Below are 109622 nucleotides of genomic sequence, written 5' to 3' on the forward strand. Positions count from 1 at the left end.
CCATGTCCTGGAGCGCCAGCCCCGCGCGCAGCGCCATGCCGTTGCCGTCGCCGGTGCACGTGTGCGCCGACGTCGCCGACTGGTAGACGCGGCCACCGCCGCCCGTCGCCAGCACCACCGCATGCGCGCGGAAGCGGTGGATCGAGCCGTCTTCCATGCACAAGGCGATCACGCCGCGACACGCGCCGTTCTCCATGATCAGGTCGAGCGCGAAATATTCGACGTAGAAGTCGGCGTCATACTTCAACGACTGCTGGTACAGCGCGTGGAGCATGGCGTGACCGGTGCGGTCGGCGGCGGCGCAGGTGCGCTGCACCGGCGGGCCCTCGCCCATGTTCTGCATGTGCCCGCCGAACGGGCGCTGGTAGATCGTGCCGTTGTCGTTGCGGCTGAACGGCACGCCGGCGTGCTCCAGTTCGTAGACCGCCGCCGGCGCCTCGCGCACCATATATTCGATCGCGTCCTGGTCGCCGAGCCAGTCGGAACCCTTGACGGTGTCGAACATGTGCCACGACCAATGGTCGGGCGAGTTGTTGCCCAGCGATGCGGCGATCCCGCCCTGCGCGGCGACCGTGTGGCTGCGCGTCGGGAACACCTTGGTGATGCAAGCCGTCTTCAGCCCGCTCTCGGCGATCCCCATCGTCGCGCGCAGGCCCGAGCCGCCCGCCCCGACGACGACGGCGTCATAGGTGTGGTCGATGATCTTGTAGGCGTCAGCGAACATCAGGCGGCGGCTCCGAAAGCGACCTTGAGGATCGAGAAGATGGCGGTACCGGCGGTCGCGAAGGTGAAGACCGTCGCCAGCACGGTCAGCACGAAACGGCTTTCCTTGTGGGCGTAATCCTCGATCACGATCTGCAAGCCGAGCCGGAAATGGTAGAAGACGGAGGCGATGAACAGCGCCATCGGCACCGCCACCCACGCCGAGTGCAGCCACAGCCGCACCGTCGCATGGTCGTACGACGGCAACGTGGCGATCGAGACCAGCAGCCAGACGAGCAGCAGGAAGTTGCTGCCCGCGGTCAGCTTGTGGTGCCACCAATGCTGCGCGCCATGCCCAGCGCTGCCCAGCCCCCGGACGCGACCGATCTCGGTGCTCATTACTTCATCCCCACGAAAAGCCAGAACGCCACCGTCAGCACCGCCGATGCGACAAAGGTCAGCACCGCCAGCCGCCGGTTCAGCTTCAGCTCGAACGCAGCGCCGGTATCGAGCACCAGATGGCGGATGCCGCTCATCATGTGCTGGAACACCGACCAGGTCAGCGCGACGCCGACCACCCAGCCGACGACGTTCAACGCGCCGGTCGAGGTGGTGAACACGTCGAGGAACACGCCGTATGCGGCAGGACCGGCCGCGATCGCCGCCAGCCACCACACCAGCAGCAGCGTGCCGACGGTCGCCATCCCGGTGCCGGTAATGCGGTGTACGATCGACACGGTCATCGCCGGAGACCAGCGATAGTGAAATTGCATGGGCCCGCTGAACAGATGCGGGCTGCGCGGGCGGGCAGGTTTCGAAGCCAAGCGCGGGGTTCCTCGGATATGGGCCGGTGCGGGCGGGTTTGCGGGGTCTATGCGTCCGCGCGCCTGATGATGCAAGCGCAGCGGAACGGCGGCGGCGCAAAGTCGATGCCCGCCGCTCCCTAACCGGCTGTTAACGGATGATCGCTACCCAGTCGTCCGTACCCCTTCTCCACGGAGCATGTCTTGCCCAACGATCTGCCGCCGACCGGTTCGGTCGCCGCCACGCTGGACCTCAATGCGCGTTTCGACGTCTTCGATGTAGACGGGGAACTCACCCGCGCGGCGCGCGATGCCTGGGAGACGCTGCGCCCACACGCCCGCCCTATCGCCGCGGCATACTGGGCTCACTGGAAGCGCTGCTTCGGCAGCGCCGCCGAGTATGCGACGCATGAAAACGATCGCATGATCGAACTCGGCATCACGTTCCTCGAGAACCGGTTCCTGCGGACCCGCGAGCGCGCCTGGATCGAAGCCATCGAGCGCTCGGTTGCCAGCGCCTATGTCGCGGGCGTGTCGCCCATGGCGCTGCTGGCGATGATCAGTGCCAGCGACCGCGCCGCGCTCGACGTGCTGATGACCAACCTGCCGGCCGGCGACGCGCGGTTGCCGCAGCAGATCGACACGCTGATGCGTCTGTCGGCGCTCGAAGGCGAGATCACCGTGGCGACCTATGCGGTGTACAGCGCGCATACCGCCCAGGGCGCGCGCGACCGGCTGGCCGCCGACTTCCGGAACGAGATCGCCGCTACCGTGGAGGCGACGACGCACGAGGGTCACGGGCTGCGGACGCAGGCGTCGCTCGCCTCGTCCTCGGCACGCGGCATGCTGGGCAAGACCAGCGAGGTCGCCGCGGCGGCCGAACAATCCGCGGTCGCGATGCGCGACGCCGCATCCACCGCCGCCGGCCTGATCCGCGCGATCGAGGATGCGCGCGCCGAGGTGGAGGTCGCGGCCGACATCGCCACCCGCGCCGCGTCGCAGGCCGGCGACGCTGTGAGCGTGTCGAGCGCGCTCAGCGATCACGCCAAGTCGATCGAGTCGATCCTGGGGCTGATCCGCGACATCGCCGGGCAGACGAACCTCCTGGCGCTCAACGCCACGATCGAGGCGGCGCGCGCCGGCGATGCCGGTCGCGGCTTCGCGGTCGTCGCGCAGGAGGTGAAGAGCCTCGCCAACCAGACCGCGCGGGCCACCGACGACATCGCCGCCAAGATCGCCGCGATCCAGGCGGCCACCCGCGTCACCGTCGATACGTCCGCTTCGATCCGGCAAACCGTTGCCGAGGTGCAGGACTCCGCCACCCGCATCCGCCACGCGATGGAGGCGCAGGCGCAGACCGTGACCGCGATCACCGCCGCCGTCGACGAAACCGCGCTCGCCGCCGACTCGATGTCGCACACCATCGGCACGATCCGGGTCGATACCGAGACGGTCGCCAGCGAGATCGACCGGCTCGGCTCCGGCTTCGATTCGCTCGCTGGCCGGCTAGGCGAGCTCGACACCCGGGCAGGCAGTTTCGCCAGCCGCGTCGCGGCATGACCGCGGCGGGTGGTGCGATGCGGAACCTGATCCACCACGACCTGCGCCCGCTTGAGGAACGCGTCCGCGACTTCGATTGGGACGGCGCGACGGCAGCCGCGTGCCTCGAGATCGCCACCATTCTCGAGAACGCCGGTGGCTATCGACGCGTAGCACAGACCTTCTGGGATCATCTTCTCGCCCTCCCCAGCGTTCCCGATGTCCTGCGGCAACTGAAACCGGCCGAGATCGAGGCGCGGATCCGCGACAGCGCCGAATATTGCAGCCTGCGGTTCACCGATGCCTTTGGCGAGCGCTGGCATGCGATGGTGGTCGCGCAGGTCGACGCGGCGCAGGTGTCGGGGGTGCCGCTGACCCTGCTCCAGTCCGCGCTGTCGCGCGCCTATGGCGAACTGATCACGATCGTCGCCGAGAGCGTCGGAGAAGACACGCCGCGACTGGCGCGACTGTGCAACATCGCTCTGCGCATCGCCCTGCTGGAATCGGATCTGATGGCGGGCCGCCTGGGCCAGATCGGCGTGACGCGCGCGCGCGAACGCCGCGCGCTGCGCGCGGACGCTTTTCGCACGAGCATCTCGGCCGGCATCGACGGCCTTGCCGCACGCGGGGTGCAGGTCCGCAAGCAGGCGCATGCCGCGACCGAGTCGGCGCAGGGTATGCTCGACAAGACCGGCGAGGTGGCGCTGGCCGCCGAGCAGTCGGCGCTGGCGATGCGCGACGCGGCCTCGACCGCCGCCGGGCTGATCCAGGCGATCGTCGCCGTCAGGAACGACATGGATTCGTGGAACGCGACGCTCGGCGCCGTGACCCAGCAGTCGGAGGGCGCGGTGAGTGCGACCGGAACGTTGCGCGATCATGCGACGTCGATCGAGTCGATCCTGGGGCTGATCCGCGACATCGCAGGGCAGACGAACCTCCTGGCGCTCAATGCCACGATCGAGGCTGCCCGTGCGGGCGATGCCGGTCGCGGTTTCGCGGTCGTCGCGCAGGAGGTGAAGAGCCTCGCCAACCAGACCGCGCGGGCCACCGACGACATCGCCGCCCAGATCGCCGCGATCCAGGCCGCCACCCGCGTCACCGTCGACACCTCCGTCGCGATCCGCGGCAGCGTCGCGCTACTGCGCCAGGCCGCGGAGCAGGTGAACCAGGCCATGGCCGGCCAGGCGATGACCGTCACCGCGATCACCGCCGCCGTCGACGAGACCGCGCTGACCGCTGACGCGATGTCGAACACGCTCGCCATGATCCGTAGCGATACGCAAAAGGTCGCCGGGGAGATCGTCGAGCTCGGCGACGCGTTCGAGATGATCGCGGAGCGCTTCACGACGCTGCGCCGCGCCGCCGACGACTTCATCGGCGTGGCGTGACCGGCGCGGCGGCGCTACACCGCCGCGCATGACCAACATCCTCATCACCGGGGCGAGCCGCGGCATCGGCGCTGCGATCGCCGACACGCTGGCCGCCGTCCCCGACGTCGTGGTCGCCGGACAGGGCACCGCCAGCGGGATCGCCGCCGACTTCGCCGATCCCGCCGCCCCCGATGCGCTCTGGGCGGCGGCGCTCGATCGGCTGGGCGGGCGCATCGACGTGCTCGTCAACAACGCCGGCGTGTTCGAGGCCAATCCGCTCGACCGCGACGACGCCGAGTGGCTCTCGGGGTGGGAGCGGACGCAGCGCATCAACCTGACCGCCGCCGCGCAGCTGTCGCGCCACGCCGTCCGCCACTGGCAGGCGACGGGCGGCGGGCGACTGGTCAACGTCGCCAGCCGCGCCGCCTATCGCGGCGACTCGCCCGCGCATTGGCATTATGCCGCCGCCAAGGCGGGGATGGTCGCCATGACCAAGACGATCGCGCGCGGCTATGCCCGCGAGAACATCCTGGCCTTCGCGATCTGCCCCGGCTTCACGATGACCGGCATGGCCGACGACTATCTCGCCAGCCGCGGCGGCGACACGTTGCTCGCCGATATCCCGCTGGGCCGCGTCGCCGATCCCGCCGAGGTCGCGACGCTCGCCCGCTTCTGCGCGCTGGAGGCGCCCGCCTCGATGACCGGCGCGGTCCTCGACATCAACGGAGCCAGCTATGTCCGCTGACATCGACAGCTGGCGGGTCACCCTGCCCTGCACCCGCGCGGAGGCGGAGGCGATCGACGCCGCCGACGACCTGGCGATCGACGCAGTGCTGATGACCACCGAGGAGGTCGAGGACGACCGCGAGCGCTGGCGCCTCGATGCCTATTGCGAGCATGAGCCCGACCCCGCGATGCTCGCCGCGCTGATCGCGCTGGTGCCGAGCGCGGCCGGCGCGGCACCGGTCGTTACCCCGCTGACCGCGCAGGATTGGGTCACGATGAGCCAGGCGGGGCTCGAGCCGATCCGCGAAGGCCGGTTCGTCGTCCACACCAGCGCGCACCCGGTCGATGCGCCGGCGGGCAGCCGCGCCTTCCTGATCGACGCCGGGCAGGCTTTCGGCACCGGCCATCACGCCACCACCTCCGGGTGCCTCGCAATGCTCGACGCGCTCGCCGGTCGCCCCATCGTCAACGTCATCGACCTCGGCACCGGCACCGGGCTGCTCGCCTTCGCCGCCGCACATCTGTGGCCCGAGGCCACCGTCACGGCGACCGATATCGACCCCGCCGCGATCGAGGTCACGCGCGAGAACATGGCGCTCAACAACGTCGACGGTATCGAGCTGATCGTGGCCGACGGCGCGCTGTCGGAGGCGATCCGCGCGGGCGCGCCCTACGACCTGCTGATCGCCAACATCCTCGCCGGCCCGCTGATCTCGATGGCGCCCGAGGTCGCCGCGATCGCCGCACCCGGCGCGTCGATCGTGCTCGCCGGCTTGCTGGAAACGCAGCGCGGCGAGGTGGAGCGCGCCTTCACCACCTGCGGCTGCATCGTCGAGGAAGTCGACCGGCGTGGCGACTGGTCGATCCTCCGGCTGACCGCCGGCGCCGAGCGCTTCGTGCCGACGCGCCCGATCGATCCAAGGGGCCGCGACGGCTGGGCGCTCGACCTGTAGCGTGCGGCAGGCGTTGAGACGGTCAGGGCAGATCGCCGCGCGCCTGCTGGGTGCGCTGGCGCTGCTGGCGTTCGTCTATCTGCTCGCCGGCACGACGCTGTCGACGATCCCGCGCCATCGCGACTGGCGTCCGCCTGCGACCGGCGGCGTGACGATCTGGATCGAGGACAACGGCGTGCATACCGGGATCGTCATGCCGAAGCAGGCGGCGGGGATCGACTGGCGCGGCGACTTCCCGGCGCGCGATCTCGCCGACGCGCGCTACGGCGCACATGGCTATGTCGCGATCGGCTGGGGCGAGCGGCAGTTCTTTCTCGGTACGCCGACGTGGTGGGACATCCGGCCCTCGACGATCCTGCGCGCCGCGATCGGCAGCGACAAGACGCTGCTCCATGTCGAGCATGTCGCGCATCCGTTGCCGAGCGAACACGTCCGCCCGGTCGTGCTCACGCCGGACGAATACCAGCGCCTCGTTGACGTGATCCGCGCAAGCCGCGCCTCGGGTACCACGCTTCCCGGCTATGCCGGCTATGACGCCTTCTACCCGGCGCGCGGTCGCTATGATGCGCTCAACACCTGCAATAGCTGGACCGGTGACCGCCTCGCCGATGCGGGCGTCCGCATCGGCTGGTGGACGCCCTTCTCCGCCTCGGTCATGCAGTGGTTCTGACGAGCCCGCTTAGCCGTTGGCCGCGCCGGTCTGGTTGGCGATCTCGCCGCGCGTCGCCGCCAGCGTCGGTGCCGGACCGGTAGCGGGGCGCAAGCCGTCGCGCTCTGCGGCGGGAACGGGCGCGGTCGGATCCGGGCGGAACGCCTCGGGCGCCCGCGTGGTGCCGGGCGTCGGCGCATCCGCTGCCAGGTCGGGCACCGCATGCTCGGCGTTCCCGACCGGCAACAGGCGGTTAAGCCACCCCATGCCGATCGCCGCGCCCACGCCCGCGATCACCGCCCCGACCGCCGTGGCGGCAACGATGGCGCGGGTGTGACGAACTTCCTTGGCCTTCGTGGCCTGCGTCTTGGATGCTTTCTTGGTCATGCCCGCTCCAACGGCTCCATCCTCGCTCACGTTCCCGACACTCTCAGGCCCGACCGGCTCACGCGCCGACCGGCAGGAACTTTCCCGTTTGCTCGTCCAGCCCACGCGCGGTCAGCACGTCCAGCGCCGCGGTCGCTGCGACGAACGCGATCGCGCCCCAGATCGCGCGGTTCCGCGGGGACCGGCGCGCCGCCATCGCCAGCGCTCCCATGTCCAGAGCGTCGCCCGCCACGCGATTCCAGACGGTTGCCGATGCCGCCGGGGCGGCCAGGATGCCGGCCCCCGACACCAGCTCGCGCACGCCGAAGCCCCGCACCAGTCCGTCATGATCCTCCGCGTCCAGCGCGCGCGCGATCCGCTTGGGCGCGAACAGCTCAGCTGCCCCCAGGGCGAGCGAGAAGACACCCAATCCCAAGCTTAGAGCCTTGTAATTCATGTTGTTTCTCCGATCGGACTCGGTCGGCCCGCCAAACGGACGCCGGCTCGGCGTGGTTCCGTGCGCGCGCGTTCGCTGCTAGGGCGTTCGAGTTTCCGATGGAGTAACCCCATGTCGACCCGCGACGACCTCGTCCTCCAGACGCTCGAGCCCGCCACGCACGATCTCGGCGGCTTCAAGGTCTATCGCACCCTGCCTCATCGCGAGCGCACGATGGTCGGACCGTTCCTGTTCTTCGACCAGATGGGCCCCGCACACCTGCCGCCCGGCGACGGGGTCGACGTCCGCCCGCATCCGCACATCGGGCTGTCGACCGTCACCTATCTGTTCGAAGGTGCGTTCCAGCATCGCGATTCGATCGGCAGCGACATGCGCATCACCCCTGGCGCGGTGAACCTGATGACCGCGGGTGCCGGGATCGTCCATTCGGAGCGTTCCCCCGTCGACGTGCGTGCCGGCGGGCCGCGGCTCGACGGTATCCAGACGTGGCTCGCCTTGCCCGACGGGCAAGAGGATCGCGCGCCCGCCTTCGAGCATGTCGCCGCCGATGCGCTTCCGGTCATCGAAGCGCACGGCGCCACCGCGCGCGTGGTGATGGGATCGTTGTGGGGCGCGAGCGCGCCGGTGACCGCTTATGCCGAAACGATCTACGCTGACATCATGCTGGAACCAGGAGCGGCGGTGCCGATCGACGACAGCGCCGACGAACGCGCGATCTACCTGGCGAGCGGGAATGCGACGCTCGACGGCCTGCCGCTCCAGCCGCAGCGGCTGTACGTGCTGCGCCCCGGCATCGCCGCGACCTTGTCCTCGACGCAGGGTGGCCGCGCGATGCTCGCCGGCGGTGCCGCTTTCTCGACCCCGCGCCACGTATGGTGGAACTTCGTCCACTCCTCGCGCGACGCCATCCGCGAGGCCAAGCGCGCGTGGAAGGCCGGCGAGTTCGCCAGCGTACCCGACGATAGCGAGTGGATCCCGCTGCCGGAGGTGCCCAAGGCGGTCAGCTATCCGTGAGCTTCGCGCCGTCGAGCAGCGCATCGCTGCGCGCCTGCTCGGCGGCATCCGCGGCCTTCTGCGCCTTCGTCCGCCCGAACGCCGCGCGGTTTGCGGCCGCCTGCGTCTCCTTCGCTGCGCGCGCCTTGGCCTTGCGCGCCTGCTTGAAGGAGACGATCTCGCCCATGCCTAGCCGCGCACCTGCTTGCCGATCGCATCGAGCAGGCCGTTGACGAACCCCGCCTCGCGCTTCTGATAGAAGGCGTGCGCCACATCGACATAGGAACTGATCGCCGCCCCCACGGGCACGTCGGCGCGCGCCAGCAATTCGTACGTGCCCGCGCGCAGGATCGCCTTCATCGGCTTGTCGAGCCGCTCCAGCGTCCAGCCGGCGGTCAGCCGCCCCTCGACCAGTTGGTCGATCTCGCCGATCCGCGCGCTGACACCCTTCACCACGTCGTCGAAGAACGCGACGTCGGCCTCGGCATATTCGACATCCTCGATCGTCGCGCCCAGCCGATGCTGGTGGAATTCGTGGAGCAGCACCGGGACGGCGGTGCCCTCCATCTCATGCTGGTAGAGCGCCTGGACGGCGGCTAGGCGCGCGGCGGCGCGGGCCTTGGTACGTGCAGCGGTGCGGGACATAAGCCGCGCGCCATAATCGCTCGGCGGCCATTCGTCACCCCCTCACCGCTACTGATCTCGATCAGGCACTTTCGCGGCAACGCTCGCGCGGGCGCCTCGTTCGGCTGTGGGTACCCCAGCCTAGGAGAACGAAGATGGGCCTGTTCACCAAGGATATCGAGACGCTCGACGACCTGTTCCTGCACCAGTTGCAGGACATCTATTACGCCGAAAACCAGATCACCAAGGCGCTGCCGAAGATGATCGAGAAGGCGACCGCGGTCGAGCTGAAGCAGGGCTTCGAGACGCATCTGCGCGAAACGGAAGGCCAGATCGCCCGGCTCGAGCAGGCGTTCGAGGCGCTCGGCCAGAAGCCGAAGGCGGTCACCTGCCCGGCGATCGACGGCATCATCAAGGAAGCCAACGAGGTCGCCGGGGAAGTGGCCGACAAGTCGGTGCTCGACGCCGCGTTGATCGCCTCGGCGCAGGCGGTCGAGCATTATGAGATCACTCGCTACGGCACGCTGATCGCGTGGGCCAAGCAGCTTGGCCACACGCAGGTCGTCTCGCTGCTCCAGGCGACGCTCGACGAGGAAAAGGCCACCGACGACAAGCTGACGACGATGGCCGAGAGCACCACCAACCGTAAGGCGGAACTCGCATCCGCCTGACACCCCGGCGGCGGCGGGCAACCTCCGCCGCCGTCCCTCGTGGCGTTACAACTCGCGCGGATCGGGCCCCATACGCCCATCCGGATCGTCCATCGCATCGACCGCGGCGATCTGCTCCGGGGACAGCCGCACCTGTTGCGCCTCCCAGTTCGACGTCAGGTGGTCGAGGTCCGCTGCCTTCGGGATCACCGAGTAACCCTTGGCGAGATGCCAGGCGATGATGACCTGCGCCGGCGTCGCGCCCACGTCTTGGGCGATACGCACGACCCGCGCATCCTTGAGCGTCGCCCCCTGCCCCAACGGGCTCCAGCTCTGCGTGACGATGCCGCGCTCGCGATTGGCGGCCACGACCTCGCGCTGCTGAAAGGTCGGATGCAGCTCGATCTGGTTTACTGCCGGAACCACCCCCGTCGCATCGATGATCGCATCGAGATGCTCGGGCAGGAAATTCGACACGCCGATCGACCGCGCCAGCCCGCGCTCGCGCAGCTCGACCAGCGTCCTCCACGCATCGACGAATTTGCCGCCGGCCGGATGCGGCCAGTGGATCAGGTACAGGTCCACGTGATCGCGCCCCAGCAGCGCAAGGCTGGCATCCAGCGCCGCCGCGGCGTCGCCATGCTGATCGTGCCACAACTTGGTCGTCACCCACGCGTCGTCATGCGCGAGACCGTCTCCGACGCCGCGCTCGTTGTGATAAAGCGCTGCGGTGTCGATCAGGCGAAACCCGAGATCAAGCCCGGCGCGCACGACCGCGGCGACCTGCGCATCCGGGATCTGGTAGGTGCCCAGCCCCAGCCGGGGCAGGCGGCGTCCATCATTCAGCGTAAGATCCGTCATTCGCGACGAACCATTGCCACCGGGGGCCGGTTCCTTTTCGCGCTTCCCTTTCGCGGCGCGGTATCGCAAGCGCGCGATCATGGTCGAGAAGATCCTTGCCGCCCTTGCGGGCTTCGCCATCGCCGTCATCTCCGCCGGCGGTTACTGGGGTATCGCGCTCTTGATGGCGATCGAAAGCGCGTGCATCCCGCTGCCGTCTGAAATCATCATGCCGTTCGCCGGCTATCTCGTTTCCACCGGCGAGCTGAACCTGTGGCTGGCGGCGACGGCGGGGGCGCTGGGCTGCAATCTCGGCTCAATCGTCGCCTACGAGATCGGACGGCGCGGCGGCCGGCCGATGGCGGAGAAGTTCGGGCGCTACGTGCTGATCGGGCCAGGCGAGCTCGACCTCGCCGATCGCTTCTTCAACCGCTGGGGTACATGGGCGATCCTGATCGGCCGCATGCTGCCGGTGATCCGCACCTTTATCGCCTTCCCGGCGGGGGTCGCACGGATGAAGCTGATCCCGTTCCACGTCTACACGTTCGTGGGATCATGGCCTTTCTGCCTGTTGCTGGCCTGGGTCGGGATGACGCTGGGCGACAAGTGGAACAGCGACCCGCGACTCAAGGCCTTCTTCCATCGCGCCGACGCGGTCATCGGCGTCGTCCTCGTCGCGGCGATCGCCTTTTACATTTGGCACCGTGTCAAGGGGCTGCGCAAACCGTCCTGAAATGTGCGCCGGGTGAAATCGGCGCGTAAAGACGCACGCAAACTGCCGTGGTTCCAAGAAAAACGCAGACACAAAATGTCACGGCGTGACCATGGTTAATGATCGTTAAGCAGATTGACTAACCCATATTGGTGAAGAATGGTTCGCCTCGAACGAGGCGCAGACACCCCCCGTCTGCGCCCGTCGTTCGGAAAACAGTGGGAGAATAGCCCGTGAAGACGGCATTGATCGCGGCTGCCTTGGCGGCAGCCGTATCCACCGACGCGTCCGCTGCCACCATCTTCGGCGTCGACGAAAACAACCGCCTGGTCACGTTCGACAGCTCGTCGCCGAGCACGTTCCTGTCGACCATCCAGATTACCGGCGCGGCGAGCAGCTTCGAGGCGCTCGACTTCCGCCCGCTCAACGGCGTGCTCTACGGCCTGACCGCAAACCGCGTCGTCCACACGATCAACACCACGACGGGCGTCGCCACCGCCGTCAGCGGCCCGCTCGCCATCGACGGCAACGTCTTCGGCTTCGACTTCAATCCGACCATCGACCGAGTCCGGATCGTCAGCAACACCGACAACAACTATGTCTTCAATCCCAACGACGGTTCGCTGACGACCGCGACCGGGCTTGCCTACGCCGCGGGTGACGCCAACGCCGGCAGCAACCCCGGGGTCAGTGCCGCCGCCTATACCAGCTCCGTATTTGGCGCACCGGGCACCACCACGCAGCTCTACGTCGTCGACACCGACCGCGACGTGCTGGCGCGCCAGAACAACAATGGCGGCGTGCTGAACACGGTCGGTGCGACCGGCGTCGACCTCGGCTCGCGCACCAGCTTCGACATCGCGGGTAACGACGCGTTCGTCTTCAACGCCAACACGCTGTACCGCGCCGACCTCGGCACCGGGCAGCTGACCTCGCTGGGGCAGACCAACCGCGCGCTGTTCGGGATCGCGATCCAGGCGGTGCCGGAGCCCGCGACGTGGGGCATGATGATCCTCGGCTTCGGTGTGGTCGGATATTCGATGCGCCGCCGTCGCGCCGTCGTGCGCATGCCGCAGGCGATCTAAGTTGCCGTGACGGCGCGCCGCGGAGCCGCCGCGCGCGCCGTCACGGAAGGTCCGGCGTGTCCTGCTTGGCAGCGGCACGCCGCTCCTTCTTCCAGCGGGTGGCGTTCTGCGCGATACACCCCGTGGCGCTCGCCGCACCGACGGTCGAGCAGCTCCCGACTCCGACGACGCCGACGTCGCTGTTGGCCTGCACCTTCGCGGCCCAGGTCTCGTTCTCGGGGGTGATCTCGAAGTTGCGCAGTTCCTTCGGGATCCGGAACTGCTCCTCGGCCGGACGCCGCGTGCAGACGACCACCTCGTTGCCGGCATTGTCGGTCGGGCACCGCTCGTTGCCATACAGCACGATCACGCCGTTGACCGGCGCGCTGCGCGACACGCCCTCGGCCGCCGTCGTCCGCGACACGCGCGGCACCCCCGGCGACGGCGGACCGCTCTGCGCCACCGCAGGGACGGCGCTGGACAGCAACAGGAACGTGGCAAGACAACGCAGCGACATGCTTCCTCTCAGATCCGCTTGGCGGTGGCGATCGCGACGCGGCATCCCATGCGGATGACCGCGGACATCAACGGATAGGCGGGCGCGTCCTCGGCGCCGTTGGCCAGCGCGGTGTCGCGATGCTCCAGTTCCTCGGCCTGGAACTCGCGGATCGCCTCCGACAATTCGGGGTCGCTGTCGCCCAAAGCGACGAGCTGCTCCTCGTAATGCTTGTCGATCTCGGTCTCGACCGCGGCGGTGCACGCCATCGCCGCCTCCGGCCCGATCGCGGCGGTCACCGCGCCGAGCGCGAAGCCGGCCACGTCCCAGAACGGCTGGAACAACGTCGGCCGGACCCCACGCTCGACGATCATCCGGTCGAAAAAGGCACGGTGCCGCTCCTCCTGGAGCGCCATTGCGGAGATCTTGCGCGCCATCGGCGAACGCTGCCCCATGATCGCGAGCTGGCCCTCGTAGATGCGTGTCGCACCGAACTCGCCCGCCTGATCGACGCGGATCATGGAATGGGTCGCATTAGGCCGGTCGCCGGGTTTCCAGGTCATCCACGCCTCCTCAATTGCACCGCGATCAGCACCGCGCCGGCCAGCGAGATCAGCGCGTTCCATCCTGCCAGCGACACGCCCGCCAGCGACCATTGCGCCGCGTCGCATCGGACGATGGGGGCCGCGAGCAGGTCCTTCAAGGCCTGGTCGGTCGACAGCCCGGACAGGCTGGTCGTCTGCGTGCAGGCGGTGATTCCCTGCCACCAATGATATTCGACCCCGGCGTGGAAGACCCCGATCAACCCCGAGACGGCGATCAGCGCCGCAGCGCCCGCGACCAACGTCGCCTTGACGCGCGGCCCCCCGGTCACGAACGCCAATCCGGCCAGCACCAGCGCGCCGTAGTGCGGCCAGCGTTGCCAATGGCACATCTCGCACGGATACAATCCGCCGATCAGCTGGAACGCCCACGCCCCACCCAGCAGTATCGCCGGGATCAATAGCGCGAGCAGCCGCGCGTTGCGCAAGCCAAGGCCGATCATGTCGAGGCCCCCATCACTTCGCCGCCGGCGTGGCGGCGGCGGTCGGCTTGACCGTCATCGCCTGCGTCACCGCCGCCACCTGCTGCGCCCCGCCCAGCCGCGCGATGGTCTTCAGCGCATACCACAGCTGGAAGTCCGCAATCCCCTGCTTCTTCAGCACCTCCGGCGAGGTCGCGAACCGCGGATCGTCCTTCACGTCCTCTTCCAGCACCGCATTGTCGGGCGACTTGATCTCGTTGATCAGGTGCCGGCGCAGATCGGCCTCGCGGAAGACCGGACGCGACTTGTAATCGGGGTCGGAAATCTGCGGCACCTTGATATCGGGCTCAATCCCGCCTTCCTGCACGCTGCGCCCGGATGGCGTGAAATAGCGCGCGGTGGTCAGCCGCAAGGCGGTTCGCGGCCCCAGCTGAAGCAGCGTCTGCACCGATCCCTTGCCGAACGTCCGCTCGCCCATCACCAGCGCGCGGTGATGATCCTGAAGCGCACCCGCGACGATCTCGCTGGCCGATGCCGTACCCGAATCGGTCAGCACGATCACCGGCAGGCCGTGCGCATCGTCACCCGGGCGCGCGAAGTAGCGCTCGATATCGTCCTTCTCGCGCCCGCGCTGGCTGACGATCTCGCCGCGGTCGAGGAACGCGTCCGATACCTCGATCGCCTGCGTCAGCAACCCGCCGCCATTCTCGCGCAGGTCGATGACGTAGCCCAGCGGGCGATGACCCAGCGACCGGTCGATCGCCATGATCGCGGCGCGCGTATCGGCGCCGGTCTTCTCGGAAAACGTGTTGATGTTGATGTAGCCGACGTCACCCTTCACTTCCCACTTCACCGGGCGCTGCACGATCACTTCGCGCACCAGCGTGACGACGATCGGCTTCTCGCGACCGGGGCGGATCAGCGTCAGCGTGATCTTGGTGCCCGGACGCCCGCGCATCTGCGCGGTCGCTTCGTCCAGCGTGCCGCCGTAGATCAGCTTGCCGTCGATATGCGTGATGAAGTCGCCCGACTTGATCCCGGCGCGCCCGGCCGGCGTATCCTCTTGCGGCGCGACCACCTTCACCGCGCCGTCCTCCATCGACACGGTCAGGCCCAGCCCGCCGTAGTTGCCCTCGGTCTGAATGCGCAGATTGTCGAAGTCGGAGGCGTCGACATAGCTGCTGTGCGGGTCGAGCGCCGCCAGCATCCCGTCGATCGCACCCTTGATCAGCTGATCGTCGGTGACCTTGTCGACGTAATCGGCCTTTACGCGGTTGTAGACGTCCAGGAACTTGTCGAGCTGGCGATAGGTGGCGGTGTCCGACGCGGCCATCGCCCCGGTGGCGACCGGCACGGTGGCGATGGCGGTGACCAGCGCGACGGCCGGGAGCAGCTTTGACTTCATGGCGGGCGAAACTGTTCCTGCGAATGGACGATCCGGCGGTGTAGCGGAAACGTCGGAGCGATCAAAGCACCCGTGCGGCTGAACCGCGCATGAGCGTCGGGCGCGCTCACCCGAGCAGCGGCGTGATCTCCACCGGCCGTCCGCGCCGCCGCAGCTCAACGGTCACGCGTGCGCCGTCCACCGCGGGGGCGGTGCCCAGCGGCGCGCCCGCCGCCACCATCGCACCCGGGCGCACCGCCACCCTGCCCAGCCCGGTCAGCAACGACGCCCAGCCCGCGCCATGGTCGACGATCACGATCTGGCCGAAGCTGCGGAACGCGCCGGCGTAGCGGATTCGTCCGCCGGCCGGTGCGACCACCGGTGTCGCGGCGGGCACCGCGATCGTCAGACCGCGCGCCCGCACGCCATTGCCGGACATCTCGCCCAGCCCCGTCACCAACCGCCCGCGCACCGGCAGGCGATAGGCCCCCTCTGCGCGACGCGATGCGGGCGGCACGGGCGGGACCGCGAGCGCCATGACATCGGCCAACACCGCCTGTTCGCTACCGATCGCGGTCAGACGCTCGGCGGTATCACGCACCGCCTCCTCCATCGCCAGCGCGCGATCGTCGTCGCCGCCGGTCACCGCCGCCAGCTGCTCACGCGCCTCCACCAGCCGCGCGCGGCCGGCGCGCAGCCGCCGCTCGGCGTCCGCGGCGCTCGCCTGCATGATCCGTCCCCGCGCCACCTCGGCGCGCAGCGCCGCTGACCGTGCGCGCAGCACCGGTAGCGTCGCGGCGAACACAGCGCGCGCATGGACCAGATCCGTGATGCTGCCGGGCTGCGCCAGCGCCACGATCGGCGGTCGCCGCGACAGCGCGGCCAACGTCGCGAGCATCCGCGCGACCGGCGCCTCGTGCACCGCCAGCCGTGTTCTCTGGTCCGCCACCCGTCGCGCCAGCGTGGTCGCGCGTGCGCGCAGGATCGCCATGTCCGCTTCCGCGGCGGCAACGCGCGCCGCGACCGCCGCCTCGCGCAGCTGCGCGCGCCGGGCTGGATCGGCCGCGGCATCGGCACGCGCCTCCAGCGCCTGTGCGCGGCGCTTGGCGACAGCGGCGGTGTACGCCTCCGGAGCGGTCGCCGCGGACGAGGCGGCGCCGCCCGCGGCGAATGCCGCCGCCAGCACCCAGGCCCGCCGGCGCTGCATCAGCCTTCGCGATGATAGGGGTGGTTGGCCAGGATGCTGGTCGCGCGAAACAATTGCTCGGCCAGCATGGCCCGCGCCAGCAGGTGCGGCCAGGTCGCGCGCCCGAACGACAGCAGCATGTCCGCCTCCGCGCGCTCGGCATCGCCGAACCCGTCCGCCGCGCCGATCAGGAACCGCGCCTCGCGCGCGCCGTCGTCGCGCCATCGCCCCAGCCGCTCGGCGAACGCCGTCGAGCCGAGGACCTCGCCTTTCTCGTCGAGCAGGATGCGCCGCCCGTGCGCCGGCCGGTCGGGCTCGCGCCCGCCGCGATCGGGCAGCTCGCTGACGCGGGTCGGCCACGCGATCCGCTTCAGATAACGGTCGACCAGCTCGGCCTCGGGCGACCGCCCGATTCGCCCGCGCGCGACGATATGCAGCAGCATCGCAGCGTCAGCGCGAGGCGGACGGTCTCAATTCGGCGCGCCGGGGGCCGCGGGCGCGTCGCCGAACGACCACATCCGCTCGAGGTTGTAGAAGCTGCGCACTTCCGGGCGGAACAGGTGGACGATCACGTCGCCCCCGTCGATCAGCACCCAGTCCGCGCTCGGCAGCCCTTCGATCCGCGCCGGACGGCCGGTTTCACCCTTGATCCGCTCGGCCAGCTTGGCGGCCATCGACGCCACCTGCCGGGTCGATCGGCCGCTGGCGATCACCATGTAATCGGCGATCGACGATTTGCCGGCGAGCGGGATCGAGATCGTGTCCACCGCCTGATCGTCGTCCAGCGATTGCAGGACCAGACGATGCAGCGTCTCGACATCCGAGGAATCGGTCGAGCGGCGGGCGGGTTCGGTGGCGGGCAAGGTTACTCCTGAGGTTGCCGCAACGGCGCGGCGGGTGTCGAGGACGATGATATCGGGTCGGCGTAGCGAACATGCCAGTCGGGATCGGCGGCGCGCAACTGCGTCGCGGATGTCCGGTCGGGGCGGAAACGCAGCAGCACCAGGGCTGGCACACTCCACTCGGCCCAGTTCGTCGCCTGGCGCGCGGGCCGCCGAAAGCGCCGCAGCCAACCCATCGCGGGAGCCGCGAGAGCCTGCGTATCATAGCCCGGCCGGGTCAGCACCGCAATCGGCATCGTGCGCGCGATCGTCCGCCACGCCCGCCACGCATGAAATTGCACCAGATTGTCGGCGCCCATGATCCAGATGAAGCGGTGGCGCGGGTAGCGCCGCACGACCGTGCGCAGCGTGTCGACGGTGTAGCGGCTGTGCAGCCGCGCCTCCAGATCGGTCGCGCGGATCGGCGCGCGACGCGCCATCGTTTGTGCGGAGGCGAGCCGCGCCGCCAGCGGCGCCATGCCCGCGCGCGGCTTCAGCGGGTTGCCCGGCGACACCAGCCACCACGCCTCGTCCAGATCCAGCAGCCGGATCGCCTCCAGCGTGACATGGCGGTGGCCGCGGTGCGCCGGGTTGAACGACCCGCCCATCAGCCCGATGCGGCGCCCCCTCAACCGCGGACCTGACCGGTGCCGCGCCCCAGCCACTTGTAGGTGGTCAGCCCCTCCAGCGCTACCGGCCCGCGGGCGTGCAGCCGCCCGGTCGCGATCCCGATCTCCGCGCCCAGCCCGAACTCGCCGCCGTCGGCGAATTGCGTCGAGGCGTTCCACAGCACGATCGCCGAGTCGACCTCGCGCAGGAAGCGCTCCGCGACGCCGGCATCCTCCGCCACGATCGCATCGGTATGGTGCGACGCATGCGCCGCGATATGCGCGAGCGCCCCGTCCATGCCGTCGACGATCGCCACCGATGCGATCGCGTCGAGATATTCCGTGTCCCAATCCGCCGCCTGCGCCGCCGCGATCCCGCCGCCCAGCGCCTGCGCCGCCGCATCGCCGCGGACCTCGCACCCGCTGTCCGCCAGCGCCGCGATCAGCGCGGCGGCATGCGGCCAGTCGCGATCGATCAGCAGCGTCTCCATCGCGCCGCACACGCCGGTGCGCCGCATCTTGGCATCGACCACGACGCGCATCGCCATCTCGGCGGTCGCGGACGCATGGACGAAGACGTGGTTCACGCCATCGAGGTGCGCCAGCACCGGCACCCGCGCATCATTCTGCACCCGCTCGACCAGGCTGCGCCCGCCGCGCGGAATGATGAGGTCGATCTGCCCCGCCGCGGTCAGCATCGCGCCCACCGCGGCGCGGTCGGTCGTCGGCACCAGCTGCACCGCCTCGGCCGGCAATGCGCCCTCGGTCAGCCCGCGTACGAAGGCGGCGTGCAGCGCGCGATTGCTTTCCACCGCCTCCGACCCGCCGCGCAGGATCACCGCATTGCCCGAGCGCACGCACAGCGCCGCCGCATCGACGGTCACGTTCGGCCGGCTTTCGTAGATGATGCCGATCACCCCGATCGGCACGCGCACCCGGCTCAGCACCAATCCGTTGGGGCGCGTCGTGCGATCGATCTCCTGCCCCACCGGGTCGGGCAGCCCGGCGACCGCCTCGACCGCCGTGGCCACCGCCGCCAGCCGCGCGTCATCCAGCCGCAACCGATCGAGCATCGCCTCCGACAGGCCGCTCCCGCGACCGCGCTCCATGTCGAGCGCATTGGCGGCAAGGATCTCGCCGGCTGCCGCCCGCAGCGACGCCGCCGCCCGGCGCAACGCCGTCGCTTTCGCCGCATCGCTCGCGCGCGCCATGGCGCGGGCGCCGGCCCGCGCGCGGTCGGCCAGTTCGGCGATCAGCGCCGTGGAAGGATCGTGAAGCGACATGCCGTCGCCCCTAGCATGAAGGACCGCCTCTGTCCTGCGCCGAACGCTCCCCGTTTCGGCGTGCCGACCGGTTCGCGCAACGGTATCGTCGCGGTCCACCCATCGCAAACGGCGCGGAAACGCCCCATATAACCCGCATGAGCAATACGACGTTCGATCGCCGCCGATTTCTGACCGCCGCCGGCGGCGGGCTCCTCGCCAGCACCCTGCTGGCGTGCGGCACGCGCCCTGCCGATGCCGCCGAACATTTCGCGGTGACGAAGACCGATCCGCAATGGCGCGCTCAGCTCGGAGCGGCGGCGTTCGACGTCCTGCGCCGCGAGGGTACCGAGCGCCCCTACAGCAGCCCGCTCAACGGCGAGCATCGCGCCGGCACCTTCGCCTGCAAGGGCTGCGCACAGCCGCTGTTCTCGTCGAGGACCAAGTTCGAGAGCGGCACCGGCTGGCCCAGCTTCTACGCACCCCTGCCGCGCGCGGTCGCGATGCGACAGGATTCCACGCTCGGCATGGTGCGCACCGAGGTGCATTGCAGCCGCTGCGGCGGTCATCTCGGCCATGTCTTCGACGACGGCCCGCGCCCGACCGGCAAGCGCTATTGCATGAACGGCGTGGCGATGATCTTTCGCCCGGTATAGACGGACGCCCGCCCCTCGGCACGTCGATCAGTAAGCGGCCGGGACCGCTGCATCGACCGGCACCACCGCCGACGTGGCGATCGTCAGCGGCGCCAGCGTGGTGGCGGGCTCGACCGTCGGCGCCTTGCCCGCATAGATGAAGCCCGACAGCGGGTAGCTGCTCGTGCCCAGCCCGCCGATCCCGGCGAACCACACCCGCACTTCGCTCCAGTCGCCCGCCGCCGACACGTCGACCGCGCGCACGTCGCGCTCGATGCCGCCGCGGTGCGACCAATTGGCGTGGGTCAGCAGCACTTCGCGATCGCCGACGATCCGGCTCACCATCGCGACATGCCCGACCGGCATCGCGCGCGTCGCCTTGAACGCCATCACCGCGCCGACCTGCGGCGTGGCGCCGCGCTCGTAACGGCCCTGCGCCTGCCCCCACCACGTATTGGCATTGCCGCGGATCTCGATCCCCGACACCTCACGCGCAAAGGGCGCGCATTGCAGGTAGCGCGCCTGTGCGGGGGCGCTGGTCATCAGGACGCACGAAACCACCAGCGCAAAACGCGCTGCCAACACCTTGACGTTCACGGAGGACCCCCCGGTCAACAACAGGACTGATGACGGTCGGCTACCCAGAAAGTTTTGAAAGACCAAACACCGCGGGAACCTTTTCGGATGAACCGAACATGACTGGCGACGAACGGAAGCGCGCCGTCGAAACCACGTCAGCAAGCCTGTCCCGGAGTCTTACTGCTTCCTTAAATTACGGCCGAATCGAGGCGGTCCGGTCACATCGGCAGAGCACCGCCACACCGTTCGGCAATCCAGTATGTATCAAGTACGTCGGCGGTGGCCGCCGTTCGAATATCGGGTACAGCTTTCCTGCTTGTAGCAAGCGCCGCCGCCTCCTACACCGCCCTCAATCCGCAACGGGAAGCAGGAGTGCGATGTCGCTGGATCCGGATACGTTCGAGGCGCTGCTGGACACCGTCCGTCGCTTCGTCGCCGAGCGGCTTCGCCCGCTCGAAGCTCAGGTCGAGGCCGACGACGCGGTGCCCGACGCCATCATCGCCGAGATGCGCGACCTGGGGCTGTTCGGCCTGTCGATCGCGCCCGACTATGGCGGGCTCGGCTTGACGATGGCAGAGGAGGCGCGCGTCGCGATCGAACTCGGTCGCACGACCCCTGCCTTCCGCTCCGCGTTCGGCACCAATGTCGGCATCGGCAGCCAGGGACTGGTAATCGCCGGCAACGCCGAGCAGAAGGACGCATGGCTGCCGCGGATCGCGAGCGGCGAGATCATCACCAGCTTCGCACTGACCGAGCCCGATGCCGGCAGCGATTCGGGCAGCGTCACCACCCGCGCCGTGCGGGACGGCGACGTTTACCGCCTGTCGGGCACCAAGCGCTACATCACCAATGCCGACCGCGCCGACCTGTTCACCGTCATGGCGCGCACCGGCGAGGAGCGCGGCGGACGCGGCGTCTCCGCCTTCCTCGTCCCGCGCAATCTCCCCGGCGTGTCGGTCGGCACGCCGGAAAAGAAGATGGGGCAGAAGGGCGCGAAGGTCGCCGACGTCGTGTTCGACGATGTCGCGGTCCCCGTCGCCAACCGGCTCGGTGAGGAAGGCGAAGGCTTTCGCATCGCGATGCGCGTGCTCGATCGCGGGCGGCTCCACATCGCCGCGGTCTGCGTCGGCGTCGCGGAGCGGCTGATCGTCGACGCCGTCGCCTTTGCCGCCGACCGCCGGCAGTTCGGCAAGCCGATCGCCGAGCACCAGCTGATCCAGGCGATGATCGCCGATTCGAAGACCGAGGCGCTCGCCGCCCGCGCGCTGGTGCTCGACACCGCCGCGCGCAAGGATGCCGGCGACGACGTGATCCTGGAGAGCGCCGCGGCGAAATACTTCGCCAGCGAGATGGTCGGCCGCGTCGCCGATCGCGCGGTGCAGATCCTCGGCGGTGCCGGCTATATTGCCGACTATGGGGTCGAGCGGCTGTACCGCGACGTGCGATTGTTCCGCATCTACGAAGGCACCAGCCAGATCCAGCAACTCATCATCGCCCGCGAGACGCTGAAGCGCGGCGGCTAACCGGAGAGAACGCCTTATGGACACGTCCAACCTGTTCCGCCTCGACGGCCGCGTCGCGCTGGTCACCGGCGGCAGTCGCGGGATCGGCCGGATGATCGCCGCCGGCTTCGTCGCGCAGGGCGCGCGCGTCTATGTCTCCAGCCGCAAGGCGGAGGCGTGCGAGGAAACCGCCGCCGCGCTCGGACCCGGTTGCATCGCCCTGCCGCGGGACATCGCCACCGTCGACGGTTGCCGCGCGCTGGCGGCGGCACTGGCCGAGCGCGAGGAGCGGCTCGACATCCTCGTGAACAACGCCGGTGCCGCGTGGGGCGTCGCGTTCGAGGAGTTTCCGGAAGCAGGCTGGGACAAGGTCATGGACCTGAACGTCAAGTCGCCGTTCTTCCTCACCCAGGCGCTGCATGGGCTGTTGAAAGCCGGCGCCGCGCATCAACGGCCTGCCAAGGTCATCAACATCACGTCGATCGACGGCCTGCGCCTCAACCCGTGGGAGACGTACAGCTATCACGCCTCCAAGTCCGCGCTGATCTATCTGACCAAGCGGCTGGCCGCGCGGCTGATCCGCGACGGCATCAACGTCACCTCGATCGCACCGGGCGCGTTCGCCAGCGAGATGAACCGCGCCGCGCGCGACCATGGCGATGCGGTTGCCAGGGCGATCCCCGCCCGCCGCATCGGCGTGGACGAGGACATGGCCGGTACCGCCATCTACCTGGCGAGCCGTGCGGGCGATTATGTGGTCGGCGAGACGATCGCGGTCGACGGCGGGTTGGTCAACGCCGCGCTCGGCGGCAGCATCGACGGCTGATCGCGCGGGAACAGGGTCCGGGCGCGACCCGTTGGTCGGCGGAGGAGAACTGCGATGTCCGACGACGCGATCCGCCCGACCACCGAGACGAAGCGCCCGAACCTGTCGACCGAGCACCAACGCGACGGCGACGCCCGCCGTCCGTCGGACCAGCTCGACAAGGGGCAACCGAACGAGGAAACGATCCCGCGCAAGTCGTCGCTGCTCGGCGACGACTGACGCGCGAGGGCGCGCGACGGGGTCGCATCAACCGACCGTCGTTCGCTGGATCACGAAATGAGACGGCCGGATCGACAAGTCGTGAGCGCTCGTGATCTTGCCCACGCATTATCGAGCCGTACGTGCCCGTCTCCGTTCGTGCTGAGCTTGTCGAAACACGTGCATCCGCCGCGCGCCTGCTCGATCAACAGCCGCCTCGCCGCCCGCGCCTGAAGACGTAACGGATCACCGGCAGCCGCGGTAATGGGCTGCGCTATCCCGGCTGACCGACCGCGCCGCCAAAGAAGAAAGTGGGGAGCTTCTGTTGCCCGGTGCTCCCCGAACCGCTGGAATCCCCTTCTGTTGCCCGGTGGGGTCCGACCGCGCTATTTTGGTGTAACGTCAGGCCGTTAGGCCATCAGTTACGCCGCAATCGCGAGTGCTTCGTTATCGTTGGCACTTGTGTAATGGGCCGTTGCGGTGGTCCCATTCCGAGCGAAAACAGCGCCTTTCAACACACGTCGATCCTGGTTCGGCCCCGTCAGAAACGGTGTCCAGAACACCACCACTTATGGTGGAGCCGCCGGGTACTGCCCCCGGGTCCGCTGCGTCTATTCTACGCCGCAGTTTATCGCCATAGCCGGGTAGAACCCGACCCGCGCCATATAGGGCACGGATCGCGCGAGGGAAAGGGCCACGCGGCCATTTGCGCGCCACAATATCCCTGTATATAGTCGGCTATGCTTACCCAGCGGTCCCGTTACGCCCTGCGTTCGATGCTGTTCCTGGCCGCCGCGCCCGCCGGATCGCCGCCGATCCCGATGACGCGCATCGCCGCCGAGGCGAACGTGCCGCGCAAGTTCCTCGAGCTGATCCTCGCCGACCTGCGCGACGCCGGGCTGCTCCACAGCTACCGGGGCAAGATGGGCGGCTACGTCCTCTCCCGCCCCGCACATCTCATCTCGCTCGGCGAAGTGATTCGCGTTATCGAAGGGCCGCTCGCGCTCGTCCCCTGCGTCAGCCGCACCGCCTATCGACCGTGCAAGGATTGCAAGAGCGAGGCCGACTGCGCGATCCGGCTGGCGATGATGCGCGTCCGTGACGAAACCGCGCGCATCCTCGACGGCACCAGCCTGGCCGACGCGACTGCCGAAAGCCTCGCCGCCGCCTGACGGTCTGGACGGTCGCGCGGCGACTATCTAACCCGGCGGCATGATGCCCGCTTCCCCGATCGACGCGCCGCTGCCCGACACCGAGACCGACGCCGCTGCCGAACTGGAGCGGCTCGCCCGCGAGATCGCGCATCACAACCGCCGCTACCACACCGACGACGCGCCCGAGATCAGCGACGCGGACTATGACGCATTGGTCCGCCGCAACGCCGCGATCGAACACGCCTTTCCCGCGCTGATCCGCGACGATTCGCCCAGCCGCCTCGTCGGCGCCGCCCCCGCCGCGCATCTCGCCAAGGTCGCGCACGCGCGCCCGATGATGAGCCTCGACAACGCCTTCTCCGACGAAGAGGTCGCCGAGTTCGTCGCGCGCGTCCGCCGCTTCCTCCGCCTCGACGCCGACGAACCGGTCGCCCTTACCGCGGAGCCCAAGATCGACGGCCTGTCCTGCTCGCTCCGCTACGAGGGGCGCCGGCTCGTCCAGGCGCTGACCCGCGGCGACGGCGCGGTCGGCGAGGACGTCACTGCGAACGTGCGTACGATCGACGACATCCCCGCCACGCTCCCCGATGCCGCTCCCGACGTCTTCGAGGTTCGGGGCGAGGTCTATATGGAGAAAGCCGCGTTCGCCGCGCTCAACCGCCGTCTCGCGGATGAGGCCGCCGCGTCGGGCAAGGACGCGCGCCAGTTCGCCAACCCGCGCAACGCCGCGGCGGGCTCGCTCCGTCAGAAGGATGCCGCGGTCACCCGCACCCGTCCCCTGCGCTTTCTGGCGCACGGCTGGGGCGAGGCCAGTGCGCTGCCCGGCGATACCCAGTCCGCGATCGTCGCCACGTTGCGCGACTGGGGCTTCCCCGTTGCGGACGCCTTCGCCCGCTGCGACGACGCCGCCGGCGCGCTCGCCACCTATCGCGCGATCGAGGCGCAGCGCGCCGACCTGCCCTTCGACATTGACGGCGTCGTCTACAAGCTCGACCGGCTCGACTGGCAGCAACGGCTCGGCAGCGTCGGGCGCGCCCCGCGCTGGGCGATCGCGCACAAATTCCCCGCCGAGCAGGCGCAAACCACGCTGGAGCGGATCGATATCCAGGTCGGCCGCACCGGCAAGCTCACCCCCGTGGCGCGCCTCACCCCGGTCACCGTCGGCGGCGTCGTCGTCACCAACGCCACGCTCCACAACCGCGACGAGATCGCGCGGCTCGACGCGCGCGAGGGCGACCGTGTGGTGCTGCAACGCGCCGGCGACGTCATCCCGCAAATCGTCGCGGTGCTGCCGCGCGACCACGGCCGCCCCGCCTTCGCCTTCCCCGACCATTGCCCGGTCTGCGGGAGCGAAGCGGTCGCCGAGGAAGGTGAGGTCGACGTTCGCTGCACCGGCGGCCTCGTCTGCCCCGCGCAGCGGCTGGAGCGGCTCAAGCATTTCGTCAGCCGCGGCGCGCTCGACATCGACGGGCTCGGCGAGAAGACGCTCGCCGAGTTCATCGCGCTCGGCTGGATCACCGAACCCGCCGACATCTTCCGCCTCGCCGCGCACCGCGACGCGTTGGTCGGGCGCGAAGGTTGGCAGGCCAAATCCGTCGACGCCTTGCTCACCGCGATCGACGCGCACCGCATGCCGGATGCCGCACGGCTGCTGTTCGGCCTGGGCATCCGCCACATCGGCATCGTCACCGCGCGCGACCTCCTGAAGAGGTACGTCACCTTGCCCGCGCTCGCCGAGAAGGCCGACGAGGTCATCGCCCTGCGCGAGGCCACGCCCCCGGTGCTCGGCGAGACGCCCGAGCGCCACCGCACCCGCCTCGACAAGGCGATCGCCGAACTGATCGGGGTCGAAAACGTCGGTGCCGCGGTCGGCCATGCGCTCGCCGACTTCTTCCACGAACCGCACAATCGCGCGGTCTGGCACGACCTGCTGACCGAGGTCGCGCCCCCGCCCTTCGTCGTCGAGACCCAGGCGTCCGAGGTTTCCGGCAAGACCGTCGTCTTCACCGGCAAGCTGGAGACACTCAGCCGCGACGAGGCCAAGGCGCAGGCCGAAAAGCTCGGCGCGCATGTCGCGGGCTCGGTCTCGAAGAAGACCGACCTGCTCGTCGCGGGCCCCGGCGCCGGTTCGAAGGCGACGAAGGCGGCCGAACTCGGCATCACCGTCATCGACGAAGCCGCGTGGAACGCGATCATCGCCGCGGCGGGCTGACGCGACACGGCGGAGGGCTCGGAACTGAAGCGCGGCGATCGGGCGCTCTTTCCTTCCCTTCCGTTCGAGAGCCGACACTCGCATCTCGAAGCCCCGTCCTCGTCATCCCCGCGAAGGCGGGGATCCAGAACCTCTGACCTCGCGGCTCTACAAGCGACCTCGGCCCGTCTGGATTTCCGCCGCCGCGGAATTGACAGCCAAGTATTCCACGAACGTCAGCCCTGATGTCGCCCGGTCGCAGCCGGTCTTCTCCAGCCCGCCCGTAACGACTCACCTCCACGCGCCGACGCGTCCGCCGTACCCCGAACAAAAAAGGGCGGCCCGCAGGCCGCCCTTTCCCCTACCTATCGGACCCTCATGCCCCGGCGGGCGACGGGCTGCCGAACGGTCCCGACGGACGCTTGGTCTTCGGGATCGACGTCCCCACCGCCGGTACCGAGGGCGTCTTCGGCCCCTGATCGCGACGATCAAGCTCCTCGCCCGCGATCAGGCGCTTGATCTCGTCGCCGCTCAGCGTTTCATATTCCAGCAGCGCGCCGGCCAGCAGGTGCAGCTGGTCGAGATGCTCGGTCAGCACGTGCTTGGCGCGGTGCAGACCACCCTCGACGATCGCCTTGATCTCGTCGTCGATCAACTGCGCGGTCGCGTTCGACATCCGGACCGGCTGGCTCGAGGAATACCCCAGGAAGCTCTCGCCCTCCGGCTGCGCATATTCGACCGGGCCGACCTTGTCCGACATGCCCCACTTCGTGACCATGTCGCGTGCCAGACCGGTGGCGTACTGGATGTCGCCGCTCGCGCCGCTCGACACCTTGTCGTAGCCGAAGATCACCTCCTCGGCGATCCGGCCGCCCATCGCCACTGCCAGGTTCGCGTACATCTTGTCGCGATGATAGCTGTAGCTGTCACGCTCCGGCAGGCGCATCACCATGCCCAGCGCACGGCCGCGCGGGATGATCGTCGCCTTGTGGATCGGGTCGGACGCCGGCTCGTGCAGCGCGACGATCGCGTGGCCCGCCTCGTGATAGGCGGTCATGCGCTTCTCGTCCTCGGTCATCACCATGCTGCGGCGCTCGGCGCCCATCATGACCTTGTCCTTGGCCTCTTCGAACTCGGCGTTCGCGACCAGCCGCTTGCCCTTGCGCGCCGCCATCAGCGCCGCTTCGTTGACGAGGTTGGCGAGATCGGCGCCCGAGAAGCCCGGCGTGCCGCGCGCGATCGTGCGGGCATCGACGTCGGGCGCCAGCGGCACCTTCTTCATATGCACTTCGAGGATCTTGACGCGACCATCGATGTCCGGGCGCGGCACCACGACCTGCCGGTCGAAACGGCCCGGGCGCAGCAGCGCGGGGTCGAGCACGTCGGGACGGTTCGTCGCCGCGACGATGATGATGCCTTCGTTCGCCTCGAAGCCGTCCATCTCGACCAGTAGCTGGTTCAGCGTCTGCTCGCGCTCGTCGTTGCCGTTGCCCAGCCCGGCGCCGCGGTGACGACCGACCGCGTCGATCTCGTCGATGAAGACGATGCACGGCGCGCTCTTCTTGGCCTGTTCGAACATGTCGCGCACGCGGCTCGCGCCGACGCCGACGAACATTTCGACGAAGTCCGAGCCCGAGATCGTGAAGAACGGCACGCCCGCCTCGCCCGCGATCGCGCGCGCCAGCAGCGTCTTGCCGGTGCCCGGCGAGCCGACCAGCAGCGCACCCTTCGGGATCTTGCCGCCCAGCCGCGCGAACTTCGTCGGATCCTTCAGGAAGTCGACGATCTCAGTCAGCTCGGCACGCGCCTCGTCGATGCCGGCGACGTCGTCGAACGTGACCTTGCCTTCCTTCTGGGTCAGCATCCGCGCACGGCTTTTGCCGAAGCCCATTGCGCCGCCCGCACCGCCGCCCTTTTGCATCTGGCGCAGCACGAAGAACGCGATGCCCAGGAACAGCAGGAACGGCAGCGACTGGTACAGCAGCACCATCCAGATCGACGGCCCTTCCTCCGGCTTGCCGGCCACCTCGACCCCCGACTTGCGCAGCCGGTCGATCAGCCCGGAGTCCTGCACCGGATAGGTGCGAAACTTGTCGCCGCTCGAAAACGTGCCCGAGATCATGTCACGGCTGACGTTCACGCTCTTCACCGTGCCCTCGTCGACCTTGTCCAGGAAGGTGGAGTAAGCGATCGTATTGCCCTGTGCGGTGCTCGTCCGCCCGTCGAACAGCGTCACGACCACCGCGAGCGAGAGCAGTACGCCGACCCAGATCAGCAGGCTCTTCATCCACGGGTTCGGACCGCCCGAACCGTTATTGTCGTTGCCGCCGTTGCCGGGCTGCCTGTCGTTGTCGTTCATCGGCTACCTTTCCGTCGGCTACAATGTAGGCGCGAAGGGGTTAATGGCAATGGAACAACTCGGGGATCAGAGCGATCGACGCGGTGGCGCGATCGAAAAGATCCACCCCGCCGGTGCAGAACGAACCAGAATGCCGGCCTGCGTGGCGCTCCGTGCGGCGTCCAGCGCGTCGAGCAGCGCCTCGACATTGGCCGAATCGGGGTCGAACGGCGGCGCGGTCACCGCGAGTCGCGCGCGCGTGTCGTGCAGTGCGCGGCGCACGAGCCGGCGGCGCAGCTCGCGCGGCTCGTCGGCGATCGCGAACCCCTCGCCCGGCCCCCGCCACCGCGCGGCCCATGCGCGCTCCGTCGCCGCCGCGATCACCTCCTCCGCCTCGGCCAGGTAGCGCGCGGACGCCGCCAGCGCGCCGGCGTCCAGCGCGGGCGTGGCGGACAGCACGGCGCGGATCGTCGTGCGGTCGTGCCGCGGATCGTCGTTGGAGGGATCGTCGACGAACGGCGTCCCGCTCTCCTGGACCAGTGCGCGCAACTCGGCGCGCCGCCATCCCAGCAGCGGACGCAGCACCGCGGCGGCACCGTCCATCCGCACCGGCCGGATCGCCGCCAGCCCGCCCAGCCCCGCCGCGCGGTTCAGCCGCATCAGCAGCGTTTCGGCTTGGTCGTCGGCATGATGCGCGGTGAACAGGAACCGCGCACCCGCCTCCGCTGTCCAGGCCCCGAGTGCGGCATACCGCGCCGTTCGCGCGCGCATCTGGATGCTGTTGCCGGTGATCGGCGCGCCGGGCAGCAGCGTGGCATGGGGCACGTCCAGCATCGCGCAGACGTCCGCGACCATCGCCGCCTCCACGTCCGATCCGGCCCGCAGGCGGTGGTCGAACGTCGCCGCGATCACCCGCCCCGGCCATGCCGCCGCAGCCAGCCGCAGCATCGCCATGCTGTCCGCGCCGCCCGATACCGCCAACGCATACCGTTCGGCACCGACGTTGCCGAAACGCGTGAACAAAGCGTGCGCAGCGTGGTAAAAACGCGCCACTGCCGGTTCCGGCAGCGCCCGCAGCGTCACCTCACTTGCACTTGGCGGCGATGCGGGCCTTGGCGACGTCCGCCTTCATCTTCGCCGAAATCGTCGCGCCATAGACGTCGGTCAGCTCGCCATAGACCTTGCAGGCGTCCGGCGCCTTGTCGAGCTTCACCAGCGCGCTGCCGAGATAGTAAAGGCTGTCCGGCGCACGCTCGCCATCGGGGAACTTCTTGTAATTGTCGTAGAAAGCGATCGAGGCAAGACTTGGCTTGCCATCGTCGAGATACGCGCGCCCGATCAGATTCTGCGCATAGCTCGCGCGGCGGCTCTTGGGATGATCGGCAACGACCTTCTTCAACGCCGTCACCGCCTCGCCGTACCTCTTGGCCTCCCACAACCGATATCCATAAAGATACCCGTCCTCCGCCGCGTCGCCCGTGCTCGGCTTCGTGACGGACGCGGTAGCGGCTGATTTGTCAGCGGGTTCAGGCGCTTCCGGCACGGTCACGTCCGGACCGCCGACCGGCTGCACCGGCGTCGCGGCGGGCGGCGGCGCGGCGAGCTTCGCGTCGGTCGCCCTGCGATAGTCGGCGAACTGCTGCTCCAGCTGCCGCACGCGATACTCGTTCTGCTCGATCTGTCCGGTCATCGACGCCAGCTGCTGCTCCAGCGACGTCACCCGCGCGGTCAGGTCGGTGATCGCGCCCGAGGCCGGCACCCCGGCGGCCTCCACCGAGGTCGGCGCGGTCGGCGCGATCTGCGGCTCTACCATCATGCCCGCGCCGCCCGGGAAGACCTTGCGCTGCACCGCGCGCATCTCGCTCTCCAGCTTGTCGACACGCGCCTCGACCGGCGCGTCGCGCTGCGCCAGCGCCGGGCTGCTCAAGGTCACGGCGATCGCGGCGCCCAGCAAAAATCTCGTCATCCCGTCTTCCCCCGATGCGCCACGGCATCGGCCATCGTCTTGAACCATCGATGCTTTCGCCAGCCTGAAGCCGGCGAGCGCACCGTCACTCCCCCGCACTCGCCTGGAACGCGGGCGGCACCGACGCCCCACCTGCTCCCGACGTCGCGGTCGGCGGGGAAGCGGTCGGTGCCGGCGCGCCCGAGAAGCGTGCCGCCAGCGCCGGCGCGCTCACCCCGACGTCCTTCATCGCGCGCTTGCCGTCGCCGAGCGGCGGCAGGGCGCGCCCATCGACCGTGATCTGCAACTGGTCCGGGCGGCCGATATTCAGCATCGGGCGGTCGGCGCCTTGCGGCACGTCGAAGGTCTGCCCCGGCTGCAACGTGCCGGTGAACAGCGTCTTGTTCGCGCCGTCGTAGACGCGCATCCACACCTCGTTCTTCGCCGTCAGCACCACCTTGCCCGCGGACGGCGTCGGGCTCGGCGGCGGGACCGGAGCGCTCCGCGCGACCGCCGCCGGGCTGGCCGCCGCCACTTCCGGCGCTTCCTGCGTGCCGCGGAACATACCCGTCGACAGCCACAATATGCCGAGCACCAGCACCGCCAGCGCCACGCCCGCGGCGACGATCACCAGCCCGCGCGACGGCCCGCGCGAAGGATCGGCGATCTCCTCGATATGATGCTGGCGCATCGGCATGGCGCCGCGTGCCAGTTCGCCGCGGATCCCGCGCCCGATCTCGGCCTGGTCGAGCCCGACCGCGCGCGCATAGGCACGCGCGAAGCCCGAAGCATAGGTCGGCGACGGCAGCAGATCGAGCCGGTCGTCCTCCAGCGCCTCCAGGAAGCGCTGCGTCACGCGGGTTCGCGCCGCGACCTCGGCCACCGACAGTCCCTGCGCCTCGCGCGCGGCACGCAGCCGCCCGCCCACCGTGGCGGGCTGCGCAGCACCGACCGGGGTCGCCGCCTGCGCGGGATGCTCGCCTTCGCTCATTCCTGTCTCCGACCCCGCATGTGCTGCTCTCGCCTTCGCATCGTCTTTCAAAGCGGTGTCGACGTGTCAACCGATCGCACCGCTCCGCGCTGGCTCAATCCGTCCGATCGCTACGCCAGTTCGACGCCCTGCGCCGCGGCCCATTGTCCCAGCGTGCCGCGCACGTCGCGCGGCGGCGCGGCGAGCAGCTGGTTCATGAACGCGGTTAGCGCGGCATGATCCAGCGAGCGGATCATCGCCTTGACCGGGCCGACCGCGGCGGGAGTGATCGACAGCCGGTCGATCCCCAGCCCGATCAGCGCCATCGCCTCCAGCGGGCGCCCGCCCATCTCGCCGCAGACCCCGACCGGCACCCCCGCCTGCGCTGCCGGCACCGCGACGCGGCGCAGGAAGCGCAGGATCGAGGTCGACAGCCAGTCGTAGCGCTCGGCCAGCTTCGGGTTGGCGCGGTCGGCGGCAAAAAGGAATTGCGTCAGGTCGTTGGTGCCGATCGAGAGGAAGTCGACGTTGGGCAGCAGCAGGTCGAGCTGGAACGCCAGCGCCGGCACCTCGAGCATCGCCCCATAGCGGACCTCCTGCGGCAACCGCTTGCCGCGGCCGTGGAGAAAGTCGCGCTGCCGCTCGAACAGCGCGCGCGCCTCGTCGAACTCCCACGCTTCCGACACCATCGGGAACATGACGTTAAGCGTCCGCCCGGCCGCGGCCTCCAGCAGCGCGCGCGCCTGCGCCTTCATCAACCCGTCGCGCTCCAGCGCGAGGCGGAGCGCGCGCCAGCCCATCGCCGGATTCTCCTCGTCCTCGGCATGGACAAGGTACGGCAGCGCCTTGTCGCCGCCGATATCGACGGTGCGGAAGATCACCGGCCGCGATCCGGCGGCGTCGAGCACCTCGCGGTACAGCCGCTGCTGGCGCTCGCGCTGCGGCAGGGTCGCGGAGACGAGGAACTGGAATTCGGTGCGGAACAGTCCGATCCCGTCCGCGCCGGTCACGTCGAGCGCCGCCACGTCGTCGCGCAGCCCGGCGTTGACCATCACCGTGACGCGGTGGCCGTCCTTCGTCTCGGGCGCGACGTCACGAAGCGCGGCATAGGCGGCCTTGCGCTTCTGGCGCGCGCCCAGCTTGGCGTCGAACGCCTCCTCCATCGGGGGGGTCGGGCGGACGGTGAGCGTCCCCTCGGTCACATCGAGTAGCAGCAGGTCGCCCTCGCCGATCAGCCGACGGACGTCGCGGACCCGCCCCAGCACCGGCACTCCCATCGCCCGCGCGACGATCGTGACGTGCGCGGTCAGCGACCCTTCCTCCAGCACGACGCCCTTCAGGCGGCGGCGGTCGTACTCCAGAAGCTCCGCCGGCCCCAGGTTGCGCGCGATCAGGATCGTGTCCTGCCGCAACCCCAGCTGCGCCGCCGTTCCCATCTGGCCGGAGACGATCCTGAGCAGCCGGTTCGACAGATCCTCCAGATCGTGCATCCGGTCGGCGAGCAGCGGATCGTCGATCTCGCGCATGCGCTGGCGGGTGCGCTGCTGCACGCGTTCGATCGCCGCCTCGGCGGTCAGCCCGCTGTCGATCGCTTCGTTGATGCGCCGTGCCCAGCCTTCGTCATAGGCGAACATCTTGTAGGTGGCGATCACCTCCTGATGTTCGTCGCCGACGCCGAATTCCGCCTCGCGCGCGATCCGGTCGATCTGCTCGCGCATCTTGTCGAAGGCGGCATAGACGCGGTGGCGCTCGGCCTCGGTATCCTCGGCGACGGTGTGCTCGATATGGATACGCGGCTGGTGGAAGACCGCGCAGCCCGCCGCCATGCCGTCGACCAGCTTCTGCCCCGGGATGCGCGTCGGCGCGGTCGATTGCGGGCGGTCGCGCGGGCTGGCTTGGTCGATCAGGCCGGCATTGGCGATCAGCTCGCTCAGCACCATCGCCACCGTCTGCAACGCCTCGATCTCGACATCCTCGTAGCGGCGCGGATCGGCGTGCTGGACGGCCAGCACCCCCACCGCACGCTCGCGCCGGATGATCGGGACGCCGGCGAAGCTGTGGTAGCGGTCCTCGCCGGTCTCAGGCTTGTAGGCGAAATCGGGATGGCTGGCCGCCTCGTCAAGGTTCAGCACCTCGTTGTTCTGCGCGATCGTGCCGACCAGCCCCTCGCCCAGCGCCAGCTTCGTCACGTGCACCGCCGCCGGATCGAGCCCGCGCGTCGCGAACAATTCCAGCACGCCCTCACGCAGCAGGTAGATCGAGCACACCTCGCTATCGAGCGCCTCGCCGATGATCTCGACCACCGAGTTCAGCTTGGCCTGCGCGTTCGATCGCGCCGCCATCACGTCATGGAGATTGACGAGGATCTCGCGGGCGGAACGGGCGGCGGACACGGGCATGACCCATGTCGCTATCAGACCTGTGGCTTGGGTGCCACGCAGCAATTTTCTTTTATGGTCGCGGTCCGGTCGTCCGGCGCGCGAATGTTGCGAAAGTTGAGACGCCGGCGGGACTTCTCAACATTCGCGCGCCTCCATCATGCACCGTCCATGACACGGTCGGGCGCCTGTAGGACAGCCCTTCGGTCAATCGAACAGACCGTCCTGCGCGCCCGCCGGCGGGTTGAGACCGAGATGCTTCCATCCGCCCGCGTTCAGCACGCGCCCGCGCGCGGTGCGCGCGACGAGGCCGAGCTGAATGAGATAGGGCTCGATCACCTCCTCGATCGTGTCGCGCGGCTCGCTCAGGCCGGCCGCCAGCGTCTCCACCCCGACCGGCCCGCCGCGGTAAATGTCCGCGATCATCGTCAGATAGCGGCGATCCATCGCGTCGAGTCCGAGCTTGTCGACCTCCAGCCGGTCGAGCGCGCGATCCGCGATCGCCGCATCGACCACCGCAACCCCGGCAACGTTGGCGAAGTCGCGCACGCGCCGCAGCAACCGTCCGGCGATGCGCGGCGTCCCGCGCGCGCGCCGCGCGATCTCGATCGCGCCGTCGCGCGCGATGCCGAGGTCGAGCAGTTGCGCGGCGCGCGACACCACGCGCTCCAGTTCGTCGACCGTGTAGAATTGCAGCCGCACCGGGATCCCGAAGCGATCGCGCAGCGGCGTCGTCAGCAGGCCCTGCCGCGTCGTCGCACCCACCAGCGTGAAGCGCGGCAGGTCGATGCGCACGCTGCGTGCCGACGGCCCCTCGCCGATCATCAGGTCGAGCGCGCGGTCCTCCATCGCCGGATAGAGCACTTCCTCCACCGCGGGTTGCAGGCGGTGGATCTCGTCGATGAACAGCACGTCGCCGTCCTCGAGATTGGTGAGCAACGCGGCGAGATCGCCCGACTTGGCGATCACCGGACCCGACGTGGCGCGGAAGCCGACCCCCATCTCGCGCGCGACGATCTGGGCCAGCGTGGTCTTGCCGAGCCCCGGCGGTCCGAAGAACAGCACATGATCGAGTGCGTCGCCGCGCCCCCTGGCGGCCTCGATGAACACGCGCAGGTTCTCGCGCGCGGCCTTCTGCCCGACGAAATCGTCGAGCGTCTTGGGGCGCAGCGCAGCGTCGACATCCTCGACACGGCGCGCGGGCGAGATCAGGCGATCGTCGTCGGTCACGCTTCGTTCCGTAGCGAAGCCGGCCGGGGGAACAAGCCCTGTCGACGCTTCCCGCGTCAGGCGAGGCGATCGATGATACGCCCCTGCCCGATCGATGGCGCGCCGCCATAGGTCACCGCGCCCGCCGCCATGCTGCTGCGCAATTTCTCCATGACCCGGTCGAACTGATCGAGCTGATCGCTGGCGGTACGGATCAGGCTGCCGGTCGAGCCGGCATCGTCGCGGACCGCCACCGCCGCCTTCGCCGGCGATGCCGCGGCGACCGGTGCCGCCGACGTGCCCGCCGCCTGCGCAAGCGCCGGCCGCGCCGTCGCGGCGAGGCGCGCGGTCGACAGGGAAGCGGCAATCGGAGACAGGCTGGTCACGTCACGTTCCTTCGTCCTACGTCACCCGCGACGCAGACGGCGTCCGTCCTACACCGTCAAACCTTTCGCAAAGATGAGTGGCCGGACAATCCGCCGGGCTGATAAAGGCTGCCCGCCTTCGTGGTTAACGCGTGGCGTTGTAGCGCAGCTGGTCCTGGGTCAGCTGGAAGCCGACCAGCGCCTCGAACGTCGCCGACGCCACCGCCTGTCGGACGGTCGGGTCGGCGAGCGGATCGACCGCGGCATCCTCGTCCCCGGCCTTGCGGCGGCGGGTCAGGCGGTCGCGAACGTCCTGCGGCAGCGTCGCGGCGCTGCGCGCGACCGCGCTGCTCGCCTCGGCGCTGGTGGTCGCCAGCGACTGGCCGGCGTCGAAGTGCAGCCCGACCTGCGAGACGCGCTTGGCGACGACCTGGCTGCCACCGCGCGTCACGACGATGAAATAGGGAAGCGTCACGTCGCGCGCGCCATCGGTGCGGGTGCGGCGTGCGCGCACGTCGAAGGTGACGCGGGTCGAGACGTCCTCGCCCTGGTCGTTGCAGGTCGAGCGCACGTTGCTGATCGTCGCGACGACATCGATCGCGCTCGCCGCGCGGCTGGCGGGCGGATCGAACAACGTCACGTCGCCGGTGCCGGCGGGGACGCCCACGGTCGGGCACGCGCTGCGCACCGCGGTGATGCCGGCGCCGCCGCCGGACACGTCGATCTCCCCGCTTTTCGCGCAACCGGCCACGAGCAGCAGGACCAGCGGAGCGGCGATATAGCGAGCGTTCACGAACACAATCCCGGGCAATTGGGCAGGAGGCGATACGGCGCCGCGAAACGGCCCCGGGTCGTCGCCAGCATAGGAACCGTCTATCGCCGGAGCAAGCATTCGCGTAGAGCCGCGAACATGGCCGACACCGTTCCCGATCCCGCCACCCCGCCCCGCCGCCCGCTCGAACTGCTGATCGCCGCACCGCGCGGGTTCTGCGCGGGCGTCGATCGCGCGATCCGCATCGTCGAGCTGGCGATCGAGAAGCACGGTGCGCCGGTCTATGTCCGGCACGAGATCGTCCACAACAAATTCGTGGTCGACTCGCTGAAGGCCAAGGGTGCGATCTTCGTCGAGGAACTGGACGAGGTACCGGACGGGGCGCCGGTCGTCTTCTCGGCGCATGGCGTGCCGAAGTCGGTGCCGGCCGCGGCGCAGAACCGCGGGCTCGACTATCTCGACGCCACCTGCCCGCTGGTCTCCAAGGTCCATCGCCAGGCCGAGCGGCTGGTGGCGGCGGGCCGCCACATCGTCTTCATCGGCCATGCCGGCCACCCGGAGGTGATCGGCACCTTCGGGCAGGTGCCCGAGGGCGCGATGTCGCTGGTCGAGACCGTGGCGGACGTCGAGGCGCTGGTCGTCCCCGATCCGCAGAACCTGTCGTTCCTGACGCAGACCACGCTGTCGGTGGACGACACCGCCGCGATGGTCGAAGCGCTCCACCGCTGCTTTCCCGCGATCCAGGCGCCGCGTGGCGAGGACATCTGCTACGCCACGTCGAACCGACAGGCGGCGGTCAAGGCGATCGCCGATGCGTGCGACGCCGTGCTGGTGATCGGCGCGCCCAATTCCTCCAACTCGCTGCGACTGGTCGAGGTCGCCGAGCGGCAGGGCATCCGCGCCGCGCTGATCCAGCGTGCGGCCGAACTCGACTGGTCGTTCCTCGACGGGGTCGGCACGCTCGGCATCACCGCCGGGGCGTCGGCGCCCGAGCTGCTGGTGCGCGAGCTGGTCGACCGGCTCGCGACGCGCTTCGACGTGACGGAGCGCGAGGAGGAGACCACGCGCGAGACGATCGCGTTCAAGCTGCCGCGCGAGCTCGATACCGCCGCCTGATCCAGCATCCGTCATGGCCGTCTACACGCACGTCTCCGCCGAGTCGCTCGCCGACTTCCTGCGCCGCTACGATGCCGGCGAACTGATATCGGTGAAGGGGATCGCCGAGGGGGTGGAGAATTCCAACTACCTCGTCGACACCAGCACCGCGCGCTTCATCCTGACGCTGTATGAAAAGCGCGTGGCGGCGGGCGACCTGCCGTTCTTCATGGCGTTGCTCGATCATCTCGCCGCGCGCGGGCTGGCGGTGCCGCCGGCGATTCCCGATCGCGACGGCGGCGTCATCCAGACGCTGGCGGGCCGGCCGGCGTGCCTGATCCGCTTCCTGCCCGGCGTGTCCGTCTCGCACCCCACGCCCGCGCAGGCGCAGGCCGCGGCGCGCGCGATGGGTGAGATGCACGCCGCCCTCGCCGATTTCGCGCCGACGCGCGCCAATTCGATGGGGATCGCGACATGGCGGCCGTTGCTGGAGCGGTGCGGCCGCGACTTGGACACGATCCGGCCCGGCCTGTTCGACCGGGTCGACGCCGCCCTCGCACGCGTCGAGGCGGCGTGGCCCACCGGGCTGCCGGTCAGCGCGATCCATGCCGACCTGTTCCCCGACAACGTGCTGATGCACGGCGACGAGGTGACCGGGCTGATCGACTTCTATTTCGCCTGCACGGACCTGCGCGCCTATGACCTGGCGGTGATGCACTCGGCGTGGACGTTCGATGCGCGCGGCGAGCATCCCGATGCGGCGGTCGGCGCCGGGCTGCTCGCCGGCTATGCCGAGACGTTCGCGCTGAGCGCGGCGGAGCGCGCCGCCTTGCCGCTGCTCGCCGAAGGGGCGTGCATCCGCTTCCTGCTCAGCCGCGCGTGGGACTGGCTGCACACGCCCGCCGACGCGCTGGTGATGCGCAAGGACCCGCTCGCGTATCTGCGCCGGCTCGACTGGTATGCGGCCCATCCCGAGGCGTTCGCATGACCGAGCTGACGCAGGTCGAGCTGTTCACCGACGGCGCGTGCAAGGGCAATCCCGGCCCGGGCGGCTGGGGCGCGGTGATCCGTGCCGGCCGCCACGAAAAGGAACTGGCCGGCGGCGAGCCGCTGACCACCAACAACCGCATGGAACTGACCGCCGCGATCCGCGGGCTGAACGCGCTCACCCGGCCGTGTCGCGTCACGCTGTCGACCGACAGCCGCTACGTCATGGACGGGCTGACCAAGTGGATCCACGGCTGGCAGAAGAACGGCTGGAAGACCGCCGACAAGAAGCCGGTCAAGAACGCCGACCTGTGGCAGGAGCTGCTCGCCGCCGCGCAGCCGCACCGGGTGGAGTGGAAGTGGGTCAAGGGGCACGCCGGCCACCCGGAGAACGAACGTGCCGATCGCCTGGCGAGCGATGCGGCGACCGCGGCGGGGCGCACCCGCGTCTAGCCCGACCAGCGCTAAGTTGCTGCGCCCGCGAACAAAGAAGTTGCGCTTTTATGAAGAATAGGTTTCATTTCGACTCGCTCGCCGCACGAGCGAGTGACCGAAAGTTGCGCCGCCGCCTTTGAAGGCGGCCGGGGCGACCTGTGATCCTGAGCTCGAGAGGATGCTGACGGGTTGGTGACGGCGAGCAGCCGTCACCCTGTTCGGTATCGGGGATCAGGGGGACAGGTTGGTGACAGCGACACGGCGCGCGGTTCTTGGAAAATTGGGGATGGTGGCGGGGCTCGGCCCCATGTTGGGGGCGATGCAGGCGTTGGGCATCGCCGGCATCGCGCATGCCGAGGAGTGGGCGCCGCTGCCCGCCGAGGTTGGTCGCGGGCGGCACGTCGTGGTGCTCGGTGCCGGTATCGCGGGGCTGACCGCGGCCTATGAACTGGAACAGGCGGGCTTCCTCGTCACCTTGCTGGAGGCGCGCGACCGGGTCGGCGGGCGCGCCTGGACGGTGCGCGCCGCCGACCGGATCGAGATGATCGGCGAAGCGGATCAGGTCGCGCGCTTTTCCGACGGCATCTATTTCAACGCCGGGCCGGCGCGCATCCCCAGCTTCCACCAGGGGCTGCTCGGCTATGCCAGGAAGTTCGGCGTACCGATGGAGGTGGAGGTCAATTCCAGCCGCTCGGCCTATATCATGGGCGACGACGGGTCGAAGATCCGGATGCGCACCGCCATCAACGATATGCGCGGGCGGATCGCCGAGCTGCTGGTCAAGGCGATCGACCAGGGATCGCTCGACAAACAGCTCACCGCGATCGACCGCGAGCGGCTGATGCCGTTCCTCAAGGCATACGGCGATCTGGATGCGGCCAACAGCTTCACCGGCACCGAGCGGTCGGGCTTCGGCACCGCGCCGGGCGCGGGCGTCACCTTCGCATCGCCGTCCACGGCGATGCCGCTCGACCAGTTGCTCGCCAACCAGCGGCTGCCGATGACGCTGTTCGAGGACAATCTGTACATGCAGGCGACGATGTTCGAGCCCGTGGGGGGCATGGATCGTATCCATGCCGGGTTCGACCGCCATCTGCGCCGCCCGGCGCTGTTGGGCGCGGAGGTGACGCAGATCCGTCAGGGTCCCTCGGGCGTCGACGTCGTCTACCGCGATCGCATGAGCGGCGTGGTGAGCCGCGTCGCCGCCGACTATCTGATATGCACCATCCCCTTCCCGGTTCTGGCGACCATCGACACCGACTTCTCGCCGCGGCTGAAGCGGACGGTGGCGGAGGTGAAGTACGATTATTCGAACAAGGTCGCGTTCGAAAGCCCGCGCTTCTGGGAACGCGAGCAGATCTACGGCGGCATCTCGTTCGTCGGTGGGCCGACCACGCTGATCTGGTATCCTTCGGCCGGGCTGCACAGCGAGCGCGGCATGATCCTCGGCTGCTACAGCTCCGGCCCGAACGCCGCCGAGTTCCAGAAGCGCCCGATCGCCGAGCAGATCGCCTTCTCGCGCGGCGTGATCGACCGGCTCCACCCCGGGCATGGCGCGGATTGCGTCAACGGACTGGCCGTCAACTGGCACAAGGTGCCGTTCAGCCTGGGGCCGTGGCCGGACTGGAACGCGGGCAGCGCGAACGGCCGGCAGGAGGGGCATATCGACACCCCGGCGTTCCGCTTCCTGCAGGAGCCGGAAGGCCGGATCTATTTCGCGACCGCCGCGCTCAGCCAGACGCCCGGCTGGCAAGAGGGCGGCATCCAGTCCGCCAGGCGGCAGGTGACCGCACTGGCGCGACGGGTCGCGGCTGACGGCGCACCCCGCACCCGGCGCGCGGCGTGACCCGGACACGCGCTCCCGTGCGCGGCAGCAGGTCGGGCCGCCTCTCGCGTCGATCGCGCCGCCTGGATCATCAAGAACCCGACTAAGGCCCCCGGCGACCGTAACGACAATAGTCGCATGGGGTGCCGGAAGTATTCATGACAAACTTGATGCACTACCGTCTACCGGATCTCGCCCGGTGGACATCGGCATCGCGCACCTAATGCATAGCACTGAGCGATATTTTTAGCTGGTTCACTGCGCCAAATTTGTTTTGTGCCGAATCACAATGTATCTTGCCACACGCTGAATCATTGCAAATAGTTGGCAGGTCGAATGTGATGGCGGGGCAGCAACGAATCAGCGATTACAAGATATTATAATCATAAGCACCGCCCCGTTCGGAGAGGATCCTGTTTGTCTGCACTCGACAAGGGGGATTGGGATGATTCTACGTCATGGCGTGTCTTATGCAGCGTTGTCGGCATATTATCTGATTTCAATCGCGACGCCTGCTTCTGCTCAGCAAGCGGCACCATCGCTGATGCCGGTATCGGCCACCGTCGACCCCGATCCGATCGCCGGCGCGGAGCCGCAGGATGGCACAGAGGTGATCGTCACCGGCACGCGCGCGACCGGCATCACCGCGGCCGAAAGCGCCACCCCGATCAAGGTGCTGGGCGAGGAAGCGCTGAGCCACGTCGGCCAGCCGAACCTGAACCAGGTGCTGACGCAGCTCGTACCGTCCTTCGTGGCGCAGGCGTTCGGCGGCGACACCGCCAACCTGACGCTGTCCGCCCGGCTGCGCGGGCTCAGCCCGAACCACGCGCTGGTGCTGGTCAACGGGAAGCGCCGCCACGGCACGTCCAACCTGGCGGTGCTCGGCGGACCGTTCCAGGGTGCGGCGACCGCCGACCTCGACCTGATCAGCCCGTCGTCGATCAAGCGCATCGAGGTGCTGGAGGACGGCGCGGCGGCGCAATACGGCTCCGACGCGATCGCCGGGGTCATCAACATCATCCTGAAGGACGACAGCGAAGGCGGCGACGGCTATGTCACCGCCGGCCGCAACTACGATGTCGGCGGCGACACGCTGGCGGGGACGCTGCATCTCGCGACGAAGCTGGGCGACAACGGCTTCCTGAACGTCACCGGCTTCCACCGCTTCCACGACTTCACGCAGATCGGCGGGCTCGACCGGCGCGTGACCGACAGCAACGGCAACCTGCTGACCGCGACATCCAACCCGGCGCTGTCCGCGGTCCAGCGACAACTCTTCCCGTTGATCGACAAGTTCCCGTACGTGAACCGCATCAACGGCGACGCGCAATCATCGCTCACCAACCTCCAATACAACAGCTCGTATGATTTCGGCAGCGTCGAGGTGTACAGCTTCGGCACCTATTCGAAACGGATCGCCAGCGCCTACCAGAACGTCCGCGTGCCGACCCGCGTCTCGCGCACCGTCGCCGGGGTCACCACCTATTTCGATCCGGAAGGCGACAATCCCGCAAACGGGTTCAGCCCGCGCCAGAAGATCCGCGAGGACGACATGGCGTTCACCGGCGGCGTGCGCGGCGATGCCGGCGGCTTCCACTACGACCTGTCGACCACCTTCGGGCAGGACAAGGCGCTGGTCTATACGATCGATTCCGCCAACGCCTCGCTATACGCCGACACCGGCTTCACCCCCACCAGCTTCTACAACGGCCTGTTCAAGTCGACCGAGTTCACCGTCAACGCCGATGTGCGGCGCGAAATCGAGGCGGGTCTCGCGACGCCGATCACGCTGGCATTCGGCGCCGAATATCGCCGCAACCTGTACGAGATCGGCTCGGGCGATCCCGGATCGATCTACAAGGAGGGCGGGCAGTCCTATCCTGGCTTCCGCCCCTCCGATGCCGGGGTCCATGCGCGCACCGGCACGTCGCTCTACGTCGACGTCGCCGCAAACCCGGTCGAGGCGCTGAAGGTGGACGTGGCGGGCCGCTACGAACATTATTCCGACTTCGGCAGCCGCTTCATCTACAAGGGTACCGGTCGCTACGACGTCTCGGACGCCTTTGCGGTGCGCGGTACCATCTCCACCGGCTTCCGCGCACCGACGCTGGCCGAATCCTTCTATTCCGCCACCAACGTGTCGCCGACCGCCGCCTTCGTCCAGCTGCCGGCCAATTCCGCCGCCGCCAAGCTGATCGGCTTTCAGAACCTCAAGCCCGAGAAGTCGACCAACTATTCGCTGGGGACGGTGATCCGGCCAACCCCCGCGCTCACCATCACGCTCGACGCCTATCAGGTGCGCATCCGCGACCGCATTCTCGGCACCGGGTCGATCTTCGGCAGCGGCGGCGCGGTCAATTTCCCGGTCGTGACGCAAGCGATCATCGCCAACGGCAACGTGCTGGATCCGACCGTCAGCCAGACCGGCATCAACATCTTCACCAACGGCGCCGACACGCGCACGCGCGGGGTCGACCTGGTGGCGACGTATACCACCGACTTCGGCGATTACGGGCGGGCCAACTGGACGATCTCGGGCAATTACAACGAGACCAAGCTCACCCGCCTCATCGCGGCGCCGTCCAGCCTGACCGATCCCACCACCGGGCAGGCGACTCCGCTGTTCAACGCCGGTGCGCAGTCGAACATCGAAACCGCCTCCCCGCGCGTGAAGGTGATCACGTCCGTCCTCTACAGCATCGAGAAATTCTCCGCGACACTGCGCGGGACGGTCTACGGCAAGACCTCGGCACAGCTCAGCCCGGACGGCGGCGTGTTCTACGAACAGGCGATCGGCACGACCTTCATCGGCGACATCGAGCTGAACTACGATATCACACCCGACCTCAGCCTCGCGCTCGGCGCCAACAACGTCTTCAACAAGCGCCCGCCGACCGTGCCGCTGGTGCCCGGCACCACCAACCAGACGCTGGTGAACGGCGGCAACGTGCTGGATGCGCCGCTGACCTTCAGCCCCTACGGCATCAACGGCGGCTATTATTACGCGCGCCTCAACATCAACTTCTGATACGTCCCGGCGGGCGTCCGGCCGGGCGCCCGCCGATCACGACCGTCCTGAAAGGATCCGCCATGTCGCCTCGCCTGCTCGCCGCCGTCGTCTCCGTGCCCGCGCTTGCCGCCGCGTCCGGGATCGCGACCGGCGCCGCCGCCCAGACCGGCGCCGTCACGCGCCACGCCAATACGCCGCCCGGCCTCATCCTTCAGGGGGTGACGGTCAAGCCGGGGGCGACGACCTTGTACCTGTCGGGGCAGCTCGCCGCGCTGCTCGACCCCGCCAACAAGAAGCCGCCGGCGCAGCTGACCAGCGACGACTATGGCGACACGAAGACACAGACCGTCAGCATCCTGAACAAGATCAAGGGCATCCTGGCGGCGCGCGGCTTCGCGATGTCCGACGTCATCAAGATGACGGTCTTCGTCGCGGGTGATCCGAAGCTCGGCGGCAAGATGGATTTTGCGGGCATGAACGACGGCTTCAAGCAATTCTTCGGCACCGCGGAGAACCCGAACACCGTCGCGCGCTCGACGGTGCAGGTCGCCGCGCTCGCCAGCCCGGCCTATCTCGTCGAGATCGAGGTAACCGCGGCCAAGTGAGGACGCCGCGATGATCGACCGCCGCACCTTCGCGATCGGTGCCGGCGCGGGCATCCTGCTGCCCCGTGGCGCGCGCGCGCGACCGATGGACGCGGTCGCGCAGGTGCGCGCGCTGGAGCGCGCGATCGGCGGGCGCATCGGGGCGTTCGTGCTCGACGTCGGCAGCGGGCGCAGCGTCGGATGGCGCACCGACGAGCGCTTCTGCCATTGTTCGACCTTCAAGCTGTCGCTGGCGGCGATGGCGCTGCAGGAAGCCGACGCCGGGCGGCTCGACCTCGACGAGCCGTTGCGCTTCGGTCGCGGCGACATCGTCGGTCATTCGCCGGTGGTCGCGGCGCATCTCGACGACGGCCACCTGCCGATCGTGCGGCTGGCCGAGGCGGTACAAGTCACCAGCGACAATGCCGCGGCCAACGTCCTGTTGCGCCGGCTCGGCGGCCCCGCGGCGCTCACGCGGTTCTGGCGCGGCACCGGCGACGCGGTGAGCCGGATCGACAGCGACGAACCCGGCGTCAACGTGATCCCGCCGGGCACGCAGGAGAACAGTACGACCCCGCGCGCGATGGCGCACACGGTGGGACGGATCGTGCTGGGCGACGTCCTCACGCCGGGCAGGCGCCGCCTGTTGCAGGGGTGGATGGCGGCGACGCGCAGCGGGCTGGCGCGGATCAGGGCGGGTGCGCCCTCCGGCTGGCGCGGCATGGACAAGACCGGCACGGGCATGCGCCGCGGCGTCGGCAACAAGACCAACGACCTCGCGGTGCTCGTCCCGCCCGGCGGCGGCGCGCTGGTCGTCGCCGGCTATGTCGAGCATCCGGCCTACAGCGAGGATGTCCGCCCCGCCCACGAACACGCGCTGCGTCGGCTCGGCGAGATCGCGGTGGCGTGGCACCGCGGCGCGTCCACGTAAGTGGATCGGGCCTTAGCCTGACACCGGCCGCAGCGTCTCCAGCCGCTCGCGCCACGCCGCCGGCAGCGGCACCGGGCGGCGGTTCGCGCGGTCGACATAGACGTGCGTGAACACCGCCTCCGCCGCCGCATCGTGCGCACCGGCGGTGAACGCGCCCAGCCGGTAGGTGACGCTCGACGTCCCGAGCCGGTCGAGCGCCACGCCGATCGCGACCGGTTCGGGATAGCTGACGGAGCGCGCGTAGCGGCACTGCGTCTCCACCACCAGGCCGATCGGATCGCCGTGCGCGACGTCGAGCAGCCCGGCCGCGATCAACCAGTTGTTCACCGCCGTGTCGAACCAATGGTAGTAGATCGCATTGTTGACGTGGCCGTAGGCGTCGTTGTCGCTCCACCGGGTGACGATATCCTGCCACCAGCGATAGCCGTCGCGCGGCCGCAGCGCTTCCCTTGCCATAGTCTCTCCTTTGATCCGCGCGTGTAGCCGGCTATTCCGGGCTGATGAAGCCGCACCGGCCACGGACGAGAGGATGGACGCGCGCATGAAGATCGAGGCCGCCGTCCTGCGCCGGCGCGGCGCACCGCTGCCCTATGCCGACAGCCGCCCGCTCGTCGTCGAGACGCTGGAGCTCGACCCGCCGGGCAAGGGCGAGGTGCTGGTGCGGATCGCCGCGGCCGGGCTGTGCCATTCCGACCTGTCGGTCATCAACGGCGACCGCCCGCGCCCGCTGCCGATGGCGCTGGGGCACGAGGCGGCGGGGACGGTCGCGGCGCTGGGCGACGACGTCGACGATCTGGCGGTCGGCGACCATGTCGTCATGGTGTTCATGCCGAGCTGCGGGCATTGCCTGCCGTGTGCGGAGGGACGGCCGGCGCTGTGCGGCCCCGGCGAGGCGGCGAACGGCGACGGGCGGCTGCTGTCGGGCGCCACCCGGCTGCACGACGCGGACGGCGCGGTGCATCACCACCTCGGCTGCTCGGCGTTCGCCACGCATGCGGTCGTCTCGCGCCGCTCGCTGGTGAAGGTCGATCCGGCGCTGCCGCTGGCGGAGGCGGCGTTGTTCGGGTGCGCGGTGCTGACCGGAGTCGGCGCGGTGGTGAACACCGCCGAGGTGCGCGCCGGGCAGACCGTCGCGGTCGTCGGGCTCGGCGGGGTCGGGCTGGCCGCGGTGCTGGGCGCGCTGGCGGCGGGCGCGGCGCAGGTGATCGCGGTCGACCTGATGGACGACAAGCTGGCGCTCGCCCGCGATCTGGGCGCGACCGCGACGGTCAGGGCGGGCGAGGAGGCGGTCGCGCAGGTCCGCGCGCTGACCGGCGGCGGCTGCGACGTGGTGCTGGAGATGGCGGGCTCGGTCCGCGCGCTCGACAGTGCGGTGGCGATGACGCGGCGCGGCGGCACCACCGTCACCGCCGGGCTGCCGCCGCCCGACGCCGCACTGCCGGTGAACGTGGTCGCGCTGGTAGCGGAGGAGCGGACACTGAAGGGCAGCTACATCGGCACCTGCGTGCCGTCGCGCGACATTCCCCGCTACGTCGCGCTCTACCGCGCCGGGCGGCTGCCGGTCGACCGGCTGGTGAGCGGCTACCTGTCGCTGGACGACATCAATCGCGGCTTCGACGACCTGCACGCCGGTCGCGCCGTCCGCCAGATCGTGAGGTTCGACGCATGACCAGGGTTTCGTCGCGCAATCCCGCCACCGGCCGCGTGATCGCCGAGCACGACCTGCTGTCGGGCGCCGCGATCGACGCTGCGCTGGAGCGGGCGTGGCGCGGCTGGAAAGCGTGGCGCGACCGGCCGGTCGAACACCGTGCCGGGCGACTGCACGCGCTCGCCGCGATCCTGCGCGAGCGCAGCGACACGCTCGCCGGCCTGATCGTCGCCGAGATGGGCAAGCCGATCGTGCAGGCCCGCGCCGAGGTCGAGAAATGCGCCGGGCTGTGCGACTGGTATGCGCAGAACGGCCCGGCGATGCTGTCCGACGAGCGGTTGCCGGTCGAGGACGACGGCACCGCGACGCTGGTGTGGCAACCGATCAGCCCGATCCTGGCGGTGATGCCGTGGAACTTCCCGCTGTGGCAGGCGCTGCGCGCGGCGGTGCCGATCCTGTTGGCGGGGAACGGCTTCGTGCTGAAACATGCCGACAACGTGCTGGGCTGCGCGGCGGCGCTGGAGCAGGCGGTCGCGGCGGCGGGGGTCGACGACGGCGCGTTCCTCCACCTGCCGATCGCGCAGGACGATCTCGCCGACGTGATCGCGGACCGCCGTATCGCGGCGGTGACCGTCACCGCCGGCATCGCCGCCGGGTCCGCGATCGCGGCGGAGGCCGGACGGCACCTGAAGAAGTCGGTGCTGGAGCTGGGCGGGATCGACCCGTTCGTGGTGCTGGCCGACGCCGATCTGGAGGCGGCGGCGCAGGCGGCGGTCAAGTCGCGCTTCCTGAACACCGGGCAGGTCTGCATCGCCGCGAAGCGGCTGATCGTCGAGGCGGGCGTCCACGACGCCTTCGTCGCACGCGTCGTCGAACTCACCGCGGCGCTGGTCGTCGGCGATCCGACCGACGCAGCGACGTTCATCGGCCCGCTCGCCCGCGCGCGCGGCCGCGACGATCTGGATCGGCAGGTGCGCGCCAGCATCGCGGCGGGCGCGCAGTTGCTGCTGGGCGGCGAGGCGCTGCCCGGCCCCGGCTCCTATTACGCGCCAACCGTGCTGTCCGGCGTCACCCCCGGCATGTCCGCGGCGTGCGAGGAAGTGTTCGGCCCGGTCGCCGCGATCCTGCGCGCCGACGATGCCGACCATGCCGTGGAACTGGCGAACGGCACCGACTATGGCCTGTCGGCGGCGCTATGGAGCAGCGACCGCGAGCGTGGCCAGTCGCTGGCGCGCCGGATCCGCGCCGGCGCGGTGTTCGTCAACGGCATCTCCGCCTCCGACCCGCGCGTGCCGATCGGCGGGGTCGGCAAGTCCGGCTATGGGCGCGAGCTGTCGTTCTTCGGCCCGCGCGAGTTCGCCAACGCCAAACTGGTCTGGGCGCGCTGACGACGGAGAACACTAACCGCGGTGCTTGGCCGGCGACGGCTTCGCGGTTTAGGCTGCGGCGATGACCGATCCGCTGCGCCGCGCCCGCCATCTGCCGATCCTCGCGTTGCTGCTGACCGCTGCCGCCGCGCCGGACGCGTCGACGGCGCGCTGGAAGGCGCAGGCGGCGCGGGTCACGATCACCCGCGACGACTGGGGCATCCCGCACATCCACGGGCGCAGCGACGCCGATGCGGTGTTCGGCATGTCCTATGCGCAGGCGGAGGACGATTTCGCGCGGGTCGAGGCGAACTACCTGACCGCGCTGGGCCGCACCGCGGAGGCGGATGGCGAGGCGGCGGTGTGGGCGGACCTGCGCCAGCGGCTGTTCGTCGATCCGGACGCGCTGCGCGCGCAATATGCCGCCAGCCCGGCGTGGCTGCGCGCGCTGATGGACGCGTGGGCGGACGGGCTCAACTTCTATCTGGCGACGCATCCCGCGACCAGGCCGCGCGTGCTCACCCGCTTCGAGCCGTGGATGGCGCTCAGCTTCACCGAGGGGAGCATCGGCGGCGACATCGAGCGGATCTCGCTGTCCGACCTCCAGACCTTCTACGGACGCCCGACCCCGCCGACCCCCGAGGAGCGCGGCTCCGTCCCGCGCGAGCCGTCCGGATCGAACGGCATCGCCATCGCGCCACGGCTGACCCGCAACGGCCGGGCGCTGCTGCTCATCAACCCGCACACCAGCTTCTACTTCCGATCGGAGGCGCAGCTGTCGAGCGACGAAGGGCTGGACGCTTATGGCGCCAGCACCTGGGGGCAGTTCTTTGTTTATCAGGGGTTCAACGCGCACGCGGGGTGGATGCACACCTCGTCCACCGTCGACAACGTCGACCAGTTCGCCGAAGCGGTGACGCTGCGCGCGAACGGTTGGGCCTATCGCTACGGTGCGGAGATGCGCCCGGTGACGCGGCGCGAGGTGACGATCCGTTTCCGCCGCCGCGACGGCAGCCCGGGCGAGCGGCGCTTCGCAACGTGGCGGACGCACCACGGCCCGATCGTGGCGGCACGGGACGGGCGCTGGATCGCCACCGCGCTGATGTGGCGGCCGGTCCCCGCGCTCGAACAAAGCTGGCTGCGTACCAAGGCGACCGACCTCGCCGGCTATCTGGCAGTCGCCGAGCGCAAGGCCAATTCGTCGAACGACACGTTGTTCGCCGACGACAAGGGCGAGATCGCGTTCCTGATGCCGCAGTTCATGCCGATCCGCGACGATCGCTTCGACTATACCCGCCCCGTCGACGGCAGCGATCCCGCCACCGACTGGCGCGGGCTCCACGCGCTGTCCACGTTGCCCAGCGTGGCCAACCCGCGCGTCGGCTGGCTCCACAACACCAACGACTGGCCATGGAGCGCCGCCGGCCCCGACAGTCCGCGCGCCGCCGACTATCCGCGCTACATGGACCAGGTCGGGGCCAACGCACGCGGCGCGCACGCCGACCTGCTGCTGACCGGCAAGCGCGGCTGGACGCCCGAGCGGCTGCGCGCCGCCGCCTACGATCCGTACCTGCCCGCGTTCGCGCGGCTGATACCGGGCCTCGTCGCCGCGTGGCGGGCGCTGCCGGCAACCGATCCGCGCCGGCGTGCGCTGGCGGAGCCGGTCGCGGCGCTGGCGCGCTGGGACCATCGCTGGGGCTATGATTCGGTCGCCACCAGCCTGGCGGTGTTCTGGGGCGACCAGCTGTGGCGCGAGGTCGGCGACATGGCGCAGGCAGAGCGGATCAACGTCCCCGACTATATCGCCACCCGCGTCACCCCCGCCGCCAGGCTCGCCGCACTGGACGCCGCGGTCGCGCGGCTGTCGCGCGACTTCGGGACGTGGCGGACGCCGTGGCGCGCGATCAACCGCTTCCAGCGGCTCGACGATGCGATCCGGCCGCACTTCGACGATGCGCGGCCGTCGATCCCGGTCCCCTTCACCTCCGCGCAATGGGGCAGCCTCGCTTCCTTCGGCGCGAAGGCCTGGCCGGGCACCAGGCGTTACTACGGCACCAGCGGCAACAGCTTCGTCGCGGTGGTCGAGTTCGGCCCGCGCGTGAAGGCCAGCGCGGTGATGGCGGGCGGGCAGAGCGGCGACCCCGCCTCCCCGCACTTTGCCGACCAGATCGATCGCTATGGCACCGGTCGGCTGCGCCCGGTCTATTTCCACCCGGACGAGCTCGCCGGGCACGTCGAACGCCGCTATCGCCCCGGCGAATAGCGGCCGCGCGGGTGCCATTCCGCGCGCTGGCGCGTATGCGGAAGTATGGAACAACAAGCTCTCGTCATTGCGCTGATCGGCGCGCTGGGGATCGGCGCGCAGTGGATCGCCTGGCGCACCGGCTGGCCGGCGATCGCGCTGATGCTGGTCGCCGGCGTCGTCGCCGGGCCGATCCTCGGGCTGATCGACCCGCACCGCACCTTCGGCGACCTGCTCGAGCCGCTGGTCTCGGTCGCGGTCGCGATCATCCTGTTCGAGGGCGGCTTGAGCCTCAACTTCCGCGAGTTGCGCCGCACCGACGGCGCGGTCGCGCGGCTGCTGGTGGTGGGGGTGCCGGTCGGCTGGCTGCTGGGATCGCTGGCCTGCTATTATGTCGGCGGGCTGGTCTGGCCGGTCGCGGTGCTGTTCGCGGGTATCCTCGTCGTCACCGGCCCCACGGTCGTCCTGCCGCTGCTGCGCCAGAGCAACATCGCGGCGCGCCCGCGCGCGATCCTGAAATGGGAAGCGATCGTCAACGATCCGATCGGTGCCTTGTGCGGCGTCGTCACCTTCGAATATCTCCGCCGCTCCGGCGAAGGCGTCACGATCCCCGGGCTGCTCGCGTCGCTGCTGGCCGCCAGCGTCGTCTCCGGGCTGATCGGCTACGGCGCGGCGCGCGCGGTCGGCTGGGCCTTCCCGCGCGGGCACGTGCCCGAATATCTGAAGGCGCCGGTGCTGCTCGTCGCGGTGATCGCCACCTTCGTGGTGTCGAACCTCGTACAGCAGGAAACCGGGCTGCTCGCGGTGACGGTGATGGGCGTGGCACTTGCCAACATGCGGCTCGATTCGCTGCGCGACATCCACCCGTTCAAGGAAAACGTCACCGTCCTGCTCATCTCCGGCGTGTTCGTGCTGCTTTCGGCGACGCTGAACCTGGCCGTGCTGGAACGGTTCGAGTGGCGCTTCCTCGCCTTTCTCTTCGCGTTGCTGTTCCTCGTCCGGCCGGCGACCGTGCTCCTCAGCCTCGCCTTTACGCGCGTGCCGTGGAACGAGCGGTTGCTGGTCGCCTGGATCGCGCCGCGCGGGATCGTCGCGGTGGCGATCTCCGGGCTGTTCGCGCTGCGGCTCGGCAACCTCGGCTATGACGACGGGTCGATCCTGGTCACCTTGTCGTTCGCGGTCGTGGTGGCGACGATCATCGCGCACGGCTTTTCGATCGGGCCGGTATCGCGGCTGCTGAAGGTAACCGGCGCGGCAGAGCGCGGGCTGCTGATCGTCGGCGCGACGCCGTGGAGCAGCGGGCTGGCGACGCAGCTGCGCCAGCTCGGCGTGCCGGTCACCATCTGCGATACCAGCTGGCAGCGGCTGGCGCCCGCCCGCCACGCCGGGCTCCCGACCTACCATGGCGAGATCCTCGCCGAGGCGACGGAGGATCGGCTCGACCTGTCGCAGTTCGAGGTGCTGGTCGCGGTCACCGACAACGAGGCATATAACGCGCTGGTCTGCAACGAGTTCGCGCCAGAGATCGGCCGCGACAACGTCTACCAGCTCGGCGCCGGGTCGCGCGGCGACGACGCCAGGGCGCTCCCTGCGTCGCTGCGCGGACGCGCGCTGTTCACCAGCGGGCACGGGGTCGAGGAGATCATGCGCCGCGTCGCGGACGGCTATGTCTTCCGCAAGACCCGGATCACCGACAAGTTCGACTTCGACACGGCCCGCGCCGACATGGCGGACGAGGCGGACATGCTGCTCCTGCTGCGCAAGGGCGGGCCGCTGCGCTTCTTCTCGCACGCCAGCCGCCCGACCCCGCAGTCGGGCGACACGATCATCAGTTTCGGTCCACCCGCCGCCGCGCGCCGCGGGCAGCAGGAGGCAGCGGCATGAGCAAGACGATCAACACGGCGACCGCCACGCTCGCCCTGATCCTGGCGGCCTGCTCGCCGCCCGCGCAGCAGGCCTCGCGCAACGACACCGCGCCCGATAATGCCGCCGCCGCCATCGTCGCCAACGATGCCGGGGTCGCCGCACCGACCAAGTCGATCCTGCGTCCCGAGGTCGCCGAACCGGAGCCCGAGGAAGCGGCGTTGCAGCCGCTGGACGTCGTCATCTCGTTCGACGAGCGCGGCACCGCGCTTCCCGACGCATCCAGGGCCAGGCTGGACGACATGATCGCCAGCCCGACCTTCCAGGCCGGCGGCACCGTGACGGTGCGCGGCCACAGCGACACCCGCGGCGGGGACCGCGCCAACCTGGCCGCGTCGCGCCGCCGCGCCGAGCTGGTGCGCGCCTATCTGATCGGAAAAGACGTCGATCCTGCCCGGCTGACGGTGATCGCGCTGGGCGAGACGACGCCGCTGGTGCCCAACGCGCACCCGGACGGCAGCGACGACCCCGCCGCGCGCGCCCGCAACCGGCGCGTGGAGGTGCACGTCGCGCTCCCCGCTACCGCTTCCCCGGACGGAGCGCCCGACGATGGCGCCGACGGGAATGCGTCATAGGCTTTCCCGGCCGTCAGAACACCACCGCCGCGTCCGGCGCCTTGGCGGTCGCGAACATCCCCGTGACGCGCCACTGGCGCAGGTCGATCGTGGCGAGCCGGTCGTCCTCCAGCGCCGCATGGAGCGTGTCGCCGGCCAGCGTCAGCCCGGCCGCCCCCGCCGCCAGCGGCAGGCGCGCCTGCTCCGCCAGCGTGACCGGGTCGAGCCGCGACAGGCTCTTGTCGGCGAAGTTGGAGACGATCACCCCACCGTCGCGCTGCGTCACGACCCGCACCGCCTCGCCGCGCATCCGGCGCTGCGCCCGCTCCGCCAGCGTCGCGGCATCCAGCGCGTGGATCGTCCCGTTCGGCCGGTCGACGACATACAGCGTCCGTTCGTCCGGGCTGAGCGCCAGCCCCTCGGGCGCGGTGCCGATGCGCTTGCGCACCGGCGCGACGTCGACGTTCTCGGGATCGACCATGATGACCGCGCCGCTGAGCGTATCGGCGACATAGGCGCGAGCGCCGTCGCGGCGGATCACCAGATAATGGCTGCGCACCCCGCCGACCGGAACCAGCCGCGACGGCGCGGTATCGGTCGCCGGATCGTCGAACCGCGCCAGCACGCTCTCCTGCTCGGACAGGGCGTAGAGGCGGCCGCGATCGTCGAGCCGCACGGCGTGCAGCCGGCCGAACGGCGCAAGGTCGATCGTCCGCGCCAGCGCGCGCCGGTGCAGGTCGATCACCCAGATCGCGCTCCCGCCCGCGCCGGGCGCCTTCCAGCTTTCGACCCCGTAATGGCCGACATAGGCGAAGCGGCCGGCGGCATCGCCGGCGATCTCGTGCGGTTGCCTGCCCAGCACGACCGCGCCGATCGCCCGGCCGCCGGGCAGCGCATAGAAGCCGACCCGCCCCGCGCCCTTCTCGACCAGCGCCAGCGTCTGCCCGGCCGCCGGGGTCTGCGCCGCCGCGCGCCCACCCGGCAGCATCGCCGCAAGCGCACCGCCGACCGCCATCCGCAGACCCGCGCGCCTATCCATCAACGTCATGTTGCGCTCCCTCCTGTGCGCCCGCCCCCGCCTTCGCCCCCGCCCGATCCACCGCCAGCTGCCGCTCCGCCGCGGCGATGACGATGTCGAGATCGGCGGCTTGCAGGTGGCTGTCGGGATCGACGTCGTCGCCGTCGTACAAGGTCGCGCGGAAAGCACGCAGGTGCGCGATCGCCTGTGCCAGCGTCGTCGCGTCGACGCGCATCGCGCCGTCTGCGGCCCGCATCGTATCCGGAAGTGTCGTGTCCATGACAGCGCAAGCGCGCGCCGACGCGCCGCGTTCCCCCTCGCCGACCCGCCGCGTCGGCGCGCGGCACGAGTGCAAGGATTGCAGCCGGGGTTGATCTATTTAAACGGAAGCGAAACGCCGCCGGAACGTTCCATGCGCACCCACGGGCAACAGCCCCAAGCAGGACACGACGCCGATGAGCAAGACGATCGCCGACCTTCTCAACGATACGCTGGTGGAAGCGGGGGTGAAGCGGATCTGGGGCGTGACCGGCGACAGCCTCAACGCCTTCAACGACAGCATGCGCCGGTCGGGCATGATCGACTGGATGCATGTTCGCAACGAGGAGGCGGGCGCCTTCGCCGCCGGTGCGGAGGCCGCCGCCACCGGCGCGCTGGCGGTGTGCGCGGGCAGCTGCGGCCCGGGCAATCTGCACCTGATCAACGGGCTGTTCGACTGCCACCGCAACCACGTTCCCGTGCTGGCGATCGCCGCGCATATCCCGTCGAGCGAAATCGGCCTGACCTATTTCCAGGAAACGCACCCGACCGAGCTGTTCCGCGAGTGCAGCCACTTCTGCGAGATGGTGCAGGACGCGCGGCAGATGCCCGAACTGCTCCACCGCGCGATCCGCACCGCGATCGGGCAGCGCGGGGTTGCGGTGCTGGTGATTCCTGGCGACGTCGCGCTCCAGAAGGCGCCCGACACCCGCGCCGTCCCCTTTCCCGCGCTCGCCGCGCCGCGGCTCGTTCCCGACGCCGCGGCGCTGCATCAGGTGGCGGCGCTGGTCAACGAATCGAAGGCGGTCACGCTGCTGTGCGGATCGGGTGTCGCGGGCGCGCACGACGAGGTGGTGGCGCTCGCCGCCGCGCTGAAGGCGCCGATCGTCCACGCGTATCGCGGCAAGGAGTGGATCGAATACGACAATCCCTACGATGTCGGCATGACCGGGCTGATCGGCTTCTCCTCGGGCTATCATGCGATGATGGAATGCGACACGCTGCTGATGCTCGGCACCGACTTCCCGTATCGCAACTTCTATCCCGACAAGGCGAAGGTGGTGCAGGTCGATCGCGATCCGGGCGCGCTGGGCCGGCGGGTGCCGCTCGACCTGGGCGTGGTCGCCGACGTGAAGGAGTTCGCCGCCCGCCTCGCCCCGCTCGTCCACCCCGACCGTGACGACGGCTTCCTCGACAAGGCGCGCGCGCACTATCGCGACGCGCGCACCGGCCTCGACGAACTCGCCAGTCCGCGCGACGGGGAGAAGCCGCTCCACCCGCAATATGTCGCCGCGACCATCGATCGCCTCGCCGCGGCGAACGCGGTCTTCACCGCCGACGTCAGGACGCCCGCGGTATGGGCGGCGCGCTACCTGACGATGAACGGACAGCGGCGGCTGATCGGCTCGTTCAACCACGGGTCGATGGCCAATGCGCTGCCGCAGGCCTTGGGCGTACAGGGCGGGTTCCCGGGGCGGCAGGTCGTCTCGCTGTCGGGCGACGGCGGGCTTGCGATGCTGATGGGCGACATGCTCACCGCGGTGCAGATGGACCTGCCGATCAAGATCGTGGTCTTCAACAACTCGACGCTCGGCTTCGTCGAACTGGAGCAGAAAGCCGCCGGCTATGTCGACACCAACGTGTCGCTGAAGAACCCGGATTTCGCCGCGATCGCGCGCGAGATGGGCTATTTCGGCGCGCGCGTCACGCGCTCCGACGCGCTGGAGGGCGCGCTGCGCGAGGCGTTCGCGCACGACGGCCCGGCGCTGGTCGATGTCGTGACCGAGGGGCTCGAACTCATCATGCCGCCCAAGATCCAGGCCGAGCAGGCGAAGGGCTTCAGCCTCTATGCCGCGCGCGCGGTGCTGAGCGGGCGAGGCACCGAAGTGATCGAGCTCGCCCGGGCCAATCTGTTCCGGTGAGCGCCGCCGCCCGGCCGGCCGCGGCGCGTGCGCGCCTGCGCCCGGTGGCCTTTGTCGTCCGCTGCACCGGCTCGGCGCTCCTCGCCGCGGTGACGGCGGGGGCGCTCGGGCTCGGCCATCCGGTCTGGGCGGTGGTGTCCGCGCTGGTGGTGTCGCAGGACAGCGCCGGCGACACAGGTCGCGCGTTCCTGTGGCGCGTGGCGGCCACCGTCGCGGGCGTGCTGGTCGCGGTGGCGGTGGGCAGCACGATCGTCGACCCCTGGCCCGAACACCCGGTTCAGCTCGCGACGGCGGTGGCGATCTGCGCGGGTATAGCGCGACGCTGGCCGATGCTGCGCGTCTGCATGTGGACCGCCCCGATCGTGCTTATGACCGCAACACCGGACGGCGGCGTCGGCCACGCCGCGATCGAGCGCGGCAGCGAGGTCATCGTGGGCGCGGCGCTCGCCACCGCGCTGCACTGGATCGTCGACCGGGCGCTCGGCCTCGTGTCCGGTCCTCCGAGCACCGGCCGCGCGCCGCCGCGCCGGGCCTAGGCGCGCCGTGAGCGCGCGCGCGGGGCCAGCCGGTCCAGCGCATCGCGATTGTCGCGCCCCCATCGGTACAGCAGTTCCACCGGTTCCACGAAGCGCCGCCCCAACTCGGTCAGCCGGTACTCGACCATCGGCGGGATCGTGCTCTGCACGTGCCGCGACAGCAGCCCGCTCGCCTCCATGTCGCGCACGGTCTGCGTCAGCATCTTCTTCGAAATGCCCGGCAGGCTGCGCTGGAGCACGCCGGTGCGCGCGGCGCCGTCATGGCGCGCGTGCAGCGTGTGCAGCACCATGCTGGTCCACTTGGTCGCGAACAGCTCCAGCACGCGACGCGGCGCGCAATCCTCGCGCCATTCCTCTTCCGGCGATCCGGGCTGCATGCGGTTACCTTCCGGTGCCTGGGGGTGTGAACGGTGCCGTCTACAAACGCGGCGCCACGGTGCCTAGCTCCCGTGTCGATCGAGGAGACGCACATGACGAAGACGGCATTGGTGGTGGGCGCAAGCGGGATCGTCGGCGGCGCGACGGTCGACCTGCTGGCGGCGAAGGGGTGGACGGTCCACGGCCTCGCGCGCCGACCACGCGCACGACCGGGCGTGACGCCCGTTGCCGCCGACCTGCAGGACGCGGCCGCGACCGCGGCGGCGCTGCGCGACCTCCACCCCGATGCGGTGTTCATCACCACCTGGGCCCGGCAGGACAGCGAGGCGGAGAACATCCGCGTCAACGCCGCGATGGTGCGCAACCTGCTCGACGCGCTCCCCCGGCCCAGCGGGCCGCGCCACGTCGCGCTGGTCACCGGGCTGAAGCACTACCTCGGTCCGTTCGAGGCCTATGGCAAAGGGACGCTGCCGCAGACGCCGTTCCGCGAGGAACAGGGGCGGCTCGACGTCGAGAACTTCTATTATGCGCAGGAGGACGAACTGTTCGCCGCCGCGGCGCGCGACGGCTTCAGCTGGAGCGTGCACCGGCCGCATACCGTGATCGGGCTGGCGGTCGGCAACGCGATGAACATGGGCACGACACTGTCGGTTTATGCGACCTTGTGCCGCGAGCGCGGGCGGCCGTTCGTCTTTCCCGGCTCGGCGGCGCAATGGTCGGGGCTGACCGACATGACCGACGCGGGGCAGCTTGCCCGCCACTTGCTGTGGGCCGTGGAGACCGACGCCGCGCATGACGAGGCGTTCAACGTCGTCAACGGCGACGTCTTCCGCTGGGAATGGATGTGGGGCCGCATCGCGCAATGGTTCGGGGTCGAGCCCGCGCCCTTCGACGGCACCGTCCGCCCGCTGGAGCAGCAGATGGCCGGTGATGCCGACCTGTGGCGCACGATCGTGGCGCGCGAGGGGCTGACCGAGCCGGATCTGGACCGTCTCGCCTCGCCCTGGCACACCGACGCCGATCTCGGTCGCCCGATCGAGGTGGTCACCGACATGAGCAAGAGCCGCCGGCTCGGCTTTACCGGCTATCAGCCGACCGACGATGCCTTCTTCGCCTTGTTCGAGCGGCTGCGCGCGGACCGGCTGATCCCGTAGCGCCGCCGCCCGCGCCGGTTCATCGCTGGCCGTCCGAAGGTGCGGCCGCCGCGGGATTGTCGCGCCGGATCCGCTCCGCCAGCACGGTGGCGAAGGCGACCCACGCCACGAAGGGGGTCGCCAGCGCCGCGGCGGGGCGATCGACCTTCGCCGCCGCGACCGTCAGCGCCGCGCCCGATGCGACCATCGCGCCCGAGGCGACCGCACTTCCGCCCAGCTGCCGGCGGCGGAAGAACAATTCGGTCCAGCCGCCGATCATCGCGATATTGGCGGCCCACAGTCCCAGCGCGACGTTCCGGCGCGCCGTCGCCGGCGCGCGGAGCAGCCGGTAGCCGCCCACCGCCAGCCCGGTTTCCAGCACCGGCCACACCGCCCCGAACGCCGCGTCCGGCGGCGTGAAGCCGGGCTTGTCGAGCCGGTGGTACCAGCGCCGGATCCGCGGATGCGAGGGATCGGGCGCGTTGCGGCGGCCGACCAGCGCACTCGCCCCCACCGCCGCGCCGACCACCGCCAGCGCCGGCAGCGGCGACATTCCGGTCTCTGCAGGGGACGGGGCAGCAGCGGGCGGGGCCCCGTCGCCACCCGGATAGGGCGACAGGTCGGGCTCGATGCCGTTGCCTCCGAATATTGACCCGGTCGCCTTGCGCACCGCCGGCCGGCTCGCCACCGCCAGCGCGGCGTGGAGCAGGCGGATGCCGGTGCGGCTCTGCGGGTGCAGCAGCCGCGGCGCGATCTTCGGCACGCCCTGCGCGTCCTCGACCATCGGCCGCATCGCACGCTCGTACGCCGCGAAGGCGCTCGCCACGTCGGCGTTGCGGATCAGCTCGCCGGCCAGGACATAGGCGCCGGTGATCGCCAGCGTCGTCCCAATCCCGGCGATCGGCGTCGCGCACCACGCCGCATCCCCGGTCAGCGCCACCCGGCCCCGCGACCAGCGCGGCATCCGCACCTGCCGCAACACGTCGAAATAGAAATCCCCGGTGCGGTCCAATCCGTCCAGGACGCGCGCCGCCTCCCACCCGGCATCGGCGAAGCGCTGGCGCAGCCACGCCTTCTGCCGCTCCGCATCCCAGTCCTGCTCGCCGGCCGGGGATTGCTGGATCGACAGCATCGCGCGCGTCGTCCCGTGACGATCGGGCCGCAGCGAGATGCTGCGCCCGCCCGGCGCATTGTACCAGCGCCACAGCCGGTCGTCGTCCGCGGTGCGCGGGATCGTGAAATAGGCGATCGTCAGATCCATCCAGCGCGGCTCGTTCTCGTCCGGAAAGACCAATCCGCGCGTCGAGGAGCCCACGCCCTCGGCGACGATCACCGCGTCGAAGCGCGCGGTCGCGCCGCTGGCGAAGGTGACCCCGGCACCCGCGCCGTCGTGCGTGATCGCCGCCACGCTGTCGCCGAAGCGGTACGTGGCGTGCGCCGCCGCCGGTTCGTACAGCAGCCGCGCGAGATCGCCGCGCAGGATCTCCAGTTCGGCGGTCGGCCCGTCGCGGCCGCCATGCGCGACCGGGAACAGCGCCGCCGCACCGCCGTCGGCGTCGACCCAGGCGGTCCCCTCCTCGCCCGTCCCGCGGTCGAGCGCGGCCCGTTCCAGCCCCATCCGCCGCAACACCTCGCGCCCCGCGCCGCGCACGTCGATGTTCTGACCGCCGTCGCGGAACGCCGGCGCACGCTCGACCACCGTGACGTCGAACCCGTGGCGGCCGAGCCACCATGCGACGGTGTTGCCGGCGACGCTGGCACCGGTAATCAGGACGGAACGGGGCATGCGGGGCGATCTCCTTTGCGCCGCCCCAACGATCGACCGCCGATTTGGCCGCGCGGGCGTGTTCCTGCGCATGGCTTTGCGCTACGGGGCCGCCATCACTGCCCCGCCACCACTGCCCCGCCACCACAGCAAGGAACGCCCGATGACCGACGCCGCGACCGCCTGGGATGGCGACAAGGTCCGCATTTGGCTGGAGCGCCGGCAGGCGGCGGCGCGGCTTGATCAGGCGGCGGCGGACCGGCGCGGCTATGCGGCGCAGGACGATTACGACCAGGCGGCGGCCGAGGAATGGGCGTGCCGCGCGCTACAGGCCGGCGGCCATGCCGGTGACCGCGATGCCTTCGCCGCGCACGTCAAGGCGCTGCTCGCGCAGGACGAATATCGGCAGACCGGCATCAACGACGACCGCCGCTTCGAGCGCCACGTCCGTGCGACGCTGCGCAAGGTCGCAAGGATGACCAAGGCGAACGACGGCTTCGCCAACACCCTGCGCTACCAGGACTGATCCCCATCCCCTCCAGCCGGACACGACCGACCCATGGCACGCCGTTCCTCCAAGCACGATCCCTACCCGCCCGCCGCGGATGACGAGGCCGCCGCCGCCCCGCCGCCGTGCTGGTTGTGCGGCCGGCCGCTCGGTGCGACGATCGTCTGGCATCATCCCGTGCCCAAGAGCCGCGGCGGGCGCGACGTGGTGCCGATGCACCCGATCTGTCAGCAGACGCTGACCGCCAACTTCACCAATTCCGAATTGCAGCGCCACGGCATGGACGTCGACGCGCTGCTGGCGAACCCCGACGCGCAAGTTCGTCGACTGGGTGGCGAAGAAGGACCCCGACTTCACCGCCACCATCGCGAAGAAACGGCGCTAGCCGCCTCCACGTCAGTGGATCAAACTCTGGCGCGCCGGCGCTGCCTTCAGCGCCGCGGCGATCGCGTCGCGCAGCGGCTTGGGCCGGTAATCATCGTCGAACGGCAGCGGGCGCAGCGGCTGGCGATCGTCGCGCGGCGAGAAGCCCTGCAACCAGCTGTAGCGATCGACCAGGCCCCAGCAGATCAGCTCGTCGAGCTGCCGATACGACAGCATCAGGTCCAGGTAGCCCTTGCCCACCGCCGCGACCTCCGCGTCGCGCGCCGCGATCGATCCGGCCAGCCGGCGGTCGCTGACGTCGAATTCGGTGATCGCCAGCCGATATCCCATCGCGGTCACCGCATCGAGGAACGCGCGCCACTCGCGCTCGCGCGTCCGCGTGCGCGCCATGTCGCCGCCGGAGCCGGTCGCGCTCTGCTCGGTGCCGATGTGGCTCTGCACCCCCAGCGCGTCGACCGGCACGTTCTCGCGCCGGAACCGCTCCAGCAGCCGCAGCACTCCGGCACGGTGCGCCGCGGAGCCTTCGCCCCACGACATGAAGTCGTTGTAGACGCGCCGCGCGTGCGGCGCCCGCCCCCGGGCGGTCTCGAACGCGATGCGCAGCGCCTCGAACCCCAGCTTGCGCTGGAACACCGTGTCGCGCGGCGCGCCGGTGGCGGGATCGACCGTTTCGTTCACGACGTCCCACGCATGCACCTGCGGCCCGAAATGCCCGACGACCTCGCCGACATACCGCTCAAGCCACGCCGCCAGCGCCGCCGCGGGCGCGTCCGCATAGCGCTGCTCCAGCCATCGCGGCACATATTGCGGCGTGTTCCACAACAGCGTGTGACCGCGCAGCCGCTTGCCGTGCGTGCGCGCCCAGTCCGCGATCCGGTCGCCCGGCGCGAAATCGCGCGCGTCGGCCACCCGTGCGATCACATAGGGCTTCATCTCGTTCTCGGCGACGATCGCGCCCGCCTCGCGCGCGACGACCGCCATCATCCGCGGATCGGACAACATCCCCGTCAGCGATCCCGGCCGGCCGCCGCCGACCGCCGTGCCGAACGTCACGCCCTTCGCCGCCGCGAGCCGGGCCAGCGGCGGCGTATCGCGCACCGCCGCGGGCAATGCCGCGACCGCGATGCCGCCCAGCAGGTCGCGCCGCGAAGGATGGCGTCCGGTCATATCGCTTGCTCCCCACGGCTTGCCCCGCGCCGCGGCACGACGCTAGCCGCGACGCCGACGCAAGTCACGGCGTCGCGGCGCGAAAGTGCCCGATCGTCAGACCCCTACAGCGCCGCCAGCGCACCCGCGGCGATGACGGGGCCGGTCGGCTGCCCAGTCGGCGACCCGCCGCGCGGCTCGACCGAAATCGCCAGCGAGTTGCCCGCGCGCGGCACGTTTGCCGCCGCCAGCGCGATCGTCCGCACCCCGTCCGTCGCGATCACGCCCAGCGACACCGGCTTGCCGCCCGGTGGCAGGCGCCACAGCTCCGCGACCCGCCCGTCAGGCACGGACACCGCACCCGCCAGCCGCACCGTCCGCGCCTCCGGCCGGACGATGGCGACCGGTGCCGGCGTCGCGCGTCGTTCCGACCAGTCGAGCTGCGCGACCAGCACCGGCGTCGCCCGCGGCGCTTGCACAGGCGGCGACAACGGCGGCGAGGCGACCCGGGCCGGCGGGACCAGCAGCCACGCCGCGCCCGACGCCGCCAGCGCGCCGAGCGCGGCGCCGATCCCCGCCGATCGCCAGTCGACCCCGCGCCGCCGCGGCGCGATCCGCGGCAGGTCGATCATCGCTTCGATCCGCGCCGCCAGATGCGCGGGCGGCGTCACCTCGCGATACCGGTCGAACAGACCCGCGAACCGCGCCTCCCACCACGCGACCTCGTCCGCGAAGGCGGCGTCCTGCACCCGGCGTGCCTCGGCACGCGCGCGTTCGTCGTCGGGCAGCAGCCCCAGCACCAATTCGGCGGCCAGGATGCGATCGTCAGGCGTCATCGCTGAGACACTCCCGCAGCCGGAGCAGGGCGCGCCGGATCATGCTCTTCATCGTCGGCAACGGCACTCCCGCGCGTTGCGCGACATCGCCGTAGGTCAGCCCGCCGAGGAACGCGGCGCGGATCGCGTGGCGCGGGCGCTCCTCCAGCCGGTCCATGCACCGGTCGAGCCGCTGGCGCTCCTCGATCATCGACAAGGCGGCGTCGGCCAAAGGCGCGTCGTCGGCCGCCTCGTCCTGCGCGCCCTCCGCCGGGTCGAGCGTCGGCGTCCGCCCCTGCGGCGAGCGCCGCCAGTCGAGCGAACGGTTGCGCGCGATCGTCGCCAGCCACGTCACCGGGTGGCTGCGCGCCGGCTCGTAGGCGGCGGCGCGACGCCAGACGATCAGGTACACCTCCTGCAACACGTCCTCCGCGGCCTGCCTCTCGCCACAGATACGGAGGCAGATGCCGAAAAGCTTCGCCGAGGTCAGTTCGTAGACGCGCCGGAACGCGGCGCGGTCGCCGGTCCCGCACTGCGCCAGTGCCGCCGCCAGTATCGCCCGGCGCGGATCGGCCGCGGGCGTTTCGATGCCTGTCACCTCGTCACTCCGCCCTGTCGGCCGACCTTGTGCATGTTTATTTTCGCCGGCGCTGCATCCTGATCCAGGTTCGTTCCGTACCTTCGTTTACCCAATTTGGGGAAGACGCTTCGTGTCATTCCCCGGGGGTTTTTGGGAGTTGCGATATGACCATGCAGGACGCCCGAACCGAGCAGGATCTTCTGATCGAAACATTCGACGGCCGCGCCCGACGACGCGAGAACCGGCGCGCCTTCTTCACCGCCGCGCTGGGCGCGGCCGCCGTCGGCAGCGCCTTCGTCTATAGCGATCCGGCGCTGGCGCAGACGGCGGTCACCGATGCCGACGTCCTGAACTTCGCGCTGAACCTCGAATATCTCGAGGCGCAATTCTACCTCTACGCGGTGAACGGCACCGGGTTGACCAGCGACCTGACCGCCAGCGGCGGGGGCGCCGCGGGCGGCACCGTCACGGGCGGGGCGCGCGTGGACTTCCTCACCGATCCGCTGGTCGGCGCCTATGCGCGCGAGATCGCCGCCGACGAGCTGGCGCACGTCAAGTTCCTGCGCACCGCGCTCGGCACCGCGGCGGTGGCGATGCCCAACATCAACATCAGCGGCGACGCCAACGGCCCGTTCACCGCCGCCGCGCGCGCCGCCGGGGTCGTCGATGCGACCGGGACGTTCAATCCCTATGCCTCGCCCACCGACTTCCTGCTCGGCGCGTTCATCTTCGAGGACGTCGGCGTCACCGCCTACAAGGGTGCCGCGCCGCTCTTGACCAACAAGACCTTCCTGGAGGCCGCCGCCGGCATCCTGGCGGTTGAGGCCTATCACGCCGCGATCGTCCGCACGACGCTGTATTCCAAGGGCGTGCAGGGGCTGATCGACGCCACCGAGAAGATCTCGGCCGCGCGCGACACGCTCGACGGGTCGCCCGCCGACGACCCGGTCCGCGGCATCGGCGGCGACGACGATCAGGGGATCGCGCCGTCGGGCAGCGGCGACACGCTGATCGCCAACCTTTCCCCGCTGAACAGCAACGGTCTGGCCTACAGCCGCACCCCCGGCCAGGTGCTCAACATCGTCTATCTCAGCGCGGGGGCCGCGACGATGGGCGGCTTCTTCCCCAACGGCGTCACCGGCAACATCAAATCGACCGGCTGAGCGGGCGTGCGCGCTTCTCCTTCGACGATGTTTCTTCCCGACGCTTTTCAAGGAATGTTCCCATGATCGATCCCCACAAGGCTCTCGACGTCCTGGCCGCTGCCGAGGCGCGACGTGCCGCCCGACGCGGTTTCCTGAAGGCCGCCGGCGGCGGCGCCATGCTGATCGGCGGCGCCTCGCTGCTGTCGGCCTGCTACGGCGACTATGACGAGAGCGGCCCCGCCCCGACGCCAAGCCCCAGCCCGACCCCCAGCCCCACCGCCGCGATCACCGACGTCGACGTGCTGAACCTGGCGCTCAACCTCGAATATCTCGAAGCGCAATTCTACCTCTACGCGGTCAACGGCACCGGGCTGACCGCGGCGCAGACCGCCAGCGGCTCGGGCACCGCCGGGGGCACCGTCACCGGCGGCGCGAAGGTCGACTTCTCGGGCGACCGCAACGTCGGCGCCTATGCGCGCGAGATCGCGGCGGACGAACTGGCGCACGTCGTCTTCCTGCGCCAGGCGCTCGGCTCCTCGGCGGTCGCGATGCCCAACATCAACATCGACGGCGGCGCGAACGGCGCCTTCACCGCTGCGGCGCGCGCGGCGGGGGTGATCGGGCAGAGCGAGACGTTCAATCCGTATGCGTCGCCCGAGAACTTCCTGCTCGGCGCGTTCCTGTTCGAGGATGTCGGCGTCACCGCCTACAAGGGCGCCGCACCGCTGCTGACCAACAAGACCTATCTGGAGGCGGCGGCCGGCATCCTGGCGGCGGAGGCCTATCACGCCGGGATTGTGCGCACGGTGCTGTATGCCAAGGGCGTGCAGACCCCGACGCTGATCACCGCCACCACGCGCATCTCCGACGCGCGCGACCTGCTCGACGGCACCCCCGCCAACGACGACATCCGCGGGATCGGCTCCGACGACGATCAGGGGCTGGTCGACAGCAGCAACAACGCCAATCTGGTGCCCGCCAACGTCAACGCGATCGCCTACAGCCGCAGCAGCCAGCAGGTGCACAACATCGTCTACCTGAACGCCACCGGCGCCAACCGCGCCGGGGGCGGGTTCTTCCCCAACGGGACGAACAACGCCAACGCCTCGCTGCGCGTCGGGCTCTGACCCGCGACACAAGGCCCCGGCCGTCCGTCGCGGCGGCCGGGGCATCGCGCCTGCAATGAATTGTCGCGGAGCCTAAGCGGTGCAACATCGGTTATGTCGCGCGCCCGGCGCACGATGCGGCCCGGCGCTGAGGAAGGACGCCGTCGATGCAGGCCGCTGACGTGTTTACCAAGCTCGACCTCGAACTGCGCCCCGATCCGTCGCGCACCGTCCTGCGCCCGTTCAGCTTCGGCTACCCCGATGCCTTCGCCGCCTGGCGTGTGTCGCGCGCGCAGGCGGTGGTGGACCGCATCGCCGCGCTCGACGGCCCGATGCGCGCGCGGATGAAGCAGTTGCTGATGGCGCCGATGAACGCGCGCCACCACAATGCCGAGCAGGTGCTGCTGCGCCGCTTCGAGGAGGTAAAGGGCGACCTCCGGGTCGGCGCCGTCGACGCCGACACGCAACTGCTGATCGGCGCCTATTTCAGCCAGGAATATGCGTTCGAATCCGCCGCATTGTTCAACCCCAGCGTCGTCACGCTGCCCGACGAGGAGCAGGACGATGCCGAGGGCGGGCTGCGCTTCATCATGTCGCTGCGCGGGATCGGCGAAGGCCACATCTCGTCGGTCACCTTCCGCACCGGCACCTGGGGCCCCGGTGACCGGCTCATCCTCGATCCGCCCAGCGACCAGGGCGTGCCGCCGCAGATCGAGCGCCACGACGACGAATGGGTGCGGCTGGTCTGCGCCGACAGCCGCGACGTGTCGGAGACGGTGATCTTCCCGATGCTGAGCAGCCAGCGGCAGGGCATCGAGGACCTGCGCCTCGTCAACTTCACCGACCATGACGGCGTGCGCAGCGTCATCGGCACCTACACCGCCTTCGACGGCCAGCACGCCCGGCAGGAGCTGTTGCGCGGCGTCGACCTGCGCACCGTCGAGATGCGCCCGCTGAAGGGCGCGATGACCGCCTACAAGGGCATGGCGCTGTTCCCCCGCCGCGTCGGCGGGCAGTTCGTGATGCTCGGCCGGCAGGACAACGAGAACATCTGGCTGCTGCGCTCCGACGATCTGCATCGCTGGGAGACGGGCGCGCCGATCATGCGGCCGAAATATCCGTGGGAGTTCGTGCAGCTCGGCAATTGCGGCTCGCCGCTGGAGATCGACGAGGGCTGGCTGGTCCTCACCCACGGCGTCGGCATGGTGCGCGGCTATTGCATCGGCGCGTGCCTGCTCGACAAGGACGATCCGTCGCGCGTGCTGATGCGCACGCCCTCGCCGCTGCTGTTCCCCAGCGCCGAGCAGCGCGGCGGCTACGTCCCCAACGTCACCTACAGCTGCGGCGGGCTGCTCCACGACCGCCGCATCCTGCTGCCCTACGCGATCGGCGACGAATATACCGCGTTCGCGACCGCCACGGTCGACGACCTGTTGTCGGTGATGGTCCCCGCCTGACCCGCACCGCGCGAGGGAGGACGCGTTGAACGATCGCGCGCGACGATCATTGGAGCCGTCGACGATTCCTTGACCACGCGGAGCGACGCTCATGAAGACCAGCGGCAACACGATCCTGATGACCGGCGGCGGCAGCGGCATCGGCGAGGCGCTCGCGCATCGCTTCCACGACCGCGGCGACACCGTCATCATCGCCGGCCGCCGCCAGGACGCGCTCGACCGCGCGGCGGCAGGGCGCGAGCGTATCCACACCCGCGTCCTCGACGTCGAGGATCCCGCCGCGGTCGACGCCTTCGCCAAGGCGGTGGTCGCCGACTTCCCGGCGCTGAACGTGCTGTTCAACAACGCCGGGATCATGAAGTTCGAGGATCTGACGCAGCGCCGCGACCTGTCGGACGCCGCCGCGACGGTGGCGATCAACATCCTCGGCCCGATCCGGCTGACGGACGCGCTGATCGATCATCTGGTGCAGCAACCCGATGCCGCGATCGTCACCGTCACTTCCGGGCTCGCCTTCGTGCCGTTGGTCGCGGCGCCGACCTATTCGGCCAGCAAGGCCGCGATCCACTCCTACACCGTTTCGCTGCGCACGCAGCTGGACGGCAAGGTCGAGGTGATCGAGCTGGCGCCGCCGGGCGTCCGGACCGACCTGACGCCCGGACAGGCCAACCGTCCCGGCTACATGCCGCTCGACGCCTTCGCCGACGCGGTCGCCGCGCAGTTCGCGCACGTGCCCACCCCGCGCGAGATCCTCGTCGACGAGGTGCAGTTCCTCCGACAGGCCGAGCGTGAGGGCCGCTTCGACGAAACGCTCAAGACCCTGACCGAACGCGCGGCGCAGCAGCGCGCGGCAGGCGGCGAATAGCCGGAACCCATCGCGACGCTGGCGCGCTTGCCGCCCGTCCCCCCAATCGGAGAAGTTCATGAGCATCGCTTCCGCGCTCGGCCTCGGTGGCCGCAAGATCCGCTATGCCATCGTCGGTCTCGGCGACATTTCCCAGGAAGCGCTGATGCCCGGCGTCTCGCACACCGGCAATTCGGAGATCACCGCGCTCGTCTCGGGCGACCCGGAGAAGCTGTCGGCGCTCGGCGACCGCTACGACGTCGCGCACCGTTATTCCTACGAGCAATTCCCCGAGCTGCTCGCCTCGGGCGAGATCGACGCCATCTATCTCGCCACGCCCAACTGGCGCCACGCCGAATTCGCGGTCCCCGCGCTTGAGGCCGGCATCCACGTCCTGTGCGAAAAGCCGCTCGAGGTCTCTGCCGCGAAATGCCGGCAGATCATCGCCGCCGCGGAGCGCAGCAGCGCGAAGCTGATGACCGCCTACCGCCTCCACTTCGAGCCTGCGACGCTCGACGCCATCAAGCGCATCCGTGCCGGCGAGCTGGGCGAGCTGATCGCCTTCACCTCGATCTTCGCGCAGATGGTCGACCCCAAGAACCACCGCGCTACCAGCGGGATCGAGGCCGGGCCGCTGTTCGACATGGGCCCGTATCCGATCAATGCGATCCGCTACCTTTTCGGCGCCGAGCCGATCGAGGTCGTCGCCGCCGCCGGCTCGCGCCACCCCGGCTCGGGGATCGCGGGCGATTTCGACGACACCGTCGCGGTCACGCTGCGGATGCCGGGGAACCGCCTCGCCCAATTCACCGTCAGCTATTACGCCAATCAGGTCGACAGCCTCGTGATCGCCGGCACCGAGGGCTCGATCACCATGAGCCCGTGCTACGGCTTCGGCCAGGGGCTCGAGCAGGACCGCCAGATCGGCGAAAAGAAGACGCACGAGACCTTCAAGGCCACCGACCAGTTCGGCGGTGAGCTGCGCTATTTCTCCGATTGCATCCTCAACGATGCACCGGTCGAGCCGGACGGCGAGGAGGGACTGGCCGACCTTCTGGTGATCGAGGCGATCGTCACGGCGCTGAAGGAAGGCGGCCCGGTCAGGATCGAGCCGCTCGACCGCACCCGCCGCATCGATCCCGCCGCACAGGAGCAGACCCTGCGCACGGTCTCGATCCCCGATCCGGTCAACGCATCTAGCCCGACGCGCGACTGATCGGGCGCGCCCGACACACCGTTCGTGCCGAACTTGTCGAAGTACGTGCCGGGTGGCACGCCCTTCGACTGGTTCGGCACGGATCGCGCGACATGATCGCGCGCTACGTCGCCAGCCGCCCATCCCCGACCGCATCCGCATCGAACGAGAACAGCACTTTCGGATCCGCCACCGGCACATCCCTCGCGATCGTCGCCGGTGCGATGCGATGGACCAGATGCCGCAGCACCGCGATCCGCGCCTTCTTCTTGTGGTCGGCGCGCACGCAATGCCAGGGTGCGATCGGCGTGTGCGTGCGCAGCAGCATGGTATCGCGCGCCGCCGAATAATCGCCCCAGCGATCCTGCGCGACCGCATCCATGTCCGACACCTTCAGCTGCTTGAGCGGATCGGTGCGCCGCGCCTTCAGTCGCTCGGCCTGCTCGTCCTTGTCGATGTCCAGCCAGATCTTGATCAGCCGGATGCCGCTCTCGACCAGCATCCGTTCGAAATCGGGCGCGTCGCGCAGGAACTCGGCCTGTTCGGCCGCGGTCGAGAAGCCCATCACCACCTCGACCCCCGCACGATTGTACCAGGACCGGTTGAAGATCACGATCTCGCCCGCCGCGGGCAGATGCGCGACATAGCGCTGGAAATACCATTGCGTCCGCTCGCGATCGGATGGCTTGGGCAGCGCCACGACGCGCGTCAGCCGGATCGACAGGTGCTCGACGATGCGCTTTATCGTGCCGTCCTTGCCCGCGCTGTCGCGCCCCTCCAGCACGATGACGACCCGCTCGCCCGACGCCGCCATCGCCACCTGCGCCTCGACCAGCGCCAGCTGCGCCTGTTCCAAATCCTCGTCGTACGTGTCGTTCGCCATGCCTTGCTCCTTCAAGCGAAGAAGCGGCGATCCGTGCGGTTCGTTCCTCACGCCCTCCACCGCGGAACCTCCCGCGAACATTCCGGTTCTTTGCTCATGTCCGGCGCGCTGCGCCGGCGCCACGCAGAGGACCGAAATGACCCGCAAGACCCTCAGCCTGTTCAAGACCGCCAAGACCGCCCCGGCCACGCAGCGCCGCGTGAACGACGATCCGCTCCACGGCCTGACGCCGGTCGAACGCGCGATGGCGCAGCGCCTGACCACCGGCCGCGCCTGAATCCGGACTCCTGACTGCCGCAAGGGCCGCGCCGTACTGCAACGGCCCTTGCGCACCGGTCGTCCGGTCGGCAGTCCGCCGGCATGACCGCCTCCCCGGGCCTCCTGATCGCCGCTCCCGCCTCGGGTGTGGGCAAGACGACCGTCATGCTCGGGCTGCTTCGCGCCTTCCGCGATGCCGGCGTCGCGGTCCAGCCGTTCAAGAGCGGCCCCGACTACATCGATCCCGCCTTCCACCACGCCGCGAGCGGACGGCCGTCGTTCAACCTCGATAGCTGGGCGATGCCGGGTGCATTGCTCGACACGCTGGCCGGGTGCGGCGACGACGCTGCGCTGGTGGTGGCGGAGGGCTCGATGGGTCTCTTCGACGGCGTGGCGTGTGCCGGGGCCACCGGCACCGGGGCCAGCGCCGACATCGCCGCGCGCATGGGCTGGCCGGTCGTGCTCGTCCTCGACGTGTCGGGTCAGGCGCAGTCGGCGGCCGCGACCGCCTCCGGTTTCGCGCGCTTCGACCCCGCGGTGCGCCTCGCCGGCGTGATCCTCAACCGCGTCGCCAGCCCGCGCCACGAACGGCTGGCGCGCGCCGCCTTCGATCAGGTCGGCATCCCGGTCTTCGGCGCGCTGCCGCGCAGCCCCGAGCTGCGACTGCCCGAACGGCACCTCGGGCTGGTGCAGGCCGCCGAGCACGCCGATCTCGACCGCCGCATCGCGCTCCACGCCGTGCTGCTCGCCCGGCACGTCGACCTTGCCGCGCTCCGCGCCGCCGCCGCCGCGATCCCGCGTGCGCCCGCCGCGGCGCCGCGCCTGCCCCCGCCGGCGCAGCGGATCGCGCTGGCGCACGACGCCGCCTTCTCCTTCGTCTACCCGCACGTGCTCGATGGCTGGCGGGCGGCCGGCGCGCAGATCGCCCCTTTCTCCCCGCTCGCCGACGAGCCCCCCGCCGCCGACGCCGATCTCGTCTGGCTGCCCGGCGGCTATCCCGAGCTGCACGCCGGCGCGCTGGCCGCGGCGACGCGGTTCCGCACCGCGCTCCACGCGCATGTCGCCGCCGGGGGCGCGGTGCACGGCGAGTGCGGCGGCTACATGGCGCTCGGCGCGGCGCTGATCGACCGCGACGGCGTGTCGCACCGCATGGCCGGGCTGCTCGGGCTGGTGACCAGCCATGCGCAGCGCCGGCTCCACCTCGGCTACCGCCGTGCGCTGCTGGCCGCGCCGATCGGCGCGCTCGCCCCGGACACCGAGCTGGCGGGGCACGAATTCCGCTATGCCACGATCGTCGCGCAGCCCGACGCCCCCCTCGCCCGCGTGCAGGACGCGGAGGGCGCCGACCTGCCCGACGCCGGATCGCACCGCGCACGCGTGACCGGCACCTTCTTCCACCTGATCGCCGCCACCTGACCATCCGTGGACAGCGGCCTCGCCGCTTGGCAGAAGGCGCGCACGCCACCTCCCGCGGAGTTTCATGATGTTCCTGCGTCTCGCCGCTCTCCCCCTGCTCGCGCTCGCGGCGGCGCTGCCCGCCCAAACTCCCGCACCGCCGATCGTCGCCCCGGTCGCGCCGATCGCGGAAGCGACGCTGAAGGAGGTGACGAAGGAGCTGTCCTCCGACGCCTATGAAGGCCGCGCGCCCGGCACCGCCGGCGAGGAGAAGACCGTCGCCTATCTCGCGAGACGCTTCGCCGCCGCCGGGCTGAAGCCGGGCAACAAGGGCAGCTGGTACCAGGACGTGCCGCTGGTCGAGCTGACCGCGAAGAACGTCTCGCCGCTCGTCTTCACCGGCGCCGGCGCGCCGCTGAGCCTGAACTACGGCCCCGACATGGTCGTCGGCACGTGGCGGATCACGCCGCGCGTCGAGGTGAAGGACTCGCCCGTCGTCTTCGTCGGCTACGGCATCAATGCGCCGGAGAAGGGCTGGAACGACTATGCCGGCCTCGACGTGCGCGGCAAGACGGTGCTGATCCTCGTCAACGATCCCGACTGGAAGACGCCCGGGCTGACCGGCGCGTTCGGCGGCCGCGCGATGACCTATTACGGCCGCTGGACCTATAAATACGAGGAAGCCGCGCGCCAGGGCGCCGCCGCGGCGATCATCGTCCACCAGACCGAGCCCGCCGCCTACGGCTGGAACGTCGTCCAGTCGAGCTGGACCGGCGCGCAACAGGTCGCCGATGCCGCCGACAATCACGCCGGGGACAGCGCCGCGATCGGCTGGATGCAGGAGGCGCAGGCGCGCCGCCTGTTCGAGCGCGAGGGGCTGGACTTCGACGCGCTCGCCGCCGCGGCCGGGCGCAAGGGCTTCCGCGCCCGCCCGCTGGGCGGCGTGCGCGCCTCGGTGTCGTTCGACGAGGAGGTACGCCGCCACCGGTCGCGCAACGTGATCGGCATCCTGCCCGGCACGACGCGCCCGAACGAATACGTCCTCTATTCCGCGCACTGGGACCATCTTGGCCACTGCGAGGCGGCCCCCGACGGCGACGACATCTGCAACGGCGCGATCGACAACGCCACCGGCACCGCCGCGCTCGTGGCGCTGGCCGAGGCGAACGTGAAGGCCGGGCCGGCCCCGCGCAGCCAGGTGTTCGTCGCGGTGACGGGCGAGGAAAGTGGCCTGCTCGGCTCCGAATATTATGCCGCCAACCCGGTCTATCCGCTGGCGCAGACGGTCGGCGGCGTGAACATGGACGCGCTGTCGCTCGCCGGCCCGGCGCGCAACGTCGTGGTGGTCGGCAAGGGCAAGTCCGATCTCGACGCCGATCTCGCCGCCGCGCTCCGGACGCAGGGCCGCACCGCCGGCGACGAGCCGACCCCGGAGAAGGGCTTCTACTACCGCTCCGACCATTTCAGCCTGGCCAAGCGCGGGGTGCCGATGATCTACTTCGATGCCGGCGACGATCTGGTCGCGGGCGGCAAGGCGGCGGGCGCCGCGGCGGCCAGGGATTACGAGGAACACCGCTACCACGGGCCGAAGGACGAATACGACCCGAACTGGAACTGGGCCGGCACCGTCAAGGACGTGCAACTCTATTACGGCATCGGTCGCGCGCTGGCGGAAGGCAGCACCTGGCCCAACTGGGTGGCCGGCGACGAATTCCGCGCGATCCGCGACAAGAGCCGCAGCCTTGCGGCGGCGAAGTGAAGGGCATGACGATGACGACGACCAACACCCCGCCCGCCGAATGGGCGCCGCACGCCGCCGTCTGGATCGGCTATCCCAGCCATCCCGAATTGTGGCTGGAGGACCTCGACGACGCGCGTGACGAGGTCGCCGCCTTCGCGCGCGCCGTCCATGCCGATGGCCGCGGCGAGCAGGTCGTGCTGGTCGCCGCCGACGCGGAGGCCGCCGCCGACGCGCGTACCCGCGCGCCGTTCGCGCAGGTGGTGGTGGAGCCGTTCGGCGACATCTGGCTGCGCGACACCGCGCCGATCCTGGGCGGCGACGGCAAGGCGCGCGACTTCGGCTTCAACGGCTGGGGCGGCAAGTACGACCTGCCCGGCGACGACGACATCGGCGCGCGGCTGGCGCGGCACCGGGGGCTGACGATCCTGCCGTGCGACTGGATCCTGGAGGGCGGCGCGATCGACGGCGACGGCACCGGCCTCGTCGTCACCACCGAGCAATGCCTGCTCAACCCGAACCGCAACCCGCGGCTGTCGAAGGCGGAGATCGAGCATCGCCTTGCCGCCGACCTCGGGCTGACGCGCGTGCTGTGGCTCGGCAACGGGCTGCTCAACGACCATACCGACGGCCACGTCGACAACCTCGCGCGCTTCGTGGCGCCGAACCGGCTCGCCGTGCCGCGCGCCGCGGAGAACGACCCGAACTGGCAGGTCTATCAGGACGCCGCGATTCGCGCGCGCGCGATGGGCATCGACGTGGTCGAGGTCCCCTCCCCGGGCCGCGTGCTGCGCGACGAGGAGGTCGTGCCGGCCAGCTACATGAACTTCTATATCGGCAATGCCGCGGTGGTGGTGCCGATCTACGGCTCCGAGTATGACGACGCCGGCGTCGCGGCGATCCGCGCGCTGTTCCCGGACCGCGAGGTCGTGGGGCTGCGGGCGGATGCGATCCTGACCGGCGGCGGGAGTTTTCATTGTATTAGCCAGCAGATCCCGGCCTAGCCGTACCCGCGCCAGCGCGGGCACGGCGATGCGCGGCCCCGCCGCGCGTCCGAGGTAAAGGCGGCGGCTTCGCCGTCGCCCCCCTCCACCTACTGTCGCCCGCCCCCTCCCGTCATTCCCGCGAAGGCGGGAATCCAGAACCTCTGACCGTACTGACTCCTGCGAAGACCTGCGCGTCTGGATCCCCCGCCTCCGCGGGGATGACGGCACAAAGGACCGGCTCACCAGCCACAGCGGCACGTCCCCACTCCACCCGTCATTGCGAGCGTAGCGAAGCAATGACGGAAACGAGCCCCCTACCCGATCGCAATCACCCGGTCGCCCAGCCGCTCGGCCTCCGCGGCGTCATGCGTCACCATCAGGATCGGCACCGTCCGTGCCTCCCGCACCCGCTCGATCGCGCGCATCGCATCCTCGCGCCGCACCGGGTCCAGCGACGACAGCGGCTCGTCGAGCAACAGGAACGCCGGTTCGCTCAGCAGCGCGCGCCCGATCGCCACCCGCCGCGCCTCCCCGCCCGACAGCGTCCGCGGCCAGCGTCGCAGCAGGTGCGCGATGTCGAGCGTCGCCGCCACCTCCGCCAGCCGCGACCCGTCACGCGCACCATAAAGAAGGTTGGCCTGCACGCGCCGATGCGGAAACAATCGCGCATCCTGAAAGACGTAGCCGACCCGCCGGCGCTCGGGCGGCAGGTCGATCCCCGCGGCGGCATCGAACAGCACCCGCTCGCCGACCCGCACATGCCCATGCGCCGGGCGCAGCAACCCTGCGATCATGTCGAGCAGGCTCGTCTTGCCGACGCCCGACGGCCCGACCAACACCGTCAATCCGTCGCCCGCGCTGAAGCACGCCCCGACCGTCGCCTCGCCGCGCCGCGCATGGACATCGACGTCAAAGGACATGCACGCCCCGCCCCGCGCGCCGCACCAGCGCCTCCGACACGACCAGCGCGACCAGCGACAGCGCGACCGACACCGCCGCCAGCTGCCACACGTCCGCCTCGCCGCCGGGCCGCTGGAGCGCGGCATAGATCGCGAGCGGCAGCGTCTGCGTCTCGCCCGGCACGTTCGAGACGAAGGTGATCGTCGCCCCGAACTCGCCGATCGCCCGCGCCAGCCCCAGCACCACCGCGGCGGCGATGCCCGGCGCGGCGAGCGGCAGCGTCACCGTGGCATAGGCGCGCCACCGCGACGCACCCAGCGTCCGTGCCGCCTGCTCCAGCCGCCGGTCGACCGCCTCGATCGACAGCCGCATCGCCCGCACCATCAGCGGCAGCGCCATCACCCCCGCCGCGATCGCCGCGCCGGTCCAGCGGAACAGCACGCTCACCCCGAACCAGCGCTCCAGCACGCCGCCGATCGGCCCGGCGGGCGCGAAGGCGAGCAGCAGCAGCCAGCCGGTGACGACCGGCGGCACCACCAGCGGCAGGTGCACCACGCCGTCGAGCAGGACCTTGCCCGGGAACCGCCACCGCGCCAGCACCCACGCCAGCACGAACGCGACCGGCAGCGCGCCCAGCGTCGCGGTCCCGCCGACCAGCAGGGTCAGGCGGACGATCGGCAGCAGGTCGCTCAACGCGTCGCGAAACCGCGCCGCGCCAGGATCGCCTGGCCGGCGCGCGACAGCAGGAAGCGGCGAAAGCCTTCCGCCTCCGCATCGCCGGCGGTGCGCAGCCGCGCGATCGGATAGACGATCGACGCATGGCTGCGCGTCGGGAACACCCCCGCCAGCTGCACGCCGGGCGCGGCGCGCGCATCGGTGGCATAGACGATGCCGTAGGGCGCCGCGCCGCGCTCGACCAGCGCCAGCGCCGCGCGGACGTTCTCGGCCCGCACCACGCGCGGCGCGACCGCGTCCCATGCGCCCAGCCGCGTCAGCGCCTCGCGCCCGTACTTGCCCGCCGGCACGCTGTCGGGATCGGCCATCGCCAGGGCGCCGCCGCCGAGGATGCGGGCCAGCGCCGCGCCCTTGGTCGCCACGACCCGCGGCAGCCCCGCACGCGACACCACCACCAACCGGTTGCGCGCCAGCACCACGCGCGTGCCCGGGGCGATCAGTCCGCGCTTCCCGACCTCGTCCATCCAGTCGCTGTCCGCCGACGCGAACAGGTCCGCGCGCCCGCCCGCCACGATCTGCCGTGCCAGCGCCGACGATGCCGCGAACGACAGCCGCGGCCGCGCGTGCCCCGCCTTCGCCCACGCGTCGGCGGCATCGGTCATGGCTTCCTGCAGGCTGGCGGCAGCCAGCACCAGCGGTCCCGGCTTCTGCGCGGCGGCAGGACCGGTGATCGTTACTAGGGCGAGCAGGGCGAAAAGGAAGCGCATCGCGGCGGTCATGGCATTGCTGCACCCGGGAGACAATCGCCGCGACCGCGTGGAACCGACGTCGCTGTTTTCGCGGGTGCCGGCGTGCGTGGCCCGTCATTTTCGCGCGTGTCGCGGCACTGCGCGGGCACGATCCGTCCCCGCGCGCAACCGGCTCAGCCCTCGTCGCCCATCCGCAACGCCGCGATGAACGCTTCCTGCGGGATGCTGACCGAGCCGTACTCGCGCATCTTCGTCTTACCCTTCTTCTGCTTTTCCAGCAGCTTGCGCTTACGCGTCGCGTCACCGCCATAGCATTTGGCGGTAACGTCTTTGCGCATCGCGGAAATCGTCTCGCGCGCGATCACCTTGCCGCCGATCGCCGCTTGGATCGGGATCTTGAAAAGGTGGCGTGGAATCAACTCCTTGAGCCGCTCGCACATTCCGCGCCCACGCGTTTCGGCGGTGCCGCGATGGACGATCATCGACAGCGCATCGACCGGCTCCTCGTTGACGAGGATGCTCATCTTCACAAGATCACCCTCGCGATAGCCGATCTGGTGATAATCGAAGCTGGCATACCCCTTCGACAAGGACTTCAACCGGTCGTAGAAATCGAAGACGACTTCGTTGAGCGGCAGTTCATACGTCGCCTGCGCGCGCCCGCCGACATAGGTCAAATTCTTCTGGATGCCGCGTCGATCCTGGCACAACTTCAGGATCCCGCCCAGATACTCATCGGGCACGTAGATCACTGCTTCGATCCACGGCTCGCTGATCGATTCGATCTTGTTGGGATCGGGCATGTCGGCGGGATTGTGCAGGTCGATCTGCCCGCCGCCGTGCGTCAGCTGGATCTGATACACCACGCTCGGCGCGGTGGTGATCAGGTCCAGGTCATACTCGCGCGTCAGCCGCTCCTGGATGATCTCCAGATGCAGCAAGCCGAGGAAACCACAGCGAAATCCGAAACCCAGCGCGGCGCTCGTCTCCATCTCGAAGCTGAACGAGGCGTCGTTCAGCCGCAGCTTGGAGATGCTCTCACGAAGCTTCTCGAAGTCGTTGGCATCGACGGGGAACAGCCCGCAGAACACCACCGGCTGCACTTCCTTGAACCCCGGCAGCGCCTCGGCCGCCGGCCGCTTGGCGTCGGTCAACGTGTCGCCGACGCGCGCCTGCGCGACGTCCTTGATCTGCGCGGTGATGAAGCCGATCTCGCCCGGACCCAGGTCGGCAAGTTGTTCGATTTTCGGGCGAAAACAGCCGACGCGGTCGATCAGGTGCGTCGTCCCGGCCTGCATGAACGTGACCTGCTGCCCCTTGCGCAGCGTTCCGTCCACCACGCGGACGAGGATCATGACGCCCAGATACGGATCGTACCACGAATCGACCAGCATCGCCTTGAGCGGTGCGTCCGCGTCGCCCTTGGGCGCCGGAATCTTCTGCACGATCGCCTCGAGGATGTCGGCGATCCCGATCCCCGACTTCGCACTGGCGAGCACGGCGTCCGACGCGTCGATGCCGATGACATCCTCGATTTCCGTGCGAACCTTCTCCGGTTCGGCAGCAGGCAGGTCGATCTTGTTGATTACCGGCACGATCTCGTGATCGTGCTCGATCGACTGATAGACGTTGGCCAGCGTCTGCGCCTCGACGCCCTGCGCCGCATCGACCACCAGCAACGCCCCCTCGCACGCCGCCAGGCTCCGCGAGACTTCGTAGGCGAAATCAACGTGTCCCGGCGTGTCCATCAGGTTCAGTGTGTAGATCTCGCCGTCCTTCGCCTTGTACGACAGGCGCACCGTCTGCGCCTTGATGGTGATCCCGCGCTCCTTCTCGATCTCCATGTTATCAAGCACCTGTTCGCTCATCTCGCGGTCGGACAGGCCGCCGGTCGCCTGGATCAGGCGGTCGGCGAGCGTCGACTTGCCGTGATCGATGTGCGCGATGATCGAGAAATTGCGGATGGTGCTGAGCGGGGTCGTCATGATCCTCGCGCGCCTAGCGCAGCCGCGCTCGCAGGGCTAGGGCCTGTCCTGCATCGCGCCGCGGATCGCCGCCAGCGCATTGAGATAGCGCCGCGTTCCCTCGCCCCCGATCAGCACCCACGGCACGCCGCGCCGTTCCAGCTCGCGCCGCGACAGGTCGAAGAAGCGCTGGCGATCGCGCGCCGCGCCGAACATCCGCGTCCCGTCCTCCTGCCACGGCAGGTCGATGTCGAACAGCAGGTAGAGGTCGGCCGTACCCTGCCACTGCCCGAACCACGGATCGCGTCGCCCGAACATCATGTCGGCCCATACCGCGCTCATCAGCGGATCGGTGTCGAGAATCACCGGCCGCGTACCACCCTCCATCGCCTTGCGCGCCTTGGCATCCTGCGTCTGCGCGATCACCACCAGGTCGGACATCGTCAGGTCGGTGCCGTAGGTCTCGCAATAGGTGCGGCCGAATTCGGCGACGCAGACCGAGTCGAAATGCTGCGCCAGTCGCGGCGCCATCGTCGACTTGCCGGTGCTTTCCGGCCCGTGGAGACAGACGGATCGCAGCGTCATGCCGGCGCCATCCGCCACCGCGCGCGGTCTGCGCGACACCAGCTCGCCAGCCCCCAGACCGCCAGCACGAGGTAGATCAGGTAAAGCCCCGCGAACAATTCCAAGCCCTTGACCGCATAGAGCGGCACCGACGCGACATCGACCGCGATCCACAACCACCAATTTTCGAGATAGCGGCGCGCCATCAGCAGCTGTGCCGCAATGCTCCCCGCCGCGATCCCGGCGTCCCACCACGGCAGCGCGGCGTCGGTCCACCGGTGCATCGCACCACCCCACGCCACCCAGCCGAGCACCACCACCCCGGCCCAGGCGATCCGTCCACGCGCGTCGAGCGTCCTGACCGCCACCGCGCCCTGCTGCGCCTGTGCGCGTCGCCAATGACGCCAGCCATGGACGTTGGCCGCCAGGAAGAACAATTGCAGCAGCGCGTCGGAATACAGCCGCGCCTCGAACACCACGACGCCCAGCAGCGCGACGGACCCGATCGCGGTCGGAAACGTCCAGATGCTGCGCTGCGCCGCCAGTGCGACGCACGCGATCCCGAGCAACGTGGCGATCCATTCGGCGGGCGACATCGTCCGCGAGCCTACCCGCGACGGCATGCGAAAAACAGCTGCGATTCCCCGCTTGCGCTCCGGATTTCCGCTGATATAAGCCGCGCCCTGTCGACGGTACATCCGCTCGACACCCTGGTCGGGGAATAGCTCAGCCTGGTAGAGCACTGTGTTCGGGACGCAGGGGCCGGAGGTTCGAATCCTCTTTCCCCGACCATTTCATTCGCCGCGCGGGCGCGGCACCAATCATCCGCTGATGCGTAAGGACGGCTCACCTTCAGGAGCCTCGATCCGATGAGCGGACCCCAGCTTTTCCAACCCCTTGATGTCGGCGGCCTGACACTGTCGAACCGCATCGTCATCGCGCCGATGTGCCAATATTCGGCGGTCGACGGCTGCATGACCGACTGGCATCTGATCCATCTCGGCCACCTGGCGCTGACGGGCGCGGGCGTCCTGACGATCGAGGCGACCGCGGTCGAGCCCGAAGGGCGCATCAGCTACGGCGACGTCGGGTTGTGGGACGATGCGACCGAGGCGGCGATGGCACGGGTGCTCGAGTCGGTACGACGCCATTCCGACATGCCGATCGCGATCCAGCTCGGGCACGCCGGGCGCAAGGCATCGACCGATCTGCCGTGGAAGGGCGAACGCCAGCTTCCGGTCGACGGTGCGCACGGCTGGGAAACCCTTGCCCCCTCGCCGCTGCCCTATGCCCCCGAGCAGCGGGCGCCGCTTGCGCTCGACGCGGCCGGGCTCGCGCGCGTCCGGGATCGGTTCGCCGATTCGGCACGCCGCGCCGCGCGACTGGGGCTCGACGCGATCCAGATCCATGCCGCGCACGGCTATCTGCTCCACCAATTCCTTTCACCGCTCTCCAACCGGCGCGAGGATGCCTATGGCGGATCGCTGGAGAACCGGATGCGCTTTCCGCTGGAGGTCTATGACGCGGTGCGAGGCGCCTTCCCGGCCGACCGGCCGGTCACAGTGCGCGTCTCGGGCAGCGACTGGGTCGAGGGCGGCTGGGACGAAGCGCAGACGATCGCCTTCGCGCAGGCGCTGGAGGCACGCGGATGCGCCGCGATCCACGTCTCGAGCGGCGGGCTCGATCCGCGGCAGCAGATCCCGGTCGGCCCCAGCTATCAGGTGCCGCTCGCCCGCGCGGTCAAGCGGGCGGTGTCGATCCCGGTGGTCGCGGTCGGGCTGATCAGCGACTACCAGCAGGCCGAGGCGATCGTCGCGACCGGCGATGCCGACATGGTCGCGCTGGCACGGACGATCCTCTACGATCCGCGCTGGCCATGGCATGCCGCCGCCGCGCTCGGCGCGCGGGTGAAGGCGCCCGACCAATATCTCCGCTCGCAACCGCGGCAGTACAAGCACCTGTTCGACGTGGAGGGCAGCGCGGAGAATTGACGCTGCCGGCGCGCGCTCAATAGGCGCGCGCCACCGCGAACTCCACGCCCTCGACCATCGCGTCCTTGATCGCGCTGTCGGAGAAGATCGCCAGCGACTCGATCGCGCGCTGCCCATAGTGGCGTGCACGGGCCAGCGTGTCGTCGACCGCGCGAGTACGGCGGACCAAATCGATCGCATGCGCGAAATCGCTGTCGCTCGCACGACGCCCTTCCACCGCGTCACGCCAGAAGATGCGGTCCTCGGCCGTACCGCGGGCATAGGCGAGGATCACCGGGAGCGTCATCTTGCCCTCGCGGAAATCGTCGCCGGCGTCCTTGCCCATCGTGCCCGCATCGCTGGTATAGTCGATCGCATCGTCGACCAGCTGGAAGGCGATGCCCAGGTTGCGACCATACGAATCGAGCGCCTGCTCCTCGGCCGCGGGGCGATCCGCGACCACCGCCGCGATCCGGCACGCGGCCGCGAACAGCGCCGCGGTCTTGGCGTGGATGATGTCGAGATAGCGTTCCTCGGGCAGGTCGACGCGCCGCGCGGCGGTCAGTTGATCGACCTCGCCCTCCGCGATCACCGCGGAAGCATTCGACAGGATCTCGAGCGCGCGCATGCTGTCGCCCGCCACCATCAGCTCGAACGAACGCGAAAAAAGGAAATCGCCCACCAGCACGCTGGCGGGATTACCCCAGATGATGTTGGCGGTCCGCTTGCCGCGGCGCAGGTCCGACCCGTCGACGACATCGTCGTGCAGCAACGTGGCGGTGTGGATGAACTCGACCGCGGCGGCGAGCAGGTGATGGCGATCGCCCGCATAGCCGACCAGCTGCGCGCCGGCGAGCGTCAGCATCGGGCGCATCCGCTTGCCCCCGCCCGCGATCAGATGCCCGGCAAGCTCCGGAATCAACGGTATGTCGGATCGCATCCGCTCCACGATCACGGCATTGACGTGATCCATGTCGGCGGCGACCAGCCCGATCATCGGATCGAGCGAGGGCGGGTGCCCGGGAAGTCGGTGCAAGGTAGCGCTCATCTGTTCCTGCCCTTACGGGGAGGCACGCGCGCAACGCAAGCGCGGGCTGCGATGACCCGCATCGCTTTTGCCGGGGGAAGGCATGATGACCGACGACGTTCTGAAGGGCTATCGCAAGAGCATCGACAATATCGACGCCGCGCTGGTGTGTCTGTTGGCGGAACGGTTCAAGGTCACCCAGGCGGTCGGGGCGCACAAGGCCGCCACCGGCCTGCCCGCCGCCGACCCCGGTCGCGAGGAGGCGCAGATCGCCCGGCTGCGCCAGCTGAGCGAGGAAGCCGAACTCGACCCGGAATTCTCGGAGAAATTCCTGCGCTTCATCATCGACGAGGTGATCCGCCACCACCGCGCCGCGGCCGCCGGCTGACGCGTCGATTCGGTCAGCCCGCGCGCAACGCCGCCAGGCGGACGATCACCGCGTCTGCGAGTTGCTTCAGGTGCATCTGCTCGTACGCGCCGAAGCCGGTGCGCGGGCGGCGATCGAAGACGCAGAAGGTGCCCAGCGGCATGTGCCCGGCATCCACCAGCGGCGCGCCGGCGTAGAAGCGCACCTGTCCGCCGTCGATCAGTACCGGATTGTCGGCGAAGCGCGGGTCGGCACGCGCATCCTCGACGCAGAACACCGCACGCGGGGTGATGATCGCATGACCGCAAAGCGACATGCGGCGGCTGTAGGTCCGCGAGGTGATGCCCGTCGCGGCGATCAGATACTGCCAGTCGCGCGACAGGATCGATACGGCCGCCATGTCGGCGTCGAGCTTCCGCCGCGCATTCGTGACCAGTTCCTGCAGCACCGAATCGTTGCGCGCCTCCAGCGCACCGGAGGCAAGCACTGCCCGCTCGCGCGCTTCTTCGTCGTCGGGAAACGGCGCTGGCGCGTAAACGGTGACTCCCATTCCCTCCGGTCCCCTGATCGCCGATCACTTACCGCAGTCACGAAAAATTCCCATCCGCAACAAACGCCGATTTGGCATCCATTGCTATGGATCAGCGAGCATTTCCGCAACGTTTTGGTTATATCTGAAATAGTTCTTGTAAGAAAAAGCGCATCGCCGCCCAACTGCGCCGATCCGCCGCGGCATTGTAGCCGAACCCCGCTCCGGCCTCGCGCAGCAATACGTCGGTAAAGCCGTGCCCGGCGCCGCCATATGCGTGGATCTGCCAGTCGGCGCTTGCCTGGGTCAGCTCTTCGCCCAACGCGACGACCGCCTGCGGCGGCCCGAGCGGATCGTCCCAGCCATGGCAGATCAGCAGCCGCGCGGTCACCGGCGTGACGCTGTCGTAATCTGGCCGGTCGTAGACTCCGTGGAAGCTGACGCCGCCACGGATCGCGAGCCCGGCTCGCGCCATGTCCAACACGCACTTGCCACCGAAGCAGAATCCGATCGCCGCGGCCCGGTCCGCATCGGCCTCGTCCTGCGCGACCAGCGCAGCCAGCGACGCGCACAACCGATCGCGCAGCAGCGCGCGGTCGGCGTTCAGCTCGTCCATGTAGCGGCTGGCGCCCTCGCCGCGCTGCGTGCGCTTGCCCTGTCCGAACACGTCGCAGGCAAACGCCGCATAACCGAGTGCGGCGAGCGCCTCGGCCTTTTCGTTATCGGATTCCTTCTGCCCCAGCACGTTGGGGATGACGAGCACCGCCGGGCGCGCGCCGGTGACGGCGTCGTCCCACGCGAACACACCCTCGAACGGCCCGCCCGGACCGTCGTGAACGATGGGTCGGCGGCGGATCGTCATGGCTGCGCTCTCCTGTTGTGTCGCTCGCGCCTTTCGCTAGATCGGGCACATTCGCCGGGCAAGCCACGGGGGGCACGATGCAGATCAGAAAGGACGATCCGACCGCGCCATACGTTGCCGGGCTGCTCGCCCATCACCTTTCCGAGCTGCGCGGTCATATGGCGGAGTTTGCCTTCGCGCTCGACGCCACCGGACTGTCCGCGCCGGAGGTGACGTTTTGGACCGCCTGGCGCGACGACGAACTGGCCGGGTTCGTCGCGCTCAAGCAGCTCGATCCGCGTCACGGCGAGGTCAAGTCGATGCGCGCCGCGCCGGCGGCGCGCAGGACCGGCGTGGGCCGTGCGCTGCTGGACCATGTCGTCGCGGTCGCGCGCGCACGGACGTACGAACGGCTGAGCCTCGAAACCGGAACGGCCGACCTGCACCGCCCGGCCGTCGCGTTGTATCGTCGCGCCGGCTTCACCGATTGCGCGCCCTTCGCCGGCTACGCACCCAGCCCGCACAACCAGTTCCTGACCCTGATCCTCTAACGGGAGAACCCGATTGCCGACGCTTGTCCTGATCCGCCACGGCCAGTCCGCCTGGAACCTGGAAAACCGCTTCACCGGCTGGTGGGACGTCGACGTGACCGAAAAGGGTGCGCAGGAAGCGCGCGCCGCGGGCCGGCTGATGGCCGAGAAGGGACTGGATTTCGACCAGACCTTCACCTCGCTCCAGACCCGCGCGATCAAGACGCTGAACCTCGCGCTGGAGGAGATGGGCCGCCTGTGGCTGCCGGTCGAGAAGGATTGGCGCCTCAACGAGCGACATTACGGCGGTCTCACCGGGCTCGACAAGGCCGAGACCGCCGCCAAGCACGGCGACGAGCAGGTGCATATCTGGCGCCGCAGCTTCGACGTGCCCCCGCCGCCAATCGAGGCGGGCAGCGAATTCGACCTGTCGGGCGACCGCCGCTACGCGGGCATCGACGTGCCGGCGACCGAGAGCCTGAAGGACACGATCGCGCGCGTGCTGCCCTATTGGGAAGGGCGGATCGCCCCGGCGCTGAAGGACGGGCAGCGCGTGCTGATCTCGGCACACGGCAACTCGCTGCGCGCGCTGGTCAAGCATCTGTCGAACATTCCCGACGACGAGATCACCGGGCTGGAGATCCCGACCGGGCAGCCGATCGTCTACGAACTCGACGCCGGGCTGAACCCCACCGACCGCTACTATCTCAACGAGAGGTGAGCGAAGCGGGCGGACGGCGCGATCGTCGCTTCGACCGTCCGCCTCAACCGATCGCTGCCGCCGCCAGCCCGCGGACGTCGACCCGCGCCTTGAGCCGCGCGGCGAGCAGCGCGGTACCGCTCACCTTGCGCTGCACGAACAGCGTCTCGACATGCGGCACGTGCCAGGTCGCACGGTCGGCGATCATCGCCTTGGCCTCGTCGCGCACCACCGGCACGAAGGCGCGATCGCCGAAGTCGAACGGGCCGGGGCGATTGAGCGCATCGTCGATCGCGGCAATGATCCGGTCGATCGCCGGGCGGTGCGCGGCAGCCGCGGCCGCCCCCAGGAAGCCGACCTCCACCGCCGTCTCGCGGATCCGGTCGCGGTCGCGCGCCAGCCCCGCCTCGATCAGCCGCCGGTAGCTCGCCGCCGTCTCCGCGGGCACCGGCCGCGCCGCGCCGAAGTCGAGCAGCACCAGCGCGCCCGTTTCCGGCTGCCAGCGATAATTGGCGAAGTTCGGATCGGTCTGCATCACGCCGAAGTCGAAGATCTCACGCAATACCAATGTGATCAGCGCCGTCATCGCCCGGTCGCGCTCCTCCTGCGCGGCGTCGGCCAGCGTCTCGACGGCGCGGCCTTCGACGAACTCCATCGCCAGCACGCGCCTCGTGGTCAGCGCTTCCTCCAACGCCGGCACGACATAACGCGCATCGCCCGCCAGCCGGGCGCGATAGTCGCGCAGGTGGCGTCCCTCGCGCACGTAATCCGCTTCCTCTGCCAGCTGCCGCTTCGCCTCCGACAGCAGCGGCTTCAGGTCGAGCGTGACGGGCAGCAACCCCGACACGCGCAGCAGCGTCGCGACATTGTCGACATCCGCCCCGATACTGTCGGCGACGCCGGGATATTGCACCTTGATCGCCAGCTTCCGTCCGTCCGGCAACGTCGCGCGGTGCACCTGCCCGATCGACGCCGCGGCGACCGGCGACGCCTCGAACTGCCGGAAGCGCCGCCGCCAGTCCGCACCCCATTCCTCGCGCAGCACGCGGTCGAGCTGCTGCGGCGGCATCCGGTACGCCTGGTTGCGCAGCTGTGCGAGGATCGTCTGCAACTCGGGCGGCAGCACATCGCCGGCGTCCATCGAGATCATCTGCCCCAGCTTCATCGCCGCGCCGCGCAGGTGCGACAAGCGGTCGGCGACGCGCGCGGCATTGCCGGGGGTGAGGATCAGGTCGCCGACCTTCGGGCGCTCGCCCGCGGCCAGTCGACGCGCGCCCTCCGCGAGCATCCCGCCCGCGACGCCGCCCGCCAGCCGCCCGAACCCGCCGAGCCGCGCCAGCCGCCCGCTCGGCACCGCGCGGTGGCGGGCACGCGAAAGATCGTCATCCTGCTGCATCCCGCCACAGCGCGGGAACGCAGCGTGCGGTTCCCCGCTCAGGCGCGCGCGAGCAGCCGCCGCGCCTGCACCAGATGCGGCGCGTCGATCATGCGGCCGTCGAGCTGCAATGCCCCCGCCCCCGGCGCCGCCTCGAATGCGGCGACCACCGCGCGCGCGTACGCGATCTGCTCCGCAGTCGGGGTAAAGGCGGCATTGATCGTCGCCACCTGCGCCGGGTGGATCGCCATCATGCCGGTGAAGCCGTCGCGCGCCGCTCGAGCGGCGTAGGCGGCCAGCCCATCCGAATCGCGGAACGCCGGATACACCGTCTCGATCGCCGCCACGCCCGCAGCATGCGCGCCGAACAGGGTCAGCGAGCGCGCCAGTTCATACGGTGCGGTATAACGGCCGTCGTCCTCGCGCGCAGTCGCTGCGCCGATAGCCGCCGGCAAATCCTCCGCGCCCCACGTCAGCCCCGCCAGCGCCACGCCACAGCCGGCATAGCTGCCGATCTGGAAGATCGCCGCCGGCGTCTCGGTCGCGATCGGCAGGATCGGCGCGTCGATCCCCGCCGTCGCCAGTTGCTCGGCCAGCGCACGCACGCTCGCTCCTCCCTCCGCCTTCGGCAGCACGACGCCATCGGGCGACGATCCCGCCAGCGCCGCCAGATCCTCGTCGCACAGCGCGGTGTCGAGCGGATTGACACGCACGAATACCGCCGCCGCACCGCGCGCGTCCCGCAGTCGCTCCGCCACTGCCGCGCGCGCCGTCGCCTTGCCCGACGGCGCGACCGCATCCTCCAGGTCGAGGATCAGCGCATCCGCGCCACTCGCCGCCGCCTTGTCGAACCGCTCGGGCCGGTCGCCCGGGACGAACAGCAGCGAGCGCAGCCTCATGCCGGCGTCCGCTTCAACAGCGCGCTGCGCAGGCATTGGCACACGATCTCGTCGCGCTGGTTGAGCAGGCGATGCGCGAAGGTGACGATTCCCGCTTCCGGCCGCGACCGGCTGTCCTTCAACTCCGCCACCTCGGTCTCGGCGCGCAGCGTGTCGCCGATGAACACCGGCGCGGGCATCACCACTTTGTCGTAGCCGAGATTGGCGACCAACGTGCCGAGCGTCGTATCGCCGACCGACAGCCCGACCATCAGCGCGAAGGTGAAGGTGCCGTTGACCAGGATTCGACCGAACTCGCTCGCCCGCGCCGCCTCGGCATCCAGATGCAGCGGCTGCGGATTGTGCGTCATCGTCGTGAACAGCAGATTGTCGGTCTCGGTTACGGTCCGGCGAATGTCGTGGACGATCCGGTCGCCGACGCGCCATTCGTCATAGTGGCGTCCGGCCATCAACCCTCTCCCGCCACGATCCGCGCGAGCACCACGCCCTCGCTCACCTGCGCCCCCTCGACCGCCTTCAGCTCGGCCACGACGCCGTCGAAGGGAGCGACAAGCGCCTGTTCCATCTTCATCGCCTCCAGCACCAGCAACCGCTCGCCGCGTGTCACCACCTGTCCCTCGACGACCGGCACCGCGATCACGCGTCCCGGCATCGGCGCGAGCAACGCGCCGTCACCTTCGCCGGCAGCGCCGACGTGATCCGCACGGCGCGGGCCGAACGCCCATGCCTCGCCATTCGCGAACAGCACGCCGTCTGCCGCCTCCGCCCGTGCCAGCCGCGCCGGTTCGGCGACATAGGGCGTCCCGCCGACCTCGACCGCGACGTGCAAGACCGGCGCCGCATTGACGCGGAACCCGTGCAGGGCGCTCCACGGATCGGCCCCCGCTGCCGGCACGATCGCCGCTGCCGCCGCACCGACCACCGCCGGCGAGGGCTCGGCCGGCGGGATCAGCGCATCGGCATGCCGCGCGATGAAGCCGGTATCGACCTGCCCGGCGACGAAGTCGGGATGCGCCGCCGCGCGCGCCAGGAACGCGGCGTTGGTCTTCACCGGCCACACCTGCACCCCCGCCGCCGCGGTGGCCAGCCGCCTCGCCGCCTGTGCGCGGGTCGCGCCATGGACGATCAGCTTGGCGATCATCGGGTCGTAGAACGGCGTCACCGCGCCGCCCTCCTCGACCCCGCTGTCGACGCGCACCCCGGCCGGGAAACGCAGCCGATCGAGCGTGCCGGTCGACGGCAGGAAGCCGGTCACGGGGTTCTCGGCATAGAGCCGCGCCTCCATCGCCCAGCCGCGGATCGCCAACTCGTCCTGCGTCTTCGGCAAGGGCTCGCCGCTCGCCACGCGCAGCTGCCATTCGACCAGATCCTGCCCGGTGATCGCCTCGGTCACCGGATGCTCGACCTGCAACCGCGTGTTCATTTCCATGAACCAGATGCGGTCGGCGCGCAGCCCGGCCGATCCGTCGGCGATGAACTCGATCGTGCCCGCGCCGACATAATCGACCGCCCTCGCCGCGCGCACCGCCGCGTCGCACACCGCCGCACGCGTCGCGTCGTCCATCCCCGGCGCGGGCGCTTCCTCGATCACCTTCTGGTGGCGGCGTTGCAGCGAACAGTCGCGCTCGAACAGATGGACGACGTTGCCGAACGTGTCGCCGAACACCTGCACTTCGATATGGCGGGGCGACAGGATGTATTTCTCGATCAATACGCGATCGTCGCCGAACGACGCCGCCGCCTCGCGTTTGCAGCTGGCCAGCGCTTCGGCGAACGCGGCGGGTGCGTCGACCTGCCGCATGCCCTTGCCGCCGCCACCCGCCACCGCCTTGATAAGCACCGGATAGCCGATCGCATCCGCTTCGGCCTGCAACCGCTCGGGCGCCTGATCCTCGCCCAGATAGCCCGGCGTCACCGGCACCCCCGCCGCGATCATCCGCGCCTTGGCCGCATCCTTCAGCCCCATTGCCCGGATCGCGGCAGGCGGCGCGCCCACCCACACCAGCCCGGCGGCGACCACCGCCTCGGCGAACCCGGCATTCTCGGAAAGAAAGCCATATCCCGGGTGGATCGCCTCCGCCCCGGTCGCACGGGCAGCCTCGAGCAGCCGGTCCTGCCGCAGGTAGCTGTCGGCGGCGGCAGCGGTACCGATACACACCGCCTCGTCAGCCTCGCGCACGAACGGCATGTCCGCATCGACGTCGGAGTGCACCGCGATCGTGCGGATGCCGAGCGCGCGTGCGGTGCGGATGATCCGTCGCGCGATCTCCCCGCGATTGGCGATCAACAGGCTCTCGATCATCGCATCACATCCGGAACAGGCCGAAGCGCGCACGCTCCGGCACGGGGGCATTCAGCGTGGCGGCGAAGGCGAGGCCCAGCACGTCGCGGGTCTGGACCGGATCGATGATCCCGTCGTCCCACAGCCGCGCGGTCGCATAATAGGGATTGCCCTCGTCCTCATATTTCTGGCGGATCGGCGCCTTGAAGCGTTCCGCCTCCTCCGGCGTCCACGTCTCGGCATCGCGGTGCACGGTCGCCAGCACGCTCGCCGCCTGCTCGCCCCCCATCACCGAAATGCGCGCATTGGGCCAGCTGAACAGGAAGCGCGGAGAGTATGCGCGGCCGCACATCCCGTAATTGCCGGCACCGAAGCTGCCGCCGATCAGGACGGTGATCTTCGGCACCGAGGCGGTCGCGACCGCCGTCACCAGCTTGGCGCCGTTCTTGGCGATCCCCTCCGCCTCATACTTCCCCCCGACCATGAAGCCGGAGATGTTCTGGAGGAACAGCAACGGGATGCGGCGCTGGCACGCCAGCTCGATGAAGTGTGCGCCCTTCAGCGCCGACTCGCTGAACAGCACGCCGTTGTTGGCGAGGATCGCGACCGGCATTCCCCAGATATGCGCGAAACCGCAGACCAAAGTGGTGCCGTACAGCGCCTTGAACTCGTGGAACTCCGACGCGTCGACGATCCGCCCGATCACCTCGCGCACGTCATAGGGCGCGCGCACGTCCTGCGGCACGATCCCATATAATTCCTGCGGATCGAGCAGCGGCGCCCGTGAGGGCTTCAACGCCACGTCGGGCGCGCGCGTCGCGCCCAGCGTCGCGACGATATCGCGGACGATCAGCAGCGCATGCTCGTCGTTCTCCGCGACGTGATCGACGACGCCCGATCGCCGGCCGTGCGTCTCCGCTCCGCCCAGTTCCTCCGCGGAGATGACCTCGCCGGTCGCCGCCTTCACCAGCGGCGGGCCGGCGAGGAAGATCGTGCCCTGGTTGCGGACGATCACGCTTTCATCGGACATCGCGGGCACATAGGCGCCGCCGGCGGTGCAGCTGCCCATCACGCAGGCGATCTGCGCGATCCCTTCCGCCGACATCTGCGCCTGATTGAAGAAAATGCGCCCGAAATGCTCGCGGTCGGGGAATACCTCGGCCTGGTGCGGCAGGTTCGCCCCGCCGCTGTCGACCAGATAGATGCACGGCAGGCGGTTCTCGCGCGCGATCTCCTGCGCGCGCAGGTGTTTCTTCACCGTCATCGGGAAGTATGCGCCGCCCTTCACGGTCGGGTCGTTGGCGACGATCATGCACTCGCGCCCCGACACCCGGCCCACGCCCGCGATCATCCCCGCGCCCGGTGCGCCGTCCTCATACATCCCGTTCGCCGCCAGCGCGCCGATCTCCAGGAACGGTGCGGCGGGATCGAGCAGCCGGTCGACACGGTCGCGCGGCAGCAGCTTGCCGCGCGCGACATGCCGTGCGCGATGCTGTTCCGACCCGCCCAGCGCCGTCAGCGCGCTCTTCTCGCGCAACGTCGCCGACAGCGCGCGATGGTGCGCGTCATTGGCCGCGAACGCGTCCGACCCGGTATCGACCAGCGAGCGGATCGCGGTCATTGCGCCCTCGGCGCATCGTGCCCGATCAGCTCGCGCCCGATCAGCATCCGCCGCACCTCGTTGGTGCCCGCGCCGATATCGAGCAGCTTGGCGTCGCGCCAGTAGCGCTCGACCGGCCAGTCCTTCGTATAGCCGGCCCCGCCCAGCGCCTGGATCGCCTCGCCCGCCACCTTTACCGCGCTCTCGGAGGCGAGCAGGATACAGCCCGCCGCATCGAACCGCGTCGTCCGCCCCGCGTCGCACGCCCTGGCCACCGCATAGACATAGGCGCGCGCCGAATTCAGCGCGACATACATGTCCGCGACCTTGGCCTGCATCAGCTGGAACTCACCGATCGCACGCCCGAACTGCTTGCGCTCGCGCACATAGGGCAGCACCGTGTCGATGCACGCCTGCATGATGCCGAGCTGGATGCCCGACAGCACCACGCGCTCATAGTCGAGCCCCGACATCAACACCTTCACGCCGCCGTTCAGCGGGCCCATCACCTGCGTGTCCGCGACGAAGCAATCGTCGAACACCAGTTCGGCGGTCGGCGACCCGCGCATGCCCACCTTGTCGATCTTCTGCCCGATCGAGAAGCCTGCGAAATCCTTCTCGATCAGGAACGCGGTGATCCCCTTCGACCCCGCCTCGGCATCGGTCTTGGCATAGACGACCAGCGTATCGGCGTAAGGCGCATTGGTGATCCAGTACTTGGTGCCGTTCAGCCGCCACCCGCCCTCGACCTTCGTCGCGCGCAGCTTCATCGAAACCACGTCGGACCCCGCCCCCGCCTCGGACATCGCGAGGCTGCCGACGTGCTCGCCCGAGATCAGCTTCGGGAGATACCTGGCCTTCTGCTCGCGGCTGCCCCAGCGCCGGATCTGGTTCACGCACAGGTTCGAATGCGCGCCATAGCTCAGCCCGATCGCGGCCGAGGCGCGGCTCACCTCCTCGCAGGCGACGACATGCTCCAGATAGCCGAGCCCCAGGCCCCCATCGACCTCCTCGACGGTGATGCCGTGCAGCCCCAGCGCGCCCATCTCCGGCCACAGCTCGCGCGCGAAGCGGTCCTCGGCATCGACCGCGGCGGCGATCGGCGCGATGCGGTCGGCTGCAAAGCGCCGCACCGTGTCGCGGATCGTGTCCGCCATCTCGCCCAGACCGAAATCGAGGTCCATCGCTCTCTCCTGCATCGCTTTGCCCGCACCTTACGCCGCGGCGGCGGCGGTGCAAAATTGAAACGCGCGCAAGCTCAGCATAGATGCCGTCTATGATCGACCGCTACCACCTGCGCTACTTCCTCAGCGTCGTCGACACCGGCAACTTCTCGCGCGCCGCCGCCGCATGCAACGTCTCGCAGCCGACATTATCGGTCGGGATCGCACGGCTGGAGGCGTCGCTGGGCCGCACGCTCTTCAACCGCACCAATCGCCGGGTCGCGCTGACCGAGGCGGGCGCCGGGCTGTTGCAGCACGCCCGTACGATCGAGGCCGGGTTCGCCGCCGCCGAGCGGGCGGTGACCGGCACCGCCGCCGCGCCGTTGCTGCGGCTCGGCGTGCTCACCACGATCCCGCGCCGCTGGACCGAACGCTGGCTGGCGGCACGCACCGCCGGGCGGGTCGAGATCGTCGAGGGCAACGCGCGCGACCTGCGCGCCCGGCTCGCGCGCGGGCGCATCGATGCCGCCGTGACGATCCTCCACGACGGCGACGATCGCGGCGCCGGACAGCATCTGCTGACCGAAGGCTATACGCTGGCGATCGCCGCCACGCACCCGCTCGCCGATCGCGCCAGCCTGCGCGCCGAGGAGGTCGCGCACGAGCCGATGATCGTCCGTCGCCACTGCGAGCGGCTGTCGGACACCAGCCGCTTCTTCACCGCGCGCGGTGTCCGCCCGTTCTTCCCCGCGCGCACGACCAGCGACGATCTCGCCCTGTCCTACGTCCGCGCCCGCACCGGCATCACCGTCATGCCCGAGGGCTTTCGCGCCGAAGGGGTCGCGCGGGTGGCGCTGGAAGGATTCGACGCCTCCCGCGACCTCGGCCTCGTCTTCGCCGCGCACCTCGCCCCGGACCCGGCACTGATCGCCGGCTGGGCGGAGGTGCTGGACGACTAGGATCCGTTCCAGCATAGCTGGAGCGGGCCGGCACCGCTTTCACGTCAGTAAGTCAGACTCTAGCGCCTCACCACGCGACGCCGATCTTGCCGAAATGCCCCGCGCCCATCTCGTAACGGAACGCGTCGGCCAGCTCCTCCAGGGCGAAGCGGCGATCCACCACCGGCTTCAACCCGCCCTGCTCGATCGCGCGCACGAAGTCCTGCTGCTCGCGGCGGCTGCCGACGATCAGGCCCTGCAACCGCGCCTGCTTGCCCATCAGCGCCGCCGTCGGCACCTCGCCGCTCGCTCCCGTCAGCACGCCGATCAGCGAGATATGCCCGCCGACGCGCACCGCCTCGATCGACTGCGCCAGCGTTCCCGGCCCGCCGACCTCGACGACATGGTCGACCCCGCGCCCGCCGCTCCAGTCGAAGATCGCGCGCCCCCATTCGGGCTGCGCGCGATAATTGAGCACATGGTCGGCGCCCAACGCCCTGGCCCGCTCCAGCTTCTCGTCCGACGACGAGGTGATCGCCACCCGCGCGCCCATCAGCTTGGCGATCTGCAACGCCCAGATCGAGACGCCGCCGGTCCCGAGCAGCAGCACCGTGTCCCCGGCCTTCAGCTTGCCGTCGACCACCAGCGCCCGCCACGCGGTCAGCCCGGCGGTGGTGATCGTCGCTGCCTCCACCGCATCCAGCCCCTCGGGTGCGCGCGTGAAGGCGGTGGCGGGGCGCACGGCGGCCTCCTGCGCATAGCCGTGGATGCCGTCGCCGGGCGTACGGCTGAAGTCGCCGATCGTCGGGGTGCCGTCCTGCCAGTCGGGGAAGAAGCAGGAGACGACGCTGTCGCCGACCGCGAAGTCGGTCACCCCATCGCCGATCGCCTCGACGGTGCCCGCACCGTCGGCCAGCGGCACCAGCCCGTCCGCCGCGCCCATCCGCCCCGTGACGACCCCCAAGTCGTGATAGTTGAGCGAGCTGCCGTGCAGCGCCACGCGGATCTCGCCCGCGCCCGGCTGGCCGGGATCGGCGCGATCCTCCAGCCGCAGATTGTCGAGCCCCGCCGGGGCATGCACCACCATTGCCTTCATCGTGACCATCTCCTCGATCGCGGCGTCAACGAAGCACCCATGCCCGTTTTCCCGCCCATGTCCTTGATCCGCCGCACCGACGGCGGCGTTCACCGCTTCCGGTTGCGCCCGCGCGTCATGGGGTCCGGCCTGGGCGGCGGGGTCCAGCCCGGCGGCGGTGCGACCTGCTGCCGGCTGGTGCCCAGCCCCATTGCGCCCGGCCGCTGGCGCGTCAGCCCGCTCGCATCGGCCGCCGCCGCATCCGCGGCGCTCGCCCCGCCTCGCAACAGGTTGATGCGATCGCGCAGCCGCCGCGCCTCCTCGAAATCGAGCGCCGTCGCAGCCGCCTCCATCCGCGCCTGCAAGGCGGCCAGCGTCTCGCTCGGGGCATCATCGGACGGAACGATCGGCACTGGGCGCTCCCGCAATCGGTCCGCTCAGAACCGGCCGCGCGCGCCGACGTTCCGCCGCGTCACCCCGCGTCGGCCAGCCGCGTCCCGGCATTGGCGAGCATCAGGTACATCGCCCCTTCCGGCACGACATATTCGTTCTCGCCCCAGAAGAACGGCCAGTCGTCGCGGTTCTCCGGATAATCGGGCTTCAGCACCAGCACGCCGGGCACCACCCCGCCGGGAATGAACGAGAAATCGGCGCGGTTGCTGCCATAGGCGACCTCCTTCGACAGCGCGCCCACCCCCGAGACGAAGGACCGGTCCGATGCCGGATGATGCCCGTGGAGGAAATCGAGCGCGCGGGTCACCGCGCTCGCGTCGACCAGATCGGGGAACTGCGTGTGCAGCGCAAAGCCGGTCAGCCCGAAGTTCAGCACCGCGCCGCTCCCCGCCCAGCCGCCGGTCGTGATCGGCACCCCGAACGGATTGACCTTCGTCATGCCCTGCGCCTTTGCGGCCCACTCGCGCGCCGCCGGCTCGATCGCGGCGCGATAGGCGGCGGGCATGAACGGGATCGCCTTGATCATCACCGTCGCCGTGCCGTCGAAGCGCCGCAGCATCGCCGGCGCCAGCGCCTGGACCCGTTCGGCGTACCGTGCATCGCGCGTCGCGGCGAGCAATTCGACCGCGGCGGTGAATTCCTCCTCCTCCAGCGGCCCGCCGGTGGTGTTGCCGTGGCGGAACAGGTCCGGAGCATGGCCATGTTCGTCCGTCCACACCTGCTGCGCGCGGTCGAGGCAACGCTTGGCGAACGCCGGGTCGCGATCCTTCCACGCGCGGTACGTCGCCGCCAGTGCCGCGGCCGAGCCATAGTTCAGCGCCGACGCCTTGCTGGTGAACGCCCATCGGTCGTCGGGCGTCCCGCTGCGCCCGCCGCGCCGGTCGAACGCTTGGCCGTACGGCTTCAACTTGGGATCGAATACCAGCCCGTCGGTCTTGCTCGCCGCATCGCCCAGGTGCGTATATTGCCCCACGTCGGGCTCGACGATGCCGTGGATCGCATGGCCGACCGCATCGAACTGCGCCAGCAATTGCAGGCTGCCGTGGCGGATCTGCTGGAGGATGTCGGGCGTGCCGTCCGGCACGTGCATCTCGACGCGCCGCGCCGCCCAGTCGACCGCCACCGTGTCGCGGTCGATCCCGAACGTCTCCCACGCATCGGCCAGCTGCCGGACGACCTGGTATTGCGTCTGGGTGCGGATGTCGAAATCGCCCGCGTCCAGCCAGCCGCCCACCGCCAGCCCGGGGATATGCTCGCCCGGCTTGAAGCGCGTGTCGGTGGTCGGCCCTTGCCGGTACAGGTCGATATGTTCGTGGTTCACCGGCGCCTGCCGTGCGTCGTCGCGATGCGGATCGCCGTGCCAGGCGCGATAGGCCTCATTGACCGCCATGTGGTCCATCGCGATCGGGAAATAGACGTCGTTGGTCAGGTTCCAGCTGTTGGTCAGCACGCCCTTGTCGATCGGGAACGGCGCGGTGCGCGTGCCGCCATATTCGATCGCGTAGGTGCCCGGCGTCGTGACGCGGCTGAAGTCGAACCGCACGTAGCGATAGCGCAGGTATCGGCCCCAGTCGCGGGCGTCGCCGCCCGCCACCGGCGCGAACGTGCCGTTGCCGTCCAGCTTGAGCAGCCGCGGCTGAAGCGTGCGGCGATCGTCGCGATCCAGTTCCACCGTCGCGATCTTCGTGCCACCGGGGCGATAACCGATCTGCGAATGGCCGATCACCGGCGGGCGCAGCCATCCCGGCACGCTGTTGGCGGCCAGCGTCCATTCCAGCACCTGGCCCGTGCGCCCGGCCGGCAGGAGTTGCCGGACCACGAACCAGCCGTTCTGCGCCTGGTTGCGCCCGTCGAACAGCGACAGCGTGCCCTCGCGCGTGGTGATCGCGACGCGCCGCGCCGGGTCCTCGGGGGCGAGAAGGAATTGTCGCGCGCTGGCGAACGGGGTCGGCTCGGCGCCCGGCCCGTCGCTGCGCCCGGACGCGGCGTTGCGCGTCCCGGTCAGCGTCATCGCGTCCGCCGGATAGCGTGGGAACAGCGCCGCCTTGCCGTCCGCGGTGTAGCTGTGGTGGAAATAGGCGGACGGCACGAATTCCAGGTTCAGCCCCGCCTTGCCGACCTGCGCCGCCGGCAGCGGCCGGTCGAGCAGCACCGACAGCACCACCGTCTCGCCGCGGCGCTGCGCGCGGACCGTATAGGCGAAATCGGCGTACTTCATCGCCACCTCGATCACGCCCGCGCCCTTGTCGACGCGCCGGCTGACGAAGGTTCCGGCCGGGTCCCACTGGCCGGGGGTGGCGGACAGCCGGACGTCACCGTTGGTGGCGGTGCGCACGCCTTGCTGGATCAGCTCGACCCCGCTGATCTTGGCATCGGCGAACAGCCCTTCGTTGATGTTCGAGAAGACCAGCCAGTTGACGCCAGGCGCCTCGAAATACTCGGCGTCGCCCAGCGTCAGCGTCTGCGCCACCGTTCCCGTCGATACCAGCAAAGCCGCGATAAACGCGGCGGCGCGACGCGCCCGCATAAGCGATCCCCTCCGAACATCTTTTCTATAAGTGAGCGCTACCATAACTAGCGCCCGGCGATTCGCAACCGCCGGAAAGATGATCGAAATCGAGGTGCCGGCCTATCGCCGGCCGGCGGTTGCCTTCTCCACAAAGGCTTTGAACGCGGAACGGAAATGCTCCTCGCTGAACCGCTGCGCATGGCCCCTGATCGCGGCAGGGTCGAAGCGGTCGCTCTTGGCCTCGAAAGCCAGGATCGCCTCGCGCAATCCGTCCGCGCTCTGCTCGGCGAACAGCACCCCCGACAGCTCGGGCACCACGCTGTCCAGCGCGCCGCCATAGCCATAGGCGATCACCGGCCGCCCGCTCGCCATCGCCTCGACCGGCGCGATCCCGAAATCCTCCTCGCCCGGCATCAGGAATGCGCGGCACGACGCATACAGCTCCTTCAGCCGTCCGAAGCCGACCTGACCCTCGAAGGTGATCGTCGGCCCCGCCATCGCCTTCAGCTTCTTCGTCTCCGGCCCGGTGCCGGTGATGACCAGCCGGCGGCCGAGCTCATTGCAGGCGCGGATCGCCAGGTCGATCCGCTTGTACGCGACGTGACGCCCGGTGATGAGGTAGAAGTCCTCCGCGACCCCGGTCGAGAATTCGTCGACCGACACCGGCGGATGGAGGACGGTCGCCTCGCGCCCGTAATATTGCCGGATGCGCGACGCGACATGCGTCGAATTGGCGAGAAAATGCGTCACCCGGTCGCTGCTGAGCCGGTCCCACAGCCGCAGGAACGGCACGCTGACCGTCATTACGAAGCGACCTAGTGCACCGGTGGTCGCTTTATAGTCCTGATACTGGTCCCAGATGTAACGCATCGGCGAGTGGCAGTAGCAGATGTGCACCGCTCCCAGCCCCGGCAGCACCCCCTTCGCCGGGCCGGACTCGCTGGAGATGACCAGATCATAGCCCGATACATCGAAGTTCTCGACCGCGATCGGCATGATCGGCAGGAGCTTGCGATAATAATTCTTGGCGCCGGGCAGCTTCTGGATGAAGCTCGTCACGACCTTCCGGTCGCCGACCAGCTTCTGGCTGACCTCGGGATCCTCCAGCATCGTGAAGATATCGGCTTGCGGATAGACCTTCAGGATCTGCTCGACGACCTTCTCGCCGCCGGCGATCCCCACCAGCCAATAATGAACGATCGCGACACGCAACGGGCGCCGCGCATCATTGTGCACGGGTACGACATCGCTCGTCTGAGTCGCATCGACCACCATCATCATCTTCCCCGCGACCACCGATCCATTGTCTCAGCGTGCGGCTCGCCTCTGGCGCTACTGTCGTCCGGTCTCACGACCGGAGCTCAGCAACCCTCCTCCGCGACCGCCGCACGACTGTCAGCACAACCCCTGCCCGCCATAGCACCATCCCCCGCCCCGGCAAGCACGCCCGCATCGCTGATAACTCTCCGAAATACCGCGGCCTAGCTCCACGCGACCGGGCGGTCGTCAGGCCGGCCGGTTGGCGAGCACCGCGTCGAGCAGACCTGGGAACCGCTGGTCGAATTCGGCGCGGCGCAGCGTGTTGATCATCTCGCGCCCGGCCTGCGCCGTCTCGATCAGCCCGGCTGAACGCAGCAACTTCAGATGGTTGGACAGCGTGCTCTTCGGGATGGACTCGCACGGCGCGGCATCGGTGCAGCTCAGCCGCTCGGTTGCGGCGAGCCGCGCCACCATCGCCAGCCGATTGGGATCGGCCAGCGCGTGCAGCGCCAGATCGAGCGGAACGTCCTCCAACCGCGGATGGGTGAAGCGGGGCATGCGACAGATATAGAGTGCCACGTTAAATTTAATAGTTCGGTATTCTTGAACCGTTGAACCGTGCTCCCATCTTCCTGCCTGCCGACAGCGCACGACGCCGTGATCGCGGGCCAGACTTTTGGAGAATGCACATGTCACTTGCAGGCAAGACCGCGCTCGTCACCGGCGGATCGCGCGGCATCGGCTCGGCCATTGCCAAGCGGCTGGCGGCCGATGGCGCGGCGGTGGCGATCACCTATGCCGGCAACAAGGCCGCGGCCGACGCCACGGTGGCGGCGATCGCGAGCGCCGGCGGCACCGCCTTCGCCTTTCAGGCCGATGCCGCCGACTCCGCCTCGCAGCGGGCCGGTGTCGTGCAGGCCGCCGATGCCCTGAGCGGGATCGACATCCTCGTCCACAATGCCGGCGTCGCCGAATTCTCGACCATCGCGGAGGATACCGACGAAACCTATGACCGCCAGTTCGGCGTCAACGTGAAGGGCCTCCACGTCGGCACCCGCGCGGCGTTGCCGCATCTTCGCGACGGCGGGCGGATCATCCTGATCGGCAGCATCTCGGGCGAAATGGCCTTCCCCGCGACCACGGTCTACAGCGCGACCAAGGCGGCTGTGGCGGCGCTGGCACGCGGCTGGGCCAAGGACCTCGCGCCGCGCAACATCCTGGTCAATACCGTGCAGCCCGGCCCGATCGACACCGACATGAACCCCGCGGATAGCGAATTCGCCGGACAAGTGCTGCAAGCGATCCCGCTCGGCCGCTACGGCAAGGTCGAGGAGATCGCGGGCGCAGTGGCATTCCTCGCCGGGCCCGATGCGAGCTACATCACCGGCGCCACGCTCAACATCGATGGCGGTGCGACGGCTTGAGAGATAGCACGGGCGTGCCGGCCACAAGAGCCGGCACGCCGATGCCGTTACATGTCCGCTGCGGTCGGGCGGACGATCACCTCGTTGATATCGACGCCCTCGGACTGCTCCAACGCGTAGCGCACCGCCCGCGCGATCGCATCCGGGGTCAGCGACTTCTTTCGCCATCCCGTCAGTGCCGTTGCGACGTCGGGATCGGTGATGTCGTGCCCCAGTTCCGTGGCGACCACGCCCGGCGAGATGAGGGTCGACCGAATCTCGTCATGCTCCTGCCGCAACCCCTCGGTGATGGCGCGCACCGCATGCTTGGTGCCGCAATAGACCGCAGCGGTGGGCATCACCATGTGCGCGGCAACCGAGGCGACGTTGACGATATGACCGCCCTTCTGCGCCACGAACCGGGGCAACACGGCGGCGATACCGTTGAGGACGCCGTGGATATTGACATCGACCATCCGCTTCCACTCGTCGCGCTTCAGCGCGGCGAGGGGCGACAGCGGCATCACGCCGGCATTGTTGACCAGCACGTCGACGCGCCCGAACCGCGCCTCTGCGGCTTCCACGAAGGCGTCAAAGTCGGCGCCGTCCGTCACGTCGAGCGTGCGCCACGCGACGGTCTCGCCCAATTCCTCGGCCAGTGCCTGCAAACGATCCCCGCGCCGTGCGCCGATGAAGAGGCGCGCGCCGGTCGCCGTTAGTTCGCGCGCCGTCGCCTCGCCGATCCCGCTGGAAGCCCCGGTGATGAGGACGACCTTGTCGATGCTGATTGTCATGATGCTTTCCTTGCCTTGAAGTGACAGCCGGCAAGATGGTGCCGCAGCGTCGGGCAGCGGTAGAGCAATCGTCCAAACGCTTTGCACGATCCTCCAGAACCCGCTTTGCTCGCTTGCGCATGTCGCCGGGCTGACGGATGACGATCGGCATGGACCGGATCACCGAACTTGCTGCCGTCATCGATCGTCACGTCACCGGATCAGGCATTTGCACGACCGCGATGCCGCATGTGTCACTGATCCGGGCCGATCAACCGAGCACCCCGACGCCGGCCGTCTACGAGGCATCGCTTTGCCTGATAGCCCAGGGATCGAAGCGCGTCTCGATCGGTGACCATAGCGTCGTCTACGACGCCGCGCATTATCTCCTGGTCTCTGTCGACCTCCCGCTGGTCGGCGATGTGATCGATGCCAGCCCCGATCGTCCCTATCTCTGCTGCAAGATCGACCTCGATCCCGCGATGCTGTCTGATCTGATGGTCACGGAGGGTGGCGCTGTGCCCCACACCGACCTGCCGGTACTGGCCGTCTATCCCAGCGACCCCGACCTGATCGACGCCGCATGCCGGCTGGTCGGACTGCTCGACCGGCCGGACACGATCCGCGTCCTGGCGCCGCTGATCGAGCGGGAAATCCTCTACCGGCTGCTCACCGGACCGCACGGACCGATGCTTCGCCACCTCGCTACGGCAGGCAGTCACCTCAACCAGATCAGCCGCGCCATCGCCGCGATCCGCCGCCGGTTCGACGCGCCGATCCGGATCGACGAGGTCGCCGCCGAGGCGGGCATGAGCCCCTCCTCGCTCCATGCGCATTTCAAGGCGATCACGCGCATGACGCCACTCGAATATCAGAAGCAGTTGCGCCTGCAGGAAGCGCGCCGGCTGATGCTGGTCGGCGGCGCTACGGCGGGCACGGCGGGCTTCGCGGTCGGCTATGAAAGCCCTTCGCAGTTCAGCCGCGAGTATCGACGCCTGTTCGGCGCGCCGCCGCGCCAAGACATCGAACGGCTGCACGCCGCCCCCTCCGCAGGGATCGCCTTCTGAGTACGGTCGGGCTTACACTCGTTCAGCACGGCAGCAGCGCCGAAGGAAGTAGACCTCCGTCAGCCGCTCCTCGTACATAGCCTTGACGGTCGTCTGGATCGCCTGCTCGGTGATATAGGTCTTCTGCTTGGCCGGCCTGCCGGGTGTCGCCAGCACCCCCGGCGTCACCGCTGTGAGCGCCGCCCCCTTGTCTCGCGCTGCCTTTCGGCCAGCGGTCCGCAGCGACAGGCGAACGTCCGGAGGCTCATCCCGGCCCCGACGAACACGGTCTGTCCATTGAAATCGAAGGGCGCGATCGCATTGTAAGGGCTGCGTTCCGGCATTGTCGGCGCCGTTGGTACCCGCCGCGACGCTGGCCACGGTGGAGGCGATGATCTCGTCCGGATAGACGTCGAACAGGTTCTTCGCGCCAGCGCTGAAGCGCGGCACCAGGGTAGCTTACCAAGACAGTTCGACATCGGTCAGCACTTTCGCGCCGAGCTGCTGGACGATATCGATGTCGGCGGCGCCCGTCGCCGCCGAAACCCGCCGCGTGTCGTAGCCCGGCGTCAGCACGTCGGCGCCTGCGACGGTCACGTCGTCAGCGCCACCGCTGACACCTCGCCGCATCGCGTCTTCGTGACGGACAGCGTCACACGCCCTCGCATGTAGTGAGGTCTAGCGTCATCTTGGTCCTCGACAGGCTGTCGAAAAAAGGAGCTGCTGCGTCAGATCGAATCAGGGCGTCGTGACCCATAGCGCCGTAAGCGGCGGCGGCGTAGCAGCGATGCGGTCGAACGCGGTCTTGGTGTAGTTTCCCGCGAGCGTGCCGGTGAACAGGCTTCCGTCATCGAACCGACGACGCGCGTTTTTTTGACAACGAGATCGACGCTTTTGGTGTCGGTATCGACGGTGTTGGTGATGTTTGGGATCGCGCTGAATCCGCCGACGCGCATGCCCGACGAAAAGCTGGCCTCGCCGTAAGCACCGTCGCTTGCGGTGGCGATGCCCGCCGTCACCTGCGCGCGCGTCCCGATCGAGCGGTCAAGCAGGAGATTGGTGACGCCCGATATCGCGTCTGACCCATATTGCACCGAGGCATCATGGCGCAGCACCTCCGCCCGTTAGAGTGCGAAGGACGGAATGGCGTTGAAGTCGAGAGACACATCGCCGCGCCGATGCCGTTGGAGGCGTTGAGGTCGGACGAGGTGTGGCGCCGCTCGCCGTTCACCAGCACCTACCCCGGCCCTAGCTCGCGCAACGATGATGGTTGGAGAAAAGCGTTCACGCCCGACCTCAGCGGGCGCGGCGTGGCGAAGATGGACACCTCGACCTTCAGCTGCTGAATCAAATCGCCGCGGCCGCTCTGTTGCAACTGATCGCGCGTAATCGCGTCGACCGGGTTTGGCGAGATGGGTGAGGCGCGACCGCCAAACCGGTTTCCGGTGACGATGATCTCACCTTTGGCGGTTTCGATCGGCTCGACCATGTCCGTATCGGCCGGCGCCGCCTGCGCGACAGCCGGCGATGCGGCGAGCGCCGCGAGCATCGCGGTCGCGGCGAACCGCTGATCCGTACGTGTCGCCTGAGTTCCCCTTGATCGCTCGATCGGATGACGGACCTTTCACGGCGACGATAAGCAATCGCCCGGCTCACCCTAATCTCCTCTGCATGTTATGTTGCAATGTAACATGAGTACCGGCAAGAGGATGCACATGACCGCAACGCTCGACCCCATTCATTTGCACGATGTCAGCCTGTCCTACGGCAACCATCGCGTCCTCGACGGCCTATCCCTCTCGATTGCGGCGGGCAACGTCACCGCCCTGCTCGGCGGTAACGGGGCGGGCAAGTCGACGACGCTGGCCGTGCTGCTCGGCTTCGCCAGAGCGGAAAGCGGCGAGGTTGCGGTATGCGGGATCGACCCCGCCGCGGACCCGGACGGCGCTCGTCGCCGGATCGCTTACCTGCCGGAGAATGTCGCGCTCTACGAGCATCTGACGGCCGTGGAGAATGCCGACTATCTCCTCGCCCTGTCCGGGCAGCGCCGGGATTGCGAAGCGATCACCCGCGCCTTCGCTGCGGCGGGGCTTCAGGAGCGCGCATGGGATCAGCGGCTCGGCGGCTTTTCGAAGGGCATGCGACAGAAGGTCGCGATCGCGGTGGCGCTGCTGCGCGAAGTGCCGGTCCTGCTGCTCGACGAACCCACCTCGGGGCTCGATCCGCGAGCCACGGCGGACTTCAATGCATTGCTCGCCCGGGTACGCGATCGCGGCACCGCGGTGCTGATGGTCACGCACGACCTGCTGTCTGCCGCCGATGTCGCCGATCGCATCGGCTTCCTCGAGGCCGGCCGCCTTGCGGACGAGGTGATGGCGAACGGCGCAGACCGCTTCGATTTGCGTTCTCTTCATGCCCGCTTCCAGGTCGGCGGCGGCAGGCGCGCGGCATGAGCGCGGCGACGCTGATCGCGCGCGACGAACTGCGCCTCCTCCGCCGCAACCGCGTTGCGGTGATCGCGACGACGCTGCTGGTGCTCCTCACGATCGTGGCGGTGGCGACCAGTTGGGCGCATCAGCGCGGCATCGCCGACGTGCGCGAACGTCAGCAGCACAGTGCAGAAACCGCGTTCAAGGCGCAGCCCGATCGCCATCCGCACCGCGTCGTCCACTACGGCACCTTCATCTTCCGCCCGCTGGGGCCTCTCGCCGCTTTCGATCCCGGAGTCGACGCCTTCACCGGCAATTCGATGTTCCTCGAGGGCCACCGACAGAACAGCGCCAACTTCGGCGATGTGCGGCAGAGCTCGCTGCTCGTGCGCTTCGGTCAACTCACGCCTGCCTTCGTGCTGCAGATCGTCGCGCCGCTGCTGCTGATTTTCCTCGGCTACGGCGCCCTGGCGCGGGAGCGCGAGCGCGGCACGCTGCGCCTGCTGATGTTGCAAGGGGTGTCGCGGCGCTCGCTCGTGGGCGGCAAGCTGCTCGCGCTCGGCACCGTGGCCTTCCTCGCGGGCCTGCCGGCGATGATCGGCTTGGTTGCGACCGTAGGTCAGCCCGGCGCGCTGACGCTGCCGATGCTTGTCACCGCAGTCGGCTATCTCGCCTATCTCGCCTTGTGGACCGTCGTCATCCTGCTCGTCTCCGCCACGGTGCGCCGCAGCCGCGACGCGCTGCTCGCCCTGGTGGCGCTTTGGGCGGTCACCGCGGTGCTGCTTCCGCGCGTCATGCCGGACATAGCGAGCGCCGCGGTGCCCTTGCGCAATCGCCTTCAGACCGACATCGCGATCGCGCGGGACCTGCGCCGGATGGGCGACAGCCATAATCCCGCCGATCCGCACTTCGCCGCGTTCAAGCAATCCGTGCTTGATCGCTACGGCGTCACCCGTATCGAGGACCTGCCCGTGAACTACAAGGGCCTGGTCGGCATGGAGGGCGAGCGGCTGACGTCGTCGCTGTTCGCGCGCTACACCGGTGAGAGCTACGCTGCGCAGGGCCGGCAGATTGCACTGGTCGACGCGACCGGCATCCTCAGCCCCACGATCGCCCTGCGCGCGCTGTCGATGGCGGCGGCGGGAACCGACTTTGCCGGCCATCGACGCTTCCTCGATCAGGCGGAGGCGTATCGCTATGCGCTGGTCCAGCGATTGAACCGGATGCAGGCGGAGGACGTCAGCTACTCGGACGATACCGCCGAGGATGCCGGGGCCGATCGGCGCAAGCGCGTGTCGGCGACCAACTGGTCCACCATGCCCGACTTCTCCTTCGCGCGCGCGAGCGGCGCCGAGCTCGCGCGCGCAGCGCTGCCCGGCCTCGCCATAATCCTGGGCTGGCTGGGCGCTGCGACGGTGCTGCTGGCGCTCGCCGCCCGTCGCGTGGGAGCGCGCCGATGACCCTGCTCGGCCATGAGCTTCGCCTTCTGGTCCGCCAGCGACTGATGATGTTCGCGCTGGCGCTGCTGACCTGTCTTACCATCGCAGCGCTTGCGGCCGGCATGGCCGAGGTCGCGCGCCAGCGCGCCGCCATCGCCGCGATCCCCGCCGCGCAGGCCGAGGACATCGAAGCCATCGCGGCCTGGATCGACGAAAAGAAGGACGCGGGCAGCGCCGCCTACTACAGCTTCCATCCCACCTGGAATGCGCCCGCGCCGCTCGCCTTTGCCGCGTTAGGAATGCGCGATGTGTCGCCCTACATCCTGCGGGTCCGCGCGCTGGGGCTGGAGGCGCAGATCTGGGACGGCGATACCTTCAATCCGGAACTCGCACTACCCGGGCGCTTCGACTTCGCATTCGTGCTGGTGTTCCTGGCGCCGCTGTTCGTCATCGCGCTGTTCCACGACCTGCGCTCGGGCGAGCGCGAGGCCGGGCGCGAGCGGATGCTCGACGCGCTGCCGGGCGCGCGCAACCTATGGCGCCGGCGCACCGGGATCAGGCTGGCACTGCTCTGCGCCGCGCTGGCCTTGCCGTTCATGGTGGCGGCGATCGTCGAGGGCGTCGCATCCGGCACGATCCTGATCGTGCTGCTCGTCGTCGTCTCGTACCTGCTCTTCTGGGTCGCAATTGCCGCGCTGGTCGGGCGCCTGCGATTGAGTTCGGTCGCCAACGCCGCCACGCTCGCGGCGACATGGATGGTGCTGGTGCTGATCGTGCCCACTCTCGCCAACGTCGTCGTCAACGCCGCGCTGCCGGTGACTCAGGGCGCCGAGATCGCGATGGCGCAGCGCGAGGCGGTGAATCGCGCCTGGGACGTCCCGCGCGAAGAGACGATGCGCCGGTTCTATGCGCAGCATCCCGAGTGGGCGGACTCGGCCCCGCTCGGCGCCGCCTTCCACTACAAATGGTATTTCGCCTTCCACCAGAACGGCGACGAGAGCGTCGCCGGGCGCGTCCACGCCTACCGCGCGGCGCTGGTGAAGCGCGACGCGGTCGGCCGTGCGCTTGGCTGGTTGCTGCCCTCGGTCGGCGTTCAGGCGCTGCTCACTCGGCTCGCCCGGACCGATCTCTCCGCGCAGCTGGCCTATCAGGACAGCATCCGTGCGTTCCACCGGCAGCTTCGCACCTTCTACTATGGCTATCTCTTCCGCGACCGGCCCTTCGCCAGGGCCGATTTCGCACGAGCGCCCCGCTTCGGAGACGATCCTCATGGCTGACGCAAACCAGGCATTTCTCGACATGTTCGACGATCCGGAGCGCGTGGCCGCCTATGCCGAAGGACCACCGCGCTACATGCCCGGCTATGAGGCGGTCCAGCGCATGGCCGGCATTCTCCTGGCCGAACGGTCGCCCGCCGACGCGCATGTGCTGGTGCTAGGCGCGGGCGGCGGGCTCGAGTTGAAGGCATTGGCGACGATGAAGCCGGCTTGGCGCTTTACCGGTGTCGATCCCGCCGGACCGATGCTCGATCTCGCGCGGGTGGCTCTCGGCGCCCATGCCGGGCGCGCCGCCTTGGTCCAGGGGACCATCGACGCCGCTCCCCCCGGCCCATTCGACGCCGCCACCTGCCTACTGACCCTCCACTTCCTGCCGCGCGAGCAACGCGTTCGCACGCTGGCCGAGATGCGTCGCCGTCTTTGTCCGGGCGCACCGTTGGTCGTGGCGCACGCCAGCTTCGCGCAGCACGAACCGGCCCGAAGCTCGTGGCTTGCCCGCTACGGCGCCTATGCCCTCGCGTCCGGCGCCGATCCCACGGAAGTGGAGCAGGCGCGCACGGCCGTTAGGAACAGCCTGACGCTGCTGACACCGGAGGACGACGAGGCGTGCCTGCACGAAGCGAGGTTCGGCGAGATCGAAGCGTTCTATGCCGCTTTCACTTGGCGCGGCTGGATCGCAAGATCATGAGCCGACGGCGTAGCGAAGGACGAGCATCCCTCCCAAGAACGCTTGAGCATCGTAAGGCTTTTTGCTTCGCGGTCGCGGCGGCCCACAATTGATCAATCGCAGCGAGGCAGGCGCTGCTCGAATGCCCTCTTCGTTCAGGTGGTGCGTCGTGGCGGCGAGTTGCTGACGGTCAGCACCGATCCTCCAGATAGGCGGCGAGTTCCTCGGCCGTCCCGTTCGGGAAGGATTGCCGCAGGTACTCCAGGAACGCCGACACCCTCGCGTTCAGCAGGCGGCGCGAGGGGTAGAGCGCCCATAGCGCGACGCGTGAGGTCGGGACATCACCCCACGCGATCAGCCGCCCTGTTGCGATGTCCCCGCTGACCAGGGAGAGGGGCAAGCGCGCCACGCCGGCTCCAAGACGCGCCGCATCCCGGATCATCACTAGCGAGGATAATCGGAGCACCGGATCGATCGCCATTGCGCGTTGCCCATCGGTGGTGTCGATCGTCCAGCTGCTCTCGACGTCGCGGTCGCGCACCACGGCAGGAAAGATGCCGTCCGTCAGCGGCGATAGGTCAGGTGCGGCAACGACGATTAGTCGGTCATGGAGAAAGGGTCGGCCCACCAGCGCATCGTCCGCCGCCGGGTTCACGCGGATGACCAGATCATAGCCCTCCTCAATCATGTCGACCGCGCGATCGTCGGTCGTGACCTCCAATCGGACGTCGGGATGCCGTTGCGCGAACCCCGCCGCCAGCCGCCCCATCGCGGTCTGAGAGAAGAGCAGCGGCGCGCTGATCCTGAGGCGTCCACGAACCTTCGCGCCGCCCGATGCGATCTCAATCGTCGTCTCCTCAAGCTCGGCGAGCAGAGCGCCTGCCCTCTCGGCCAGTGCCCGCCCCTCCTCGGTCAGCTTGAGGTCGCGCTGACCGCGCTCGAACAGGCGCAGGTCGAGCGCGGCTTCCAGCTCCGACACGCGGCGCGACAGCGTCGCCTTGGGCCGACGCGCGGCCCGCGCGGCTTTGCCGAAGCCGCCATGGCGAGCGACGAGCGTGAAATCGGCGAGCGCGAGCAGGTCCATATCGTTCCACCCATGAGACGGCGCGTCCAGATTACGCGGCTATTTGCCGTACGATGGATCACGCATCTTGCTCGGGTCAGCAAGACCCAAGGAGAAACCTCATGACCATTCTCGTAATCGGCGCCACCGGACGCGTCGGCCGCCATGTCGTCGAACAGCTTGTCGCTCGCGACGCCTCTGTCCGCGTCCTCACCCGTGACCCTGCCAAAGCAGTGTTTCCGACGGGCGTCGATGTTGCCAAGGGCGATCTGCTCGATATCGAAGCCTTGCGGGCGGCCTTCGTCGGCGTAAGGACGCTATTCCTGCTCAATGCGGTGACCGGTGACGAGTTCACCCAGGCGATCGTCACGCTCAACGTCGCCCGAGAGGCGGGTGTCGATCGCGTCGTCTATCTGTCGGTGTTCGACGCCGACCGGGCCGTCAACGTACCGCACTTCGCGGTAAAATCGGGTGCCGAGCGGATGCTCGAGGCGATGGGCTTCGGCGCCACCATTTTGCGTCCGACCTATTTCATCGACAACGAGGCGATGGTGAAGGACGTGATCCTTCAGCACGGTGTCTATCCGATGCCGATCGGCGGCAAGGGCGTGGCCATGGTCGATGCGCGCGACATCGCCGAGGTCGCGGCGATCGAGCTGATCCGGCGTGACCGCGCACCCGACAAGCTGCCGATCGAGACGATCAACGTGGTCGGTCCGGAGACGCTGACCGGCGAGGACGTGGCAGCGATATG

The 109622-nt window shown here is 69.5% G+C and carries 113 protein-coding genes, 1 tRNA gene, 1 other RNA gene and 1 pseudogene (2 of these 116 only partly in view); 54 read left to right on the forward strand and 62 right to left on the reverse strand.

Annotated elements, in window-relative coordinates; genetic code table 11:
• The 3 genes in view from sdhA to sdhC are tightly spaced (each overlapping or abutting the next) and all read right to left on the reverse strand, a layout consistent with a single transcriptional unit that may run on beyond the window.
• Positions 1 to 724, reverse strand: the 5' portion of a protein-coding gene (gene sdhA / locus J2Y58_RS05825) for a succinate dehydrogenase flavoprotein subunit (protein WP_310100043.1). Its footprint begins 1082 nt before the window's first position; the window shows 724 of its 1806 coding nt (coding positions 1-724); the start codon lies at positions 722 to 724; its stop codon lies beyond the left edge, outside the window.
• On the reverse strand, positions 724 to 1101 hold the full coding sequence (sdhD, locus tag J2Y58_RS05830) for a succinate dehydrogenase, hydrophobic membrane anchor protein (protein WP_310100045.1): 378 nt from the start codon (positions 1099 to 1101) through the stop codon (positions 724 to 726). The genes sdhA and sdhD overlap by 1 nt, the downstream gene beginning before the upstream one ends.
• Positions 1101 to 1526: a succinate dehydrogenase, cytochrome b556 subunit gene (gene sdhC, locus J2Y58_RS05835; protein ID WP_310100048.1), complete on the reverse strand. Its 426-nt coding sequence runs from the start codon at positions 1524 to 1526 to the stop codon at positions 1101 to 1103. Before sdhC ends, sdhD begins: the two co-directional genes overlap by 1 nt.
• 183 nt (positions 1527 to 1709) lie before the next feature.
• Here sdhC and J2Y58_RS05840 point away from each other — a divergent pair, with 183 nt between their 5' ends.
• Genes J2Y58_RS05840 through J2Y58_RS05860 form a run of 5 tightly spaced genes read left to right on the forward strand, consistent with a single transcriptional unit; the run spans position 1710 to position 6763 of the window.
• A complete protein-coding gene (locus tag J2Y58_RS05840) occupies positions 1710 to 3065 on the forward strand; it encodes a methyl-accepting chemotaxis protein (RefSeq protein ID WP_310100051.1) in 1356 nt (451 codons plus the stop codon).
• Positions 3062 to 4432: a methyl-accepting chemotaxis protein gene (locus J2Y58_RS05845; protein WP_310100054.1), complete on the forward strand. Its 1371-nt coding sequence runs from the start codon at positions 3062 to 3064 to the stop codon at positions 4430 to 4432. The genes J2Y58_RS05840 and J2Y58_RS05845 overlap by 4 nt, the downstream gene beginning before the upstream one ends.
• 28 nt (positions 4433 to 4460) lie before the next feature.
• Positions 4461 to 5159 carry an SDR family oxidoreductase gene (locus tag J2Y58_RS05850; RefSeq protein WP_310100056.1) on the forward strand — a complete coding sequence of 233 codons (699 nt, stop codon included), beginning with the start codon at positions 4461 to 4463 and terminating at the stop codon, positions 5157 to 5159.
• Positions 5149 to 6093, forward strand: coding sequence for a 50S ribosomal protein L11 methyltransferase (locus J2Y58_RS05855; RefSeq protein WP_310100059.1), 945 nt, complete (start codon positions 5149 to 5151; stop codon positions 6091 to 6093). Before J2Y58_RS05850 ends, J2Y58_RS05855 begins: the two co-directional genes overlap by 11 nt.
• Positions 6094 to 6106: 13 nt before the next feature.
• A complete protein-coding gene (locus J2Y58_RS05860) occupies positions 6107 to 6763 on the forward strand; it encodes a TIGR02117 family protein (protein WP_310100061.1) in 657 nt (218 codons plus the stop codon).
• Between the two features lie 9 nt (positions 6764 to 6772).
• On the opposite strand, the gene J2Y58_RS05865 is transcribed toward J2Y58_RS05860, so the two are convergent.
• Together J2Y58_RS05865 and J2Y58_RS05870 are read right to left on the reverse strand one after the other, a co-directional pair.
• Positions 6773 to 7129, reverse strand: coding sequence for a hypothetical protein (locus J2Y58_RS05865; protein WP_310100063.1), 357 nt, complete (start codon positions 7127 to 7129; stop codon positions 6773 to 6775).
• A gap of 58 nt (positions 7130 to 7187) precedes the next feature.
• The gene (locus J2Y58_RS05870; RefSeq protein WP_310100065.1) at positions 7188 to 7565 is read right to left on the reverse strand and encodes a hypothetical protein; all 378 of its coding nucleotides are present in this window, start codon (positions 7563 to 7565) and stop codon (positions 7188 to 7190) included.
• Positions 7566 to 7676: 111 nt separating this feature from the next.
• On the opposite strand from J2Y58_RS05870, the gene J2Y58_RS05875 reads away from it, so the two are divergent.
• Entirely contained in the window at positions 7677 to 8579 is a 903-nt protein-coding gene (locus J2Y58_RS05875) for a pirin family protein (RefSeq protein ID WP_310100070.1), read from the forward strand.
• Here J2Y58_RS05875 and J2Y58_RS05880 read toward each other — a convergent pair.
• Both J2Y58_RS05880 and nusB read right to left on the reverse strand, forming a co-directional pair.
• Complete coding sequence (locus tag J2Y58_RS05880; RefSeq protein ID WP_310100071.1) at positions 8566 to 8745, reverse strand: DUF4169 family protein; 180 nt, start codon at positions 8743 to 8745, stop codon at positions 8566 to 8568. The genes J2Y58_RS05875 and J2Y58_RS05880 overlap by 14 nt on opposite strands.
• 2 nt (positions 8746 to 8747) lie before the next feature.
• On the reverse strand, positions 8748 to 9203 hold the full coding sequence (gene nusB / locus J2Y58_RS05885) for a transcription antitermination factor NusB (RefSeq protein WP_310100072.1): 456 nt from the start codon (positions 9201 to 9203) through the stop codon (positions 8748 to 8750).
• A gap of 134 nt (positions 9204 to 9337) precedes the next feature.
• On the opposite strand from nusB, the gene J2Y58_RS05890 reads away from it, so the two are divergent.
• Positions 9338 to 9853: a ferritin-like domain-containing protein gene (locus J2Y58_RS05890; protein WP_310100073.1), complete on the forward strand. Its 516-nt coding sequence runs from the start codon at positions 9338 to 9340 to the stop codon at positions 9851 to 9853.
• Between the two features lie 45 nt (positions 9854 to 9898).
• On the opposite strand, the gene J2Y58_RS05895 is transcribed toward J2Y58_RS05890, so the two are convergent.
• Positions 9899 to 10693, reverse strand: coding sequence for an aldo/keto reductase (locus tag J2Y58_RS05895; protein WP_310100074.1), 795 nt, complete (start codon positions 10691 to 10693; stop codon positions 9899 to 9901).
• A 79-nt stretch (positions 10694 to 10772) separates the two neighbouring features.
• Here J2Y58_RS05895 and J2Y58_RS05900 point away from each other — a divergent pair, with 79 nt between their 5' ends.
• Both J2Y58_RS05900 and J2Y58_RS05905 read left to right on the forward strand, forming a co-directional pair.
• Entirely contained in the window at positions 10773 to 11405 is a 633-nt protein-coding gene (locus tag J2Y58_RS05900) for a DedA family protein (RefSeq protein WP_310100081.1), read from the forward strand.
• Between the two features lie 212 nt (positions 11406 to 11617).
• The gene (locus J2Y58_RS05905) at positions 11618 to 12469 is read left to right on the forward strand and encodes a DUF4394 domain-containing protein (protein ID WP_310100083.1); all 852 of its coding nucleotides are present in this window, start codon (positions 11618 to 11620) and stop codon (positions 12467 to 12469) included.
• Between the two features lie 40 nt (positions 12470 to 12509).
• Here the strand turns inward: J2Y58_RS05905 and J2Y58_RS05910 are convergent, their stop codons facing one another.
• From J2Y58_RS05910 to J2Y58_RS05950, 9 genes are all read right to left on the reverse strand, one after another.
• On the reverse strand, positions 12510 to 12965 hold the full coding sequence (locus J2Y58_RS05910) for a hypothetical protein (RefSeq protein WP_310100100.1): 456 nt from the start codon (positions 12963 to 12965) through the stop codon (positions 12510 to 12512).
• 8 nt (positions 12966 to 12973) lie between these two features.
• Positions 12974 to 13507 carry a demethoxyubiquinone hydroxylase family protein gene (locus J2Y58_RS05915; RefSeq protein WP_310100102.1) on the reverse strand — a complete coding sequence of 178 codons (534 nt, stop codon included), beginning with the start codon at positions 13505 to 13507 and terminating at the stop codon, positions 12974 to 12976.
• Positions 13504 to 13989: a disulfide bond formation protein B gene (locus tag J2Y58_RS05920; protein ID WP_310100104.1), complete on the reverse strand. Its 486-nt coding sequence runs from the start codon at positions 13987 to 13989 to the stop codon at positions 13504 to 13506. Before J2Y58_RS05920 ends, J2Y58_RS05915 begins: the two co-directional genes overlap by 4 nt.
• 13 nt (positions 13990 to 14002) lie before the next feature.
• The gene (locus J2Y58_RS05925) at positions 14003 to 15373 is read right to left on the reverse strand and encodes a S41 family peptidase (RefSeq protein WP_310100106.1); all 1371 of its coding nucleotides are present in this window, start codon (positions 15371 to 15373) and stop codon (positions 14003 to 14005) included.
• 106 nt (positions 15374 to 15479) lie between these two features.
• Entirely contained in the window at positions 15480 to 16559 is a 1080-nt protein-coding gene (locus tag J2Y58_RS05930) for a peptidoglycan DD-metalloendopeptidase family protein (protein ID WP_310100108.1), read from the reverse strand.
• Positions 16559 to 16981, reverse strand: coding sequence for a 23S rRNA (pseudouridine(1915)-N(3))-methyltransferase RlmH (locus J2Y58_RS05935; protein ID WP_310100109.1), 423 nt, complete (start codon positions 16979 to 16981; stop codon positions 16559 to 16561). The genes J2Y58_RS05930 and J2Y58_RS05935 overlap by 1 nt, the downstream gene beginning before the upstream one ends.
• Before the next feature lie 27 nt (positions 16982 to 17008).
• Positions 17009 to 17401 (reverse strand): ribosome silencing factor, encoded by a 393-nt coding sequence (gene rsfS / locus J2Y58_RS05940; protein WP_310100111.1) that lies wholly within the window; start codon positions 17399 to 17401, stop codon positions 17009 to 17011.
• A 2-nt stretch (positions 17402 to 17403) separates the two neighbouring features.
• Positions 17404 to 18051: a nicotinate-nucleotide adenylyltransferase gene (locus J2Y58_RS05945; protein ID WP_310100113.1), complete on the reverse strand. Its 648-nt coding sequence runs from the start codon at positions 18049 to 18051 to the stop codon at positions 17404 to 17406.
• Positions 18048 to 19310 (reverse strand): glutamate-5-semialdehyde dehydrogenase, encoded by a 1263-nt coding sequence (locus tag J2Y58_RS05950; RefSeq protein ID WP_310100115.1) that lies wholly within the window; start codon positions 19308 to 19310, stop codon positions 18048 to 18050. The genes J2Y58_RS05945 and J2Y58_RS05950 overlap by 4 nt, the downstream gene beginning before the upstream one ends.
• Before the next feature lie 137 nt (positions 19311 to 19447).
• On the opposite strand from J2Y58_RS05950, the gene msrB reads away from it, so the two are divergent.
• The gene (gene msrB / locus J2Y58_RS05955) at positions 19448 to 19945 is read left to right on the forward strand and encodes a peptide-methionine (R)-S-oxide reductase MsrB (RefSeq protein ID WP_310100118.1); all 498 of its coding nucleotides are present in this window, start codon (positions 19448 to 19450) and stop codon (positions 19943 to 19945) included.
• Between the two features lie 27 nt (positions 19946 to 19972).
• Here the strand turns inward: msrB and J2Y58_RS05960 are convergent, their stop codons facing one another.
• Positions 19973 to 20521 (reverse strand): CHAP domain-containing protein, encoded by a 549-nt coding sequence (locus tag J2Y58_RS05960; RefSeq protein ID WP_310100119.1) that lies wholly within the window; start codon positions 20519 to 20521, stop codon positions 19973 to 19975.
• A 359-nt stretch (positions 20522 to 20880) separates the two neighbouring features.
• Between J2Y58_RS05960 and J2Y58_RS05965 the strand changes: the two genes are divergently transcribed.
• The 3 genes from J2Y58_RS05965 to J2Y58_RS05975 are packed head-to-tail and all read left to right on the forward strand — an operon-like array spanning position 20881 to position 23050.
• Positions 20881 to 22026, forward strand: coding sequence for an acyl-CoA dehydrogenase family protein (locus tag J2Y58_RS05965; protein WP_310100121.1), 1146 nt, complete (start codon positions 20881 to 20883; stop codon positions 22024 to 22026).
• Positions 22027 to 22042: 16 nt separating this feature from the next.
• A complete protein-coding gene (locus tag J2Y58_RS05970) occupies positions 22043 to 22831 on the forward strand; it encodes an SDR family oxidoreductase (RefSeq protein ID WP_310100124.1) in 789 nt (262 codons plus the stop codon).
• Between the two features lie 54 nt (positions 22832 to 22885).
• Entirely contained in the window at positions 22886 to 23050 is a 165-nt protein-coding gene (locus J2Y58_RS05975) for a hypothetical protein (RefSeq protein ID WP_310100127.1), read from the forward strand.
• A gap of 289 nt (positions 23051 to 23339) precedes the next feature.
• Here the strand turns inward: J2Y58_RS05975 and ssrA are convergent.
• Positions 23340 to 23724: a transfer-messenger RNA gene (ssrA, locus tag J2Y58_RS05980) on the reverse strand.
• Positions 23725 to 23769: 45 nt separating this feature from the next.
• Here ssrA and J2Y58_RS05985 point away from each other — a divergent pair.
• The gene (locus J2Y58_RS05985) at positions 23770 to 24201 is read left to right on the forward strand and encodes an Rrf2 family transcriptional regulator (RefSeq protein ID WP_310100130.1); all 432 of its coding nucleotides are present in this window, start codon (positions 23770 to 23772) and stop codon (positions 24199 to 24201) included.
• Between the two features lie 43 nt (positions 24202 to 24244).
• Entirely contained in the window at positions 24245 to 26395 is a 2151-nt protein-coding gene (ligA, locus tag J2Y58_RS05990) for an NAD-dependent DNA ligase LigA (protein WP_310100133.1), read from the forward strand.
• A 355-nt stretch (positions 26396 to 26750) separates the two neighbouring features.
• Here the strand turns inward: ligA and ftsH are convergent, their stop codons facing one another.
• The 8 genes from ftsH to J2Y58_RS06030 form a co-directional block, all read right to left on the reverse strand.
• Positions 26751 to 28661, reverse strand: a complete 1911-nt coding sequence (gene ftsH, locus J2Y58_RS05995; protein WP_405053073.1) for an ATP-dependent zinc metalloprotease FtsH — start codon at positions 28659 to 28661, stop codon at positions 26751 to 26753.
• Between the two features lie 138 nt (positions 28662 to 28799).
• Positions 28800 to 29765, reverse strand: a complete 966-nt coding sequence (gene tilS, locus J2Y58_RS06000; protein WP_310100139.1) for a tRNA lysidine(34) synthetase TilS — start codon at positions 29763 to 29765, stop codon at positions 28800 to 28802.
• Between the two features lie 31 nt (positions 29766 to 29796).
• The gene (locus J2Y58_RS06005) at positions 29797 to 30678 is read right to left on the reverse strand and encodes a tetratricopeptide repeat protein (RefSeq protein WP_310100143.1); all 882 of its coding nucleotides are present in this window, start codon (positions 30676 to 30678) and stop codon (positions 29797 to 29799) included.
• An 85-nt stretch (positions 30679 to 30763) separates the two neighbouring features.
• Positions 30764 to 31648, reverse strand: coding sequence for a RodZ domain-containing protein (locus J2Y58_RS06010; RefSeq protein WP_310100146.1), 885 nt, complete (start codon positions 31646 to 31648; stop codon positions 30764 to 30766).
• A 110-nt stretch (positions 31649 to 31758) separates the two neighbouring features.
• Positions 31759 to 34026 carry a phosphoenolpyruvate--protein phosphotransferase gene (gene ptsP, locus J2Y58_RS06015; protein ID WP_310100149.1) on the reverse strand — a complete coding sequence of 756 codons (2268 nt, stop codon included), beginning with the start codon at positions 34024 to 34026 and terminating at the stop codon, positions 31759 to 31761.
• A gap of 186 nt (positions 34027 to 34212) precedes the next feature.
• Positions 34213 to 35235, reverse strand: a complete 1023-nt coding sequence (gene ruvB / locus J2Y58_RS06020; protein ID WP_310100152.1) for a Holliday junction branch migration DNA helicase RuvB — start codon at positions 35233 to 35235, stop codon at positions 34213 to 34215.
• 56 nt (positions 35236 to 35291) lie between these two features.
• Positions 35292 to 35600, reverse strand: coding sequence for a hypothetical protein (locus J2Y58_RS06025; RefSeq protein ID WP_310100155.1), 309 nt, complete (start codon positions 35598 to 35600; stop codon positions 35292 to 35294).
• Between the two features lie 124 nt (positions 35601 to 35724).
• Positions 35725 to 36381, reverse strand: a complete 657-nt coding sequence (locus tag J2Y58_RS06030; RefSeq protein ID WP_405053074.1) for a hypothetical protein — start codon at positions 36379 to 36381, stop codon at positions 35725 to 35727.
• 108 nt (positions 36382 to 36489) lie between these two features.
• Here J2Y58_RS06030 and ispH point away from each other — a divergent pair, with 108 nt between their 5' ends.
• From ispH to bla, 7 genes are all read left to right on the forward strand, one after another.
• The gene (gene ispH, locus J2Y58_RS06035; RefSeq protein WP_310100160.1) at positions 36490 to 37467 is read left to right on the forward strand and encodes a 4-hydroxy-3-methylbut-2-enyl diphosphate reductase; all 978 of its coding nucleotides are present in this window, start codon (positions 36490 to 36492) and stop codon (positions 37465 to 37467) included.
• A gap of 13 nt (positions 37468 to 37480) precedes the next feature.
• Positions 37481 to 38434, forward strand: coding sequence for a homoserine kinase (thrB, locus tag J2Y58_RS06040; RefSeq protein WP_310100163.1), 954 nt, complete (start codon positions 37481 to 37483; stop codon positions 38432 to 38434).
• Entirely contained in the window at positions 38431 to 38886 is a 456-nt protein-coding gene (gene rnhA / locus J2Y58_RS06045) for a ribonuclease HI (protein ID WP_310100166.1), read from the forward strand. Before thrB ends, rnhA begins: the two co-directional genes overlap by 4 nt.
• Before the next feature lie 289 nt (positions 38887 to 39175).
• On the forward strand, positions 39176 to 40714 hold the full coding sequence (locus J2Y58_RS06050; protein ID WP_310100169.1) for an FAD-dependent oxidoreductase: 1539 nt from the start codon (positions 39176 to 39178) through the stop codon (positions 40712 to 40714).
• A gap of 523 nt (positions 40715 to 41237) precedes the next feature.
• The gene (locus J2Y58_RS06055) at positions 41238 to 43721 is read left to right on the forward strand and encodes a TonB-dependent receptor domain-containing protein (protein WP_310100173.1); all 2484 of its coding nucleotides are present in this window, start codon (positions 41238 to 41240) and stop codon (positions 43719 to 43721) included.
• Between the two features lie 62 nt (positions 43722 to 43783).
• Positions 43784 to 44308, forward strand: a complete 525-nt coding sequence (locus J2Y58_RS06060) for a RidA family protein (RefSeq protein ID WP_310100175.1) — start codon at positions 43784 to 43786, stop codon at positions 44306 to 44308.
• 10 nt (positions 44309 to 44318) lie between these two features.
• Positions 44319 to 45218 carry a class A beta-lactamase gene (gene bla, locus J2Y58_RS06065; protein WP_310100178.1) on the forward strand — a complete coding sequence of 300 codons (900 nt, stop codon included), beginning with the start codon at positions 44319 to 44321 and terminating at the stop codon, positions 45216 to 45218.
• A gap of 12 nt (positions 45219 to 45230) precedes the next feature.
• Here the strand turns inward: bla and J2Y58_RS06070 are convergent, their stop codons facing one another.
• Complete coding sequence (locus tag J2Y58_RS06070; protein ID WP_310100182.1) at positions 45231 to 45674, reverse strand: thioesterase family protein; 444 nt, start codon at positions 45672 to 45674, stop codon at positions 45231 to 45233.
• Positions 45675 to 45759: 85 nt separating this feature from the next.
• Between J2Y58_RS06070 and J2Y58_RS06075 the strand changes: the two genes are divergently transcribed.
• The 5 genes from J2Y58_RS06075 (at position 45760) to J2Y58_RS06095 (ending at position 52973) form a co-directional block, all read left to right on the forward strand.
• Positions 45760 to 46887, forward strand: coding sequence for a zinc-dependent alcohol dehydrogenase family protein (locus tag J2Y58_RS06075; RefSeq protein ID WP_310100184.1), 1128 nt, complete (start codon positions 45760 to 45762; stop codon positions 46885 to 46887).
• The gene (locus J2Y58_RS06080; RefSeq protein ID WP_310100187.1) at positions 46884 to 48254 is read left to right on the forward strand and encodes an aldehyde dehydrogenase family protein; all 1371 of its coding nucleotides are present in this window, start codon (positions 46884 to 46886) and stop codon (positions 48252 to 48254) included. Before J2Y58_RS06075 ends, J2Y58_RS06080 begins: the two co-directional genes overlap by 4 nt.
• A gap of 61 nt (positions 48255 to 48315) precedes the next feature.
• A complete protein-coding gene (locus tag J2Y58_RS06085) occupies positions 48316 to 50496 on the forward strand; it encodes a penicillin acylase family protein (RefSeq protein WP_310100189.1) in 2181 nt (726 codons plus the stop codon).
• A 45-nt stretch (positions 50497 to 50541) separates the two neighbouring features.
• Complete coding sequence (locus J2Y58_RS06090) at positions 50542 to 52359, forward strand: sodium:proton antiporter (protein ID WP_310100192.1); 1818 nt, start codon at positions 50542 to 50544, stop codon at positions 52357 to 52359.
• Entirely contained in the window at positions 52356 to 52973 is a 618-nt protein-coding gene (locus J2Y58_RS06095; RefSeq protein WP_310100195.1) for an OmpA family protein, read from the forward strand. The genes J2Y58_RS06090 and J2Y58_RS06095 overlap by 4 nt, the downstream gene beginning before the upstream one ends.
• Positions 52974 to 52986: 13 nt before the next feature.
• Here the strand turns inward: J2Y58_RS06095 and J2Y58_RS06100 are convergent, their stop codons facing one another.
• Positions 52987 to 54000 (reverse strand): twin-arginine translocation pathway signal protein, encoded by a 1014-nt coding sequence (locus tag J2Y58_RS06100; protein WP_310100198.1) that lies wholly within the window; start codon positions 53998 to 54000, stop codon positions 52987 to 52989.
• On the reverse strand, positions 53984 to 54226 hold the full coding sequence (locus J2Y58_RS06105; RefSeq protein WP_310100201.1) for a hypothetical protein: 243 nt from the start codon (positions 54224 to 54226) through the stop codon (positions 53984 to 53986). Before J2Y58_RS06105 ends, J2Y58_RS06100 begins: the two co-directional genes overlap by 17 nt.
• A gap of 199 nt (positions 54227 to 54425) precedes the next feature.
• Here J2Y58_RS06105 and poxB point away from each other — a divergent pair, with 199 nt between their 5' ends.
• A complete protein-coding gene (gene poxB, locus J2Y58_RS06110) occupies positions 54426 to 56150 on the forward strand; it encodes a ubiquinone-dependent pyruvate dehydrogenase (RefSeq protein ID WP_310100203.1) in 1725 nt (574 codons plus the stop codon).
• Positions 56147 to 56686: an FUSC family protein gene (locus tag J2Y58_RS06115; protein WP_310100207.1), complete on the forward strand. Its 540-nt coding sequence runs from the start codon at positions 56147 to 56149 to the stop codon at positions 56684 to 56686. The genes poxB and J2Y58_RS06115 overlap by 4 nt, the downstream gene beginning before the upstream one ends.
• On the opposite strand, the gene J2Y58_RS06120 is transcribed toward J2Y58_RS06115, so the two are convergent.
• Positions 56683 to 57063, reverse strand: coding sequence for a helix-turn-helix domain-containing protein (locus J2Y58_RS06120; RefSeq protein ID WP_310100209.1), 381 nt, complete (start codon positions 57061 to 57063; stop codon positions 56683 to 56685). The two genes, J2Y58_RS06115 and J2Y58_RS06120, sit on opposite strands and share 4 nt — an antisense overlap.
• Positions 57064 to 57156: 93 nt before the next feature.
• Between J2Y58_RS06120 and J2Y58_RS06125 the strand changes: the two genes are divergently transcribed.
• Positions 57157 to 58218 carry an SDR family oxidoreductase gene (locus J2Y58_RS06125; protein WP_310100211.1) on the forward strand — a complete coding sequence of 354 codons (1062 nt, stop codon included), beginning with the start codon at positions 57157 to 57159 and terminating at the stop codon, positions 58216 to 58218.
• A gap of 19 nt (positions 58219 to 58237) precedes the next feature.
• Here the strand turns inward: J2Y58_RS06125 and J2Y58_RS06130 are convergent, their stop codons facing one another.
• Positions 58238 to 59983 carry a tryptophan-rich sensory protein gene (locus J2Y58_RS06130; protein WP_310100214.1) on the reverse strand — a complete coding sequence of 582 codons (1746 nt, stop codon included), beginning with the start codon at positions 59981 to 59983 and terminating at the stop codon, positions 58238 to 58240.
• Positions 59984 to 60125: 142 nt separating this feature from the next.
• Here J2Y58_RS06130 and J2Y58_RS06135 point away from each other — a divergent pair, with 142 nt between their 5' ends.
• Positions 60126 to 60488 (forward strand): hypothetical protein, encoded by a 363-nt coding sequence (locus tag J2Y58_RS06135; protein WP_310100217.1) that lies wholly within the window; start codon positions 60126 to 60128, stop codon positions 60486 to 60488.
• A 33-nt stretch (positions 60489 to 60521) separates the two neighbouring features.
• Positions 60522 to 60855: pseudogene (locus J2Y58_RS06140) on the forward strand (hypothetical protein).
• An 11-nt stretch (positions 60856 to 60866) separates the two neighbouring features.
• Here the strand turns inward: J2Y58_RS06140 and J2Y58_RS06145 are convergent.
• From J2Y58_RS06145 to J2Y58_RS06155, 3 genes are all read right to left on the reverse strand, one after another.
• Complete coding sequence (locus J2Y58_RS06145; RefSeq protein ID WP_310100220.1) at positions 60867 to 62021, reverse strand: endo-1,4-beta-xylanase; 1155 nt, start codon at positions 62019 to 62021, stop codon at positions 60867 to 60869.
• A gap of 104 nt (positions 62022 to 62125) precedes the next feature.
• Positions 62126 to 62836 carry an anti-sigma factor domain-containing protein gene (locus tag J2Y58_RS06150; protein WP_310100223.1) on the reverse strand — a complete coding sequence of 237 codons (711 nt, stop codon included), beginning with the start codon at positions 62834 to 62836 and terminating at the stop codon, positions 62126 to 62128.
• The gene (locus J2Y58_RS06155) at positions 62826 to 63413 is read right to left on the reverse strand and encodes a sigma-70 family RNA polymerase sigma factor (protein ID WP_310100226.1); all 588 of its coding nucleotides are present in this window, start codon (positions 63411 to 63413) and stop codon (positions 62826 to 62828) included. The genes J2Y58_RS06150 and J2Y58_RS06155 overlap by 11 nt, the downstream gene beginning before the upstream one ends.
• 146 nt (positions 63414 to 63559) lie before the next feature.
• On the opposite strand from J2Y58_RS06155, the gene J2Y58_RS06160 reads away from it, so the two are divergent.
• The 5 genes from J2Y58_RS06160 (at position 63560) to J2Y58_RS06180 (ending at position 69163) form a co-directional block, all read left to right on the forward strand.
• Positions 63560 to 64558: a ferritin-like domain-containing protein gene (locus J2Y58_RS06160; RefSeq protein ID WP_405053070.1), complete on the forward strand. Its 999-nt coding sequence runs from the start codon at positions 63560 to 63562 to the stop codon at positions 64556 to 64558.
• 62 nt (positions 64559 to 64620) lie between these two features.
• Positions 64621 to 65667: a ferritin-like domain-containing protein gene (locus tag J2Y58_RS06165; RefSeq protein ID WP_310100229.1), complete on the forward strand. Its 1047-nt coding sequence runs from the start codon at positions 64621 to 64623 to the stop codon at positions 65665 to 65667.
• A 146-nt stretch (positions 65668 to 65813) separates the two neighbouring features.
• Positions 65814 to 67103 (forward strand): glycoside hydrolase family 130 protein, encoded by a 1290-nt coding sequence (locus J2Y58_RS06170; protein ID WP_310100232.1) that lies wholly within the window; start codon positions 65814 to 65816, stop codon positions 67101 to 67103.
• Positions 67104 to 67194: 91 nt separating this feature from the next.
• Complete coding sequence (locus tag J2Y58_RS06175) at positions 67195 to 67968, forward strand: SDR family oxidoreductase (protein ID WP_310100235.1); 774 nt, start codon at positions 67195 to 67197, stop codon at positions 67966 to 67968.
• Positions 67969 to 68026: 58 nt separating this feature from the next.
• A complete protein-coding gene (locus J2Y58_RS06180) occupies positions 68027 to 69163 on the forward strand; it encodes a Gfo/Idh/MocA family oxidoreductase (RefSeq protein WP_310100237.1) in 1137 nt (378 codons plus the stop codon).
• A gap of 103 nt (positions 69164 to 69266) precedes the next feature.
• Here the strand turns inward: J2Y58_RS06180 and ppk2 are convergent, their stop codons facing one another.
• Complete coding sequence (ppk2, locus tag J2Y58_RS06185) at positions 69267 to 70025, reverse strand: polyphosphate kinase 2 (protein WP_310100241.1); 759 nt, start codon at positions 70023 to 70025, stop codon at positions 69267 to 69269.
• 136 nt (positions 70026 to 70161) lie between these two features.
• Between ppk2 and J2Y58_RS06190 the strand changes: the two genes are divergently transcribed.
• From J2Y58_RS06190 to J2Y58_RS06205, 4 genes are all read left to right on the forward strand, one after another.
• Positions 70162 to 70302 carry a hypothetical protein gene (locus J2Y58_RS06190; protein WP_310100246.1) on the forward strand — a complete coding sequence of 47 codons (141 nt, stop codon included), beginning with the start codon at positions 70162 to 70164 and terminating at the stop codon, positions 70300 to 70302.
• A gap of 83 nt (positions 70303 to 70385) precedes the next feature.
• Positions 70386 to 71699 carry a cobyrinate a,c-diamide synthase gene (locus J2Y58_RS06195; protein WP_310100249.1) on the forward strand — a complete coding sequence of 438 codons (1314 nt, stop codon included), beginning with the start codon at positions 70386 to 70388 and terminating at the stop codon, positions 71697 to 71699.
• Between the two features lie 67 nt (positions 71700 to 71766).
• Positions 71767 to 73437, forward strand: a complete 1671-nt coding sequence (locus tag J2Y58_RS06200; protein ID WP_310100252.1) for a M28 family peptidase — start codon at positions 71767 to 71769, stop codon at positions 73435 to 73437.
• Positions 73438 to 73448: 11 nt separating this feature from the next.
• The gene (locus J2Y58_RS06205) at positions 73449 to 74420 is read left to right on the forward strand and encodes an agmatine deiminase family protein (protein ID WP_310100640.1); all 972 of its coding nucleotides are present in this window, start codon (positions 73449 to 73451) and stop codon (positions 74418 to 74420) included.
• Between the two features lie 296 nt (positions 74421 to 74716).
• On the opposite strand, the gene J2Y58_RS06210 is transcribed toward J2Y58_RS06205, so the two are convergent.
• The 6 genes from J2Y58_RS06210 to pnuC form a co-directional block, all read right to left on the reverse strand.
• Positions 74717 to 75322, reverse strand: a complete 606-nt coding sequence (locus tag J2Y58_RS06210; protein ID WP_310100255.1) for an ATP-binding cassette domain-containing protein — start codon at positions 75320 to 75322, stop codon at positions 74717 to 74719.
• Positions 75312 to 75995: a molybdate ABC transporter permease subunit gene (modB, locus tag J2Y58_RS06215; RefSeq protein WP_310100258.1), complete on the reverse strand. Its 684-nt coding sequence runs from the start codon at positions 75993 to 75995 to the stop codon at positions 75312 to 75314. Before modB ends, J2Y58_RS06210 begins: the two co-directional genes overlap by 11 nt.
• Positions 75992 to 76756, reverse strand: coding sequence for a molybdate ABC transporter substrate-binding protein (gene modA, locus J2Y58_RS06220; protein WP_310100261.1), 765 nt, complete (start codon positions 76754 to 76756; stop codon positions 75992 to 75994). The genes modB and modA overlap by 4 nt, the downstream gene beginning before the upstream one ends.
• A 143-nt stretch (positions 76757 to 76899) precedes the next feature.
• The gene (gene lepA / locus J2Y58_RS06225) at positions 76900 to 78711 is read right to left on the reverse strand and encodes a translation elongation factor 4 (RefSeq protein WP_310100264.1); all 1812 of its coding nucleotides are present in this window, start codon (positions 78709 to 78711) and stop codon (positions 76900 to 76902) included.
• Between the two features lie 36 nt (positions 78712 to 78747).
• Positions 78748 to 79275, reverse strand: a complete 528-nt coding sequence (locus J2Y58_RS06230; protein ID WP_310100267.1) for an AAA family ATPase — start codon at positions 79273 to 79275, stop codon at positions 78748 to 78750.
• The gene (pnuC, locus tag J2Y58_RS06235; RefSeq protein ID WP_310100271.1) at positions 79272 to 79850 is read right to left on the reverse strand and encodes a nicotinamide riboside transporter PnuC; all 579 of its coding nucleotides are present in this window, start codon (positions 79848 to 79850) and stop codon (positions 79272 to 79274) included. Before pnuC ends, J2Y58_RS06230 begins: the two co-directional genes overlap by 4 nt.
• Before the next feature lie 119 nt (positions 79851 to 79969).
• Here pnuC and J2Y58_RS06240 point away from each other — a divergent pair.
• Together J2Y58_RS06240 and J2Y58_RS06245 are read left to right on the forward strand one after the other, a co-directional pair.
• A tRNA-Pro gene (locus tag J2Y58_RS06240) sits at positions 79970 to 80046 on the forward strand.
• 77 nt (positions 80047 to 80123) lie between these two features.
• Positions 80124 to 81245, forward strand: a complete 1122-nt coding sequence (locus J2Y58_RS06245) for an NADH:flavin oxidoreductase/NADH oxidase (protein ID WP_310100275.1) — start codon at positions 80124 to 80126, stop codon at positions 81243 to 81245.
• Positions 81246 to 81261: 16 nt separating this feature from the next.
• Here the strand turns inward: J2Y58_RS06245 and J2Y58_RS06250 are convergent, their stop codons facing one another.
• Entirely contained in the window at positions 81262 to 82272 is a 1011-nt protein-coding gene (locus J2Y58_RS06250; RefSeq protein WP_310100278.1) for a polyprenyl synthetase family protein, read from the reverse strand.
• Positions 82273 to 82357: 85 nt separating this feature from the next.
• On the opposite strand from J2Y58_RS06250, the gene J2Y58_RS06255 reads away from it, so the two are divergent.
• Positions 82358 to 82639, forward strand: a complete 282-nt coding sequence (locus tag J2Y58_RS06255) for a chorismate mutase (protein ID WP_310100280.1) — start codon at positions 82358 to 82360, stop codon at positions 82637 to 82639.
• 13 nt (positions 82640 to 82652) lie between these two features.
• Here the strand turns inward: J2Y58_RS06255 and J2Y58_RS06260 are convergent, their stop codons facing one another.
• Positions 82653 to 83168, reverse strand: coding sequence for a GAF domain-containing protein (locus J2Y58_RS06260; protein ID WP_310100283.1), 516 nt, complete (start codon positions 83166 to 83168; stop codon positions 82653 to 82655).
• A 118-nt stretch (positions 83169 to 83286) separates the two neighbouring features.
• Positions 83287 to 84009 carry a dienelactone hydrolase family protein gene (locus J2Y58_RS06265; protein WP_310100286.1) on the reverse strand — a complete coding sequence of 241 codons (723 nt, stop codon included), beginning with the start codon at positions 84007 to 84009 and terminating at the stop codon, positions 83287 to 83289.
• A gap of 77 nt (positions 84010 to 84086) precedes the next feature.
• Here J2Y58_RS06265 and J2Y58_RS06270 point away from each other — a divergent pair, with 77 nt between their 5' ends.
• A complete protein-coding gene (locus J2Y58_RS06270) occupies positions 84087 to 84539 on the forward strand; it encodes a GNAT family N-acetyltransferase (protein WP_310100289.1) in 453 nt (150 codons plus the stop codon).
• A 13-nt stretch (positions 84540 to 84552) separates the two neighbouring features.
• A complete protein-coding gene (gpmA, locus tag J2Y58_RS06275) occupies positions 84553 to 85239 on the forward strand; it encodes a 2,3-diphosphoglycerate-dependent phosphoglycerate mutase (RefSeq protein WP_310100292.1) in 687 nt (228 codons plus the stop codon).
• 43 nt (positions 85240 to 85282) lie between these two features.
• Here gpmA and J2Y58_RS06280 read toward each other — a convergent pair whose 3' ends face one another.
• Genes J2Y58_RS06280 through J2Y58_RS06305 form a run of 6 tightly spaced genes read right to left on the reverse strand, consistent with a single transcriptional unit; the run spans position 85283 to position 92557 of the window.
• Entirely contained in the window at positions 85283 to 86614 is a 1332-nt protein-coding gene (locus tag J2Y58_RS06280) for an AarF/ABC1/UbiB kinase family protein (protein ID WP_310100294.1), read from the reverse strand.
• Between the two features lie 38 nt (positions 86615 to 86652).
• Positions 86653 to 87492 (reverse strand): CoA ester lyase, encoded by an 840-nt coding sequence (locus tag J2Y58_RS06285; RefSeq protein ID WP_310100297.1) that lies wholly within the window; start codon positions 87490 to 87492, stop codon positions 86653 to 86655.
• Positions 87489 to 87941, reverse strand: coding sequence for a MaoC family dehydratase (locus J2Y58_RS06290; RefSeq protein WP_310100300.1), 453 nt, complete (start codon positions 87939 to 87941; stop codon positions 87489 to 87491). The genes J2Y58_RS06285 and J2Y58_RS06290 overlap by 4 nt, the downstream gene beginning before the upstream one ends.
• A complete protein-coding gene (locus J2Y58_RS06295; RefSeq protein WP_310100303.1) occupies positions 87941 to 89794 on the reverse strand; it encodes a biotin carboxylase N-terminal domain-containing protein in 1854 nt (617 codons plus the stop codon). Before J2Y58_RS06295 ends, J2Y58_RS06290 begins: the two co-directional genes overlap by 1 nt.
• 4 nt (positions 89795 to 89798) lie before the next feature.
• Positions 89799 to 91394, reverse strand: coding sequence for a carboxyl transferase domain-containing protein (locus J2Y58_RS06300; RefSeq protein ID WP_310100307.1), 1596 nt, complete (start codon positions 91392 to 91394; stop codon positions 89799 to 89801).
• Complete coding sequence (locus tag J2Y58_RS06305; protein ID WP_310100310.1) at positions 91391 to 92557, reverse strand: acyl-CoA dehydrogenase family protein; 1167 nt, start codon at positions 92555 to 92557, stop codon at positions 91391 to 91393. The genes J2Y58_RS06300 and J2Y58_RS06305 overlap by 4 nt, the downstream gene beginning before the upstream one ends.
• 92 nt (positions 92558 to 92649) lie before the next feature.
• Between J2Y58_RS06305 and J2Y58_RS06310 the strand changes: the two genes are divergently transcribed.
• The gene (locus J2Y58_RS06310; RefSeq protein WP_310100313.1) at positions 92650 to 93495 is read left to right on the forward strand and encodes a LysR family transcriptional regulator; all 846 of its coding nucleotides are present in this window, start codon (positions 92650 to 92652) and stop codon (positions 93493 to 93495) included.
• Between the two features lie 67 nt (positions 93496 to 93562).
• On the opposite strand, the gene J2Y58_RS06315 is transcribed toward J2Y58_RS06310, so the two are convergent.
• The 5 genes from J2Y58_RS06315 to J2Y58_RS06335 all read right to left on the reverse strand — a co-directional run bounded on the left by J2Y58_RS06315 (position 93563) and on the right by J2Y58_RS06335 (position 99329).
• Positions 93563 to 94570 (reverse strand): NAD(P)-dependent alcohol dehydrogenase, encoded by a 1008-nt coding sequence (locus J2Y58_RS06315; protein ID WP_310100314.1) that lies wholly within the window; start codon positions 94568 to 94570, stop codon positions 93563 to 93565.
• An 89-nt stretch (positions 94571 to 94659) separates the two neighbouring features.
• Positions 94660 to 94962 (reverse strand): UvrB/UvrC motif-containing protein, encoded by a 303-nt coding sequence (locus J2Y58_RS06320; RefSeq protein ID WP_310100317.1) that lies wholly within the window; start codon positions 94960 to 94962, stop codon positions 94660 to 94662.
• A 59-nt stretch (positions 94963 to 95021) separates the two neighbouring features.
• Positions 95022 to 97013, reverse strand: a complete 1992-nt coding sequence (locus tag J2Y58_RS06325) for a glycoside hydrolase family 9 protein (RefSeq protein WP_405053075.1) — start codon at positions 97011 to 97013, stop codon at positions 95022 to 95024.
• Between the two features lie 618 nt (positions 97014 to 97631).
• Positions 97632 to 98783: a glycosyltransferase gene (locus J2Y58_RS06330; RefSeq protein ID WP_310100323.1), complete on the reverse strand. Its 1152-nt coding sequence runs from the start codon at positions 98781 to 98783 to the stop codon at positions 97632 to 97634.
• Between the two features lie 234 nt (positions 98784 to 99017).
• Entirely contained in the window at positions 99018 to 99329 is a 312-nt protein-coding gene (locus J2Y58_RS06335) for a metalloregulator ArsR/SmtB family transcription factor (protein ID WP_310100325.1), read from the reverse strand.
• A 131-nt stretch (positions 99330 to 99460) separates the two neighbouring features.
• Here J2Y58_RS06335 and J2Y58_RS06340 point away from each other — a divergent pair, with 131 nt between their 5' ends.
• Positions 99461 to 100195: an SDR family oxidoreductase gene (locus J2Y58_RS06340; RefSeq protein ID WP_310100327.1), complete on the forward strand. Its 735-nt coding sequence runs from the start codon at positions 99461 to 99463 to the stop codon at positions 100193 to 100195.
• Positions 100196 to 100242: 47 nt separating this feature from the next.
• Here the strand turns inward: J2Y58_RS06340 and J2Y58_RS06345 are convergent, their stop codons facing one another.
• Complete coding sequence (locus J2Y58_RS06345; protein ID WP_310100330.1) at positions 100243 to 100968, reverse strand: SDR family oxidoreductase; 726 nt, start codon at positions 100966 to 100968, stop codon at positions 100243 to 100245.
• 149 nt (positions 100969 to 101117) lie between these two features.
• Between J2Y58_RS06345 and J2Y58_RS06350 the strand changes: the two genes are divergently transcribed.
• Positions 101118 to 102014, forward strand: a complete 897-nt coding sequence (locus J2Y58_RS06350) for an AraC family transcriptional regulator (RefSeq protein ID WP_310100642.1) — start codon at positions 101118 to 101120, stop codon at positions 102012 to 102014.
• 12 nt (positions 102015 to 102026) lie between these two features.
• On the opposite strand, the gene J2Y58_RS06355 is transcribed toward J2Y58_RS06350, so the two are convergent.
• The 4 genes from J2Y58_RS06355 to J2Y58_RS06370 form a co-directional block, all read right to left on the reverse strand.
• Positions 102027 to 102443, reverse strand: coding sequence for a hypothetical protein (locus J2Y58_RS06355; protein WP_310100332.1), 417 nt, complete (start codon positions 102441 to 102443; stop codon positions 102027 to 102029).
• 9 nt (positions 102444 to 102452) lie between these two features.
• Positions 102453 to 102590 (reverse strand): hypothetical protein, encoded by a 138-nt coding sequence (locus tag J2Y58_RS06360; protein ID WP_310100335.1) that lies wholly within the window; start codon positions 102588 to 102590, stop codon positions 102453 to 102455.
• Between the two features lie 131 nt (positions 102591 to 102721).
• Entirely contained in the window at positions 102722 to 103108 is a 387-nt protein-coding gene (locus J2Y58_RS06365) for a hypothetical protein (RefSeq protein ID WP_310100338.1), read from the reverse strand.
• A 122-nt stretch (positions 103109 to 103230) separates the two neighbouring features.
• Positions 103231 to 103542 (reverse strand): hypothetical protein, encoded by a 312-nt coding sequence (locus J2Y58_RS06370; protein ID WP_310100340.1) that lies wholly within the window; start codon positions 103540 to 103542, stop codon positions 103231 to 103233.
• A gap of 160 nt (positions 103543 to 103702) precedes the next feature.
• On the opposite strand from J2Y58_RS06370, the gene J2Y58_RS06375 reads away from it, so the two are divergent.
• The 4 genes from J2Y58_RS06375 to J2Y58_RS06390 are packed head-to-tail and all read left to right on the forward strand — an operon-like array spanning position 103703 to position 107826.
• Positions 103703 to 104446, forward strand: coding sequence for an ATP-binding cassette domain-containing protein (locus tag J2Y58_RS06375; RefSeq protein ID WP_310100645.1), 744 nt, complete (start codon positions 103703 to 103705; stop codon positions 104444 to 104446).
• Positions 104443 to 105882, forward strand: coding sequence for a DUF3526 domain-containing protein (locus J2Y58_RS06380; RefSeq protein ID WP_310100343.1), 1440 nt, complete (start codon positions 104443 to 104445; stop codon positions 105880 to 105882). The genes J2Y58_RS06375 and J2Y58_RS06380 overlap by 4 nt, the downstream gene beginning before the upstream one ends.
• Positions 105879 to 107138 (forward strand): DUF3526 domain-containing protein, encoded by a 1260-nt coding sequence (locus J2Y58_RS06385; RefSeq protein ID WP_310100346.1) that lies wholly within the window; start codon positions 105879 to 105881, stop codon positions 107136 to 107138. The genes J2Y58_RS06380 and J2Y58_RS06385 overlap by 4 nt, the downstream gene beginning before the upstream one ends.
• Positions 107131 to 107826 (forward strand): class I SAM-dependent methyltransferase, encoded by a 696-nt coding sequence (locus J2Y58_RS06390; RefSeq protein ID WP_310100349.1) that lies wholly within the window; start codon positions 107131 to 107133, stop codon positions 107824 to 107826. The genes J2Y58_RS06385 and J2Y58_RS06390 overlap by 8 nt, the downstream gene beginning before the upstream one ends.
• 169 nt (positions 107827 to 107995) lie before the next feature.
• On the opposite strand, the gene J2Y58_RS06395 is transcribed toward J2Y58_RS06390, so the two are convergent.
• The gene (locus J2Y58_RS06395; RefSeq protein ID WP_310100351.1) at positions 107996 to 108889 is read right to left on the reverse strand and encodes a LysR substrate-binding domain-containing protein; all 894 of its coding nucleotides are present in this window, start codon (positions 108887 to 108889) and stop codon (positions 107996 to 107998) included.
• 101 nt (positions 108890 to 108990) lie between these two features.
• On the opposite strand from J2Y58_RS06395, the gene J2Y58_RS06400 reads away from it, so the two are divergent.
• Positions 108991 to 109622 carry the 5' portion of an NmrA family NAD(P)-binding protein gene (locus J2Y58_RS06400; RefSeq protein ID WP_310100354.1) on the forward strand. 235 nt of this gene lie beyond the right edge of the window, so only the first 632 of its 867 coding nucleotides appear in the window; it begins with the start codon at positions 108991 to 108993; its stop codon lies off the right edge, out of view.

Origin of the sequence: Sphingomonas sp. BE138 (genome assembly GCF_031456125.1) — a bacterium.
GTDB lineage: Bacteria > Pseudomonadota > Alphaproteobacteria > Sphingomonadales > Sphingomonadaceae > Sphingomonas.

What these genes read in the sequence shown, in the direction of transcription:
- sdhD (WP_310100045.1), bottom strand. Translation starts at nt 1,101, where the DNA reads ATGAGCACCGAGATCGGTCGCGTCCGGGGGCTGGGCAGCGCTGGGCAT.
- J2Y58_RS05845 (WP_310100054.1), top strand. Translation starts at nt 3,062, where the DNA reads ATGACCGCGGCGGGTGGTGCGATGCGGAACCTGATCCACCACGACCTG.
- J2Y58_RS05850 (WP_310100056.1), top strand. Translation starts at nt 4,461, where the DNA reads ATGACCAACATCCTCATCACCGGGGCGAGCCGCGGCATCGGCGCTGCG.
- J2Y58_RS05855 (WP_310100059.1), top strand. Translation starts at nt 5,149, where the DNA reads ATGTCCGCTGACATCGACAGCTGGCGGGTCACCCTGCCCTGCACCCGC.
- J2Y58_RS05865 (WP_310100063.1), bottom strand. Translation starts at nt 7,129, where the DNA reads ATGACCAAGAAAGCATCCAAGACGCAGGCCACGAAGGCCAAGGAAGTT.
- J2Y58_RS05870 (WP_310100065.1), bottom strand. Translation starts at nt 7,565, where the DNA reads ATGAATTACAAGGCTCTAAGCTTGGGATTGGGTGTCTTCTCGCTCGCC.
- J2Y58_RS05875 (WP_310100070.1), top strand. Translation starts at nt 7,677, where the DNA reads ATGTCGACCCGCGACGACCTCGTCCTCCAGACGCTCGAGCCCGCCACG.
- J2Y58_RS05880 (WP_310100071.1), bottom strand. Translation starts at nt 8,745, where the DNA reads ATGGGCGAGATCGTCTCCTTCAAGCAGGCGCGCAAGGCCAAGGCGCGC.
- nusB (WP_310100072.1), bottom strand. Translation starts at nt 9,203, where the DNA reads ATGTCCCGCACCGCTGCACGTACCAAGGCCCGCGCCGCCGCGCGCCTA.
- J2Y58_RS05890 (WP_310100073.1), top strand. Translation starts at nt 9,338, where the DNA reads ATGGGCCTGTTCACCAAGGATATCGAGACGCTCGACGACCTGTTCCTG.
- J2Y58_RS05895 (WP_310100074.1), bottom strand. Translation starts at nt 10,693, where the DNA reads ATGACGGATCTTACGCTGAATGATGGACGCCGCCTGCCCCGGCTGGGG.
- J2Y58_RS05900 (WP_310100081.1), top strand. Translation starts at nt 10,773, where the DNA reads ATGGTCGAGAAGATCCTTGCCGCCCTTGCGGGCTTCGCCATCGCCGTC.
- J2Y58_RS05910 (WP_310100100.1), bottom strand. Translation starts at nt 12,965, where the DNA reads ATGTCGCTGCGTTGTCTTGCCACGTTCCTGTTGCTGTCCAGCGCCGTC.
- J2Y58_RS05915 (WP_310100102.1), bottom strand. Translation starts at nt 13,507, where the DNA reads ATGACCTGGAAACCCGGCGACCGGCCTAATGCGACCCATTCCATGATC.
- J2Y58_RS05920 (WP_310100104.1), bottom strand. Translation starts at nt 13,989, where the DNA reads ATGATCGGCCTTGGCTTGCGCAACGCGCGGCTGCTCGCGCTATTGATC.
- J2Y58_RS05925 (WP_310100106.1), bottom strand. Translation starts at nt 15,373, where the DNA reads ATGAAGTCAAAGCTGCTCCCGGCCGTCGCGCTGGTCACCGCCATCGCC.
- J2Y58_RS05930 (WP_310100108.1), bottom strand. Translation starts at nt 16,559, where the DNA reads ATGCAGCGCCGGCGGGCCTGGGTGCTGGCGGCGGCATTCGCCGCGGGC.
- J2Y58_RS05935 (WP_310100109.1), bottom strand. Translation starts at nt 16,981, where the DNA reads ATGCTGCTGCATATCGTCGCGCGCGGGCGAATCGGGCGGTCGCCCGAG.
- J2Y58_RS05950 (WP_310100115.1), bottom strand. Translation starts at nt 19,310, where the DNA reads ATGTCGCTTCACGATCCTTCCACGGCGCTGATCGCCGAACTGGCCGAC.
- msrB (WP_310100118.1), top strand. Translation starts at nt 19,448, where the DNA reads ATGAGCAATACGACGTTCGATCGCCGCCGATTTCTGACCGCCGCCGGC.
- J2Y58_RS05965 (WP_310100121.1), top strand. Translation starts at nt 20,881, where the DNA reads ATGTCGCTGGATCCGGATACGTTCGAGGCGCTGCTGGACACCGTCCGT.
- J2Y58_RS05970 (WP_310100124.1), top strand. Translation starts at nt 22,043, where the DNA reads ATGGACACGTCCAACCTGTTCCGCCTCGACGGCCGCGTCGCGCTGGTC.
- J2Y58_RS05975 (WP_310100127.1), top strand. Translation starts at nt 22,886, where the DNA reads ATGTCCGACGACGCGATCCGCCCGACCACCGAGACGAAGCGCCCGAAC.
- J2Y58_RS05985 (WP_310100130.1), top strand. Translation starts at nt 23,770, where the DNA reads ATGCTTACCCAGCGGTCCCGTTACGCCCTGCGTTCGATGCTGTTCCTG.
- ligA (WP_310100133.1), top strand. Translation starts at nt 24,245, where the DNA reads ATGCCCGCTTCCCCGATCGACGCGCCGCTGCCCGACACCGAGACCGAC.
- ftsH (WP_405053073.1), bottom strand. Translation starts at nt 28,661, where the DNA reads ATGAAGAGCCTGCTGATCTGGGTCGGCGTACTGCTCTCGCTCGCGGTG.
- J2Y58_RS06005 (WP_310100143.1), bottom strand. Translation starts at nt 30,678, where the DNA reads ATGACGAGATTTTTGCTGGGCGCCGCGATCGCCGTGACCTTGAGCAGC.
- J2Y58_RS06010 (WP_310100146.1), bottom strand. Translation starts at nt 31,648, where the DNA reads ATGAGCGAAGGCGAGCATCCCGCGCAGGCGGCGACCCCGGTCGGTGCT.
- ptsP (WP_310100149.1), bottom strand. Translation starts at nt 34,026, where the DNA reads ATGCCCGTGTCCGCCGCCCGTTCCGCCCGCGAGATCCTCGTCAATCTC.
- ispH (WP_310100160.1), top strand. Translation starts at nt 36,490, where the DNA reads ATGGCCGACACCGTTCCCGATCCCGCCACCCCGCCCCGCCGCCCGCTC.
- thrB (WP_310100163.1), top strand. Translation starts at nt 37,481, where the DNA reads ATGGCCGTCTACACGCACGTCTCCGCCGAGTCGCTCGCCGACTTCCTG.
- rnhA (WP_310100166.1), top strand. Translation starts at nt 38,431, where the DNA reads ATGACCGAGCTGACGCAGGTCGAGCTGTTCACCGACGGCGCGTGCAAG.
- J2Y58_RS06050 (WP_310100169.1), top strand. Translation starts at nt 39,176, where the DNA reads ATGTTGGGGGCGATGCAGGCGTTGGGCATCGCCGGCATCGCGCATGCC.
- J2Y58_RS06055 (WP_310100173.1), top strand. Translation starts at nt 41,238, where the DNA reads ATGCCGGTATCGGCCACCGTCGACCCCGATCCGATCGCCGGCGCGGAG.
- J2Y58_RS06060 (WP_310100175.1), top strand. Translation starts at nt 43,784, where the DNA reads ATGTCGCCTCGCCTGCTCGCCGCCGTCGTCTCCGTGCCCGCGCTTGCC.
- bla (WP_310100178.1), top strand. Translation starts at nt 44,319, where the DNA reads ATGATCGACCGCCGCACCTTCGCGATCGGTGCCGGCGCGGGCATCCTG.
- J2Y58_RS06070 (WP_310100182.1), bottom strand. Translation starts at nt 45,674, where the DNA reads ATGGCAAGGGAAGCGCTGCGGCCGCGCGACGGCTATCGCTGGTGGCAG.
- J2Y58_RS06075 (WP_310100184.1), top strand. Translation starts at nt 45,760, where the DNA reads ATGAAGATCGAGGCCGCCGTCCTGCGCCGGCGCGGCGCACCGCTGCCC.
- J2Y58_RS06080 (WP_310100187.1), top strand. Translation starts at nt 46,884, where the DNA reads ATGACCAGGGTTTCGTCGCGCAATCCCGCCACCGGCCGCGTGATCGCC.
- J2Y58_RS06085 (WP_310100189.1), top strand. Translation starts at nt 48,316, where the DNA reads ATGACCGATCCGCTGCGCCGCGCCCGCCATCTGCCGATCCTCGCGTTG.
- J2Y58_RS06090 (WP_310100192.1), top strand. Translation starts at nt 50,542, where the DNA reads ATGGAACAACAAGCTCTCGTCATTGCGCTGATCGGCGCGCTGGGGATC.
- J2Y58_RS06095 (WP_310100195.1), top strand. Translation starts at nt 52,356, where the DNA reads ATGAGCAAGACGATCAACACGGCGACCGCCACGCTCGCCCTGATCCTG.
- J2Y58_RS06100 (WP_310100198.1), bottom strand. Translation starts at nt 54,000, where the DNA reads ATGACGTTGATGGATAGGCGCGCGGGTCTGCGGATGGCGGTCGGCGGT.
- J2Y58_RS06105 (WP_310100201.1), bottom strand. Translation starts at nt 54,226, where the DNA reads ATGCGGGCCGCAGACGGCGCGATGCGCGTCGACGCGACGACGCTGGCA.
- poxB (WP_310100203.1), top strand. Translation starts at nt 54,426, where the DNA reads ATGAGCAAGACGATCGCCGACCTTCTCAACGATACGCTGGTGGAAGCG.
- J2Y58_RS06120 (WP_310100209.1), bottom strand. Translation starts at nt 57,063, where the DNA reads ATGCAGCCCGGATCGCCGGAAGAGGAATGGCGCGAGGATTGCGCGCCG.
- J2Y58_RS06125 (WP_310100211.1), top strand. Translation starts at nt 57,157, where the DNA reads ATGACGAAGACGGCATTGGTGGTGGGCGCAAGCGGGATCGTCGGCGGC.
- J2Y58_RS06130 (WP_310100214.1), bottom strand. Translation starts at nt 59,983, where the DNA reads ATGCCCCGTTCCGTCCTGATTACCGGTGCCAGCGTCGCCGGCAACACC.
- J2Y58_RS06135 (WP_310100217.1), top strand. Translation starts at nt 60,126, where the DNA reads ATGACCGACGCCGCGACCGCCTGGGATGGCGACAAGGTCCGCATTTGG.
- J2Y58_RS06145 (WP_310100220.1), bottom strand. Translation starts at nt 62,021, where the DNA reads ATGACCGGACGCCATCCTTCGCGGCGCGACCTGCTGGGCGGCATCGCG.
- J2Y58_RS06150 (WP_310100223.1), bottom strand. Translation starts at nt 62,836, where the DNA reads ATGACGCCTGACGATCGCATCCTGGCCGCCGAATTGGTGCTGGGGCTG.
- J2Y58_RS06160 (WP_405053070.1), top strand. Translation starts at nt 63,560, where the DNA reads ATGACCATGCAGGACGCCCGAACCGAGCAGGATCTTCTGATCGAAACA.
- J2Y58_RS06165 (WP_310100229.1), top strand. Translation starts at nt 64,621, where the DNA reads ATGATCGATCCCCACAAGGCTCTCGACGTCCTGGCCGCTGCCGAGGCG.
- J2Y58_RS06170 (WP_310100232.1), top strand. Translation starts at nt 65,814, where the DNA reads ATGCAGGCCGCTGACGTGTTTACCAAGCTCGACCTCGAACTGCGCCCC.
- J2Y58_RS06175 (WP_310100235.1), top strand. Translation starts at nt 67,195, where the DNA reads ATGAAGACCAGCGGCAACACGATCCTGATGACCGGCGGCGGCAGCGGC.
- J2Y58_RS06180 (WP_310100237.1), top strand. Translation starts at nt 68,027, where the DNA reads ATGAGCATCGCTTCCGCGCTCGGCCTCGGTGGCCGCAAGATCCGCTAT.
- ppk2 (WP_310100241.1), bottom strand. Translation starts at nt 70,025, where the DNA reads ATGGCGAACGACACGTACGACGAGGATTTGGAACAGGCGCAGCTGGCG.
- J2Y58_RS06190 (WP_310100246.1), top strand. Translation starts at nt 70,162, where the DNA reads ATGACCCGCAAGACCCTCAGCCTGTTCAAGACCGCCAAGACCGCCCCG.
- J2Y58_RS06195 (WP_310100249.1), top strand. Translation starts at nt 70,386, where the DNA reads ATGACCGCCTCCCCGGGCCTCCTGATCGCCGCTCCCGCCTCGGGTGTG.
- J2Y58_RS06200 (WP_310100252.1), top strand. Translation starts at nt 71,767, where the DNA reads ATGTTCCTGCGTCTCGCCGCTCTCCCCCTGCTCGCGCTCGCGGCGGCG.
- J2Y58_RS06205 (WP_310100640.1), top strand. Translation starts at nt 73,449, where the DNA reads ATGACGACGACCAACACCCCGCCCGCCGAATGGGCGCCGCACGCCGCC.
- J2Y58_RS06210 (WP_310100255.1), bottom strand. Translation starts at nt 75,322, where the DNA reads ATGTCCTTTGACGTCGATGTCCATGCGCGGCGCGGCGAGGCGACGGTC.
- modA (WP_310100261.1), bottom strand. Translation starts at nt 76,756, where the DNA reads ATGACCGCCGCGATGCGCTTCCTTTTCGCCCTGCTCGCCCTAGTAACG.
- lepA (WP_310100264.1), bottom strand. Translation starts at nt 78,711, where the DNA reads ATGACGACCCCGCTCAGCACCATCCGCAATTTCTCGATCATCGCGCAC.
- J2Y58_RS06230 (WP_310100267.1), bottom strand. Translation starts at nt 79,275, where the DNA reads ATGACGCTGCGATCCGTCTGTCTCCACGGGCCGGAAAGCACCGGCAAG.
- pnuC (WP_310100271.1), bottom strand. Translation starts at nt 79,850, where the DNA reads ATGTCGCCCGCCGAATGGATCGCCACGTTGCTCGGGATCGCGTGCGTC.
- J2Y58_RS06245 (WP_310100275.1), top strand. Translation starts at nt 80,124, where the DNA reads ATGAGCGGACCCCAGCTTTTCCAACCCCTTGATGTCGGCGGCCTGACA.
- J2Y58_RS06250 (WP_310100278.1), bottom strand. Translation starts at nt 82,272, where the DNA reads ATGAGCGCTACCTTGCACCGACTTCCCGGGCACCCGCCCTCGCTCGAT.
- J2Y58_RS06255 (WP_310100280.1), top strand. Translation starts at nt 82,358, where the DNA reads ATGACCGACGACGTTCTGAAGGGCTATCGCAAGAGCATCGACAATATC.
- J2Y58_RS06260 (WP_310100283.1), bottom strand. Translation starts at nt 83,168, where the DNA reads ATGGGAGTCACCGTTTACGCGCCAGCGCCGTTTCCCGACGACGAAGAA.
- J2Y58_RS06265 (WP_310100286.1), bottom strand. Translation starts at nt 84,009, where the DNA reads ATGACGATCCGCCGCCGACCCATCGTTCACGACGGTCCGGGCGGGCCG.
- J2Y58_RS06270 (WP_310100289.1), top strand. Translation starts at nt 84,087, where the DNA reads ATGCAGATCAGAAAGGACGATCCGACCGCGCCATACGTTGCCGGGCTG.
- J2Y58_RS06280 (WP_310100294.1), bottom strand. Translation starts at nt 86,614, where the DNA reads ATGCAGCAGGATGACGATCTTTCGCGTGCCCGCCACCGCGCGGTGCCG.
- J2Y58_RS06285 (WP_310100297.1), bottom strand. Translation starts at nt 87,492, where the DNA reads ATGAGGCTGCGCTCGCTGCTGTTCGTCCCGGGCGACCGGCCCGAGCGG.
- J2Y58_RS06290 (WP_310100300.1), bottom strand. Translation starts at nt 87,941, where the DNA reads ATGGCCGGACGCCACTATGACGAATGGCGCGTCGGCGACCGGATCGTC.
- J2Y58_RS06295 (WP_310100303.1), bottom strand. Translation starts at nt 89,794, where the DNA reads ATGATCGAGAGCCTGTTGATCGCCAATCGCGGGGAGATCGCGCGACGG.
- J2Y58_RS06300 (WP_310100307.1), bottom strand. Translation starts at nt 91,394, where the DNA reads ATGACCGCGATCCGCTCGCTGGTCGATACCGGGTCGGACGCGTTCGCG.
- J2Y58_RS06305 (WP_310100310.1), bottom strand. Translation starts at nt 92,557, where the DNA reads ATGGACCTCGATTTCGGTCTGGGCGAGATGGCGGACACGATCCGCGAC.
- J2Y58_RS06310 (WP_310100313.1), top strand. Translation starts at nt 92,650, where the DNA reads ATGATCGACCGCTACCACCTGCGCTACTTCCTCAGCGTCGTCGACACC.
- J2Y58_RS06315 (WP_310100314.1), bottom strand. Translation starts at nt 94,570, where the DNA reads ATGAAGGCAATGGTGGTGCATGCCCCGGCGGGGCTCGACAATCTGCGG.
- J2Y58_RS06325 (WP_405053075.1), bottom strand. Translation starts at nt 97,013, where the DNA reads ATGACGCTGACCGGGACGCGCAACGCCGCGTCCGGGCGCAGCGACGGG.
- J2Y58_RS06335 (WP_310100325.1), bottom strand. Translation starts at nt 99,329, where the DNA reads ATGCCCCGCTTCACCCATCCGCGGTTGGAGGACGTTCCGCTCGATCTG.
- J2Y58_RS06340 (WP_310100327.1), top strand. Translation starts at nt 99,461, where the DNA reads ATGTCACTTGCAGGCAAGACCGCGCTCGTCACCGGCGGATCGCGCGGC.
- J2Y58_RS06345 (WP_310100330.1), bottom strand. Translation starts at nt 100,968, where the DNA reads ATGACAATCAGCATCGACAAGGTCGTCCTCATCACCGGGGCTTCCAGC.
- J2Y58_RS06350 (WP_310100642.1), top strand. Translation starts at nt 101,118, where the DNA reads ATGGACCGGATCACCGAACTTGCTGCCGTCATCGATCGTCACGTCACC.
- J2Y58_RS06370 (WP_310100340.1), bottom strand. Translation starts at nt 103,542, where the DNA reads ATGCTCGCGGCGCTCGCCGCATCGCCGGCTGTCGCGCAGGCGGCGCCG.
- J2Y58_RS06375 (WP_310100645.1), top strand. Translation starts at nt 103,703, where the DNA reads ATGCACATGACCGCAACGCTCGACCCCATTCATTTGCACGATGTCAGC.
- J2Y58_RS06380 (WP_310100343.1), top strand. Translation starts at nt 104,443, where the DNA reads ATGAGCGCGGCGACGCTGATCGCGCGCGACGAACTGCGCCTCCTCCGC.
- J2Y58_RS06385 (WP_310100346.1), top strand. Translation starts at nt 105,879, where the DNA reads ATGACCCTGCTCGGCCATGAGCTTCGCCTTCTGGTCCGCCAGCGACTG.
- J2Y58_RS06390 (WP_310100349.1), top strand. Translation starts at nt 107,131, where the DNA reads ATGGCTGACGCAAACCAGGCATTTCTCGACATGTTCGACGATCCGGAG.
- J2Y58_RS06395 (WP_310100351.1), bottom strand. Translation starts at nt 108,889, where the DNA reads ATGGACCTGCTCGCGCTCGCCGATTTCACGCTCGTCGCTCGCCATGGC.